Annotated in this window: 87 protein-coding genes, 9 tRNA genes, 3 rRNA genes and 1 other RNA gene; 54 read left to right on the top strand and 46 right to left on the bottom strand. The window is 29.1% G+C overall.

Annotated elements, in window-relative coordinates:
• A partial coding sequence (locus J2127_RS07635; RefSeq protein WP_209732960.1) for a cache domain-containing protein occupies nucleotides 1–1,325 on the bottom strand: 1,325 nt, incomplete at its 3' end.
• Between the two features lie 394 nt (nucleotides 1,326–1,719).
• Between J2127_RS07635 and J2127_RS07630 the strand changes: the two genes are divergently transcribed.
• Nucleotides 1,720–2,301: a flavodoxin family protein gene (locus tag J2127_RS07630; RefSeq protein WP_209732959.1), complete on the top strand. Its 582-nt coding sequence runs from the start codon at nucleotides 1,720–1,722 to the stop codon at nucleotides 2,299–2,301.
• 100 nt (nucleotides 2,302–2,401) lie between these two features.
• Here the strand turns inward: J2127_RS07630 and J2127_RS07625 are convergent, their stop codons facing one another.
• From J2127_RS07625 to J2127_RS07605, 5 genes are all read right to left on the bottom strand, one after another.
• Complete coding sequence (locus tag J2127_RS07625; RefSeq protein WP_209732958.1) at nucleotides 2,402–3,850, bottom strand: TrkH family potassium uptake protein; 1,449 nt, start codon at nucleotides 3,848–3,850, stop codon at nucleotides 2,402–2,404.
• A gap of 244 nt (nucleotides 3,851–4,094) precedes the next feature.
• Nucleotides 4,095–5,030 (bottom strand): 2-phosphoglycerate kinase, encoded by a 936-nt coding sequence (locus J2127_RS07620; protein ID WP_209732957.1) that lies wholly within the window; start codon nucleotides 5,028–5,030, stop codon nucleotides 4,095–4,097.
• Between the two features lie 319 nt (nucleotides 5,031–5,349).
• Nucleotides 5,350–6,366: an adenylosuccinate synthetase gene (locus J2127_RS07615; RefSeq protein WP_209732956.1), complete on the bottom strand. Its 1,017-nt coding sequence runs from the start codon at nucleotides 6,364–6,366 to the stop codon at nucleotides 5,350–5,352.
• A gap of 344 nt (nucleotides 6,367–6,710) precedes the next feature.
• Nucleotides 6,711–7,190: a 50S ribosomal protein L11 gene (locus tag J2127_RS07610; RefSeq protein WP_209732955.1), complete on the bottom strand. Its 480-nt coding sequence runs from the start codon at nucleotides 7,188–7,190 to the stop codon at nucleotides 6,711–6,713.
• A 397-nt stretch (nucleotides 7,191–7,587) separates the two neighbouring features.
• Entirely contained in the window at nucleotides 7,588–8,685 is a 1,098-nt protein-coding gene (locus tag J2127_RS07605) for a DNA topoisomerase IV subunit A (RefSeq protein ID WP_209732954.1), read from the bottom strand.
• A 676-nt stretch (nucleotides 8,686–9,361) separates the two neighbouring features.
• On the opposite strand from J2127_RS07605, the gene ftsZ reads away from it, so the two are divergent.
• The 4 genes from ftsZ to J2127_RS07585 all read left to right on the top strand — a co-directional run bounded on the left by ftsZ (nucleotide 9,362) and on the right by J2127_RS07585 (nucleotide 13,134).
• Entirely contained in the window at nucleotides 9,362–10,444 is a 1,083-nt protein-coding gene (gene ftsZ, locus J2127_RS07600) for a cell division protein FtsZ (RefSeq protein WP_209732953.1), read from the top strand.
• 193 nt (nucleotides 10,445–10,637) lie between these two features.
• Complete coding sequence (locus J2127_RS07595; protein WP_209732952.1) at nucleotides 10,638–10,862, top strand: protein translocase SEC61 complex subunit gamma; 225 nt, start codon at nucleotides 10,638–10,640, stop codon at nucleotides 10,860–10,862.
• Nucleotides 10,863–11,068: 206 nt separating this feature from the next.
• Nucleotides 11,069–11,512 (top strand): transcription elongation factor Spt5, encoded by a 444-nt coding sequence (locus J2127_RS07590; protein ID WP_013180867.1) that lies wholly within the window; start codon nucleotides 11,069–11,071, stop codon nucleotides 11,510–11,512.
• Nucleotides 11,513–11,913: 401 nt separating this feature from the next.
• Nucleotides 11,914–13,134, top strand: coding sequence for a 2,3-bisphosphoglycerate-independent phosphoglycerate mutase (locus J2127_RS07585; RefSeq protein WP_209732951.1), 1,221 nt, complete (start codon nucleotides 11,914–11,916; stop codon nucleotides 13,132–13,134).
• A gap of 173 nt (nucleotides 13,135–13,307) precedes the next feature.
• Here the strand turns inward: J2127_RS07585 and twy1 are convergent, their stop codons facing one another.
• On the bottom strand, nucleotides 13,308–14,282 hold the full coding sequence (twy1, locus tag J2127_RS07580) for a 4-demethylwyosine synthase TYW1 (RefSeq protein ID WP_245326518.1): 975 nt from the start codon (nucleotides 14,280–14,282) through the stop codon (nucleotides 13,308–13,310).
• A 622-nt stretch (nucleotides 14,283–14,904) separates the two neighbouring features.
• Here twy1 and J2127_RS07575 point away from each other — a divergent pair.
• From J2127_RS07575 to J2127_RS07555, 5 genes are all read left to right on the top strand, one after another.
• Nucleotides 14,905–15,669, top strand: coding sequence for a molybdopterin-guanine dinucleotide biosynthesis protein MobB (locus J2127_RS07575; protein ID WP_209732950.1), 765 nt, complete (start codon nucleotides 14,905–14,907; stop codon nucleotides 15,667–15,669).
• Nucleotides 15,670–15,904: 235 nt separating this feature from the next.
• Nucleotides 15,905–16,189 carry an ArsR/SmtB family transcription factor gene (locus tag J2127_RS07570; RefSeq protein ID WP_209732949.1) on the top strand — a complete coding sequence of 95 codons (285 nt, stop codon included), beginning with the start codon at nucleotides 15,905–15,907 and terminating at the stop codon, nucleotides 16,187–16,189.
• Between the two features lie 452 nt (nucleotides 16,190–16,641).
• Nucleotides 16,642–17,754 carry an OBG GTPase family GTP-binding protein gene (locus J2127_RS07565; protein WP_209732948.1) on the top strand — a complete coding sequence of 371 codons (1,113 nt, stop codon included), beginning with the start codon at nucleotides 16,642–16,644 and terminating at the stop codon, nucleotides 17,752–17,754.
• A gap of 142 nt (nucleotides 17,755–17,896) precedes the next feature.
• Nucleotides 17,897–18,793, top strand: a complete 897-nt coding sequence (gene map / locus J2127_RS07560; RefSeq protein ID WP_209732947.1) for a type II methionyl aminopeptidase — start codon at nucleotides 17,897–17,899, stop codon at nucleotides 18,791–18,793.
• A 207-nt stretch (nucleotides 18,794–19,000) separates the two neighbouring features.
• Nucleotides 19,001–19,567, top strand: a complete 567-nt coding sequence (locus J2127_RS07555) for a GMP synthase subunit A (RefSeq protein ID WP_209732946.1) — start codon at nucleotides 19,001–19,003, stop codon at nucleotides 19,565–19,567.
• Nucleotides 19,568–19,639: 72 nt separating this feature from the next.
• On the opposite strand, the gene thiC is transcribed toward J2127_RS07555, so the two are convergent.
• The gene (gene thiC, locus J2127_RS07550) at nucleotides 19,640–20,920 is read right to left on the bottom strand and encodes a phosphomethylpyrimidine synthase (RefSeq protein WP_209732945.1); all 1,281 of its coding nucleotides are present in this window, start codon (nucleotides 20,918–20,920) and stop codon (nucleotides 19,640–19,642) included.
• A 293-nt stretch (nucleotides 20,921–21,213) separates the two neighbouring features.
• Here thiC and dph2 point away from each other — a divergent pair, with 293 nt between their 5' ends.
• A complete protein-coding gene (gene dph2, locus J2127_RS07545; protein ID WP_209732944.1) occupies nucleotides 21,214–22,179 on the top strand; it encodes a diphthamide biosynthesis enzyme Dph2 in 966 nt (321 codons plus the stop codon).
• 46 nt (nucleotides 22,180–22,225) lie between these two features.
• On the opposite strand, the gene J2127_RS07540 is transcribed toward dph2, so the two are convergent.
• Together J2127_RS07540 and J2127_RS07535 are read right to left on the bottom strand one after the other, a co-directional pair.
• Nucleotides 22,226–22,855, bottom strand: a complete 630-nt coding sequence (locus J2127_RS07540; RefSeq protein ID WP_209732943.1) for an L-threonylcarbamoyladenylate synthase — start codon at nucleotides 22,853–22,855, stop codon at nucleotides 22,226–22,228.
• Nucleotides 22,856–23,056: 201 nt separating this feature from the next.
• Nucleotides 23,057–23,818: an MTAP family purine nucleoside phosphorylase gene (locus J2127_RS07535; RefSeq protein WP_209732942.1), complete on the bottom strand. Its 762-nt coding sequence runs from the start codon at nucleotides 23,816–23,818 to the stop codon at nucleotides 23,057–23,059.
• 252 nt (nucleotides 23,819–24,070) lie between these two features.
• Here J2127_RS07535 and ribK point away from each other — a divergent pair, with 252 nt between their 5' ends.
• The 4 genes from ribK to J2127_RS07515 all read left to right on the top strand — a co-directional run bounded on the left by ribK (nucleotide 24,071) and on the right by J2127_RS07515 (nucleotide 28,576).
• Complete coding sequence (ribK, locus tag J2127_RS07530; RefSeq protein ID WP_209732941.1) at nucleotides 24,071–24,460, top strand: CTP-dependent riboflavin kinase; 390 nt, start codon at nucleotides 24,071–24,073, stop codon at nucleotides 24,458–24,460.
• 94 nt (nucleotides 24,461–24,554) lie between these two features.
• Nucleotides 24,555–25,250: a 3,4-dihydroxy-2-butanone-4-phosphate synthase gene (gene ribB / locus J2127_RS07525; protein ID WP_209732940.1), complete on the top strand. Its 696-nt coding sequence runs from the start codon at nucleotides 24,555–24,557 to the stop codon at nucleotides 25,248–25,250.
• A 92-nt stretch (nucleotides 25,251–25,342) separates the two neighbouring features.
• The gene (ribC, locus tag J2127_RS07520; RefSeq protein ID WP_209732939.1) at nucleotides 25,343–25,813 is read left to right on the top strand and encodes a riboflavin synthase; all 471 of its coding nucleotides are present in this window, start codon (nucleotides 25,343–25,345) and stop codon (nucleotides 25,811–25,813) included.
• 414 nt (nucleotides 25,814–26,227) lie between these two features.
• Entirely contained in the window at nucleotides 26,228–28,576 is a 2,349-nt protein-coding gene (locus J2127_RS07515; RefSeq protein WP_209732938.1) for a CDC48 family AAA ATPase, read from the top strand.
• A gap of 116 nt (nucleotides 28,577–28,692) precedes the next feature.
• Here the strand turns inward: J2127_RS07515 and J2127_RS07510 are convergent, their stop codons facing one another.
• Nucleotides 28,693–29,823 (bottom strand): tRNA (guanine(10)-N(2))-dimethyltransferase, encoded by a 1,131-nt coding sequence (locus tag J2127_RS07510; RefSeq protein ID WP_209732937.1) that lies wholly within the window; start codon nucleotides 29,821–29,823, stop codon nucleotides 28,693–28,695.
• A 660-nt stretch (nucleotides 29,824–30,483) separates the two neighbouring features.
• On the opposite strand from J2127_RS07510, the gene nrdD reads away from it, so the two are divergent.
• From nrdD to J2127_RS07495, 3 genes are all read left to right on the top strand, one after another.
• Complete coding sequence (gene nrdD, locus J2127_RS07505; RefSeq protein WP_209732936.1) at nucleotides 30,484–32,802, top strand: anaerobic ribonucleoside-triphosphate reductase; 2,319 nt, start codon at nucleotides 30,484–30,486, stop codon at nucleotides 32,800–32,802.
• Between the two features lie 288 nt (nucleotides 32,803–33,090).
• A complete protein-coding gene (queC, locus tag J2127_RS07500; RefSeq protein WP_209732935.1) occupies nucleotides 33,091–33,795 on the top strand; it encodes a 7-cyano-7-deazaguanine synthase QueC in 705 nt (234 codons plus the stop codon).
• A gap of 176 nt (nucleotides 33,796–33,971) precedes the next feature.
• Nucleotides 33,972–35,015 (top strand): sn-glycerol-1-phosphate dehydrogenase, encoded by a 1,044-nt coding sequence (locus J2127_RS07495; RefSeq protein WP_209732934.1) that lies wholly within the window; start codon nucleotides 33,972–33,974, stop codon nucleotides 35,013–35,015.
• Between the two features lie 127 nt (nucleotides 35,016–35,142).
• On the opposite strand, the gene hemL is transcribed toward J2127_RS07495, so the two are convergent.
• The 5 genes from hemL to J2127_RS07470 all read right to left on the bottom strand — a co-directional run bounded on the left by hemL (nucleotide 35,143) and on the right by J2127_RS07470 (nucleotide 40,466).
• Entirely contained in the window at nucleotides 35,143–36,426 is a 1,284-nt protein-coding gene (gene hemL / locus J2127_RS07490) for a glutamate-1-semialdehyde 2,1-aminomutase (RefSeq protein ID WP_209732933.1), read from the bottom strand.
• Nucleotides 36,427–36,683: 257 nt separating this feature from the next.
• The gene (locus J2127_RS07485; RefSeq protein WP_209732932.1) at nucleotides 36,684–36,959 is read right to left on the bottom strand and encodes a DUF5379 family protein; all 276 of its coding nucleotides are present in this window, start codon (nucleotides 36,957–36,959) and stop codon (nucleotides 36,684–36,686) included.
• Between the two features lie 137 nt (nucleotides 36,960–37,096).
• The gene (locus J2127_RS07480) at nucleotides 37,097–37,294 is read right to left on the bottom strand and encodes a hypothetical protein (RefSeq protein WP_245326515.1); all 198 of its coding nucleotides are present in this window, start codon (nucleotides 37,292–37,294) and stop codon (nucleotides 37,097–37,099) included.
• 333 nt (nucleotides 37,295–37,627) lie between these two features.
• Nucleotides 37,628–39,109 carry a sodium/proline symporter PutP gene (putP, locus tag J2127_RS07475; protein ID WP_209732930.1) on the bottom strand — a complete coding sequence of 494 codons (1,482 nt, stop codon included), beginning with the start codon at nucleotides 39,107–39,109 and terminating at the stop codon, nucleotides 37,628–37,630.
• 433 nt (nucleotides 39,110–39,542) lie between these two features.
• On the bottom strand, nucleotides 39,543–40,466 hold the full coding sequence (locus J2127_RS07470) for a manganese-dependent inorganic pyrophosphatase (RefSeq protein WP_209732929.1): 924 nt from the start codon (nucleotides 40,464–40,466) through the stop codon (nucleotides 39,543–39,545).
• A gap of 620 nt (nucleotides 40,467–41,086) precedes the next feature.
• Here J2127_RS07470 and J2127_RS07465 point away from each other — a divergent pair.
• The 6 genes from J2127_RS07465 (at nucleotide 41,087) to cfbE (ending at nucleotide 48,660) form a co-directional block, all read left to right on the top strand.
• Nucleotides 41,087–41,491: an ArsR/SmtB family transcription factor gene (locus J2127_RS07465; RefSeq protein ID WP_245326514.1), complete on the top strand. Its 405-nt coding sequence runs from the start codon at nucleotides 41,087–41,089 to the stop codon at nucleotides 41,489–41,491.
• 81 nt (nucleotides 41,492–41,572) lie between these two features.
• A complete protein-coding gene (locus J2127_RS07460; RefSeq protein ID WP_209732928.1) occupies nucleotides 41,573–43,753 on the top strand; it encodes a heavy metal translocating P-type ATPase in 2,181 nt (726 codons plus the stop codon).
• A gap of 190 nt (nucleotides 43,754–43,943) precedes the next feature.
• A complete protein-coding gene (locus J2127_RS07455; RefSeq protein ID WP_209732927.1) occupies nucleotides 43,944–44,531 on the top strand; it encodes an XTP/dITP diphosphatase in 588 nt (195 codons plus the stop codon).
• Between the two features lie 339 nt (nucleotides 44,532–44,870).
• The gene (locus J2127_RS07450; RefSeq protein WP_209732926.1) at nucleotides 44,871–45,998 is read left to right on the top strand and encodes a site-2 protease family protein; all 1,128 of its coding nucleotides are present in this window, start codon (nucleotides 44,871–44,873) and stop codon (nucleotides 45,996–45,998) included.
• Nucleotides 45,999–46,271: 273 nt separating this feature from the next.
• Nucleotides 46,272–47,135 (top strand): coenzyme gamma-F420-2:alpha-L-glutamate ligase, encoded by an 864-nt coding sequence (gene cofF / locus J2127_RS07445; RefSeq protein ID WP_209732925.1) that lies wholly within the window; start codon nucleotides 46,272–46,274, stop codon nucleotides 47,133–47,135.
• Nucleotides 47,136–47,163: 28 nt separating this feature from the next.
• Nucleotides 47,164–48,660, top strand: a complete 1,497-nt coding sequence (gene cfbE / locus J2127_RS07440) for a coenzyme F430 synthase (protein ID WP_348635424.1) — start codon at nucleotides 47,164–47,166, stop codon at nucleotides 48,658–48,660.
• Nucleotides 48,661–48,692: 32 nt separating this feature from the next.
• Here cfbE and J2127_RS07435 read toward each other — a convergent pair whose 3' ends face one another.
• The 11 genes from J2127_RS07435 to pdxS all read right to left on the bottom strand — a co-directional run bounded on the left by J2127_RS07435 (nucleotide 48,693) and on the right by pdxS (nucleotide 52,666).
• On the bottom strand, nucleotides 48,693–50,138 hold the full coding sequence (locus tag J2127_RS07435; protein WP_209732924.1) for an HD domain-containing protein: 1,446 nt from the start codon (nucleotides 50,136–50,138) through the stop codon (nucleotides 48,693–48,695).
• 310 nt (nucleotides 50,139–50,448) lie between these two features.
• Nucleotides 50,449–50,523, bottom strand: a tRNA-Asp gene (locus tag J2127_RS07430).
• A 14-nt stretch (nucleotides 50,524–50,537) separates the two neighbouring features.
• Nucleotides 50,538–50,652: ribosomal RNA gene (gene rrf / locus J2127_RS07425) — 5S ribosomal RNA — on the bottom strand.
• 13 nt (nucleotides 50,653–50,665) lie between these two features.
• Nucleotides 50,666–50,739: transfer RNA gene (locus tag J2127_RS07420), tRNA-Lys, on the bottom strand.
• A gap of 85 nt (nucleotides 50,740–50,824) precedes the next feature.
• Nucleotides 50,825–50,899: transfer RNA gene (locus tag J2127_RS07415), tRNA-Asp, on the bottom strand.
• Between the two features lie 14 nt (nucleotides 50,900–50,913).
• Nucleotides 50,914–51,028 (bottom strand): 5S ribosomal RNA (gene rrf / locus J2127_RS07410).
• Nucleotides 51,029–51,041: 13 nt separating this feature from the next.
• Nucleotides 51,042–51,115: transfer RNA gene (locus J2127_RS07405), tRNA-Lys, on the bottom strand.
• A 5-nt stretch (nucleotides 51,116–51,120) separates the two neighbouring features.
• Nucleotides 51,121–51,194, bottom strand: a tRNA-Tyr gene (locus tag J2127_RS07400).
• 62 nt (nucleotides 51,195–51,256) lie between these two features.
• Nucleotides 51,257–51,333, bottom strand: a tRNA-Pro gene (locus tag J2127_RS07395).
• Nucleotides 51,334–51,369: 36 nt separating this feature from the next.
• A tRNA-Thr gene (locus tag J2127_RS07390) sits at nucleotides 51,370–51,443 on the bottom strand.
• A 317-nt stretch (nucleotides 51,444–51,760) separates the two neighbouring features.
• Entirely contained in the window at nucleotides 51,761–52,666 is a 906-nt protein-coding gene (gene pdxS / locus J2127_RS07385) for a pyridoxal 5'-phosphate synthase lyase subunit PdxS (protein ID WP_209732923.1), read from the bottom strand.
• A gap of 336 nt (nucleotides 52,667–53,002) precedes the next feature.
• Here pdxS and J2127_RS07380 point away from each other — a divergent pair, with 336 nt between their 5' ends.
• From J2127_RS07380 to J2127_RS07370, 3 genes are all read left to right on the top strand, one after another.
• Nucleotides 53,003–53,500: a CBS domain-containing protein gene (locus tag J2127_RS07380; RefSeq protein ID WP_209732967.1), complete on the top strand. Its 498-nt coding sequence runs from the start codon at nucleotides 53,003–53,005 to the stop codon at nucleotides 53,498–53,500.
• Between the two features lie 257 nt (nucleotides 53,501–53,757).
• Nucleotides 53,758–54,936 (top strand): cation:proton antiporter, encoded by a 1,179-nt coding sequence (locus tag J2127_RS07375; protein ID WP_209732922.1) that lies wholly within the window; start codon nucleotides 53,758–53,760, stop codon nucleotides 54,934–54,936.
• Between the two features lie 261 nt (nucleotides 54,937–55,197).
• Nucleotides 55,198–55,374 (top strand): DUF362 domain-containing protein, encoded by a 177-nt coding sequence (locus J2127_RS07370; protein ID WP_209732921.1) that lies wholly within the window; start codon nucleotides 55,198–55,200, stop codon nucleotides 55,372–55,374.
• A 250-nt stretch (nucleotides 55,375–55,624) separates the two neighbouring features.
• Here J2127_RS07370 and J2127_RS07365 read toward each other — a convergent pair whose 3' ends face one another.
• Nucleotides 55,625–56,806 (bottom strand): TIGR00375 family protein, encoded by a 1,182-nt coding sequence (locus J2127_RS07365; RefSeq protein ID WP_209732920.1) that lies wholly within the window; start codon nucleotides 56,804–56,806, stop codon nucleotides 55,625–55,627.
• Between the two features lie 269 nt (nucleotides 56,807–57,075).
• On the opposite strand from J2127_RS07365, the gene J2127_RS07360 reads away from it, so the two are divergent.
• The 9 genes from J2127_RS07360 to J2127_RS07320 all read left to right on the top strand — a co-directional run bounded on the left by J2127_RS07360 (nucleotide 57,076) and on the right by J2127_RS07320 (nucleotide 66,601).
• A complete protein-coding gene (locus tag J2127_RS07360; RefSeq protein WP_209732919.1) occupies nucleotides 57,076–58,587 on the top strand; it encodes a tRNA pseudouridine(54/55) synthase Pus10 in 1,512 nt (503 codons plus the stop codon).
• 318 nt (nucleotides 58,588–58,905) lie between these two features.
• Nucleotides 58,906–59,199: a 50S ribosomal protein L21e gene (locus J2127_RS07355; RefSeq protein ID WP_209732918.1), complete on the top strand. Its 294-nt coding sequence runs from the start codon at nucleotides 58,906–58,908 to the stop codon at nucleotides 59,197–59,199.
• A 110-nt stretch (nucleotides 59,200–59,309) separates the two neighbouring features.
• Complete coding sequence (locus tag J2127_RS07350) at nucleotides 59,310–59,633, top strand: RNA polymerase Rpb4 family protein (RefSeq protein ID WP_209732917.1); 324 nt, start codon at nucleotides 59,310–59,312, stop codon at nucleotides 59,631–59,633.
• Nucleotides 59,634–59,948: 315 nt separating this feature from the next.
• Complete coding sequence (locus tag J2127_RS07345) at nucleotides 59,949–60,545, top strand: DUF655 domain-containing protein (protein ID WP_209732916.1); 597 nt, start codon at nucleotides 59,949–59,951, stop codon at nucleotides 60,543–60,545.
• A 207-nt stretch (nucleotides 60,546–60,752) separates the two neighbouring features.
• Entirely contained in the window at nucleotides 60,753–61,922 is a 1,170-nt protein-coding gene (locus J2127_RS07340; RefSeq protein WP_209732915.1) for a glycosyltransferase family 4 protein, read from the top strand.
• A gap of 115 nt (nucleotides 61,923–62,037) precedes the next feature.
• Nucleotides 62,038–62,718: a precorrin-2 dehydrogenase/sirohydrochlorin ferrochelatase family protein gene (locus J2127_RS07335; protein ID WP_209732914.1), complete on the top strand. Its 681-nt coding sequence runs from the start codon at nucleotides 62,038–62,040 to the stop codon at nucleotides 62,716–62,718.
• A gap of 53 nt (nucleotides 62,719–62,771) precedes the next feature.
• The gene (gene hemA, locus J2127_RS07330; protein WP_209732913.1) at nucleotides 62,772–63,983 is read left to right on the top strand and encodes a glutamyl-tRNA reductase; all 1,212 of its coding nucleotides are present in this window, start codon (nucleotides 62,772–62,774) and stop codon (nucleotides 63,981–63,983) included.
• On the top strand, nucleotides 63,973–65,241 hold the full coding sequence (gene hmgA, locus J2127_RS07325) for a hydroxymethylglutaryl-CoA reductase (NADPH) (RefSeq protein ID WP_209732912.1): 1,269 nt from the start codon (nucleotides 63,973–63,975) through the stop codon (nucleotides 65,239–65,241). The genes hemA and hmgA overlap by 11 nt, the downstream gene beginning before the upstream one ends.
• 394 nt (nucleotides 65,242–65,635) lie before the next feature.
• The gene (locus tag J2127_RS07320) at nucleotides 65,636–66,601 is read left to right on the top strand and encodes a hypothetical protein (RefSeq protein ID WP_245326511.1); all 966 of its coding nucleotides are present in this window, start codon (nucleotides 65,636–65,638) and stop codon (nucleotides 66,599–66,601) included.
• A 112-nt stretch (nucleotides 66,602–66,713) separates the two neighbouring features.
• Here the strand turns inward: J2127_RS07320 and J2127_RS07315 are convergent.
• A tRNA-Thr gene (locus J2127_RS07315) sits at nucleotides 66,714–66,787 on the bottom strand.
• A gap of 136 nt (nucleotides 66,788–66,923) precedes the next feature.
• On the opposite strand from J2127_RS07315, the gene J2127_RS07310 reads away from it, so the two are divergent.
• Nucleotides 66,924–66,996: transfer RNA gene (locus J2127_RS07310), tRNA-Gln, on the top strand.
• Between the two features lie 136 nt (nucleotides 66,997–67,132).
• Here J2127_RS07310 and priS read toward each other — a convergent pair.
• Nucleotides 67,133–68,248: a DNA primase catalytic subunit PriS gene (priS, locus tag J2127_RS07305; protein WP_209732911.1), complete on the bottom strand. Its 1,116-nt coding sequence runs from the start codon at nucleotides 68,246–68,248 to the stop codon at nucleotides 67,133–67,135.
• 248 nt (nucleotides 68,249–68,496) lie between these two features.
• Between priS and mfnF the strand changes: the two genes are divergently transcribed.
• The 3 genes from mfnF (at nucleotide 68,497) to J2127_RS07290 (ending at nucleotide 71,506) form a co-directional block, all read left to right on the top strand.
• Nucleotides 68,497–69,513, top strand: a complete 1,017-nt coding sequence (gene mfnF / locus J2127_RS07300) for a (4-{4-[2-(gamma-L-glutamylamino)ethyl]phenoxymethyl}furan-2-yl)methanamine synthase (protein ID WP_209732965.1) — start codon at nucleotides 68,497–68,499, stop codon at nucleotides 69,511–69,513.
• A gap of 145 nt (nucleotides 69,514–69,658) precedes the next feature.
• Nucleotides 69,659–70,858 (top strand): argininosuccinate synthase, encoded by a 1,200-nt coding sequence (locus tag J2127_RS07295; protein WP_209732910.1) that lies wholly within the window; start codon nucleotides 69,659–69,661, stop codon nucleotides 70,856–70,858.
• 267 nt (nucleotides 70,859–71,125) lie between these two features.
• The gene (locus J2127_RS07290; RefSeq protein ID WP_209732909.1) at nucleotides 71,126–71,506 is read left to right on the top strand and encodes a YcgN family cysteine cluster protein; all 381 of its coding nucleotides are present in this window, start codon (nucleotides 71,126–71,128) and stop codon (nucleotides 71,504–71,506) included.
• Between the two features lie 352 nt (nucleotides 71,507–71,858).
• On the opposite strand, the gene J2127_RS07285 is transcribed toward J2127_RS07290, so the two are convergent.
• Entirely contained in the window at nucleotides 71,859–72,059 is a 201-nt protein-coding gene (locus J2127_RS07285; RefSeq protein WP_013180817.1) for a TRAM domain-containing protein, read from the bottom strand.
• A 343-nt stretch (nucleotides 72,060–72,402) separates the two neighbouring features.
• Between J2127_RS07285 and J2127_RS07280 the strand changes: the two genes are divergently transcribed.
• The 5 genes from J2127_RS07280 to J2127_RS07260 all read left to right on the top strand — a co-directional run bounded on the left by J2127_RS07280 (nucleotide 72,403) and on the right by J2127_RS07260 (nucleotide 78,348).
• The gene (locus tag J2127_RS07280) at nucleotides 72,403–73,146 is read left to right on the top strand and encodes a 7-carboxy-7-deazaguanine synthase QueE (RefSeq protein WP_209732908.1); all 744 of its coding nucleotides are present in this window, start codon (nucleotides 72,403–72,405) and stop codon (nucleotides 73,144–73,146) included.
• A 345-nt stretch (nucleotides 73,147–73,491) separates the two neighbouring features.
• The gene (locus J2127_RS07275; protein WP_209732907.1) at nucleotides 73,492–74,577 is read left to right on the top strand and encodes a class II glutamine amidotransferase; all 1,086 of its coding nucleotides are present in this window, start codon (nucleotides 73,492–73,494) and stop codon (nucleotides 74,575–74,577) included.
• 95 nt (nucleotides 74,578–74,672) lie between these two features.
• Nucleotides 74,673–76,205: a glutamate synthase-related protein gene (locus J2127_RS07270; RefSeq protein WP_209591373.1), complete on the top strand. Its 1,533-nt coding sequence runs from the start codon at nucleotides 74,673–74,675 to the stop codon at nucleotides 76,203–76,205.
• Between the two features lie 155 nt (nucleotides 76,206–76,360).
• A complete protein-coding gene (locus J2127_RS07265; protein ID WP_209732906.1) occupies nucleotides 76,361–77,134 on the top strand; it encodes a hypothetical protein in 774 nt (257 codons plus the stop codon).
• A 122-nt stretch (nucleotides 77,135–77,256) separates the two neighbouring features.
• Nucleotides 77,257–78,348: a Coenzyme F420 hydrogenase/dehydrogenase, beta subunit C-terminal domain gene (locus J2127_RS07260; RefSeq protein WP_209732905.1), complete on the top strand. Its 1,092-nt coding sequence runs from the start codon at nucleotides 77,257–77,259 to the stop codon at nucleotides 78,346–78,348.
• Nucleotides 78,349–78,474: 126 nt separating this feature from the next.
• On the opposite strand, the gene J2127_RS07255 is transcribed toward J2127_RS07260, so the two are convergent.
• From J2127_RS07255 to J2127_RS07245, 3 genes are all read right to left on the bottom strand, one after another.
• Complete coding sequence (locus J2127_RS07255) at nucleotides 78,475–79,521, bottom strand: mRNA surveillance protein pelota (RefSeq protein WP_209732904.1); 1,047 nt, start codon at nucleotides 79,519–79,521, stop codon at nucleotides 78,475–78,477.
• Nucleotides 79,522–79,616: 95 nt separating this feature from the next.
• A complete protein-coding gene (locus tag J2127_RS07250) occupies nucleotides 79,617–80,063 on the bottom strand; it encodes a Tfx family DNA-binding protein (protein WP_209732903.1) in 447 nt (148 codons plus the stop codon).
• Nucleotides 80,064–80,311: 248 nt separating this feature from the next.
• A complete protein-coding gene (locus tag J2127_RS07245) occupies nucleotides 80,312–81,190 on the bottom strand; it encodes an RIO1 family regulatory kinase/ATPase (RefSeq protein WP_209732964.1) in 879 nt (292 codons plus the stop codon).
• 365 nt (nucleotides 81,191–81,555) lie between these two features.
• Here J2127_RS07245 and J2127_RS07240 point away from each other — a divergent pair, with 365 nt between their 5' ends.
• Entirely contained in the window at nucleotides 81,556–82,677 is a 1,122-nt protein-coding gene (locus J2127_RS07240) for a 3-dehydroquinate synthase II (RefSeq protein WP_209732902.1), read from the top strand.
• Between the two features lie 175 nt (nucleotides 82,678–82,852).
• The gene (gene truD, locus J2127_RS07235; RefSeq protein ID WP_209732901.1) at nucleotides 82,853–84,067 is read left to right on the top strand and encodes a tRNA pseudouridine(13) synthase TruD; all 1,215 of its coding nucleotides are present in this window, start codon (nucleotides 82,853–82,855) and stop codon (nucleotides 84,065–84,067) included.
• A gap of 70 nt (nucleotides 84,068–84,137) precedes the next feature.
• Here truD and argH read toward each other — a convergent pair whose 3' ends face one another.
• The gene (gene argH, locus J2127_RS07230) at nucleotides 84,138–85,595 is read right to left on the bottom strand and encodes an argininosuccinate lyase (protein ID WP_348635423.1); all 1,458 of its coding nucleotides are present in this window, start codon (nucleotides 85,593–85,595) and stop codon (nucleotides 84,138–84,140) included.
• A 247-nt stretch (nucleotides 85,596–85,842) separates the two neighbouring features.
• Nucleotides 85,843–86,244: a CoA-binding protein gene (locus J2127_RS07225; protein ID WP_209732899.1), complete on the bottom strand. Its 402-nt coding sequence runs from the start codon at nucleotides 86,242–86,244 to the stop codon at nucleotides 85,843–85,845.
• A gap of 107 nt (nucleotides 86,245–86,351) precedes the next feature.
• On the opposite strand from J2127_RS07225, the gene J2127_RS07220 reads away from it, so the two are divergent.
• The 4 genes from J2127_RS07220 to J2127_RS07205 all read left to right on the top strand — a co-directional run bounded on the left by J2127_RS07220 (nucleotide 86,352) and on the right by J2127_RS07205 (nucleotide 91,513).
• Nucleotides 86,352–87,683 carry a DNA cytosine methyltransferase gene (locus J2127_RS07220; RefSeq protein WP_245326510.1) on the top strand — a complete coding sequence of 444 codons (1,332 nt, stop codon included), beginning with the start codon at nucleotides 86,352–86,354 and terminating at the stop codon, nucleotides 87,681–87,683.
• Nucleotides 87,684–87,774: 91 nt separating this feature from the next.
• Entirely contained in the window at nucleotides 87,775–88,206 is a 432-nt protein-coding gene (locus tag J2127_RS07215) for a RecB-family nuclease (protein ID WP_209732898.1), read from the top strand.
• A gap of 210 nt (nucleotides 88,207–88,416) precedes the next feature.
• Nucleotides 88,417–89,574 (top strand): hypothetical protein, encoded by a 1,158-nt coding sequence (locus J2127_RS07210; RefSeq protein ID WP_209732897.1) that lies wholly within the window; start codon nucleotides 88,417–88,419, stop codon nucleotides 89,572–89,574.
• A 97-nt stretch (nucleotides 89,575–89,671) separates the two neighbouring features.
• Nucleotides 89,672–91,513, top strand: a complete 1,842-nt coding sequence (locus tag J2127_RS07205) for a DNA-directed DNA polymerase II small subunit (RefSeq protein WP_245326509.1) — start codon at nucleotides 89,672–89,674, stop codon at nucleotides 91,511–91,513.
• Nucleotides 91,514–91,613: 100 nt separating this feature from the next.
• Here the strand turns inward: J2127_RS07205 and J2127_RS07200 are convergent, their stop codons facing one another.
• The 4 genes from J2127_RS07200 to J2127_RS07185 form a co-directional block, all read right to left on the bottom strand.
• Nucleotides 91,614–92,378, bottom strand: coding sequence for a geranylgeranylglyceryl/heptaprenylglyceryl phosphate synthase (locus tag J2127_RS07200; RefSeq protein WP_209732896.1), 765 nt, complete (start codon nucleotides 92,376–92,378; stop codon nucleotides 91,614–91,616).
• A 141-nt stretch (nucleotides 92,379–92,519) separates the two neighbouring features.
• Nucleotides 92,520–93,467, bottom strand: a complete 948-nt coding sequence (locus J2127_RS07195; RefSeq protein ID WP_209732895.1) for a hypothetical protein — start codon at nucleotides 93,465–93,467, stop codon at nucleotides 92,520–92,522.
• 18 nt (nucleotides 93,468–93,485) lie between these two features.
• Nucleotides 93,486–93,986: an NIP7 pre-PUA domain-containing protein gene (locus J2127_RS07190; protein WP_209732894.1), complete on the bottom strand. Its 501-nt coding sequence runs from the start codon at nucleotides 93,984–93,986 to the stop codon at nucleotides 93,486–93,488.
• A 196-nt stretch (nucleotides 93,987–94,182) separates the two neighbouring features.
• The gene (locus J2127_RS07185) at nucleotides 94,183–95,271 is read right to left on the bottom strand and encodes a radical SAM protein (protein WP_209732893.1); all 1,089 of its coding nucleotides are present in this window, start codon (nucleotides 95,269–95,271) and stop codon (nucleotides 94,183–94,185) included.
• Between the two features lie 184 nt (nucleotides 95,272–95,455).
• Between J2127_RS07185 and J2127_RS07180 the strand changes: the two genes are divergently transcribed.
• Nucleotides 95,456–96,376: a helix-turn-helix domain-containing protein gene (locus J2127_RS07180; protein WP_245326508.1), complete on the top strand. Its 921-nt coding sequence runs from the start codon at nucleotides 95,456–95,458 to the stop codon at nucleotides 96,374–96,376.
• A gap of 42 nt (nucleotides 96,377–96,418) precedes the next feature.
• On the opposite strand, the gene nikR is transcribed toward J2127_RS07180, so the two are convergent.
• On the bottom strand, nucleotides 96,419–96,844 hold the full coding sequence (nikR, locus tag J2127_RS07175; RefSeq protein WP_209732892.1) for a nickel-responsive transcriptional regulator NikR: 426 nt from the start codon (nucleotides 96,842–96,844) through the stop codon (nucleotides 96,419–96,421).
• A gap of 236 nt (nucleotides 96,845–97,080) precedes the next feature.
• On the opposite strand from nikR, the gene J2127_RS07170 reads away from it, so the two are divergent.
• Nucleotides 97,081–97,953, top strand: coding sequence for a DUF2121 domain-containing protein (locus tag J2127_RS07170; RefSeq protein WP_209732891.1), 873 nt, complete (start codon nucleotides 97,081–97,083; stop codon nucleotides 97,951–97,953).
• 16 nt (nucleotides 97,954–97,969) lie between these two features.
• On the opposite strand, the gene J2127_RS07165 is transcribed toward J2127_RS07170, so the two are convergent.
• Complete coding sequence (locus J2127_RS07165; protein WP_209732890.1) at nucleotides 97,970–98,389, bottom strand: DUF192 domain-containing protein; 420 nt, start codon at nucleotides 98,387–98,389, stop codon at nucleotides 97,970–97,972.
• An 81-nt stretch (nucleotides 98,390–98,470) separates the two neighbouring features.
• Nucleotides 98,471–99,352, bottom strand: coding sequence for an SDH family Clp fold serine proteinase (locus J2127_RS07160; protein ID WP_209732889.1), 882 nt, complete (start codon nucleotides 99,350–99,352; stop codon nucleotides 98,471–98,473).
• Nucleotides 99,353–99,722: 370 nt separating this feature from the next.
• On the opposite strand from J2127_RS07160, the gene J2127_RS07155 reads away from it, so the two are divergent.
• The gene (locus J2127_RS07155) at nucleotides 99,723–100,844 is read left to right on the top strand and encodes an AAA family ATPase (protein WP_209732888.1); all 1,122 of its coding nucleotides are present in this window, start codon (nucleotides 99,723–99,725) and stop codon (nucleotides 100,842–100,844) included.
• A gap of 148 nt (nucleotides 100,845–100,992) precedes the next feature.
• On the opposite strand, the gene polC is transcribed toward J2127_RS07155, so the two are convergent.
• From polC to rrf (J2127_RS07140), 3 genes are all read right to left on the bottom strand, one after another.
• A complete protein-coding gene (gene polC, locus J2127_RS07150; protein WP_209732887.1) occupies nucleotides 100,993–104,613 on the bottom strand; it encodes a DNA polymerase II large subunit in 3,621 nt (1,206 codons plus the stop codon).
• A 215-nt stretch (nucleotides 104,614–104,828) separates the two neighbouring features.
• An RNA gene (gene rnpB, locus J2127_RS07145) (RNase P RNA component) lies at nucleotides 104,829–105,058 on the bottom strand.
• A 155-nt stretch (nucleotides 105,059–105,213) separates the two neighbouring features.
• Nucleotides 105,214–105,327, bottom strand: a 5S ribosomal RNA gene (gene rrf, locus J2127_RS07140).
• Nucleotides 105,328–105,444: the final 117 nt, after the last annotated feature.

The following is a 105,444-nucleotide window of genomic DNA, read 5'->3' as shown; positions in this document are numbered from 1 at the left end:
TCTTTTCTAATGTTGTGCACTTCATTATCTAAGATACTAAGTTGCTCTTTGAGTTCAGAAATCAAATCACCGGTGCTAATTACTCCGGAGTTTATAGCTTTATCTAGACCTTTATTATCTTCATGTTCAACCATTCTAGCAGTTAAGTCACCATCTGCAACTTTATTCATTACTTCACTGATTTCTCGCAATAATTCAGCCAATTTAGCTTTATCCAGGTCTAATGTTTTATTTAATTCTACTACATTATCAGCCATTTCGTTAAAGGATTCAGCCAAATCATGAGTTTCATCGTGTGTATTAACTACAACCCTATGGCTATAATCACCTTGACTAAATTTTTCAGCTCCTTCTTTTAATAAAGCCATTGGTTTTGATATAGATTTACTAATAAAGAATGCTAATGCCACTGAAATTAATAAGCCCAATAAACTAACAATTACTGATTGTGTCATTAATTGATTCATTAAACTTGCATATGTGGCTTTAGGAGTGCCTACAAACAACATACCTATATAATTACCATTTACGTCATGTAATGGCTCGTAAATAGTTATATAGTCTTCGTCATTAATATTTGCCTCTCCATCGTATGTATTACCCGCTTTAGTTTCTGAATATACTTCATCAGAAGATTTTGTACCTACAAATCTAGTACCTCCGTTTAAGATACTTGTAGATACCCTTACATTATCCATGAATACGGTAACTTCATTACCTGTAATGGATTTTATTTCATCAACGATACTTGCATCGTTATTTACTATTTTTACCATAACCAAATAACCAATTACTTGCCCATCTTTGGAAACTTGGTCAATAGCTACTAAACCAATACCTTCAGAAACCCCATCTATTTTAGATTTTGGGAAATTGCTCATAAAACTAGAGGATAGTTTTAAAAGACCATGATTTGTTCCAGAAGGGATTAATTGATTCAATATATTAGATACATCTACATCCTTATTGATATTAGATGAAATAATTTTACCATTTTTGTCAGTTATTGCCATTAAATCAATATCTGAACCTTGATTTAGAATTTTTATACGGCTATTCAAATCATCAATGTCTCTATTTTCTATAGAATTTATCATACCATATGTTTTAGAGGTATAATCATTTAAAGAACTTAAAGAATCCATTTTAATGGCCATTACAGATTCTGCAAGATTTACATCACTTACTAAGGCCTCATGTGTTTGAGTAGCCATGCTTCCTTGTAAAGTTGATAGAGAAGAACCGCTTGATATAATTAAAGGGACTAATGCTACAACTACGGCCAAAACTATCAATTTTGTACTTATTTTTTTAAATTTTACCATAAAAACACCGTTACTATTATTTTTAGGGGTAATATAACGTGCAATATATATTGTCATACATGTCACATAATGACTAACCATACATATGTCGTTTATGATATAATATATTATCGATATTGTAATATTGGGTGGGTGGATACATAAAAATGTAATGACCAGTTTATTAAAGCATAATTTAATAAATAAAAAATATAGTAAACTAAATTTTAATCAATAACCGTGTATAAATAGATGAAAGAGTATAAATAATAAAATATTATGATAGAATAATTATTAGATTAATAAATTATACTTAAAAATAAATGATTAATAGTACGATATATTAAAAAAATATTAAAAATATTAAAAATATTAAATAAAAGATAAAAATAACGATATAAATAAGGTTGAAAAAATGAAAATATTAGGAATTAGTGGTTCACCAAAAAAAGAAGGTAATACATCATATCTTGTAAAAAAAGCATTAGAAGAAGCTGAAAAATTAGGTTTTGAAACAGAATTCATATCATTAGCTGGTTTAGAATTAAATCCATGTATCGCATGTGAAATGTGTAAAAAAGGAGAAAACTGTATTATCATAGATGATATAGAAGATATCGTGGATTCAATGGATGAAGCCGATGGTATAATCTTAGGTTCCCCCGTATACTTCGGTGGCGTGTCCGCTCAATTAAAAATGATAATGGATAGATCCAGGTCATTACGTGCAAACCGAAAACTTAAAAATAAAGTAGGAGCTGCTATTTCAGTAGGTGCTTCAAGAAATGGTGGTCAAGAAACTACCATAAGACAAATTCATGACTACATGCACATTCAATCTATGATTGTAGTTGCAGACGAATTCCCAACGGCTCATTATGGAGGTACAGGTTGGGGTTCAACACCAGGGGACTGTGCAAACGACGAATTTGGTACAATGACTGCTCAAAACGTTGGTAAAAAGGTAGCAGAAGTTTTAAAATTAATCAATAAATAATTAAAAATAAAAAAATATTAAAATATTAAAATAAATATATTGGAAGTTTTGAAAATACAATATGTTAAATTTCCAAATTCATTTTATTAAATTTATTAAATTATTTCCTATTTTTTTGACAAATTATTTCATTTTTAGAGTTATTTCCCATATCCTTTAATTTTAAATAAGCAGGAAGTATCAAAAGCACGTAAACAGGGATTATTTCCAATCTACCTACCCACATTGATATAATACCCGTTAATTTAGCTAAAGGGTGCATAGCACTACTTACAATATTTACAGATAAACCCATATTTGCCACCATCGAAACAGCCTCAAATAAGGATTTATAAGGGTCGTAGCCTAAGAATATTAACATTAAACTAGCCATTATATAGTGAACAACATAACCAAATCCTATTATAAAGGCGTCAGTGATTAAATTACCCGACATTATATTTTTACCTATTTTTTTATAGACCACAGAACCTGCAGGCAGTACAGATTCTTTTAATTTATAATAGAACGCTTTTCCCATTATTAAAAATCTCATTAGTTTAATACCACCTGTTGTGGTACCTGTAGCACCACCTATGACCATTACGAAAATAACCACCGCTAATGAGATATTGCTTAATCCTGCCATGCTAACGGTTGAGAATCCAGTACTCGTCATAGCGGAAACCATGGTGAATAAAGCATCTATTGGAGATATTCCTGATGAAAGAACCAAAACTAAAGCAGAAATTGCTAATATTGGTATCGATGCTTTTGTTTGAATATCATGTACATCTTTACCAGTTAATAAATTGTGGTGTACGGAGAACGATACAACACCTCCAATGTACATTATTGCTATCATAATTAGTTTCGCTACATCGCCATAAGGAAAACTACTATTGCTTACACTCATACCGCCAGTGGATATACCACACATACATATGTTTATTGCATCCCACAGATTTAGACCACTTATATAAAGCATACAGATACCTAAAACAGTGTATAAAATGTAGATATGCCATATCTTTTTTACAGTGCCTAATGTACTTGGCAATATTTTCTCTTCTCTTGCTTCAGCCCGATAGTATGCAGAAGCCCCTGCTTTGGATAAAATTGATATAACCATAACAAGCACACCAACGCCACCAACCCATTGTTGCAAACTCCTCCATAGTTGGACAGACCTTGGTAAAGATTCCACGTCACTAATAATACTAAATCCAGTAGTTGTCCAAGCCGACATACTTTCAAAAACGCCGTCGATATATCCAAAATAGTCTATACTCAAAGTTAATGGAACTGCGCCCATCATAGAAGCCATAAGCCACGCTAATGCAGATATTACCATAGCATGCTTTAATTTTATAGGAATAGATTTGGTAAATCTATTTACTAAATAACCCAATAATATAAAAGCTAACGCAGGGACTACAAATATACTCCAGTTTTCAGAGTAATATACAGCAAAAATTCCTGGTACTATCATTAATGAACCTATACTCATCATTAATAGACCCAATTCGTGCATAATACCTGCTGCATCTCTTTTCTTAAATATTTTCATATTATCGCTCTATCCCTACGTTTTTCTTAATTTTATCATCTTTCCGATATTGAAGTATTATGATTGTATAAATTAAATTATAACCGTCATAAATAATAATTGTGTGTTATTATTTATTCCAATATTGTATAAATACATAATTAAAAAAAATGAAATAAAAATTATAATATAGTTTACAAATATGAGTTTAAATTAAAAGCAATAAAAATAATAAAAATAATAAAAATAATAGAAAAAGGTAGGTTTAAATTAATTCCTCTATTTCCCCGCCTTCTTCCTCATCCAAAGCATTGAATTTATTTGTGACAATTTCCAAACATTCTTGAACTGTATCACTTATAGATACGTTTTCAATCACTGGAACAACGTGTGCATTTGAATCCTTAACAATATATTTGTTGATATTGTTTATAATTTCAAAGTTTTCCAAATATCGTTCTAAAGGCCTATCGCTAACCTTAGCTCTTGCTATAAACCTTTTTTTATGCACATTTTCAGAACTCAATGTAAGAGTTAAGAATATTACGTTTGGAATATCGTGATATTTATCAGATATCATCCCTGGAACGATGTGAGTGCCTTCTATTATTACACTCGTACCTTCTGTTAAACATCTGTCGATAATTCCTTCAATACCCAGTAGTACAGGTTCTACGTGCCTTATAAAGCCCTGTATATATAAGTCATCGTCATCTTCATCATAATTTCTAAGTGCTCTCCAAGCAGTGTATGAAGATTCGTACAACATAGGTACTACATCTTTAGAAATACTGCGTCTCATTACTTCCCTAATAGAGTCAGTACCAATAACGCTAGAAATACCCAGACGAGAAGCCAATTCAAAAGCAATTGTTGATGTACCGACACCACTTGCTCCACCAACTAGTATAATAACAGAGTGCTTTTTTAAGATTCTCCTCCAAATTAAGTATTTTTCGGCTATATCTTCATAATCATTAGATATTAAAGAATAATACACCCGTTGCCTTAATTCGTATTTGGAAATTCTTTTTAAGCTGTCATGGTTCAAATCAGCTTCAATTCCCCTTGCAAAAATGTAGGCTTCACTGGGTTTCATTCCCGCAGTGGTTAAAGACCTTGCAAGGAGTCCTTTTGAGAAAGGCATTTCATAATCCTTAGCTGTTACTATTATCTTATCAGTTATTTTGTCAAATATCATAATATCACATAATTATAATTTTTTTAAGTTAATTTTTTTAATGTTATAATTGATTTAAATATACTATTATTTAAATATTAGTCAAAATTTAAATATTTCATTTTAAAAAAGTCACTAAATTATTTAGATAATTAACTATAGGTTCAGTCTAAATTAAATTCTATAAAACTTCAAAATTAGATTCTAATAATATTTTTAAAAATTAGTCGTTAATTAATAATCTATATACTATCTAAGAATGCTATAAATTAGAGAATATAGTATTTAAAAAATATAAATAATGGAAATTAGATTTATTAGATTTAATAGAGTAACTCTATTATTTAGCCCTAATATCTATTGTTTGACTTAATTCAGGTCCAGTAGATATCAATGTGACTTTAACACCTAATTTTTGTTCCATTACTTTTATAAATTCTTTTGATTTATCGGATAAATCTTCGTAGTTTGTTACACCGTAACATTCAGTATCATATTTGTCTAAACAGGTTAATGCTATTTGAGTTGCCCCATTCAAATCACAAACTTTTTTTGCAAGTTCATAATCAAAATGACCCACTCTTCTTCTTCTACCTGTAACAGTACCGTATTCGATTACACCCAAAGCTTCTGCTTCTTCTTCAGTCATTTCTGATGGGAAAGGTCCTTCTCCAACTCTTGTTGGGTATGATTTAAAAACAACTACAACTTCGTCAATTTTAGTTGGACCTACACCAACATCTGCTGCAAAGGAAGATGCGTTGGTGTCTTTAGAGGTAACATATGGGTAACTACCGTGATAAAGGGAAAGTAAAGCTCCTTGAGTACCTTCAATTAAAACATTCTCTTTGTTTTCAATTGCACTATTAACTTCCTTAGATACATCTCCAAGGTATTTTTGCAAACTTTCAACATCTTTAGCTTGTTTTAAAGTTCTCATTGCTCTGTCCACATTTGCAGGACCGCAACCAGTACCCGTTGAACCTATTTCTTTAGAAAGGTGAACATTTGATTTATCCATTTCCCTGTGTTTTAATTCAATTATTCCGCCATTAGAATCTAATATAAGCCTTTCAGCTACATTAAAGTCTTTTAACATTACTAATTCTTTTTCCAAAACTTCAGGGTCGGTTAATACACCAGCACCAATTGCTAATTTAGCATTTATATTAGGAAAACCAGTTGGAACCATTCTAATTCCATATTTTTTATCTCCAACTTCTACGGTGTGACCTGCATTAGGGCCTACGCCCCCTCTTGCAATAATTGAAGGATTATCTTTTTCGCAAAGGTAACTTACGATTTTTCCCTTACCTTCGTCGCCCCATTGACCGCCTACAATAATGGTACATGTCATTTGCAAAACCTCATTAAAAATATGACTAAATCATATTCCAATCTATTATAACGTTATTCATATCTGATACATCAAATAGTATAAATTTAAATGAATAAATTAATAATTCAAAGTTTAACATAAAATACGCGCATAATCGCATACTTAAGTGAATAAAATACGTAATAATAAGATATTTTCAATTTTCAAATATATCTTTTATACCCTATTTCATATAATCGTTAATTAATTATATTATTTCTAAATCATTGTCATAGTATCAACTATTTTAAATTTAAACCATAATTAATCTAATTAATGTAATCAATAGAAATAGGTAATAACTAATTTAGCTTTTTGCCAAATTAGTTAAAAAAACTGTCAAATTCTCCTGCATCGATAGCTTTTTGTGCTTCTCTTGGAGTTTTTCCTTCAACATTTACACCTAATGAAACACATGTTCCAATAACTTCTTTTGAAGCGTTTTTGATGTTGTATGATAACATTGCTTCGTATTTCATGTTTGCAATTTTAACAACTTGATCCATTGTTAAGTTACCTGCAACTTGGTGTTTTGGTTCTTGTGCAGCTTTTTCGATACCTAATTCTTTCATAATTAAAGCTGATGCTGGAGGAATACCTACTTCAACTTTGAATGACCTTTTTTCAGTGTCTACGATAACACTTACAGGAACGCTCATACCTTCGTATGAAGCTGTTTTTTGGTTGATTTCGTTAACAACTTGCATGATGTTAACACCTAAAGGACCGATAGCTGGACCTAATGGAGGACCTGCCGTAGCTTTTCCACCAGTAACTAATATTTCAACTACTTGTTCTGCCATAATATTCACCTCAACGTGTTTGCAATATCAAGATAATAATATTTTAATATTTCTTATTTTTACTTTTGATATTTATTATTATTCTTACATATTATTCTTGTTAAATTGTATAAGATTAATAGTTGATTTATCAACAAATTTATACACAATAAATAATACTTACTAATATAAAAATACATCTAAAGTTGACTATTTAATAAACTCCTTAATGTTATTTATGGGTATTGTATTTAAAATTTACTATGAATTATAACCTATAATTTTAAGTCAATATTAAAAAAATATTAAATAATAATTAAAAATTAATAAAAAACGATATTAAACTAAAAATAAAAAGAAATATGTCAAATTAGTAATTTGAAACCAATTATACACTATTTAATTGGTTATTTACTAATTATGGTAACCAAGTTCTTTGGTCTTCCACTTTAGCAGGTAAATATTCTTCAACAACGTATTTTAAACCATATTTTGCTAAAGACTGCTGTTCTGCCCTTACTTTGCTATCTGCCATCATGGACAAAGCATGTTGCCATTCAGGGAATGATCTAACAAAATCATCGTTTTTCAAACCGTCTTTTAACCTTTTAATATCGTGGTCTTTTAACGGGTGAGTAGGTAATTCATAGTCTACAATATCTTGAGGTGTAACACCAATTAATCTTGCTTCAGGAACTGCTAACTTGTCAGCCAAGTGAACTGCCTTACCACTACCTACTTTTAAAGTTCTGTAGATGTTTAAGTATCCGTAAGGGTCACCATCCGTGAATACCAAAATAGGCAACTTTTTCTCGTCGGATAATCTTTTTACAAATCTTCTTGTAGCTCTTGAAGGTACACCTTTTAGTGAAACTAAAATACAGTTATGTTTTTTCCAAAATCCTTCGGCACTTAACCTTGCAAACATACCCGCTGTCTCTATTGCCAATACAAATTCTGCATTTGTCTCCAATGTTAAATTTGTAACTTCATTAGGAATATTATAAGCTCCACTACCTAATTTAGTACAATCAATTATAATTTCCTGACCATCTTGAGTTTTATCAATCACTTTTAACGGACCTACAACAGAAGCACCGTCTTCTTCAGGCATGAAACCTAAATCTTCCCTTAAAAAATCAGAAGCTGCCTCTAAATCCTCTATAACGCTGTTAGAAGGTTGCTGGTCATCAAATCTGGCTTCACCCCAGTTTTTAGACACATAATATGCTTCCCTTAAAGTTGAGAAGTCATTTGTATCTAACAAACTCTTTGAGAATTCCATCATTTTTATCGTTTGGGCAAATATTTTTGCTTGGTTTACATTAAATGTTCTTTCTTTTTCCTTACCCATTAATGTAAAAGTACCCTTTTCGTCATCAAACTTTGCATTTGATAGACTTCTTACAGGGAATTTAATTACAGGCCTTTTTTTCCTTATGATGTCATCATACATTTGATTTGCCATTTTAAGTAATTTTTGAGAAGCTAATTTTCTTTCTTTTGATGTTATCATCTAATTCACCCAAAGGAATAGGATATTCAATGTACTGTTGCTAATTGTACCTGTAAGTTCCTATTTATTTTATATACATAATTAAAAATAATTAAAATTTTAAAAAATTAAATTATTTTATTATAATCCAAGTATTAGAGTATACTATAAAAATATATTATAACCTATTTAAAATTTTGTTACATTATACATAATAGAATTAAGTGTTATATATATTTAGTTAAATAGGTTTGCAAAACTAAAAATTAAAACCAAAAGAAATTTAAATAACTAGTATATAAAAATTATAGTTAATATAAAATGTACTTAAAGGTACGATAGTACATTTCTTTTGTAAACTAATAGATTTTACCAAACAATAAAATTTTATTCATATATTTTGAAATAATAAAAATCATACATTTAAATATAATCATGTGGCGCCAATAATAGATATTTTTAGAATTTAATTATCCTCAAATAAGATATTCCAAAAAATAAGATACTTATTTGATAAAGTCTTAAAATTTATTAAAATTTTAGGAATTAGTATAAATAATATAAATATGAAATACATATAATTATAGGCAAATATTATTAATTATTTACTAGTAGCAGTAAATAAACTAAATCATATAGTTTAATAAAAAATATTAAAAATAATTATGGTAAAGGGCATATATGAGGAGGTAATACCTTGAAATTTTTACAAAATATTGCTGAAAACGATTTTTTAGATGAACCTAAGGAAACTCTATCGGATGTAGATAAAGAATTATTAGAGTTAATTGAAGGTTCTAAAGCAAGAATAACTGTTGTTGGTTGTGGTGGGGCCGGTAACAATGCAATAAATAGGTTAGCTGATGAGCAGGTTGAAGGTGCAAAAGTAGTTGCAGTAAACACCGATGCTCAACAATTAGTTAAAACCAAAGCTGAAAATAAGGTTTTAATTGGTAAAAATTTAACCCGTGGATTAGGAGCTGGAGGAAACCCTGATAAAGGTGAAGAATCTGCTAGAGAAAATGCAGAAGATATTAAATCTGCAATACAAGATTCAGATTTAGTATTTATCACCTGCGGGTTAGGTGGAGGAACTGGAACAGGTTCTGCGCCAATTGTAGCTGAAATATCAAAGAAAATGGGTGCTTTGACTGTAGCTGTTGTAACATTGCCATTCTCAATGGAAGGAAAAGTAAGAATGACAAATGCTTTAAACGGGCTCGAAAAGTTGCAAGAAGTTGCAGATACTATTGTTATTATTCCAAATGATAAATTATTAGAAATCGTTAGAAACGTTCCTTTAAGAACTGCTTTCAAAGTAGCTGATGAAGTTTTAATGAACTCAGTTAGAGGAATGGTTGAACTCGTAAATAACGCTGGAGATATTCACGTGGACTTTGCAGACGTTAAAGCTGTTATGGACGATGGTGGAATAGCAATGATGGGAATTGGTGAAAGCGATTCCGAAAAAAGAGCAAAAGAAGCTATCAATATGGCTTTAAACAGTCCTTTATTGTGTGTTGACATTGAAGGAGCTACGGGTGCTTTAATACACGTTACAGGACCAGAAGATATGAGTTTAGATGAAGCCCAAGACATTGTTTCAACTGTTTCTGAAAGACTTTCAGAAAATGCAACAATTATTTGGGGTACCACAATCGATGATAAATTAGAAAACTCATTAAGAGTTTTATTAATCATTACAGGTACAAAATCAACAGTTAACCATAATTTAAGCCTTAAAAGAAATAAAGTAATTATCGATATCCCCAAAATTTAATTGAAAATATGAGTGGTATAAAGTATAGATATACAATAATATACTATGACATATAAATTAAAATTAGATGCAATAAATTAAAATTAATTTATATTTTATATATTTAATTTATACTAACTTTCATATATCGATTTTAAATAAATATTTAAATATTGATTGCAAAGGATAATGCAGTAAATAAAAATGTGATAACATGTCTGAAAAATTCGACGAAATGAAAACCGAAACAAAAAATTTTATAAGCCAATGTAAAAGAGTATTAAAAGTTTCAAGAAAACCAACCCGTGAAGAATACCTTAACGTATCAAAAGTTACTGGTTTGGGAATTTGTTTATTGGGAGCCATTGGATTTGCTGTTCACGTTCCAATTACATACTTAAAAGGACTTTTAAAACCTGCTGCAGGTTTAGTTAAATAATTATTTTTTTTATATTTTACTTTAAATACCATAATTAAATTTAAATATTATTACTAATATCATAAATATAGTACTTACGTACACTATTAATTTTTATATATGAAATATATTATCGAATAATTCTTTTTTAAAGTTATTATCAATTCTTAATTATTAAAACTAAATCATCATTATAAATAGCATTTATAATTATTTTGGTGGAAATTATGATATTTGCAGTTAGAACAACCACAGGACAAGAACAAAACGTTGCAGAAGCTTTAGCTTCAAGAGCTGAAAGAGAAAATTTAGAAGTATTCTCTATTTTAGCTACAGAAGATTTAAAAGGATACATATTAGTAGAAGCTACAAACAAAGGGGCTATTGAAGAATTAGTAAGACAAAATTTCAAAGTTAAAGGAATAGTTCCTGGCGAATCAAGTGTAAAAGAGTTAGAACACTTGTTAACACCTACAAAAATCATTGAATCTATCGATAAAGGAGACGTTGTTGAATTAGTTGGTGGACCATTCAAAGGAGAAAAAGCAAGAGTTACCAGAGTGGACAAAAATAAAGAAGAAATTACATTGGAATTAATGGAAGCAGCCGTTGCGATACCTATTACTGTTGGAATCGAGCAAGTTAAAATTATTGCAAAAGATGCCCCCTAAATTTTAATTTTTAATTTTTAATTTTTAACTTCTACTTTTTTTCTACTTTTTTAATACAGATTATTTTTTTATTAAATTTTTTATCAAACTTTATAATTTTAATAAGCACTTTTTTTATTATTTTAAATTCAAAATGATCATTATTTTAAGTTATATTTACAGATATAAGAAATCATTAAAGTTAGCTTGAATTTAAAACCATTAAATATTAATAAAACGGGTTACATAGCATAATTAGCATTTTAAATCAGTATATGCAATACATTATAATAGTTAAAAACAAAAATAAATAAATCAAAATTATAGAAATTAAAATATACATTGAATTTCAAAAATATAATTAGTAAAATGTAATTAGTAATACGATTATTAAAATTTAAGAAATCTAAATTTGGTGAATTATGAAGGCAGTTATATTTGTAATAGATGGATTGGGCGATAGGCCAAATTCTGAAGGTAATACCCCATTAAAAGAAGCTAATACCCCTACATTAGATAGATTAGCAAAAGAAGGCATTAATGGACTAATGAATGCTGTAGATATTGGTGTTAGACCGGGAAGCGATACAGCACACTTAGCATTATTAGGTTACGACCCTAAAATCAATTATACTGGAAGAGGACCTTTCGAAGCCTCAGGTGTAGGTTTGGACGTAAAACCTGGCGATGTTGCATTTAGATGTAATTTTTCCACAGTTGATGAAAATTTCACCGTTCAAGATAGGAGAGCTGGTAGAATAGACGATACATCAGAATTAGAAAAATTAATAGATGGACTAGAGATTGATGGTGTAAAAGTAATATTTAAAGAGTCTGGCGGATATAGAGCCGCATTAATGTTAAGAGGGGAAGGATTAAGTGACAAAATAAGTGATGCAGACCCCAAAAAAATAGGTTTAAAAGTAAAAGAAATAAAACCTTTGGATGAAAGTCCCGAAGCTAAAAAAACCGCAGAAATAATGAATAAATTAATTAAAACAGTTTACGAAAGATTAGATAAACATCCCATAAATGTTGAAAGGAAAGAGAAAGGATTATTCCCTGCAAACATTATATTGCCAAGAGGTGTTGGAGAAGTTCCTCATATCGTACCATTTGAAGAAAAATACGGGTTGAGAGGAGCTTGTATTGCAGGTACTGGATTAATAAAAGGAATAGCTAAAATGGTAGGTTTAGAAGTTATTGAAGTAGAAGGTGCTACTGGTGACGCATTTTCAAACTTTGACAATAAAGCAGAAGCTTTGATTAAAGCAATTAATGACTACGACTTCGTACTTGTAAACGTTAAAGGAGCCGATGAAGCAGGACATGACGGACATTACGACGTTAAAAAAGATGTAATTGAAAAAATAGACGTAATGTTAGAGCAAGTATTTAAAGAAGTAGATAAGAATGAAGTATATTTCGCTATAAGTGGGGACCATTCTACACCAATTGAAGAAAAAGACCATTCTGCAGACCCATTACCACTTATAATCTGGGGTAAAAGCGTTAGGGTAGATGAAGTAGATAAATTTGACGAATATACTGCTCACAAAGGCGGATTATGCTGGATTAAAGGACTACATATTATGCCAATACTAATGGATTTAATGGGATTGGCTAAAAAATACGGTGCTTAAATCCTTTTAAAAATAATATATTAAAATTTTTTAATCTTTTAGTATTTTAAATCATTTAATCATTCTAATCTTTTTTAAACATTAAACTATTCGTAATTAGAATAAAATAATGTAAAATAATGTAAAATAAATTAAAATAATATTGTAAAAAAAATAAATATAAGATTATAGTATTATAAATTTTCAAAGTCTATTTTTGGATTTATAGCCCTACTATCTGTAGTATTGGATAATAATACCACCCTACTTTCTGGAGCATCATCTATAACTTTAAAATTAGATTTATCTTCAATACTCTTACAAATGTTAATTAAATCGTTGTGTTTAATCATATCATCTAAATTAAGTCTATTCCTTGAATAACCTACGTTCATGTATGATTTAACTTCGATAAAGTTTACATTAGCTCTATCGTATAATTCTGCGAATTTAGATAAATCATCATTTATATTTTTAATAACCGTAGTTCTAAGGCATGTTCTACCTTTTTCTTCCAATATATCCAACGTATTTAATATATTCTGCCAATCCTGCTCAGTTCCTTTACATATTTTTTTATAACTCGGTAAATCATGAGCATCTAGTGACATGTATAATTGTGTAGGGTTTATTTTTTCTATCACGTCTGTTAAAATACCGTTTGAAACTACAAATGTAGATATTTTCTTTTTATGGAATATATTTATTAATTCATCGATATATGGGTACATTGTAGGCTCCCCAGCCAAAGAGATTGCAACGTGTTTTGGTTCAGTTGCTTCCATATACTTTTCAGTACCTATTCTATCGATAATTCCTTTATAACCTGTTATAATTGTCTTGTGCATGTTTAAAATATCTTCAGCAACTTCCTCAGGTTCTTTCCATTGTGGTGCCTTAAAATTTGGCTCATTAATCCCTAAATCAGACGGTAAAACCCTCCAACAAAATTCACATTGTTGTTGGCACCATATGACCGAAGGCGTACTTTGAATACATCTGTGAGTATTTATTCCATAAAATTTGGATTTATAACATGCTTTATCTTCTAAAAAGCTTTTTCGTACCCATCCACATAATTTAACAGCACTATGGTCTTCAATTTGATAGTGTTGCTTTCTAAGGATATTATATAATTGTTCAGGAATTTGAGGAATTCTTTTTTCCAAATTTTGTATTTTTTGAGACTTTTTATCCTTTTTTAAATTATTATTATTATTATTATTATTAGTATTATTAGTATTATTATTAGTATTATTATTATTTTCCAAAGTATCACCAAATGTAAGATGTAAGAATAATTTTGAAGCTAAAAGTATAATTAAGAGCACCAATTTTAAAGTAATAATCCTTAATTAATTCTAATAATTTATATAATTATAGTAAATGGATAAATTTATATATTAATATATCCTAATATATGTATTAATATAAAATAAATAATTATATCATATTATTCATATTTCATATCATATCTTAATAAAAAAATAATTTAAAATAAATATATAAGCATAATGGTCATTATTTGCCTAAAAAAAGAAATTATAACGTTAAATAAGTTAAAAAAGTATTTAACATGATTAAATATGACAAATATGTGATTTTCAATTTCAATAAGTAAAATATAAATATACCAATATACATTTAGTAATTAATAAACTTATTTCAAATTAGAATATTATTTTAAAAAATAAAATAAAAATTAAATTAATTACAAATTGTAATTTTTAGTACTAGTATCCTACAACACATATATGACATGATATTATAGTTAAGGAAAGGAGTGTAAGTATGAGGGTAATTGGAGTAATAGGTAAAAAAGACACCGGTAAAACAAGTATTATATGCGATATATTGAAGCATGTAAGTGGAATTAGTGTCGCCACCATAAAAAAAACACATCACGACGTTGAAGTAGATACGCCAAATACGGACTCATATAGGATGAAAGAAAACTCTAACTTGTCAGTATTGTCAACAGGTGCTAAAACTGGTTTTTATTACGATAAGATGTCGTTATATGAAATTTTATCAAAATTAGATTACGACCTTGTAATTATTGAAGGGTTTAAAGAAGAACTTATTGAATTTAACATTCCAAAAATATTGATGGTTGAAGGTAAAAGGGGTTTAGATTTATTAGATAATCAGGTTATAATGACCATTGAAGACTTTAAATATGATATCAAGGAAGTTATAGAAATGATTGCTGATAAAGCAGTAGTACCGACATACAACTTTAATTGTGGACATTGTGGATACGATTGTAAGCAATTTGTGGAAAAAATGATAAAAGGCGAGGATAATCTAAAATGGGATAGATGTGTAATGTCATATTCTATTAAAATAACCGCCAATGATAAAATAATACCTGCAAATCCTTTTGTATCGGATATCATAAAAAATACAATTAAAGGTATGATGGTCAGCTTGAAATCAGTTGAAAATCCTGAAAAAATTACTGTATCATTTGATGAAACTTCAGATAATGATTTATCAAGTAAAATTGTAGTGAAAACTATCAAAAATGAGGAACTAGATTCTAAAAAGAATTGATAACTATTTTTTATACTATTATTAAACATCAATACATGTTTTAAATACCAAATGATATATTTGAATATACGAATATTTATATATGAAAACATGCTATGATGATAGAGTGATAAAAGATATCATATTTCAAATTTTTAAAAATATTTAAAATAATATTTGAAAATAAAACAAAATACCAAAAAAAGAATTAAAATACAGAAACAGTCTACTAAGTAAGTATATAACGGTGATAACTATGATGAGTGAACAAGGTTACGAACACATGGCAGAAACATTTAAAGCATTTGCAGACCCTACAAGATTAATGATTTTAAGATTATTAAACGAAAACGAAAGTATGTGTGTTTGTAAAATTATTGACGAATTAGGTAAACCTCAACCTACAATCTCCCACCACTTAAACATCTTGAAAAAATCAGGATTGATTAAAGCAAGAAAAGAAGGCACTTGGAACCACTACTATATTGTAAACCCCAAAGTCAAAGAAATGGTGCACATCATTGGCGATTTTGAAAATTAAGAAAATGGTTTTAGCTTCAAAAAATCAAAAATATAAATGTGCTACTTTTTTAAATAGCACACTACTTTTTTAAATTTATAAGATACTTTTATATATAATTTAAACAGAATTAAAAGAATAATAATAGAAAATATATTTTAAACTAAGATAAATTAATATATCGTACATTATGTAAGGATAAATCCCAATTAAGAGATATAGCAATCCCTTTTGTAGATTTTAAACTTAAAAAAAATTTTAATATTAAAAACAGCCGTAATATGCTTTAAAAAATTAAATAAATGAAATAGTTGAATTTAAAAAATTATTGCGTTTGAATAAAAGTAGTTATCATATTTCGATGTATAAAATATAAACATAATATAACCCGAATATTATACTATTTTAAAAAAGCTAACATATTAACTCAAATACAGTAATTTTTAAATATAGGCTCATACCCTGGTGAAATAATGGGAGTTCAGGAAGATATTAGAAAATTAGAAGAAGAAATTAAAAATACGCAATATAACAAAGCTACTCAAAAGCATATTGGAAAATTAAAATCAAAATTGGCAAAATTAAGAGAAGAATCGCAAAATCCCTCAGGTTCTGGTGGTTCTTCAGGACCTGCATATGCTATAAGAAAAACAGGAGATGCTACAGTAGCTTTTGTAGGTTTCCCATCAGTTGGTAAATCTACACTATTAAACAAATTAACCAATGCCAATTCCGAAGTGGGTGCTTACGCATTTACCACCCTTACGATAATTCCTGGGCTTATGGAGCACAAAGGTGCTAAAATACAAGTATTGGATGCTCCAGGTATCATATCGGGTGCTTCTTTTGGTAGAGGTAGAGGTAGCGAAGTTTTAGCAGCAGTTAGGAACGTAGATTTGATAATGGTTATTGTGGATGTATTTTCCCCCGAACACATCCCTGTTATCGAAAGAGAATTGTCAAACGTAGGTATTAGATTAGACCAAATACCTCCTGAAGTTAAAATTGCAAAAAGAGATAGAGGAGGAGTTGCCGTAAATACTACTCTCCCATTGTCTAAAATAGATGAAGATACAGTTGTTGCGATACTTGGAGAATATAAAATACATAATGCAGATATCGTAATTAGAGATGATGTCGATGCTGACCAATTAATCGATTCAGTTATGGGGAATAGGTCATACATTCCTACGCTTGTTATTATAAACAAAATTGACCTTGCAGACCAGGAAAGCTTAGATATTATGGAAGGAGCAGTGCATGACAGACCTCACGTATTTGTTTCAGGACACAAAGAAATAAATTTAGAAGAATTAAAAGATAAAATATTTGAAACACTTGGATTTATTAAGTTATACTTAAAACCACAGGGTAAAAAGGCAGATATGAAAGACCCATTAATTATTCTAAAGAATTCGACAGTAAGGGATGTTTGTAATAAATTACACAGAGATTTTGTTAAAAATTTCAGATATGCACAAGTTTGGGGACCTTCAGCAAAGCACCCTGGTCAGAGAGTAGGATTAGACCACGTATTGGGCGATGGGGATATATTATCGATTGTTGTTAAAAAAGCTGGACAATAAGGTAATAAATTGTAAATTATAAAATGGAACATAAAATAATATAAAAAATAACCAATAATCAGTAATAATGAATAATGAATAATGAATGATAAATTGGTACCAATTATAAAACTAAAAATAAAATTTACAAATAAGGGATAAAATGGAGAATAATGAAGAGTTAGAATATCAAAAAATTATGGAAGCTGGGGAAATTGCATCTAAAGTGAGGGGCGAAGCTCAAAAAATGATAAAGCCCGGTGTGAAATTATACGATATAGCAGAGTTTGTTGAAAATAGGATAAGAGAATTAGGTGCAGAGGTTGCTTTCCCTTGTAATCTATCCAAGAACGATATTGCAGCACACTATACACCATTTACGGGCGATGAATCAGTATTTGAAGAAAATGATGTTATAAAATTAGATTTGGGTGCACATATTGATGGTTTTATCGCAGATACTGCTCTTACCGTTGACTTATCAAATAGTTATTCCGACTTAAAAAAGGCTTCAGAAGACGCATTAAAAACCGTTATAAATTCTATTGAATTACCTATGAACGTTGGAGATATGGGTAAGATAATTAGCGAAGTTATAGAAAGTTACGATTTAAAACCCGTTTCAAACCTTTCTGGACACGTTATGCACCAAAATGTGTTACATTCTGGCGTTAGCATCCCTAATGTTTATGAGAAAACTAAGGATACTATAGATGTTGGAGATTTAGTGGCCATTGAACCATTTGCTACAGATGGATACGGGGCTATTACTGATGGAACAGATAAATACATCTATAAATACATAGTTTCAAGACCTTTAAGGTTACCTTCTGCTAGAAATATCTTAAAAGTTATTGAAAGTAAATTCTGCCATTTACCATTTTCCGAAAGAGATATTGCTAAATTAAATCCCAAATATAAAATGGGATTAAAAGCTTTGGTTAACGCAGGTTGTTTATACGCATATCCTACCTTAGTTGAAAAAGAGCATGGTATGGTATCACAGTGTGAGCATACTATCTATATTACGGAAGATAAAATAGAAGTAACGACAAAATAAATTTAGCATACTACCATATTACTATATTATTTTCAATTTTTTTACCATGAAAAATATTTTATACTTAAAACAGTATAGTAAAATAATCAAAATTGTAATTAAAACTTTCAAAACTAATAATCTATTTTAAAATTATAAATCTAAGTTTAAAACCGTTATAAATTATATTATAGAGATAATATAGATATATTAATTAAAGGTGTAAATATGATAGTTATTTTAAATAATGGCGGACAATACGTTCACAGAATTCAAAGAAGTTTAAAATACATTGGTGTAAAATCAAAAATCATAACCAATAGTACAACCCTTTCAGAAATAGAATCTGACGAAAGTATTAAGGGAATTATCTTAAGTGGCGGTCCAGATATAGAAAAAGCTACAAACTGTAAAGATATTGCTTTAAACTCAAAATTACCAATATTAGGAATTTGCCTAGGTCACCAATTGACTTGCGAAGCTTACGGGGGCAAGGTTTCGAGAGCAGAAAGCGAAGAATATTCTAGTGTAACAATAAAAGTTAAAAATCATGACGATTTATTTGAAGGAGTTCCTTCAGAATTCACCGCATGGGCTTCACATATGGATGAAGTAAAAGAAGTTCCAGAATGCTTTGAAATATTAGCTAACTCAGCTATTTGCGAAGTTGAAGCTGTGAAACACGTTTCAAAACCAATTTATGGCGTACAATTCCACCCTGAAGTATCACATACCGAATACGGAGATGTAATTTTAAAGAATTTCTGTAAAGTTTGCGATATTGAAACTCAATAAGATAATAGTAAATTAAAATGTATAAAAATAATAAAAAAATAATATAAAAAATAATAATTTTAAAATTATAAGTTATCTTTTACCCAATTCTTCAACCATTAATAAAGCGCAGTAATCCCCGCAAACACTGCAAGCTTTTTCTTCTTTTGAAGGTATTTCTTCCCTCATTTTTCTTGGTTTTTCAGAATCTAAAGATAATTCAAACTGTTTTTCCCAATCGTGTTCTTTTCTTGCTTTTGCCATTTCTGCTTCTTTTTCCCATGCGCATGAATTGCCTTTTGCCACATCTGCGGCTTGAGCCGCTATCTTAGAAGCCATTAAACCTTCAATAACATCTTCGTCTTTCATCAATCTAACGTGTTCTGCAGGTGTAACGTAGCATAAGAAGTTAGCACCGCTGTATGCTGCAAGAGTGCCACCTATTGCGGAAGTTATGTGGTCATAACCCATTGCTAAATCAGTTACTAAAGGACCCAATACGTAGAATGGCGCATTTTTACATAAAGTCTTTTGTATTTTCATATTTGCAGCTATGTTGTTGTATGGCACGTGTCCCGGACCTTCTACCATCACCTGAACGCCTGCATTTCTACATCTATCCACTAATTCACCTAAAGTGATTAATTCTTGAATTTGAGGTCTATCAGTATTATCCACTAAACAACCTGGTCTCATACCGTCGCCCAAACTTAGGGTTACATCATGCTCTTTTAAAATCTCTAAGAGGTAATCAAATTGTTGATAGAGAGGATTTTCCCTATCATGGTGCATAATATAAGCAGTTAAGAAAGCTCCACCCCTACTTACTACGCCCATGACTCTTTCATCATTTTTAAGTGCTTGAACGCTTTGTTTTGTGATACCGCAATGTAAGGTCATAAAGTCAACGCCTTCTTTAGCTTGTCTTTCTATAACGTTAAAGATTAAATCTTCGTCCATATCTACAACTTTTCCGTATTTATTTTTAGCGTCAACCCCAACTTCATAAATAGGAACAGTACCAATTGGTAAATTAGTATTGGACATTATTTCCTTTCTTATTTCAGGTAAATTACCGCCAGTACTTAAGTCCATTATTGCGTCTGCACCGTATTTATTTGAAATAGCAACTTTTCTCAATTCTGAATCGATATCGATACAATCTGGAGATGTACCTAAATTTACATTAACCTTTGTGGATAAACCTTCACCAATTCCAACAGGTTTAGTATCTCTATTTATATTTTTAGGAATAACTACATATCCTTTGGCAATAAGTTTTCTAAGTTGATTTATATCCATATTTTCTTGTTCTGCTACGTATTTCATTTCTTCCGTAACATTACTTTTAATAGCTTCAGTCATTTGCGTCATAATTTCACCAATACGATAAAATATATAATCAAATTATAATAAAAATTATGATAATACGATTATAGATATTTTTTTAATCATTATTATTACATTACCAATTATTAAATACTTAATATATTTAAAACAATATTATAATTTAAGAGATATTGTGTCAACTATTTTATAAATCCCTTAATAAGTACCAAAATTTAAATCTAATTTAAATCCATATTAAAATATAAAATGAATAAAATATACTTTAAATATTATAAAATAATGATATAACAAAAATATTATTGATAAATGGTGGAAAAATGTGGAATTTAGAAACAGAACGTGTATATAATTATATTTGTAATTCAAAAGCTAAAAAAGTTATTTTACAAGCACCCGAAGGTTTAAAAAGATCCGTAGATTTAGAAATATCCAAATTACGTCAAAAGTTTATAGAAGATAATACAAAACCCGAAGAAATACCAAAAATGATAATATGGGGAGAATCTTGTTTTGGGGCATGTGACTTGTGTGACAGGGAAGTATCATTATTAAATCCTGATTTAATAGTTCATTATGGACATGAAGAGCTTTCCTATGTTAAATCAGAAATTCCGGTGATATATGTTCACGCATATTACAGTGTAGATGAAGATTTTAAAAAAAATATGGAAAAACTCCAAAAAGAGCTAAACAATCCTACCATAGTTAGTACAATTCAGTTTAAAAAATGCCTTGAAGAATACGACCCCAATATAATTTTAGGATGTAGGGCAGTAATAACTAACTGGAAAAACGAAGAATCAATATTATATGTAGGAACAGGTCGATTTCACCCATTAATGATGGCATACAAATTTAAAAAAACTGTTAAAATATACAATCCGCTTTCCCAGGAAGTTTCAGAAATAACAGAATCTGAAATCAAAAAAATGATTAAAATAAGAATTGGAAAAATAACAAAATTAATGTTAAATCCTCCAAAAAAAGTGGGTATTGTATTATCTACAAAAAAAGGGCAGTGTAGAGCTAAAGTATTTGAAAAAATGATTGAATTATGCGAAAAAAATAAAATTGAGTATACCCCAATCGTTTTAAATAATATTTCTCCGTCAAATTTGATATATAAAGTTGACGCATATGTTATTTGTGCCTGTCCTCGTATTGTGTTAGATGATTATTCCAACTACGATAAAACACTAGTTACAGCTCGAGAATTTGAAATGTACGTCAAAGAAGACTTTGAGTATATATTTGACGAAGTAATGGAACATGATTTCGTATAAATTAGCATATTGCCATTGTGGTATGTTATTATTATAATATATTATTTTATTTTATTTTTTTATAATTGTGTTTTTTTAAATCTAATTCTTTTAAAATTGTTTTAAAGGATATGGAACCTTCCCTTATTAATTCTAAACTGTTATTTGTTATTTTTATAATCGTAGAAGGCTTTTTGTATTCACAATCGCCATCATCAATAATAATATCAACTTTATCCATTATTTCTTTGTCTATATCGGACATAGAATAAGAAGAAGGTCTACCACTGACATTAGCACTTGTAGAAGTTATTGGTATCTCGGATAATTCTAAAATTACTTTTGAATCAGGTATGCGGATACCCACATAATCTTTACAGATATAATCGGGTATTGACTCCTTTTTAGGTAGTATTAAAGTAATAGGTCCAGGCAAAAATTTTTCGATTATGGTTTTAGAAATATCTGAAATATACGCGTATTTTACAATATCGGATTTTTTTTGCAAACTTATAGAAAGAGGCTTTGATTCATCTCTTTGTTTTATTTTATAGATTCTATCTATTACATTTTTGTCGAGAGCATACCCACAAATACCATATATTGTATCGGTAGGACATAATGCAATCTCGCCATTTTTAAGATGCTTTTTAGCTTCATTTAGCGTTATTTCTACCCCTTTTCGAATAATTTTCATAATACCCCAGCAAAATCACATGTCGTGTTAATAAAGACCTTATTATTTTTTAAAATATATTTAACGTATACCTTAAACAAGATATATTCCTTAATTATTATATTTTTTATAAATATTATATATTTATAGTTTAACTCCTCTCAAATCTATTAATTTATTAAAATTAATAACTTGAAAACTTAACAAATTGAGAGTTACGATTTAAATAAATGCACTTTTCATTACATCTTTACAAGGGCAAGTTCGTTCCTCAAACTTGTAATTTATAAAGTCATCTACAACATTAACTATTTTAGCTTCCATTGATTTTACGGTGTCTAATACTTCATCAACAGTTAAATCGCTATCTTTAATACCTGAGCAATAGTTTGAAATGTTGCAAAGTGAACAATAGCACATTTCCAATTCTTTTGCCAAAGAAACTTCTGGGTATGCAGTCATTCCAACAACGTGACCCCAATGTTTGTACATATTTATTTCAGCGATTGTTTCAAATCTTGGACCTTCAGTACATACATACGTACCTTCATTATATGAATACTGTCTTTTATCGAGTATTCCTTTTAAAATTCTTCTTAAATCACTGCAAAATGGATCTAGCATATTTACATGAGCTACTTTTCCATCTTCACCATCATAAAATGTGCTTTTCCTCAACTTTGTGAATTCAATAAAATCATTTGCAACTACGAATGATGAAGGTTCTATTTCAACTTTTAAGGAACCTACTGCATTTAATGATAGTATTCTTTCAACATCCAATTGTTTTAAAGTATACATGTTTGCAAGGTAGTTAATTTTATGAGGTGGAGTACTGTGGTTTAAACCGTGCCTACTAAGTAATACAACACCTTTGTTTTCATCAATCAATACTTTAGCTTCCCCATACTTATTTTCAACTATTTTTTCTTCGCCATCCTTCAAAAGACCAGCTACGCCAGTACCGCCAATAATTCCAATCATAAATACACCACCACTAAGTTGATAATTAATATGCTAGATTAATATACTAAATTGTTAATCTTATTTTTTAATTTTATTTTAGATTAATTTATTTGATATTCCTATCCAATATTGCCATAATTCAATAAATTTTAAATCGATATGTATATTATTAATGTATTATTATGTATAATAAAATATAATAAAAGTATATATAATATTCCTATACAGTAAAATAGAATTCTGGAAATAATATTATTGAATGGCGAAAAAATGAAATTTTATGGGAAAGTTATTAGTGGAAAAGGAAAGGGAAAATATTTTGTAGGTTTAGAACCATACAAACTCGCTTTTGAAAAAAATTTAGGATATATCCCGTACCTCGGAACTTTAAATATAAAAACAGGTCGTGATTTTTGGACCAATGTTGAAAATTATAAAATTATAGACGATTTTGAATACCAAAATGAAAAATTTTATGGAGTAAAATTTGTACCCATTACGATAAAAAACCGCTTCGGTGTTTCTATTAAGGGTTCTATCGTTGCTCCAAAAAAAACAGTTCATTCAAAATCCATTTTAGAAATAATATCCCCCTTAAATCTTAGAAAATACTTAAATTTAAAAAATAATGATATTGTGATTGTTGAGTTAGAAGTCTAAAATCTTTGATACGAATAAAATAACAAGTTAGATATAATAAAACAAAAATATTATCACATCACAAATAATGAAAATTAAAAAATATGGTGTTATTATGGAAGAATATGGAAACGTTAAAAAAGCTATTGAAGCACTTAAAAAAGGGGAAATCGTATTAATCTACGATGATGATAAAAGAGAAGCTGAAACTGATATGGTTATTGCATCAGAATTTATAACTCCTGAAACCATTAGAACATTTAGAAAAAATGCTGGTGGATTAATCTGTAATTGCATAATGCCAGAAGATTGCGACAAATTAGGAATTCCTTTTATGGTCGACATTTTGGGATTAGCTTCTGAAAAATACCCCGTATTGGATAAATTATACCCTGATGACATACCATATGATGAAAAATCATCATTTTCAATAACTGTAAACCACAGAAAAACATTTACGGGAATACCTGATAACGATAGATCTTACACAATTGAAAAATTAGTTGAAATGTGTAAAGAAAACAGATTTGAAGAGTTTGGTTCTGAATTTAGAAGTCCTGGGCACGTTCATTTATTAAGAGCTACTGAAGGCTTAGTTGAAAGAAGACAAGGTCATACTGAAATATCACTTGCACTTTCAAAAATTGCAGGAACATACCCTATGACAACCATTTGCGAAATGATGGGTGACGATGGTAGAGCACTTAGCAAAGAATTAACTGCAAAATACGCCGAAGAAAACAAAATTGTTAATGTAGCAGGCGCAGATATTATAAACTACTATTTAAACGTCTTTTCTAAAAAAGAATAAATTAAATCTTTTTTAATTTATTTAAATAAATATATTCTTAAAACCATATAATTAATAATTTAAAATTATAATTTACAAAATTGGTGTTATACATGAGTATAAAAGTTGGAGTTACGGACACTACATTTGCAAGGGTTGATATGGCTTCTGCTGCAATAAAAAAGCTAAATGAAATGACTAGTAAAATAAAAATAATCCGATACACCGTTCCAGGTATGAAAGATTTGCCAGTAGCTTGCAAAAAGTTAATCGAAGAACAAGGTTGCGAAATAGTATTAGCTTTGGGTATGCCAGGTGGTAAGGATAAAGACAAAGTTTGTGCTCATGAAGCATCACAAGGGCTTATGATGGCTCAATTGATGACAAATAAGCACATTATCGAAGTGTTTGTCCATGAGGATGAAGCGGAAAGTGGAAAAGAATTAGATTGGCTTGCAAAAAGAAGAGCCGAAGAACACGCTGAAAACATATATTACATGTTATTTGACCAAAAACACTTGGAAAAACAGGCGGGTATGGGACTAAGGGAAGGATTTGAAGATGTAGGTCCTGCAAAACGCTAATTAACCATATTGCTTAAATATATACATATAAATCTATTTTTTTTAAATTAAATAATTGTCTTTATTCCATATTTCAAAACATAAATATAAATATTTTTTTTAATAAATATTAATTTAGTAACATAAACTTTGATTAAATTATTTTACAATCTTTATTTATCTTAAAATAGGCTTAAACTTTGTATATTTGCATTTACTACTATATTACAATTATTAATTAATTATTAAACGATAATTATATATTTGTGAAATATCTTATAGTAAATGATTAAAATATTAATTAGAATATTAGAATATTAAAATATAAGATATAAATTAGTAACCAAAAAATATATATAGAACTTCAAAGGACTATTATATTTGTAACATTTATAAAATTATTAAAACTTACTTAAAAAGTATGAGGTGACATCTATGGTGGAACTTATCGTAGAGGAAGCATATCAAAGCGATGTAGGAAAAAGTACCGTAAGAATAGACCCGGTAACCATGCAAAAGCTTTCATTAGAACCTGGCGATGTTATTCAAATTGAAGGAAAAGATAAAACATACGCTACGGTTCTCAGAGGATATCTTGATGACCAAAATACTAAAACAATACGAATGGATGGTTTACTTAGGCAAGTTACCAAAGCAGGTATCGGCGATAAAGTAACCGTTGAAAAAGTACAGGCTAAAGAAGCTAAAAAAATAGTTCTAGCTCCATCAAGACCAGTTAGGTTTAATGCAGGGTTTGAAGACTACGTAAAAAGTAGATTAGACAAACAAGTTGTTGGAAAAGGTTCAAATGTACTCGTAGCAGTATTAGGAACTGCTTTCCAGTTTGTAGTGGTTAATACATCACCTAAATCTCCGGTAATTATTGGCCCGGCTACAACTGTTGAATTAAAAACAGAACCCGCAGGAGAAATTAAAGAAACAAAAGTTCCAAGCGTATCTTATGAAGATATTGGTGGTTTAAGAGAAGAAGTTAAAAAAATTAGAGAAATGGTCGAATTACCTATGAGACATCCAGAATTGTTTGATAGATTAGGTATTGAACCTCCAAAAGGTGTATTACTTGCAGGACCTCCGGGAACTGGTAAAACACTCCTCGCGAAGGCTGTTGCAAATGAATCCGGTGCTAATTACTACACAATAAATGGTCCGGAAATCATGAGTAAATATGTTGGAGAAACAGAAGAAAATTTAAGGAAAATCTTTGAAGAAGCTGAGGAAAATGCCCCTTCAGTAATATTTATTGATGAAATAGACGCTGTAGCTCCAAAAAGGGATGAAGTAACAGGAGAAGTTGAAAGAAGAATGGTTGCTCAGCTATTAACTTTATTAGATGGTCTTGAAAATAGAGGGCAAGTCGTTATACTAGCTGCTACAAATAGGCCAGATTCTATTGATATAGCATTGAGAAGACCAGGAAGGCTAGATAGGGAGCTTACAATTGGAATTCCAGACAGAAACGCAAGAAGAGAAATCTTAGATATCCATACGAGAAGCATGCCCCTTGAAGCAGATTATGATGAATTAAGCTTAAAAGATGGAATAAACTATTTAGCAAATGCTAATAGGAAAGATGTCGATGCAAGGGACAAAGCTAGAAAATTAAAAGAAATGTTAACATCCAGTCATGATTCAAAAGTAGTTGTAGAGAAAGCTAGAGAATTGGGAATTATTGATAAGATAGATAGTGCAATTATTAAATCCTTTGTAAGGGAACTTGCAGACAAAACTCACGGTTTTGCAGGTGCTGATTTATCAGTTTTATGTAAAGAAGCTGCTATGAAATCTTTGAGAAAGTTACTCGACAATAAAACGATAGATCTCGATGAAGAAATACCTAAGGAAGTATTAGAAACCCTTAAAGTTACTAAAGGGGATTTCTACGATGCTTTAAAAGAAGTAGAACCATCAACACTTAGGGAAGTATTGGTAGATGTACCCAACATTAAATGGTCAGATATTGGTGGCTTAGAGGATGTAAAACAGGAATTAATTGAAGCAGTAGAATGGCCTTTAAAATATCCTGATAGATTTATAAAAATGGGCATTAGACCACCTAAAGGAATATTACTCTTTGGACCGCCAGGGACTGGTAAAACGCTCCTTGCTAAGGCTGTTGCAAATGAAAGTGAAGCTAACTTTATCAGTGTAAAGGGGCCTGAAATATTCAGTAAATGGGTAGGGGACAGTGAAAAAGCTATTAGAGAAATCTTTAAAAAAGCAAGACAAGCCTCACCTACAGTGATATTCTTTGATGAAATAGATTCCATAGCACCAGTTCGAGGAATGAGTTTTGGAAATGATGCTGCAGAAAAAGTTGTAAATCAACTTTTAACCGAATTAGATGGATTGGAAGAACCTAAAGATTTAGTTATTATCGCTGCGACCAACAGACCAAAACTTATCGACCCTGCATTATTAAGACCTGGTCGAATTGATAGAATGGTTTTAGTACCTGCTCCAGATTCAGATACAAGACTAAAAATATTCAAAGTACATACTGCAAATATGCCAATTCTTGATAATAACAAGGAAGAAATAGACAAATTACTAGTAGAATTGTCAGAAAAAACCGCAGGTTACTCAGGTGCAGATATTGCTGGGATATGTAGAGAAGCAGCAATGATAACATTGAGAGAAAATCTAGACGCTCAAACAATACCTAAAGAATCATTCTTAAAGGCCATGCGGAAAGTTAAAGCTTCAATTAGTAAGGAAGATGAAGAAGAAAATAAAAAATTAGTTGAAGAATTTAATAATCAATAAATATAAAATAATATAATAAAAAAAATACTCAAATATCAAATCATATTTCTTTTTTAATTTTTTAAACGTATTTTCAAAAAATAAAAGAAAATTCCAATTTAATCGATCAGATGATATTATATGGAACTATTTTCAGAAATTGAAACAATTATATCGGCTAATTTTGCATCAGATTTTAAAGCATAAGGTGTATAATGTACCCTTGAAACTTTAAAGCCTTTATCGGTTAAATCTTGGATAATAACATCCATTGGGGGCACTAATTTTTTAATAAAGCTACATATTTCGTGGATATTATAACTTCCAACCATATCAAATTTAGACTCTTCTTTTAACGTATTTAAGATTTCTACGGCCCTATTCGAATAATTTCTTTCTTTGGCAATATTATGTGCATCATTAACCAAATCTTCGTCATTTAATTTGCCCATGTAGAAAAGACCGCCAAATCCTCGCTCAAATCCATCGAAGTAGTTTCTAGTGCTAATATCTTCATATTGTCTCTTAACATAGCCAAGATTTTCCATTGCTTTTTCCGCTTTTCCAGCTCCACGCTCTGTTATCATAAATGTTCTAACATAGTGGTCAGTACAATGTGAAAATAAAGGTCTTAAACCAATATCATATTTTGCAGAATTTAATATTGCACTTGCAATTAATATCCTTACGGCATACTCCTTATCGCCACGTATTGGGACTGAATTATAACGCCTAATACAAGATTTATGATAAGCCCCACAAAGCACAGCAGTATCGGTAGCCGTCATACATAATATACCACCTTTTGTTAAAGTTGCTCTGATTCCACTATCCATATAGGGTGCTGGTGAACCGAAAGGATCCAAATCAGTGACGTTAAACTCGCGGTAATTTTCAGACAATAATATGTTTGCATCTTTGTGATGTACAGATAATTTAACATTATCATCGAACTCATTTAATTTTATATTTTCGTGAATTGCACGTACTGCATTTGGGTTAATATCGCCGATGGAAATATCTAAAATACCCTTGAAATCAAGTTCTTTTGCATATCTAAGCCCTCTTGCACCGCTTCCACCTAAAGCGTCACAGACTTTAAATTCGTCTCGCTTAAAATTGTTTAAAAAAGCCTGTATTGTGGAAATGGAAATATCTCGATTTACTTCCATTATGGGATTGTAGAATACAGGGTCTTTTTTTGACAAAGTTCTCTCTTCTGAAACGTTTAAATTAGTAGTTCCTTCAATTATTGTTTTTTTAGTCATGATTACACCATAAAATTGAATATATTGATACACTTAAAGAATTTAAAATATCGAAATTTGATGATTAATAGTATTAATACTAATCGAGTTATAAATTAGACTAACTAATATTAATAGTATGATATATAATACATCTTAGGTAATAATGCATATATTAATTCAAGCAATATTTAGTTTTTAAAATACCACTTACTTTTAAATAATATTGTATAAGTAAATAATATATTATAATAATTTTATAGTAAATTTAAACTATGCTAATTTTAAAAGTATTTGTGTAATAATTTTAGATGCATGTTTATTAACTAACTTTTAATAGTGTATATCATATAGTAGTTGATGGTTATTAAAAAAAATTGAATATTAATAAATATTATTAAAATAATACAAATTACGAAATATAGTATTTATAATATTACATAATAATATCATTAACTATTATAATATGAAACACTATGATAAAAAATAGAAAATGATAAAAATACAGTTTAGATGCAACAAATACTATTTATTAAACTAATAATTACTTAAAAATATATTCAAAGAGAAGTTAATTTAATTATATTATAATTCTACTATAATTAGATACTATTAAAATAATTTTCAATTTCATTCTATTAATTTTATTTTTTGAAATCTTTTTATTTAAAGGGTGATTGGATGATAACAAGTAAAAAAATCGTTCCTGATATAAAAATCATTAAAAAAAGTGGAGATAGTGAACAATTTGACATTAATAAATTGGTAAAATCACTTTTAAACTCAGGGGTTGATTATTCAGACGTAGAACCTATACTTTCAAACTTATATGAAAATATAGATGAAGGAATGACCACTGATGAACTGAAAAAAAGTATTTTCAAAGTATTAAAAGAATACGAGGCAAAAAATGGAACCTCAAAATACTCTGAAAAATACCTTTATGACAATTGCCTAAAAATTAGAACATCTGGAAAAGAATTTGAAGGGTTTGACAAGCATAAGATAGCTAAAGCACTTATAAACGAAGCTAATGCAGACGAAACTATTGCTTTAAAAATTGCAAATGAAGTGGAAAAAGAACTCAAAAAAATGGATGTTAAATATCTTACCGCACCTATGATAAGGGAAGTTGTAAATTATAAGCTTATAGAACACGGTTTTGAAGATATAAGACATAAACACACTAGATTAGGTATTCCAGTATATGATATAGACAGATTAATTAATCATGGTTCAAAAGATAATGCTAATTTAATGCATAACCCGGAAAGTATACACAAATGGGTTGCTGACGAAACTATGAAGGAATACGCTTTAATGAAGATATTCCCAAAGCATATTGCAGATTTGCATATGAAAGGAGATATTCACCTTCACGATTTGGAATATGCCGCTGTTAGAACCGTTTGCTGTCAACACGATTTAAGACCATTTTTAATGCACGGCTTGAAAGTTGATGGTACGGGTAGACATACAAGTGTATCAAAGCCTGCAAAAAACCCTGAAGTAGCAATACAACACGCTGCAAAAGTTTTAAGTGCTGCACAATGTGAAATGTCCGGTGGTCAGAGTATAGATGAATTTAACGTATGGTTAGCACCTTATATGAGAGGTTTATCATACCCTGAAGTAAAACAACTTATGCAGATGTTTATTTATGAAATGAACCAAATATATGCTGCAAGAGGCGGACAGGTTGTATTCAGTACAGTAAATTTAGAATTAGAAGCTCCAGATTTTTTAAAAGACAAACCTGCTGTTAAAAATGGACAGATCGTAGGAACCTATGAAGAATATGACGCAGAAATAAAAATAATAGCTGAAGCACTAACTGAGGTTTTAATGGGTGGCGATGCATACGGTAAACCATTCTTATTCCCTAATATCATATTCAAATTAAGAGAAAATGCTTTTAAAAATGAAAATTACGAATTATTGTACAAAATACATAAATTAAGTGCTAAATGGGGACTCCCTTACTTTATAAACATGACTGCAGACTATCAGTTTGGAAATACCAATGCGATGGGCTGTAGAACTCGTTTAAGTGGAGATTGGGGCAACAGTGTTGAAGAGAGTACCCTTAGAACTGGAAACATGCAGTGGTACACCTTAAACTTACCAAGAATAGCTTATGAAGCTAAAGGTGACGATACAAGGTTATTTGAATTATTAAATGAAAGATTACATTTAGTACAAGACGCCTTACAGATAAAACATAGAATATCTCAAAAGAGATTATACGGCGATGAAGAATCAAGACCTGTATTACCATTCTTAACTCAAGAATTCGACGATACACAGTACTACAGATACGATAATACGACCAAGACTTTCGGATTTGTTGGTTTAAACGAATTATTGAAGTATCACATGGGCGAAGAGTTACATACTTCAAAAGATGCCGTCTCATTTGGTGAAAAGGTAATTGGACATATCAAAAACTATGCAGATGACCTTAAAAAAGAAACTGGTCTAAGATGGACAGTTACACAAACTCCTGCAGAAAGTACGGCCGGAAGGTTTGCAAGACTTGACCATAAATACTACAAAGAACAGACTGAATCTGTCGTAAATGGTAATTTAGATGACCTCGGTAGTATCTATTACACCAATTCGTCACACGTGAAAGTAAATTCAGATGTTACACTTGGTGAAAAGGTAAGTATCGAAGAGAAATTCCACCCATTATGTAATGGTGGTCATATCGGACACTTTTGGAATGCAGAAGCTTACGCAGACCCTGATGTTTTGATGAATATAACTAAAAAGATATGTGATTCAAATATTGGATTTTGGACATATACTAAAAATTTAAGTATTTGCGAAGCTTGTAACAAAGCAATGACTGGTTTAAAGGATAATTGTAATAATTGCGGTAGTGATAGCGTAGAAAAATTTAGTAGGATAACAGGATACTTGCAAAATGTTTCAAATTGGAATAGCGCAAAACAAAAAGAGTTATTGGATAGAAAAAGTAATTTACCAAGACTATAAAATAGTATAGTCTTGGCATTTTTAAAATATTTACTCATATATTATTTTTATATTATTTTTATATTATTTTTATATTATTTTTATATTATTTTTATATTATTTTTATATTATTTTTATATTATTTTTATATTATTTTCGTATTTTATTAGTTTTATTTTTAATAGTATGTTTTTAGATTTAATATTAAATCCTATTTTATGTTATTTTAAAAAATATTTTAACATATTATATATAGTATTTAAAATAATAATATAATAAATTAAAAAAATAAAATAAAATTGTGATAAAATGAAAGCAATTTGTGTATTGAGTGGCGGATTAGACTCCACAGTGGCGTCTTTAATTGCAAAACAGAACGGATACGACTTAACGAATATAACTTTTAATTATGGGCAGCAAGCTTTAAAAAATGAGATAATGGCATCTAAAAAAATATCCAAAATATTGAATGCCGAACATAAAATTGTCGATTTAAATTTTTTAAGCGAAATGTGTGAAATAAGCGAATGTGGCTTAAAAACAGGCGATATTCCAACCATTTCTGAAGAAAATTTAGATAATAAGGATATAGCAGAGCAGACAATGAAAAAAGTATGGGTTCCTGCAAGAAATTTAATAATGTTTTCGATAGCCTCAGGACTTGCCGAAGCTATTGACGCCGGTCATATATACTGCGGAATTAATGAAGAAGAAGCAAGTACCTTTCCAGATAATACAATGGAATTTATGGATAGATTTAATAAATGTACTGAATATGGGACGTTAAATAAAGTAAAATTGGAAGCTCCGTTATATAAAATGAATAAAGATGAAATTGTAAAAAAAGGATTTGACTTAGAACAAAAATTGGGTTTAGAAATTTTAAAGTATAGCTATTCTTGCTACCATGAAAACCCTGAATTAATTCATTGTGGAACTTGTGAAAGTTGTATGAGACGAAAAAGGGCATTTAAAGTTTCAAAAATTAATGACGTTACAAATTATTTAAAATAAAAGATAATAACAGACAATAATCAACTAATGGATTAATAGCTAAATTTACTAATCAAATTGACAATAAAATAAATAAACCATCGAAAGTATAAAATTTAATGTATAATTAAAAATTATGGATAAAAAGATAATAATTCTAAAAATAAGTTATAAGTCGATAAATTAAGTGTGATACGATGATTACAATCCCAAGATATACCCTTGTTGAAAATGGGGCAATTAACAAAATACCAGAATTACTAGAAAAACTAAATTTAAAAAATCCTTTGGTAATTACTGGTAAAAGCACTCAAAAATATAACAAATTGGGATACGACTATATTTATTATCAAGAAGTAGAATATGAGAGATTTGGCAAATTAAACGATGAAAATAGAAAGTATATCAAAGAATCTTTTGGAGATTATGATTGCATTTTAGGTATTGGTGGAGGTAAATCCATTGATGTAGCAAAATACGCCTCTAGCATTACTAAAAAACCTTTTATTAGTGTACCCACCACAGCTTCTAATGACGGTATTGCTTCGCCAATTGTTTCGTTAAGTGTGCCCTCATTTATGGCGGAACCACCAATTGCCGTTGTAGGGGATACGGATATAATAAAAAAGTCACCTAGAAAGTTATTGGCTTCAGGTGCGGGAGACATAGTTTCAAACATAACCGCAGTTTTGGACTGGAAGTTAGCACATATCGAAAATAATGAGAAATATAGTGAAAGTTCAGCCATATTTTCAAAAACTATTGCTGAAGAACTTATTGAATATATAAATAATTCTAAAAACAATGACAATTTGAAAGAATACCCTAAAAAAATAGTTAAAGCACTTATTGCTAGCGGGATGGCAATTGCTATTGCTCATTCTTCACGCCCTGCATCAGGTAGTGAACACTTATTTTCACATTCCCTAGACAAACTTAAGAAAGAAGGCACCATAGATAATAAATCACTTCACGGGGAGCAGTGTGGAGTCGGTACACTAATATTTGCCAAAGCATATGTTGAAGAAAGTATGTTAGATAACAAAGACTACTTTGAAATCTTAAAATCTCTAAAAATTGTTAAATCACCGGTTAACATCTTTGAATTAGGTTATGATGAAGATGTAGCTATTGAAGCTCTATGTAACGCCCATACATTAAGGAAAAGATATACAATTTTAAGAAATGGATTTGATAAGAAAAAAGCAATAGATATATTGGAAAAATCCCAAGTTATTTAATTACTGATGAATTAACATTATTAACTAATTCTTTTTTCCATTACATGTTGAAACTTTAAAAAATAAAAAATTAAAAAAATAAAAAATTAAATAAAAGATAAAAAAATTAAAAGTATTTTTTTAAATATTATTTTAAAGACTTAAATGCCTTTTCCATTACATCCATCGTGATTGATATATCCTTTTCCTTATGTGCTATGGATGTGAAACAGCACTCGAACTGTGAAGGGGCTATAAATACGCCATTATTCAATAAACCAAAGAAATATTTACCAAATAATTCAGTATTACTATCTTTTGCAATATCATAATTCAATACTTCGTTTTTATTGAAGTAAACTTGGAAGATAGATGCTACATTGTAAACTTTTGTCTCAATGTTGTATTTGTCAGATAACTCCCTTAGGTGATTTGATAAGATTGTTGCCTTTTTCGTAGTTTCTTTGTAAAAGTCATCATTTAAGCACTTTAAGGTTTCGATTCCTGCGGTTATAGATACGGGATTACCATTAAAAGTACCTGCTTGATATATTGTACCATTTGGTGAAAAGTTTTCCATTAATTCTTTTTTACCAGCAATTGCTCCGATAGGGAAACCACCACCTAATATTTTACCTAAAGTCACCAAATCAGGTGTCACTCCAAAATATTCCTGAGCCCCACCTTTTGATAATCTGAAACCAGTTATTACTTCATCGAATATCAATACAATGTTATTTTCTTCAGTTATTTCCCTTAAGAATTTTAAGTAGTCATCATTTGGTAAAATACATCCTACATTACCCATAACAGGTTCGACTATGATACAAGCTATTTCCTCTTTTTGCTCGGCTATGGTTTTTTTCATCAATTCACGGTTGTTAAATGGCAATAATATAGTATTTTTTGTAGTATCTGCAGGAATTCCGGGAGAATTTGGAGAACCATGTGTTAAAGCACCACTACCACTTTTTACAAGTACATAGTCGTGTGCTCCGTGATAAGCACCGTCAAATTTAATTATTTTATTTTTGCCAGTTACTCCCCTAGCCAATCTAATTGCACTCATTGTTGCTTCAGTTCCAGAATTAACAAACCTTACCATTTCTGCGCAAGGTATCCTATCGATTATCTCTTTTGCAAGTTCAATCTCTTTTTTTGCAGGAACTCCATACGCAGTGCCTAAATCCATCTGTTCTTTTACTTTAGATAATATATCTTGATTTGCGTGACCTAAAACCATAGGACCGTACGCTAAACAATAATCTATGTACTGGTTATCGTCTTCGTCTATCAAATAACATTCTTTAGCACTTTTTACAAAAAAAGGATATGGCTTAAAAGCCCTAACTGGGCTATTTACACCCCCTACTAGGTATTTCCTTGCTTCATCGTATAGATCTTCTGAATTTTGCGTTTTTATAGTATACATTGTAACACCATTAGTCCGTATATTTAAAGTATAATTTTCAATTGATAATGTTGTATTTCATATTTTTAAACTATTTTATATTTTAAACTTATAAGATATAGTTTTTACGATTTGGATAAAGAAATGAAGACTTAATATCAAAACTAATATTAATTAAAATTATATTATTTAAAATTAAAAATAAAATAGGGTAATTATTTGTTAAAAATATATTCAAGAAATATGCAAGAATAATGTTTAGAAAATTACATTATTACTTAAAAAATTCCATTATAAGCTAAAACCCAAAATACAATAGCTATGAAGAAATATATTGGCAATCCCCCACCTAACCATTGTTTTTGAGACATACTCTTGTTTCCAAAGAGTTTAGAAGTAACGTGTCCTGAAACTATGAATCCAATAAGTAAAAATACAATGGTAGCTATTCCACTTAAAAAGCCCAAACCCATTGTATATACGTAATTAGCCAAATATCCAAATACAACTCCAAAAACCCCGTTTAAAATAGCCAATTTTTCATCTAAAGCCATAATATCACCATAATACACTTAATAATCATTACATGTTGTTTACAAGTTGATTTTAAATCATTTAATCGTAAATTTTTTTTATTTGTACATTATTTTTTTATTTTTATTCTTATTTTTTACAATTTCTACCTTAAGTTTTATCTTTTAGATATATTACTAATTTCAAAAACCTTAAGATATTCTTTTGGTCGCTTACTATCAGAATAGGAATAGTCATCCAAAACTATTACTTCGTCATTTGCATAGTATTTATTTTCGTCAAAAAGCAAAACATCCTCTTTTTGAAGTAAAAATGCGAATTTTCTCTTTATGCTATAGGCACCTTTATCAACCAATATTTCGCGATTCCTTAAAGAAAGTTCAATTTCAGAATAATCCATAATTTCCCATAATTTTACATTAATTTATAATATCTTAATGTAATTAAAACATACAAATTAATTAGTGAATATAGTATAAAAATCATTTGAATTTATCGGTAATTTATACTTAACGATATTAGTATATTAATTTATTGAAAATAAAAATACCTCAAAATGACAAATATAAATATAGAATTGTAAAATTAATGTAAAATAAAAAGACCCTATAAAAAAGATTAAAAAAGATAAAATTGAGTATTAAGAATTAAAAACTTCAATTTTTAAATAACCATTATTCGTGATTAGTTAATTATTTGTAACTCTTTCATACTCTTCCAGCATATCTTTAGAGGGTTTCTCCAATAAGCTAACCAATACGATAAATACAGATGCTATAATGAATGCAGGCACTATTTCGTAAAGGTCAAATATTCCCCCGGATAAACCAAACATGCTAATGTTTTTCCAAAGTATTACGGTTAAGCCACCTGCAAGCATACCTGCAATTGCTCCACCTTTTGTAGTTTTCTTCCAGAATAAGGAGAATAAAATCAAAGGACCAAATGTAGCCCCAAATCCTGCCCAGGCATATGAAACTAAATCCAATACTTTGTTATTTACATCTAAAGCCATTATATAAGCCATTACTGCAACTAAAATTACAGAAAGTCTGCTAACCCATAATAACTCTTTTTCGGATGCTTCTCTTCTTATAAGTGAATACATATCTTCAGTAAGTGCTGAGGCAGTTACCAACATCTGTGAGTCTACTGTACTCATAATAGCAGCCAAAACTGCAGCCAAAAGTACACCCCCCAATAAACTTGGGAATAGTCCATCAATCAAAACCATGAATACACTTTCTGGATCAGATAAAGGTTGTGCTTGGAAAGCTACAGCACCGACCATACCTACTAATACAGCCATTGCAAGACTTATTACCACCCAAATCGTGGCAATACGCCTTGCTTTTGGTATTTTATCTTCCGAGCTAATCGCCATAAATCTAACCAAGATATGCGGTTGTCCGAAGTAACCCAAACCCCAAGCTAATGAAGATATTACGGCAAATAAAGCCAAAGGTTGTCCAGATAAATCAGTAAATGGATTTGTAAAATCAGGACTTATCTCATTAAAGCCTGCCATTACTGTGTCAGGACCTCCAATATTCATTATAGCAGCTAAAGGTACTACAGTAATTGCCAATACCATAATTAAACCTTGTATAAAGTCAGTCCAACAAACTGCTAAGAATCCACCTAAAAAGGTGTATGAAATAATTACAAGTGCCCCAATTGTTAACGCAAGTGTGTAATCTAAACCAAATACGGTTCCAAATAACTTTCCACCTGCTACAAGACCTGATGAGGTATATATCATAAAGAAAATTAAGATAAACACTGCAGAAATAAGCCTTAGTATTTTAGAATTATCCCTAAATCTATTTTCAAAGTAAACGGGTAATGTTATAGAATCTTTTGCAACTTCTGTGTATCGCCTAAGTTTACGTGCAACAAACTTCCAATTCAGATACGTACCAACTGCAAGACCTAGCGCAATCCATATTGCTTCCATACCTGCCAAATATGCAAAACCAGGTAAGCCCATTAAGAGCCAACCGCTCATGTCTGAAGCTTGAGAACTTAAAGCAGTTACCCAACTGTTAAGTTTCCTGCCTCCCAAAATATAATCACTTAAATTTTCGTTCTTTCTATAATAGTGAACACCTATACCCAGCATTACTATTAAATATATTACGAAAACTAAAATAATTTCAAAGTTTTTCATAAAATACACCAATTAATAAATATATACATATATGAATATTTTTGTAGATTATCTTTTAGAATATTTTTTAATAATATCGCTATATTAAATACATATTTTTTAATTCATATATATGTAATTAATTTAATTTATACAAATAGCCACGCTTGATTTTCGCTTGAAAAAAAGGTAATAATCATAGCAATTTCAAAGAAACTATCTACATATTGCCTTATAATTATACTGGCAAATAATAAAAGGCGTTTAATAGTACTGTTAAATTTTAGTAACTATCAAACTATTTAATATATTGATTAATGTTTTTTATATTTTTCTGTTTAAATTTAAACTGAAATTAAACTAATTAGATGTAAAATAGCCCAAAAATAAATGATTAAAATTAAAAAAATAAAAAAATATTGAGTAATAAATATTGAATATGAGGTATGTTAAATTACATATTGTAGTATTTTTCTAAAGGTGGAATAACTTGTTTTTTCCGGGACATTAATCCTTCGATAAATACGCTATTTTCTGGCACTTTTACATTAAATGACGCTTCAAATGCTTCCTTATTACCACATACTAAAACTTCACTACCTTCTTCCATTATATCTGTAATCAAGAATAATATTAAGTCGTAGTTACCAGACTCAACTCTTTCCTGAAGTAATTTATAGATTTCATCTTTTTTAGATTCAACTTCTGACGCATCGATAACTTCAGCTTGTCCTACGCCAACTTTCTTACCATTTAAGCTAAATTCTTTATAATCGATATCTAAAATTTCAGATGGTGCCATACTACCAACTGTAGATTTTGCTTTTAACATGTCAATACCGTAATCATACATATCTTTTACATTAGCAATTTCTGCAAGTTTGGTAGCTAATTCTTTATCTAATTCAGTTGTTGTAGGTGATTTGAACAATAAAGTATCAGATAAAATTGCCGACAATAAAATACCTGCAATATCTGGTTTCAATTCTTTATTTTTTGCACCAATATAGTCTAAACTATTTCTAAAGTATAATTCAGAAATTACAGATGCTGTTGAACCAATAGGCTTTGAAATATAAATTATTGGTTCGGATGTGGAAATTCCTACCTTGTGGTGGTCTATAATACCCAATAATTTGCCATCTTCTAAATCATCAAGTGATTGTGACCTTTCAGCATGATCTACTAAATATATCTGCTTTCCTTTTGCAGAAGTTATTGTCTCTGGCTCCATCAAACCAAATCTTTTTAATATAAACTCAGTTTCTGGATTTATGCTTCCTTGTTTTGCTGCCATTCCGTCTAAGAAATAAGCAAGTGCTATTGCAGAACAGACGCTATCTGTATCCGGATTTTTATGTCCTACTACATATATCATAATTTCACCGATTTAAAGTAATGTTGAATATATATCTATTTTTATTATATATATTTAATTTTAGTAAATTCAACTAATATTTGGTTATAATTATAATTTACATTATTTTAAATTCTATTGCTTTGATAATGACATATTCTCAAAAAATACGTTGATAATATAATAGCTATATATAACAGTTTATGTTATGTAATATATAGCTTCAATAAACCGACCTACATGGAGCCTATGGATGACCTCGCAATGATAGAGGGTTCGAATTTGAAGCAATATTATCGTATAAACCAACTTTTGGGCGAGTTATGAGAGTTTGCGTTGGCTTGCAGTGACCATAATACAGCAAAAGTTAGTAAACTGGTCTCGACATTTAGGGTTAGCCAATTGACATGGTATATTCCAAGTATGAAATTTGGTGTTGATGTCGAGATAAATTTTTAGAACTATTTTTAAGCATAATTAAAAAATTTAAGTAAAGTTAATTTACACTATCAATAATATAATTTATATAATAGTAGCTCAAATAATATAACAATTGAACAATTGTTCAACTATGTAACTATACATGAGATTAGTAACTAAATATTATTATACGTCATAATCATTAAAATAAGGGGTTAATCATGTTAAAATATGAAAAAAAAGTAGAAATAAAAAGAAATAGTAAAATAAAGGATTTTGAAGAATTAGAAGTTGAAATGTGTCAAGAACATGATGAAAATCAAGTGCATATTCAAAAAGCTATCGAATCATTACCTAATGATGAAGAAATTTCGGAAATAGCAAATTATTTCACTGCTTTAAGTGAACCTAACCGTCTAAAAATACTATTTATCTTAAAAAATGGAGAATACTGCCCCTGTGAATTATCCTCGGTATTAAACTGCACCAAATCTGCATTATCTCACCAATTACGGATATTAAGAGATAAAAATTTAATAAAGAGCAGGAAAGATGGAAAATTTATATATTACTCGATAAAAGACTTAAAAATATGCGAAATACTTGAAAAAATTACTAAAAAATAAAAAAATAAAAAAATAAAAAGAAAATAAAATAGAATTAAAAATAAATGACGATAATTAAAAATAAAACCTTGAGATGAAACCATGGTATTAAAATATCACTTGAAAGGATTAAAATGTTCTGCCTGTGCGTCTAAAATAGAATTAAAAATAAAAGAATTATATCCCTCAGCTACTATGAATTTAACAACTTTTGAGTTATACGTATTTGATGAAGAAATTGATACTGAAAAAGTGCAAAAAATTATAGATTCAGTAGAAAAAGGCGTAAAATTAATAAAAATAGATGAAAGTAACACCAATAATAATGAAGTTGAAACTGAAGATAATGACAAAAGAAAAATAATAGAATTAAGTTTAATGAGTACATTATTTTTAATATTAATATTTACATACTATTCGGGCTATTTAACAAATAATATGGCCATTATTGGATTCTTTATCTTGTATTTAATAGCAGGTCGATTTGTAATTTCAAAAACCATAACAAATATTACACATGGCAATATATTTGATGAAAATTTCCTTATGACTATCGCATCTTTAGGTGCATTTTTTATTGGAGAATACCCCGAAGGGGTTGCAGTAATGCTATTATACACCATTGGCGAATATCTTCAAGAAAAAGCCCTAAATAATTCAAAAAAATCGATTAACTCACTCGTTTCCTTAAAAGTTAATTATGCCAATTTACTTATTGATGGAGAACCCAAAAAAGTAAATCCCGATACAGTGGATGTTGGAGATACAATCCTCGTAAAAGTTGGGGAAAAGGTACCTCTAGATGGAATAGTAGTAGAAGGTAATTCTAACGTAGATACGTCCGCAATAACTGGTGAAAGCTTCCCCAAGAAGGTATCCACTGATGATATAATATATTCTGGCTCCATAAATTTAGCAAAACCATTGAAAATAAAGGTTACAACAGAGTATAGTAATTCTATGATTTCAAAAATTAGGGATTTAATAGAAATTGCAAATATCCGGAAATCAAAATCGGAGAAATTTATAACAACATTTGCAAAATATTATACTCCTTTCGTAGTTGGACTATCATTATTGATTGCAGTCGTGCCGATAATACTATATGGGGACTATTCTTGGATAAATAAAGCCCTAATACTTCTTGTAATATCCTGTCCTTGTGCTTTGGTACTTTCAGTTCCGTTGAGTTACTTTTCAAGTATCGGAAGGCTTGCAAAAGAAGGAATCCTCGTAAAAGGTTCGAACTATGTGGATGAACTAACAAAAGTAGATACTTTTGCATATGATAAAACAGGTACCTTAACATATGGTAAATTTGAAGTATCCAAATTTAGTTTAAGTAATGGAAATTTAAAGGAACAGGACATTTTAAAATTAAATTATTTATCAAATTTGGCTGAAAAAAATTCAAATCATCCCTTAGCCATTGCAATTTGCAAATATTATGAAAATAAAATATTTGATAAAAATAAACAAAATAATTTACCGAATGATATATTCATTAAATTACTTAGTAAAAAAATAAAAGTAGAATCAACTGAAGAAATTTCTGGAAAAGGAATGATTTTAAAATTTAGACATATGAATTCGGAACAAGATGATGAAAATATTTTCTTAATAGGTAATGAAAAACTATTAAAAATGTACAATATCGAAATTAATGACTCAAAAATAAATAATAATATTACAAATGTATTCGTAGGATTAAATAATGAATATATGGGTCATTATAGCTTAGAAGATAGATTAAAAGAAGAATCTCTAGAAACAATTTCTAAATTATCTAGTATGGGTTTTAAAAATTTATTATTAACAGGAGATACCCAAAAAGTAGCAGAAAACGTAGCTAAACGTTTAAATATGGATGGTTATTATTATGAATTATTACCGGAAGATAAATTAAATATTATTGAAGAAATGTCATCAAATAATAAAATAGCATTTATAGGCGATGGTATTAATGATGCACCAGTTATTAGGCGAGCAAATGTTGGAATATCAATGGGTAACTTAGGTAGTGATGTAGCAGTTGAAGCATCCGACATAATAATCACAAACGATGATATGGCCAGTATTATAAAAGGAGTTAAAATATCAAAATTCACGAAAAAAATAGTATATCAAAACATAATTCTATCATTGGGTATCAAAATACTATTCATAAACTTGGGTATTTTAGGTATTATATCGTTGTGGGAAGCCGTTTTTGCAGATGTAGGTGTTACCGTACTCGCAATATTAAATTCATTGAGAATAATTCGCAAAAATTACAACTATTAAATAATTGTTAAATAAGTAATCAAATGCTATTATATAGCAACCCCTATTTTTTTAATTTTATTTTTATTTTATTTTTAAATTTATTATTACTTAGAGAGAACTATGCAATGTTTAAATACATTGTAATACTATTATATTTTGGTAATATTTTTTAATTAATTTGGAATATTTTAAGGACTATGGTGGAAATATGAAATTATTATTTGCTACGGGAAACATGAACAAAGTTAACGAAGCTAAACTAATTCTAAAAAATTCAAAATATGAAATAGAACAGTTGAAGATACCATATCCTGAATTACAAGGTACTCTTGAAGAAGTAGCTGAATATGGAGCTAAATACGTTTATGACAAATATACGTTAAATAAAAAGATATCCAAAGATGGTTCAGGCATAATTGTAGAAGACAGTGGATTATTCATAGAATCGTTACGAGAATTCCCTGGAACATACTCTAAATTTGTTCAAATGACCCTTGGAAATGAAGGTATTTTAAAATTACTAGGTACCTGTAAAAAAAGAAACGCATATTTTAAAACAGTTATTGGATACTATAACGGCAAAGAACTTAAAACATTCACGGGAACAGTTGAAGGCACCATCTCCTACAAAATAAAATCAAATGGATATGGTTTTGCTTACGATAGTATATTTATACCTAAAAATCACGAAAAAACATTTGCAGAAATGTTACCTGAAGAAAAAAGTGATATATCACATAGAAAAAATGCTTTTGTTAACTTTAAGAATTATATTGATTCTTTAAATTTAGAATAATTCAAAAATTCATTAAAAGTTCTTAGGTGTGATTTTTAGTATATTTTAGACAATATATCATATGCGATTATAATTATACCTAATATATTCCTTTTATTTTTATTTTCATATATTTCGGTTTTATTTTTTATATTTTATATTTTACTTTATATATGTATGATTTATTTTTAATCTTCAATGTAATTTTATCAAATAATTAGTTAATTATTAATTATTTTAATATTGATCGAATAATATACCAAAGTACATATAGGTAATAAACCAAGATTTAAAATATTAAATTATTAAAATAGGTATACAATATTAATTATTAGACTTTAAGCTAGATAAGGTGTAGAAATGGACTTATCACAAAACATGGTTTTAATAATATTCATACTGTTGTGGATACTATTACTAACTTTAGATAAATTTAAAGAAAAATATGACTTAAAATTGAACTATGAATTAAAAACGTATTTCGTATTTGGTATTTTAAAAACGAAAATAGGATTAAAATTTATTGATAAAGTAGGAAAATACAAATTTTGGCAGTGGTTATCTACATTATCGATACCTCTTGCAGTGTTAATAAGTATTTTCGCATTTGTAAATTATTTAATGTCCTCGCTGGGCGTAATTAATGGAAGCATTGAACGTGAAGCAGCAACACCTGTAATTATGTTATTTGGGAATACAATACCATGGATTGCAGGAATTATCGCACTTGGATTAGGAATTACAATTCACGAACTAGCTCATGGTATTGTAGCTAGGTCATTCAATCAAAAAATAAAAAGTACTGGTATATTATTAGCCTTAGGAATACCATTGGGTGCTTTTGTAGAATTTACGGAAGAATATCAAAATTCTGCTAAAAGAGTGCGTGGTTCCGTAGCAGCTGCAGGACCCATGTCTAATTTGATACTTGCCTTATTATTCCTCTTTGCTTTACCTTGGGGAACGTCATTGGATAGTGATATTACAATATCCAATGTATTAGAGGACCGTCCTGCTGATGGCGTATTATTTGATAACGATACAATATACTCAATCAACGGTGTCAAAATAAATTCTTTGGGAGAATTCCAAAAAGAAGCGAGCAAATTAAAGCCTAATATGAGTTCAAATATTGTAGTTATACGAAGCAATGAAATGATAGATTATAATATAACGACGGATTCTGATGGAAAAATTGGAATAATGGCTGTAACTTCAGGTTATGTAAATTTACTCATAAATATAATATATTGGTCATTTATGCTAAATTTATTATTGGCAATATTTAATTTATTACCTGCAATACCATTGGATGGTTACCATATTTGGGTATCACTCCCCGATACAATACGAGAACTAGGTAATAGTCGAATTACCGACCATATCGCTAATGGATTATCCTACGTTATAAATGACAAAGTACTACATTCAATCGGCTCATTGATTTGGCTACTCATAATTGTGGTAATAATTTATTCATTTATCTAAATTAAAATAATAATACTAATAATACTAATAATACTAATAAGAATAATAATCATTAATAACATTTTATAAACTTTTTTAACATTTTTTTATTTTAGTGCAATAATTATTTGTTTTTAAAATTTATCGTATAATTTCAACATGGCATTTAATGTTTAATCAATTATAAAAAAGATTATATAGTTCATATTGTATCATTAATCATGATAACCAATATATTATAAAATACAATAAAAGAAGAACAATATATTAACAAAACTGATTAAAAGGGATAAAATGATAACAATCGTATGTGCAGAGGGTGGTTCCACAATATATGCCTTAAAAAATGCAGTAGAAAGACTTGGACAATCTTGTGAAATATTACTACTTTCAGAAAACAACTTATTGGTAGATGATAGTTTTAAAATAGAAACAGACTTAATACACTCCAGATGTGGAATTGGAGATTATCTTGATAGATTAACATTATATTCCTGGCAGGTATTAAAAAATTTAGAGGAAGAAGACTATAAATTCGTAAATCCATTATCTACCATATATAATTCCTCCGATAAATTTAAAACCATTAAAATTTTAAATAAAAAGGGAATAAAAGTACCAAAAACAGCTCTTATCAGGGATTATGACGATGCAGTACGATTTATAAATAAAAATGATATGGAATATCCTTTAATTTTAAAAAATTCGTTCTCAAAATGTGGTATGAAAGTAGAAAAACCACAAAATGATGAAGAATTAAGAGAAATGTCAAAAAATTCGATGTGGGAAAGTAAGATAATACAAGAATATATAGATTTTAAAGACCCCGAAACTGGATTATACAAAGATATGAGAGTTTTAGTAGTTGATGGTCAAGTTATAGGTGGTTATAGGAGAATAAGCAACAATTATATAACAAACCTATACAAAGGTGGAGGAATTGAAGAATTAACCATCAATTCAGAAGTGGAAGAATTAGCATTAAAATGTGCTGAAGTAATGAAAGGGGACATTATGGCCGTAGATTTATTACCTAAAGATGATGATTATAACGTTGTAGAAGTAAATACGGCACCAGGAACTAAAGGTTTTAGACAGTTGGGCGTTAATGCTGACGAAATAATAGCAAAATGCTTAATTAACCGTATGAAGTGCTAGTTATCTTTTATAATGTAGGGGTGATAAAATTTTAAATAAAAGTGAAAAAAAGGAAAGTAAAAAAAGAACACTGATTATCGATGTAAATCATGGTGCTTTGGATATTGCAGAAGAATATCTGTCAAATAAAGATGATAAATATTCTAGAAACATAGTAATATGGGATATTTATGGAAAAATTAACAAATTAAATAAATTATCGTCTTCAAACGGAATAAATTCATTCTCAGATAAAGATAAAGAAATATATCAAAAATATAATAAATTAAAAGAATTTTATCCAGATTTAGAAATAATAGCTAATTTAAAAAACGGACTTGATTATTCAAAATTTGAAGAAGTTATAGCCCCAGTACATTGCGCAATAGATATTAAATTTAAAACTTTCCATGAAGCAGTTTCTGAAATAATAAATAAAAAATATAAGGATATAAAACCTAAAATAATTACCATAACTGGGGTAAAAGGTAAAACATCCACATCTGAATTAATTAATCATATTTTATCAGATAAATATAGCGTATATTTGCATAATAGTAATAAAGGGTCAATAACACCTACGGAAGTTTTAAACATTTTAAATAACTTAAAGAAAAACGGAAAACTACCAAAATATGATTATTTCGTATTTGAAATATCACTAGGTCTTGTGTATTCAAAATTTGGACTGATTACAAACATTTTAGAAGAATACGACATCGCAAAAAATTTAAGAACTGCAAAAGTGAAATTAGATACACTAAAATTTGTAGAAAATTGCTACATGTTAAAAGAACTGTTTAAAACCTACAAGAATGAGATAGAATCGTTAAATATTAAAAATTTAAATCTAAATTTAATAGATGATAAACCACCTAATTTAAAAATTATATCAAAATATCCATTAAAATTTGAATATGATAATATGGAAATGAAAGATTATAAAATTAATCATGTTTTCGAGTTTGATAAAAAAATTTTTGGAGTACATCACATTCAAAATGGTATTTTAAGCTACGAAATTTGTAGGAATATGATGAGTTCAGAGGATATTATTAAAAGGATTAAATCTTTTGAATTAAAAAATAGAATGGAATTAATAGCTAAAAATATATTAAAAAATACCAATCCTGGATTAAATATAAAATCAATATCTAATTCGATAGTAGATTTTATTGAAACTTTTGAAAATCCGATAATATGTATAGGAGGGGATTTTGGGTGTACTTGTGAGGAAATAAATGCGGAAAAACTGTTTGAACAGATTTTAAAACTATTTGATAATATTAATAGTTCTAAAAAGTTTGAAGCTACCGAAAAACGTTTCCAAAATAATCCAATAAACATATATTTATCAGGCGAGTTAGGAAATGAATTATTTAATATTTGGCATAATAAAAAGACTAGTTGCGAATTTGAGGATAAATATATGACCTATAAATTAATAACAGACAAAAAAATAATTAATGAACAGGATTTAAGTGATTTAGGACTTTTAAATGATAAAAATAATTATTTAATAATATATAGAAGCTCTATAGTATAATTCAAGCATAATTTCATAGCAAATATCTCAATTTATCGTGATATAATGGATTCATCGACTAATTTATAATCATATCTATAGATACCGCCCATTTGTACGGTTCGTTTCTTAACCATTCCGGAAAACAAAAGTTTTTGTAATTCAGAAGATAGAATTGCCTCACTTAAACCTTTATTTTTTGCATATGCCATAAATGTAGAATAGCCTTTTACAACCGAATTTTCAGACAAAATGTTTATTATAGAATTATTATCGAATAATTCTGATTCGTTGACTAATTCATATTCATCGATGAGATCATAAATGATATTCTTTAATTCATATGGCGAATTTTTAATATTATATTTTTGATTTTGAATATTTTCATTGGAGATGTTGTTCGGTTCTGCATAAACACGTACATTCCAGGATTTTTTATATGCAACTTTTAAATTTTGAACTAATGGCGAAACTTCATCTAATCTATGTTTTTTACCATTTATCAATACAGGGACTTTGTTTTCAACAATTTTAGGAGGTTTAGGGATATCCAAATATAGTTTAAATCCCATTTTATCATACAATAATTCTTCAAGAACTGCCAAATTAGATTCTGTCAAGTTTATCAATTTATATATCTCTAAAGGTTTTAATTCCCGATATGGAAACGTAGCGATATTTTTAAATAAATTTCTAGTATCCAACATCTTCATTAATTCCTTACCATAACCTTCAGAGTTTCTAAGAGTAGATACTAAATCAATGTCATCCATTATTGATAAATCCTTATTTTCTATAGTTCCATCTTTTAAAATGTCCAACGTGGCATTCTTTAACATACATTCCGCTATACGAGAAACGGGGTGCATATAAACAGTAGGGTACATTTGATACCGAGCGATAAGTAAGGACTCAATCGCTGAAACTCCCTTCTCTAAGATGCCCAAGGAATTAGAATCTTCAAAATCAGTTATTGAGCTTATTATACGATGTATATCTATAGAACCGTATGCTACACCAGTATGATAGCTATCCCTTATTAAATAATCCATTCTATCAGAATCCATTTCTCCGTGAATTAATTTACCAATGAGACCCTTAGAGTTATACGATTCGAGAACTTCTTTACTTTGGTAGTTTTCGAAGTCCATCTTTTTTATTTTCTGTTTTGTATAATACTCATGATCATAATTATTTACTTCCAAAGTGTGAGAATATGGAGGATGCCCTATATCGTGTAAAAGTCCTAATATTCTAATTAAATTAATATCTACGTTTGTACTATCTAATTTTTTGGCCATTTCGCCTGCTACGTACATCGTACCGAGAGAGTGCTCAAATCGTGTATGGTTTGCACTAGGGTAAACTAAGCATGTTAATCCTGTTTGCTTAATATTCCTAAGTCTCTGAAAATTTTCGGTGTCTACTATCGAAATTTCCGATTCTTTAATCTTTATATCTTTGTGGATTGGGTCCCGTATAATTTTTGATTTTTCCATAGTAATAAGTTATTTTTAAAAATATATATAGTTTTTTGATTTTTAATTTAAAACTAAGCTTATTAGAAGATTTTCAAATAAAATGCCAAACTTAAATATCTTGAAATATACAAAATAGAGTATTAAAATTAGAGTATTAAAATAATAGAATATTAAGACATTATAGGCGTATAGATATCTAAATAATAAATTTTGATAAAAAAAACGATCATATATCAATATCAATATCAAAAACGAAGTTAACTATCAAATATAGATAAATAAAAAGAAATTATAAAAAATAAGTCCTTAGACTCTAAAACACAGAAAGCGCCCTGGCCGGGATTTGAACCCGAGTCACAGGAGTGACAGTCCTGTATGATAGGCCGAGCTACACCACCAGGGCATAATAAAAAAAGTGATCGGCAGCGTCATCTTGTTCCCACCATATGGCAGTACTTAAGAAATCGCTGGAGGGCTTAATTTCCGAGATCGGAATGGGATCGGATGGAACACCTCCGCTATGACCGCCGTATCAACAGCTAAAACGGGCCCGAAGGGATTCGAACCCTCGACCGCCTGGTTAAAAGCCAGGCGCTCTACCAGACTAAGCTACGGGCCCAAGTCTAACGAATAGTACGTATATATTGCTTATGACATTTGTATTCTAAATAGTGTAGAATTTATATTTCAAACTAAATATAAAGCGCCCTGGCCGGGATTTGAACCCGAGTCACAGGAGTGACAGTCCTGTATGATAGGCCGAGCTACACCACCAGGGCATAATAAAAAAAGTGATCGGCAGCGTCATCTTGTTCCCACCATATGGCAGTACTTAAGAAATCGCTGGAGGGCTTAATTTCCGAGATCGGAATGGGATCGGATGGAACACCTCCGCTATGACCGCCGTATCAACAGCTAAAACGGGCCCGAAGGGATTCGAACCCTCGACCGCCTGGTTAAAAGCCAGGCGCTCTACCAGACTAAGCTACGGGCCCAAGAGTCCCGCGAGCCGGATTTGAACCAGCGACATGCGGATCTACAGTCCGCCGTTCTACCAGTCTGAACTATCGCGGGATAATTCTTGGATATGCTTCTGATACGCTATTCCTAATGATATTCCTATGTATTAAAGTAAATGGTGGGCCTGCCCAGATTCGAACTGGGGTTTCAGGATCCCAAATCCCAAAGGATGACCAGGCTACCCCACAGGCCCAAGTAAAAAGTCTTAAGTCTATTGCCTAAGAACTCAAGCCCCAGGGGGGATTCGAACCCCCGACCACCTGATTACAAGTCAGGCGCTCTACCAGGCTGAGCCACTGAGGCAATCTTTTATTTTACTTGCACAATGACTAACACCATTATAGTATATAAATGTTTCCATCATTTATAAAATTAAATTTATATATATTTGAATATTATTATAAATAAGGATAATTTATAATTTTTATGTATTTGTGACTTCATTATGTGCTACTATCATTATTTTATGATATTTATGATATTTATTATTTTATTAGTTTGCTAGTTTATTATTTTTTATAGCATTTTTTAAAAAATAAATTTGTAAAATTAAAATTAAATATATAAAAAAATTAAATTAATGTAAAACAAATTAAAAAGGTTTAATTAAAAAGGTTTAATTAATTACCTCTTTTCGCTAAAAGTTGCTCTTCAGGTATTTCTTCAATATTTATACCCACCATAGGTTCGCCTAAGTTTTTGCTTACTTCTGAAATTAATTGTGGTTTATCGTAGTTGTATGTAGCTTCTACAATAGCTTTTGCTCTTTTTTCAGGGTCTCCCGATTTAAAGATACCTGAACCTACAAATACACCATCGCAGCCCATTTGCATCATTAAAGCTGCATCTGCAGGCGTAGCAATTCCCCCTGCTGCAAAGTTAACTACAGGTAATCTTTTTAATTTTGCAACTTCGTAAACTAAGTCGATAGGTACTTTCAACTCATTTCTTGCTAATTGAACTAATTCAGCATCTAAACCCATTTCATAGTAACCTACAACTCTAGCAATACCTTCGTTCATTGCTCTCATGTGTTTTACAGCCTCTACAACGTTTCCAGTTCCTGCTTCTCCTTTTGTCCTTATCATAGCAGCTCCTTCATCAATTCTTCTAAGAGCTTCGCCTAAGTTTCTTGCACCGCATACAAAAGGTACTGTGAAAGCCTTTTTAGTGATGTGGTTTACTTCGTCTGCAGGTGTTAAAACTTCGCTTTCGTCAACCATATCAACGCCTAATGATTCTAAAACTTGAGCTTCTACATCATGACCGATTCTTGCCTTTGCCATTACAGGGATTGAAACTGCATCGATTATTTCGAGTATCATTTCAGGGTCTGACATTCTTGCAACGCCGCCTTGTGCTCTTATATCTGCAGGAACTCTCTCTAATGCCATAACTGCAGTAGCACCAGCTTCTTCTGCAATTTTTGCTTGTTCAACATTTGTAACATCCATTACAACGCCGTGTTTAACCATTTTTGCAAATCCTCTTTTAAGTACGTCAGTACCAACAAGTTTTTTACTCATTATTTCACCATTGCTGTTATTATTTTTCTGTTTTAACATTTTGTTATATCATTTATTTGATTTAAATTTATGAACAATATTTTTTAACATATTTTCAGAAAATAAATATAATGTACTATATTATATACTTTAATATATACATTTAAAGGTTAAATTTCAAAGTTAATTATGATTATTTTAACTATTCTAATTTATCAATATATATCCAAATATAAAAAATTAATTATAGTGAATATTTAGCGGATTTAACTACGCCAAAATATCAAAATAATTAATCTAAAAATATATTAATTACTACGACATATAGTGTAGTAGATGTTATTTTATAAAGGTGATATTGTGGAAATCGACACTGCTTTAAAAAAATATCATCACCTAAAAATTAAAGATATAATGCCTACTAAAGACGAAATGCCCATAGTTTGTATAAATAATTCCGTTTTAGACGTATTGAAGTTATTAAGAACAAGGCATCACGTTTGGGTGATTGATACAAAAAATGATAACAATTTAGAGGGTATCATCAGATATCTAGATGTAATAGATTTTCTGTTGCCCCCCAGTAAACACAAAATTTATATGGGAAGTTCAACATCCATATTAAAATCAATTATTGGTGGCGCAAACACTGTAAAAGAGATATTACAACCAAATCCATTAACTATTAATCAAAATAATACGGTTCTAGAAGTTTTAACTAAAATGGAACAGTATAAAGTCCAAATTATCGGAGTAGTTGATGATAATAATAAATTAGTTGGAGAAATTAGTTTAAAAATATTAATTAGGCAATTTATGGATTTATGTATGTTTTCCACCAATTGTGGAGAATAATGAATCGTCCAACAGTATTTGATTACTCATATATCCCCCTAATATTATTATAATGTTGTTACATGGTTTAAAACAGGTTTAAATTGGTATTAGTACCGTTTTTATTTTTGATAAATTAATATCCCATATGTGTGTAATTCCCATATGGTAAATTATAGTATAAAATCTTTAAAATACAGAAATATATTGTATTGTTAAATAAATTTAAGATAAAAAAGATAAAAAACTAAAAAATTTTATATATACCGGTGGTTCAAATGGATTACAGCTGGGTTTTATTAACCCTGGGCATTTCACTAATTGCGGGAAAATTAGGCGACCATTTTATGGAAAAATTAAAATTGCCTGGCGTATTAGGTGAAATATTAATGGGTATGTTTCTTGGAAATTTAATATACTTCGGATTTATTGATGGAAACCATCTTACATTACATAATAATGAAATATTTGAATTTTTATCAAAATTAGGAATTATATTCTTATTATTTCTAGGTGGTTTAGACACTAACATCGCTGAAGTTAAAAAAACCGGTGCAATAGCTACTGTATCCACAGTTTTTGGTGTTTTATTTCCTTTGGTCATGGGATATCTTGCATTAGTCTCAGTGGGCTATCCATCCCAAGAAGCATTCGCTGCGGGTGTTATACTAACTGCGACTAGTATTGGCCTTACAGTTCGTGTTATGATGGATTTAGGTGTTTTAAAAACAGATGTGGGTTATGCTTCATTGAGTGCAAGTATTATGGACGACTTTTTAGGAATTATGTTAATAATCTTTGTAGTAGGAATGGGCGACTTAACTTCGTTATTTGGTAAACTAGGACTATTTGTAATTATTGGATTTATAGGTTGGAAACTTATTGGAAAATATATATCATTTGCCGAAAAATTGCATGTTCAAAGAGGGATTCTTTCGTTTATATTAGCTCTGTTGTTTATATTCTCATTCCTTGCAGAAAATTGGTTCGAAGCAGCTATTGAAGGCTCTTTCCTAGCAGGTTTAATCCTTTCAAAAACTCCAGAGGGTAAAGCAGTAATGAACGATGTAAAAACCATTGGTTACAGTTTTTTAATACCTTTATTCTTCGTATATACGGGTGCTAGTTTAGACTTGGGTGTTTTTGGAAATTACGATGCCCTAAGCTTAGCAGTGATCCTTACTGTTGTGGCAGTGATAAGTAAAGTTGTAGGTAGAGGATTAGGGGCCAAACTTATGGGTTGGAACACAAAAAAGTCGTTACAGATGGGTATCGGGTCAATACCTCGTGCAGAAATAGCCCTTATAAATTTAATGGTTGCAGTTAATGCAGGTATTATTTCAGAAGGTAATGTTCCAAAATTTATTGCAGCTACGCTAATATTTATTACAGTTTCAATATTAATAACTCCTCCATTGTTAAAATGGGCTTTTAAAGACGAATGTACTTTAAATTAAAAATAACTCCAGAACCATTTGCTTAATAAATGGTACGATATGGTATGGTATAATTTAAGACCATACTATATTCAAATTATATCTAAGATTCTAAAACTATGAAAAAATTATAAGATATAGTAAATAAAAACCTCGTAAGCTATAAGTTAAATTAAATCATTATTCTTTTATAGTAAAATGGTATTTAATATAATACAATATATATTATTATCTAAATAACTAATAAATATAAAAATAATAAGCTAAACTATTGGTGATATTATGGTATACACTGTAAACGCTGACGAATGTATTGCATGTGGGGCATGTGTTCCTGTATGTGCTGTTGAAGCAATTTCAGAAATGGACGATGGTAAAGCAGTTATTGACGCTGGTAAATGTAACGATTGCGGAGATTGCGCTGACGTATGTCCTGTTGAATGTATAAAACAACAATAAATAGTAAAATATAATGTTAAAAGTGATTACTAATTAATTAGCTAATTAATTAATAGTTAGTTAATTAGCTAATAATTATTTTTAGATATACTTTAATTCACTATATTTTTAAATTCTATTTTTTTTTAAAGTCGTAAATTATACTATTAAACTTAAAACTAAAACTAAAACAACATTTAAAGCTAATTTAAAAATAAAAAATTAAATAAAAGGTAAAAAAATTAAAAGTATTTTTTTAATGGCAATACTATTATCTCATCCAGTTTTCCAATGTGGTTTTTTGCTCATATCTTTTGAGTTTCACAGGATTTTTAGATATATAACCATATTCCCCACCGCCGCCAGGATATATGTTTATAGTATTATCCCTAAATTTTTCTATTGTTTGTCCCACAGTCTCGTGTATGGCTTTCAAATCATCTATATTAGATTTTGTGAGTATTTCAATTTCATTTTTAAAGTTATCTAGGTATTCGCCGTATAAAGTTTGAACAGATTTTGTATTTACGCCTTTATCTATTGAAAATGATATTATTTCAGCCAAAGGTATTATTTTATGATAAGTGGGCCTAAAATCTGGATGAATTACTTTATTATCGGTAGAAAGCTCCCTAGAACGTTCTAGCACTCCTTTCTTTATAGTACCGCCACATTCCTTACATTTAAATTTAAATTTAATTGCATCGTCAATATCATATCTTAAGTAGCATTTAGTACACGCTGTTGTATGATATTTACCCAAATTAGGGTCTAATCCATAATTAGCAACTATTTTATTATTTTTTATTGCATTTTTAACTTCTTCAAAGTTATGTTCCACATCTCCAACATTTGAGATTTCCATTTGATTAAATTCTCTACCCATCCTATGTGGATAAAAGGAATGAGCGTCAGAATTACTTAAAAAAGGTATATCTCGTAATTCTTCAACCATATCTGCCATATCAGTATCTGCAGATAATCCCAATTCGATATAATCTGGTTTTTTACCATAACAATCATAAACTGAATCGTATGTTTTATAAAGACTAGTCCAGGGTGTAAAAACATGTGCAGGACCTATTAAACCACCCAAATCCTTTACCATATCCATTATTTGTTTACCATCTAATGAAACATTTGGCCTACCTTCGTAACTTATATTTTTAGAATACTTTGAAAAATAATTTATTAATTCAGTGGTTTGACCCAAATTTGGCAAGATTATTAAGTGATGAACTCTAAATTTGTCCTCCACCTCTGTTGTCAATACCAAATTATCATTCAAATGGTTTTTTATTTCATCCAACCATTTTGGATTTAAACAATCCCCAGTTCCGATTATATCTAGACCTTTTAACTTCCCATATTTTACAATATTGTCGATACTCATGAATTTAGAGGTTCCTTTTGAATATTTTGAATGTAGGTGTAAATCGATGTTTGCTATCATTTTATCACAAATACTTTAAATTAACTGGTTAATTGGTTAATTGGTTAATTGAGTAACTGATTAGGTTAATAAATTTAATAAATTTAAGTTTACAAATTTTTAATTACGCAATTTTTTTTATTTTATTATTACAATATGCTAAATTAATATACTATAATATCTCGTTATATTGTATAATATTTTATAATATTTTATAGTATATCGTACTAACTTATAATATAATTACGTATTAATTATCATGATTTACAGGACTATTTATTGGTGGAATTATGGACTATGAAAACAAAATATTACAAAAATATAACTTATGTAATAGATGTTACGGCAGAATTTACGCAAAATTAATGAGAATGGGTAACAAAGACAGGGGAACTTCAATAAAAACCGTTATTGCAATGAACTTTGAAAAAAAACTCAAAGAATTATTTGAAGAAAAAAATACTATTATTGAAGCATCCACTCAAACACCATTATCTGAAAGTGATGAAGAAAAAATAAAAAAAATTGATGAAGAAATATATGAAATTCAAAAAAATTTAACAATTCTAAGAAAAACCGGTTTAAATGGAATTAAAAACGAGTATATTATCGAAGAATTGTTAAAAGATGAAATTGATGAAGAGAGTAAAGATGAAAGTAAAGATGAGACTGAGGAAGATGAAGAAAGCTTTAGTGATATACCCCTAACACCCGAACAAAAGTGTCCTTGGTGTAAGGATGTATTTAATATCCAAAATCTTGAAGAAATATCTGACAAAATCGTAGAAGCCCTTTCAGAATATGAGTTTGATAAATTTTTAATAGGCACCAGATTACCAAAAAGAATGAAAGAACTAGAGAAGGATTTAGAAGTTAACTTTAACGAAAGCAATATGGAAAGCTTAAGAAATGAATTTGGTAGGGAACTAGGAAAAATTTTAACGAATAAGTTGAAAAAGCCTGTTGATAAGGAAACTCCCGATATTGTAGTCATGGTAAACCCATACAACCAAAAAATATACTTGCAAATAAACCCAATATTTATTAAAGGTAGGTATAAGAAAACAAAAAGAGGAATTCCCCAAAGCCATTGGGATTGTAGAAGTTGCAGAGGCAAAGGCTGTGAAAAATGTAATTTCACAGGTAAACAATACCCGACCTCTGTTGAAGAAATAATAGCTGAACCAGTGATGAAAATCGCTAAAGGCAGTGGGGAAGCTTTACACGCCGCAGGACGTGAAGATATAGATGTAAAAATGCTTGGAAATGGTAGGCCTTTCGTCATAGAAATAAAAGAGCCAAAAGTTAGAAAAATGGATTTAGGAAAGATTACGGAAGAAGTAAATAAAAGTGAAGGCGTAGAAATATCAAATTTAGAATATGGTGTAAAAAACGACGTAAGGTTCTTCAAAAACGAACCCCATACAAAAACTTACTGCGCTCTAGTTTCAATAGTTGAAGATGAAATAGAAAACTATAATTTTGAAGAAGAAAGGATTAACGAATTATCTGAAAAGCTTGAAAATTTAAGAATCGACCAAAGAACACCACACAGAGTCTCACACAGACGTGCAGATTTAGTCAGAGTTAGAAATGTTTATAAAGCCTGGTGTGAGCCAATCGATAAAAAATCATTTAAATTGACTGTTTACTGTGATGGGGGACTATATATTAAAGAATTAATAAGTGGGGATGAAGGAAGAACTAAACCCTCAATATCTGAAATTTTAGAAGTTCCTTGCTACTGTAAACTACTTACAGTTATGGATGTTCATGACGAAGACAATCCTGCAAATTACTAAACATATTTTTAGATTTTAAAATTTTTGAAAAAAATATAAATATTAAAAATTATAATTAGTACAAATTATAGCACAGAAAATATAATAACGTAAATTATTAATGGATGTATAGGAATAATTATATATATGTAAAATATATATGTAAAAAGATATATTAATCATGGTCATACTATTCATGTTTAATTCGTTATTAATCAAAATCCTAAATAAAATTCTAAAAATTGATTTAGGATAGATTTAGAATATGACGCCAATATGGACCCAATATTTTAAATTATTGGATTAAATAAGTTTATATAGAAACAGCGAGGAGAAACTATGCAAAAAAGCGAAGGATTTAGAAGCAAAACAAGATACAAATTACAAAAACACCCTAGACAAAGAGGTTTATTCCCATTAACAAGAGCTTTAAAAGTTTACAAAGTGGGAGAAACCGTTCACGTTGTATTGGACCCTTCAGTACAAAAAGGTATGCCACACCCTAAATTCCACGGTAAAACTGGAAAAATTGTTGCTCAAAGAGGTAGTTCATACTTAGTTAAAGTTAAAGATGGTGGAAAATACAAAGATATCATCGCAAGACCTCAACACTTGAGAGAATCAAAAGCATAATTTAACTAATTAAAACTACATATTTAAACTAAATATCTAAATATTTCATTTATTTTTTTAATTATATTGTAACGATTTAAATTTACGGATTTTTAATTTTGGTGAACAGAATGATTGGTAAAAAACTATTGGCTGAAAAATACACCACAATTGCTAACGCTACAGAAATCATGAACGCGAGAGCAGTTATTGACGAAATGTCATATGAAAATGGCTGTGCATTAGATTACTTAAACAAATTTTCAGTATTAACAAAAGAAGAAGCTGAAGAGTTATACAAAGAACTTATGGATTTAGGTTTAGATGAAAAAGATGCTATAAAGGTTATAGATATACTACCTGTTGATATGGAAGATTTAAAAGCAGTATTCTATAAAAAAGATGCTCCTGAAAATTCAGAGGCTATATTAGACGCAATCTGTAAATTAATCTAAATAAATATGAATAATTAATTTACAAATCTATTTTGTGATATTATTTTAAAGTAAATTGCTAAATATAAATTTGCAAGGCGTAAAACTTTTTTTAACATATTTTATAATATTTTATAATATTTTATAATATTTTTTTAGTAGTATATTGTTATGGCAGTATATTTTTATATTTTTATATTTTTCAATCTATCTAGATTAATCAATACATTTTTATGCTTCGACAAAGATAAATAATATATTATTTTACTAAAAATTAAAATATTAATCATAACTACGGTAAAAAAATATCATAGAGTTGCTTAATGGGGGCAAAATATGCAAAAAACCCGTAAAAATTACAAAAGAGAATTTGAGGATTACGCGTATGTACTAGATTTTTTACCTTATGGGCGTAGTGAAGACACCAGACCTGACTATAAGAAAAAGGGATTAGTTCAAGCCTTTGGTGAAAAAAACTTTGTATTAATGGAATTAGAGTTAAAAGATGATGTAGATATTGATTTAGCGGAAAAATTATACATTGGCAAACATAATCGTGAAAAGGTAAGTCATGTGTTAAAAATGCTAAAATACGAAGAATTGTCTAGAACCGCTAAATTAGAGTTGGTTCATGTAATAAAAGAATCAATTTTTAATCAGGAAAATAGATTTATAGATTTTTTAAATAGTTGTGATGCAATAAGCCCTAGGTTACATTCTTTACAGATATTACCAAGTATCGGTAAAACTGCCATGTGGAAGATAATAGAAGAACGAGAAAAAAAGCCATTTGAAAATTTTACGGATTTTGAAAAAAGAGTTCATAAACATAATATTGTAGAAGTGATTGCTCAAAGAATTGAAGAAGAGCTAAAAGAACCTCAAAAACACTATTTATTTGTAAAATGGAAAAATAATATACCTAAAAAATAAAAAATAATCTATTTATAATTTTAAAAAATAGATTTAAACTATCTTACATTTTATTTTTAAATTTATTTTAGCTTTATTTTTACGTTTATTCGATAACTAAGTATATTTAGAAATTATTTTGTATATCTTTTAATAATAAAATAACATATTATTATGAGATTAATATAATAACACATATTGTACGTAGATTAACCAGACGGTGATTTTTTGAAAGTCTTAATTCCTGCAATATATCACCCCTACCCGGGTGGTATATCAATACATGTTGAAAATCTAATAAAAAATATGAATCTATTGATAAAAGAAAATAATTACGGTGTTAATTCCAATAAGCTGAATACTTCAGAAATAGAATTTCATATTTTAAACTATAAAGCTAAAACAAAAGAATTTCAAAATGATGTGGAAAACGTAATTATTCATAACGTCCCACATGTTAAAAAATTAAGGGGTCCAACATATTTCCTAAAAGGTTACAAAATAGGCTCTAAAATAATAAAAAACCACAATATAGATTTAATACATAGCCATTATGCGTTCCCTCAAGGATACCTGGGCGCCAAATTAAGTAAAAAGTACAATATTCCCCATATTTTAACGTTACATGGTAGTGACGTTATGAAGTTATCAAAAAATCCCGTTGGAAAACCATTTTTCAAATACGCTATTCAAAATAGCAATGAAATAATATGTGTAAGTGAATACTTAAAAAAAGAAGTTCAAAAAGAAAATAATGTTTCAAAAGTCACAAAAATATACAATGGAATAAATTTAAACATTTTTAACAACGAAAAAATCTCTGATGAAAATTATGGACTATTCATTGGTGCATTTGTAGAGCAAAAAGGCATAAAAACACTGATTGAAGCCATTGCTTTAGTAAACAAAAAAATGGGGCATGAATCCAATTTTAAATATAAGTTAGTAGGAAGCGGAAAACTACTAAATGAAATTAAAGATGTAATAAAAAAGAATAATTTAAAAAATGTAGAAATATTGGGGCAAAAAGATCAGCTTGACGTCTCCAAACTGATTAAAAATTGCAGTTTTTTGGTTTTACCCTCCAAATCCGAAGGAATGGGGATTGTATTATTAGAGGCTATGGCATGTCAAAAAGCCGTTATAGGTACCTCAGTTGGAGGAATACCTGAATTGATAAAACAAAATCATAACGGATATATTGTAGAATCAGAGGATAGCACTTCTTTAGCAGAATTTATGGCAAAATTTATTGAAAATCCAAATATACGAGAAGAATTTGGTAATAATGGATATACTATTTCAAAAAACTATTCTTGGAAAAATAACGCTGAAGAGACTCTTAAATTATATGAGCAGTTATATTTACCGAATAAAAATAATGAAGATAAAAAATAAAAAAATAATAAAGAATTATAAAAAACATTTCAAAAATAATTAATACTAAAAACTTAAAAATTATTAACTACAAATTATAAAACAAAACAAATGTAAAATTAAAAAGATAGATAGTATGATACCATTTTTTTTAGATTTAAAAGACTTTAATGTAGCAGTTTTTGGATACGGGGACGTTTCAAAACGAAGAATATCAAAAATATTAGAAGGTGGTGCAAAAATTGATATTTATTCCCTTGAAAACGTAGAAATATCCGAAGAGTACGCCTACAAAGATATATCATACAAAAATTGTGATATCACTAAACTAACAGATCAAGAGTTAGAAGATTTAATAAAAAAATATGATATAATTGTAACTTCGATAGATAAAAAAAATAACGAAAGAATTGTAAAAATTTCAAAAAATCTAAAAAAAATGATTTCTTCATCCACCTTTGAATCAGAAATAAATTTTATTATTCCTGCGTATTATAAAAAGGACGATATTTGTTTTTCCATTTATACTGGCGGCAAAAGTCCCCTAATTGCTAGAGAAATTAGAAAGTTAGTTCAGAATTATCTAACGGATAATGAATTAGAAATTGAAATTCAAGAAAAAGTTCGGAAATTATTGAAAAGTAATGATAAAACGGAAAATAAAATTAAAAATGAAAATAACCCCGTATGTGATACCAATATTTTTAAAAATCAATCAGGTAGGAAAGAAATATTAGAATTGGCATTTAATGATGAAAATTTTAAAAGAAAGATTTTAAATCTAATAAATGAATATTCTAAAAATAAAAATAAATAATTAAAAAAATAATATAATCATATTTCATTTTTATAAAACTACTGGGTGTATGTATGTTATTGTTTAAAGCAGACCATAAATCTTTTTCTATTGATGAATTGGAAAAATTAAGACAAGATGAAGAGGAATTTTATAAAAAACATAAACATTGTGTATTAGTTCAAACCTGTAATAGGATAGAAATCTATTTTGATGACTTACAATACCAATGTATGAAGGAATGTAAAAAAGGCTTAAACAATGACCAATATATAGCCAAATTAATCGAAGAATTCAAAAATTTTGAAGTTATTAGGGGAAAGGAATCAATTATACATTTTCTAAATGTAGCTTGTGGTATCGAATCAATGGTTATAGGGGAAGACCAAATTCTAGGACAGATTAAAAAAAGCTTACAAAGCTCAAAAGAAAAAGGAAAATGTACTAAATACCTAGAACTAGTATTTTTAAAAGGAATCCATGTTGGACAACGAGTCAGGGCAGAAACTAAGATAAATGAAGGTAGTGTATCCATAGGTAGCGCAGCGTTAGAATTAGTAGAAAAAAACTTTGGATTGGAAAATAAGAATATTTTATTAATTGGAGCGGGCGAAATGGGAACATTAGTTGCTAAAACACTAGCTGAAAAGAATATAAAAGCAGTTATAATATCAAATCGTACATATGAACGTGCAGAAAGACTTGCAAAGGAATTAAAAGGTATTGCAATTAATTTTGACAAATTAAAGGAAGCAATAAATTACAGCGATGTGATTATATGTGCCACTGCATCCCCACACACAATATTACATAAAAAAGATTTGGAAGATATCCAAAATTCTAAGTCATTAGGTGCAAAGATTATAGTGGATATAGCGAACCCTCGTGATGTAGAAGAAAGTGTTTCAGAGCTTGAAAGTATAACATTGTATACAATTGATAATCTAAGAGAAGTTTCAGATACTAATTTGAAGAAAAGAATGGAAGAAATGCCAAAAGTACATAATATTATAAATCAAGAGTATGATGTACTACTTAAAAACCTTGAAAAATTAGATATAGAAGAAATATTAAAAGATTTAAATAATTATTTAGAAGAAATTAGAGTTAAAGAATTAAATAAAGCCATAAAATTGGTAAAAAATAACCCTCAAAAAGCTGAAGAAATATTTAAAAATTTCTCAAAATCACTTACTAAAAAAATTTCTCACGATTATGTAAATTACTCATGCAATACTTCAAAAGATAAGCTTATTAACTCTGTCTGGTGGAAAAATGAACAGTAACGAAATTAAAAGTAAAAACGATGAATTCAAAGAATTAACTTCCAAGGAAATTGAAGAAGTGGTTGAAAAATTAATTAAAAAGGAATTAAAAGTCTACCAATTGGATAAGTTAATTGGTGAAAAGAATGCGGTTGTAGTTAGGAGATCATACCTTGAAAAATTATCCGATGTAAAAACAGAACATATTGGTCATTATACAATTGATGAAAAACCTGCCATGCAAAAGAACATTGAAAATATGATAGGTGCTGTTCAAGTACCTCTCGGTTTTGCAGGTCCTTTGATTGTTAAGGGAGAATATGCAGAAGGTGAATTTCAAATACCTTTAGCTACAACAGAAGGTGCTTTAGTTGCTTCCATAAATAGGGGTTGTAGTATCATATCAAAATGTGGGGGCTCAACCGTTAGGGTAATTGGAGATAAAATGACTCGTGCACCAATTATTGCTACAAAATCAGTCTCTGACGCTTTAAAATTAAAAAATTGGATTGAAAAAAACTTCGATAAAATAAAAGAAGTTGCGGAAAGTACAACAAGACATGGTAAATTAATAGATGTATCGCCAGTTATAATTGTTGGAAAAAATGTCTACCCTAGATTCTGCTTCACTACAGGCGATGCAATGGGTATGAATATGGTTACTATAGCTACTGAAAGAATATGCACTCTTTTAGAGGAAGAAATGGCTAAAATGGAAGTTAAAATAAGTACTGTTGCATTAAGTGGTAATGTATGTGTAGATAAAAAACCATCAGCAATTAACTTAATAGAAGGCAGAGGTAAGAGTATAGTAGCAGAAGTATTTTTAACCGAAGAAATGGTAAACAAATACTTAAAAACTACATCAAAAGCTATTGAATATGTAAATACAAATAAAAATTTAATAGGCTCTGCAATTGTAAACTCTTTAGGATTTAACGCTCACTTTGCCAATATAATAGGTGCTTTATTCCTAGCTACTGGTCAAGATGCTGCACATGTTGTAGAAGGTAGTATGGGAATAACTACTGCAGAATGTCAAGAAGATGGATTATATTTCTCAGTTACATTGCCAGATGTACCAGTAGCGACCATCGGTGGCGGTACTAGAGTTGAAACCCAGCAAGAATGCTTAAAAATATTAGGGTGCTCAGGTAACGGAAACAGCAAAAAATTTGCAGAAATAGTTGCTTCAACAGTTTTAGCAGGTGAATTATCGTTAATTGGTGCTTTAGCAGCAGGACATTTGGCAAAAGCACATTCTGAGTTAGGAAGATAATATATTTTTAATTTAAAAAAATAAACCTATTTTTTTATCTACTATTTTTTTATAGATTATTTTTATTTTACTTTTAATTAACAGTATATTGTATAGTTTAAAAACATATTAAATTTATTAATGTACGTTATTAATTTTTTTAAATAAATTTGTTTAACTGCTCAAAGGTATTAATTATTAGTATGCTATATGAATGCCAAATTTGGCTGTTTAAAAGTAATATTTAATTCATATGAAATAACTCTATTTTGCAAAATTTCACAAAAATAGTTCAAATAATGTATAAGGTATATACCATATGTTTCAAAACCATATCAAAAAGGGTATATGGTGTAAAGAATATAAAAATAATATGGACTATGTTGACTATAATAAATGATATAATGGGGATATTATGTTTAGCTTTTTAAAATCAAAAAAAACTATTGAAAATTACCTAAAAAACATCAAAAGCGATAATATACTCACCATTAAACTATCTGAACCATTAAATTGCTTATTGGATTTTACATACAATTTTAAATGGCAAAGTAATTTTGATGAGGATCATGAGATAACGCCAAATTCTAACATATCTTACAAAAAATTAGTTGAATTTATAAAAAACCCAAAAAATGTTATAATTATTGAAGGGAATGTTGGGAAAAGATTTTGTAGTTCACTGGGTGCTGATTTAAAGTATTTTGGGGGCACAGGGGACACTATTAATGTAGGTACTGTTATTATAAACGGAGATATCGACACAAGATGTGGCATAAGCATGGTTTCTGGTGTAATCTACCAGAGTAAAAAGTATAAAATTAAAGAGCCAGTGGGTAATATAATCGAAATTGAAAGCGATATTAAAGACTACAAAAAGTTCGTATCAATTACTGATTTCTTAAAGAATGGAAATGCCAAAGGCTACAAGATATTGAAGCCCAATAAAATAATATCTGAAAATTTAATAATTTCTGATAAGATACTTAGAGATACTGTTGGAGCTAGACTTGACGAAGATTACATCATAACTGTTGAAGGTAATGTGGATTTAAGTACGGGCATTTTAATGAAAAAGGGTAAAGTTATCGTTAATGGAGATGCAGGTAAAAATACAGGTGCAGTATTAAGAGGGGGTACAGTTATAGTAAATGGAAAAACAGCAGATTTCACAGGCTCGGATATGAAGGATGGTAATATAATTATCAGGGAAGATGCAGGTAAATATCTAGCAGCAAAAGCTAAAAATGGGCATATATATTCAAAAACTGGAAGTTCCATACCACCATTTAAAAAATATCCGTTGAATGAATTTGATAAAAAACTTCTAAAGAGTAATGGAATAAACAATTTAAAAGATTATTGGAAATTTTCTAAATAATCATATCTTTTTAACTTTACTATTTTAAGTATTAATTTTCTTTAAAATAACGTATTTAAAAATAGCATCAATATATTTAAATTAATAAATTCTTTTGTCGTATATTAAAAAAAGCCTCAGGCGGGGTTTGAACCCGCGGCCTCCTGCTTACCAAGCAGGCGCTCTACCAGGCTGAGCCACTGAGGCATTAACATCTTACTTCAATAAGACATTTTAACTATATATAGTTTTCGATGACTAGCCTATAGAAACATTTATATATAATAAATGCCATTCCTATTATGAAGTTAGTTAAAAATATCAAAACTTCGTTATGCAATATAGCCCGGTAGTGTAGAGGCCAATCATTCGGGTCTTTGGAACCTGAGACCGCGGTTCGAATCCGCGCCGGGCTACTTTTTATTTTAGAAGTATATATCTGTAAATTTAAATATATAAATGTAAATTATATTAAAAATGTTTGAGTTTTAAAAAGAGAATATAAAAATTAGAATATTAGCCTATTAAAAATTAAAAGTTAAAAAAATTAGATTAGTATTTTTCCAAAATTTCAAAATTTATTCCGTGCCCATATAAAAATAACAATAAACTAGCCGGAACTTCTTTACTTTCTTTAGTATATTGCTCATTTTTAATAGTAACTTCATCAATAGCAGTATTTATTTGTATATCATAATAAGTTTTGGAAAATTCTGAAAATACTGCGTCAGATAACGGTTCGAAAAAACCATTTGATAGGGTATCATACTTTATTTCTTTAACCATGAATCCAGTGAAGCCGTGTAATGAACCAACGGTTCTTAAAAGCCTAATGTCATCGTCCATTACTTTTTCATCCAGTTCCAATCTATTTTTAGTTTTATTTATTATATCTAATAGTAAAGGTTTTGATTTTTCCCGAGTGGCTTTATTAAGTTCCTTATCCCAGTTGTTTGTATTTTTAAATGATTTAATTGGAAATTTATTCTTTTTAAACTGATTCGTTAAAATTGTCTTCCAAGCACTTCCCATATGATTTAAACTTAAATTTTTACCCAATATAAATTCGATAAAGTATCTACGCTCATTTTTACCCCAATGTTCAATTTCTTCTTTTATTTGCTCATCTTTAGGGTCAATATATATGTGATATCCCCGATTACCTGAAAAAACTATTTTTAAATCATTTTTAGAAAATCCGAAAAATGGAATTAAGTATTCGTCAATTAAAATAAGAGTTTGATTTTTTGCTTCTTCTAGGCAATGTTCGCATAACCAATTTTCGTCGTGCTTACATTTCTCGGTTTTATGTGTATCAATATCAAATGCTATTTCTCGCCTAAATAATTTCTTTTGATTAGCACCCCCCATATTTTCAGGATGTTCCATGTAGGATAATGACTTATACAAATGAAATGGAGAGTTTTTAAGCACCCATTTTAAGTAATCAATATTGTTCTCGAAACATATGTTACGATTATCTACTTTTTTTGTGATGCCAAAACCTATCTCCCTATGAGGTAAATCTGTTGGTATTTCTAACCACTTTCGTTTTATCGCATATTTAAAGTATTCACTATACAAATTAGATATTTCACCAAATAGGGAATTTTCATCCTTCGAATCATTTTTAGAATCTAAATTTTGGGTTTGAGGTACTGATTTCATAATATATCAATCTTAACAGAATTTAAAGAATTTAATAAGCTATTATTCCATATTGCAAATTATTATTTTTATGTATAACATATGGATAAAATTTTAGTTAAACATTTGATATATCTTTTAAATTATATAATGTTTTATATATTTCATAAATATATTAGTCTACTAATTATCATAATATTTAAAATAATTAATAATATATTAGAATGTAAGTATAACCATAATTCAGTGAAGTTTAAAGAGGGATTTTTATTAAAATTATTGGCGTAGATATTGGCGGAGCAAATACCAAAATAACAGAAATTGAGGAAAATGGTAAACATAGTATAAAACATATATATTTACCAATGTGGAAAGAAAATCATAGATTAACCGAAGTTCTCAAAAATAATTGCCCAGAATCTGATTTTAAAGTAGCATTGGTTATGACTGCTGAACTAGCAGATTCCTATGCTACAAAAGAAGAAGGGGTTATTGCGATACTTGACGCAGTTTTAGAGGCATATGCTGATAAAATACCTGTTGAAAACATTGCAGTATTTGATACTGAAGGGAATTTTATAAGTGTTGAAGAAGCTAAAAATAATCATATGCGCGTTTCAGCATCTAATTGGAGAGCTACAGCCGAATTTATAAAAGAAATTGATGAAAATTGCGTATTTGTTGATATGGGATCCACCACTACAGATATAATACCTATAAAAAATGGCAAGGTTTTAGCTAATGATAATGATTTAGAAAGGTTAATGAACAACGAATTATTGTATGTTGGAACTTTAAGAACTCCATTATCCTTTTTAGCTAATCAAATTAATTTTAGAGGTACTTTATCGAATGTATCTTCAGAATACTTTGCAATTACAGGAGATGTATCCATTATAATGAATAAAATATCGGAAAGCGACTACACCTGTGAAACTGCAGATGGTAAATCTACAAGTGTAGATGATAGTTTAATTAGAATATCAAAAGTATTATGTGCTGATTTAAATCAAATATCTAAAGAAGAAGGCATACAAATTGCAAAGGAATACTATGAAGTATGGAAAAAATTAATAGACAATAATGTATCCGCTGTTTCTTCAAAATATGGGTTATCAAATGTTATTATCACAGGACTTGGGGAAAAAATATTAACAGATACTTTAGAGTCAAAATATAATATCAAATCAATCACGGAATTATACGATAAAGACGTAAGTTTGGCCACGCCAAGCTATGCTGTTGCAAAAATAATGTATAATGAATTTCAAAAATGTAAAAATTAATAATATAATAAAAAAATACATGAAAATGAAAGATATAAATACATAATAAACTAATGGAATAATAAATAACTTAAAATAATTATACTAAGTATAATAATTAAATCATATGGAATTATTTAAAACTAGATTAAATATTGGTGATTATATGGAAAACGAAAACAAGAAAATCGCAGTATTAGCATACTCTGGTGGATTAGATACAAGTTGCTGTTTAAAATTATTGGAAGACAAATATGATTACAGCGTGGTTTCAGTTGCTGTTGATGTAGGACAACCTGCTGAAGATTTAATTGAACCAGAAGAAAAAGCTAAAAAATTCGGTGTTTTAGAGCATTACACTATTGATGCCAAAGAAGAATTTGCAAAAGATTACATATTTAGAGCTATTAAGGCTAACGCTTTGTACGAAGGTTACCCATTATCAACAGCTTTAGCAAGACCGCTTATAGCTGTTAAAATTGCAGAACTTGCAGAAAAATTAAACGCATCAGCAATTTCACACGGATGTACTGGAAAAGGAAATGACCAGTTTAGATTTGAATCAGTTATGAGAGCTAAAACTCCTTCAATAGAAATTGTAGCACCAATAAGAGATTTAAACTTAACAAGAACTGAAGAAATTGAATATGCAATGGAAAAAGGTATTCCCGTACCAGTAGACCTTGAAAAACCTTTCAGTATCGATGAAAACTTATGGGGTAGAAGTATAGAAGGTGGAGTACTCGAAGACCCAATGTATGAAACTCCAGAAGAATGCTTCGCATGGACCACAACTCCAAAATTAGCTAAAGATGAAGAAGAAGTAGTTACAATCGAATTTAAAGAAGGCGTTCCTGTTAAAATAAACGATGAAGAAATGGAACCTGTTGAATTAATAAGAAAAGCAAACGAAATTGCGGGAAGAAATGCAGTTGGTAGAGTAGATATCATAGAAGACAGAATTTTAGGTTTAAAATCAAGAGAAAACTATGAATGCCCCGGTGCTTTCTTACTCATAAATGCCCATAAAGCTCTTGAACAAATTGTATTAACCCGTGAAGAAATCAAATTTAAAGAATCAGTAGATTTCATGTATGCAGATTTAATATACAGAGGTCTCTGGCATGAACCTTTAAAAGCAGATTTAGACGCTTTCATTGATAAAACACAAGAAAGAATGAACGGTATTGTAAAAGTTAAATTATACAAAGGTTCTTTAAGAATTGTAGGAAGAAACAGTCCTGACGCTATTTACAATGAAGAAATGGTTTCATTTGAAAATAAAGAAATGGACCAAAATGAAATTGTAGGCATGGTTAAATTCCACGGTCTTCAAGCTGCAATATTTGAAGGTCTTAAAAAATAAGATAATTGCTAAATAATAATTAATTAGTAGCTAAAATTGTAAAATATTGCGAAAATTAATTATTAAAACAATATCATACATATTATACTTTTTAAATTTAAAAATTTAATTTAATAATATTTTTTTGATGTTGTAATGCGTAATTTTTTAAAATTTTTAATTTTAAAGTTCATATCACGCGTTAGTTTCATAATTATCTTTTTTACCCCGGCTAATAAACTATTATAATATGATGCTATTTAAGGTATTATTAACTCAGGTGAAAAGTTGAATTCAAAAATTTTAAAAAGAAGTTCTATAAATTACGATAAAAATCATTCAATAAATATAAGCGAAACTATTTTTCCCGATGAAATTTGCAAGCAATGCGGGAGATGTTGTATTGTACACGCCTATGAAGATTATGAAGGCGAAAAAATGAACGTAGTATATTGCAAACATCTAAACTTAGAGACTAAAAGATGTAATATATACAAAGAAAGGTTCCACAACGAAAAAGGTTGTTTATCGATGATGGAAGCTATTTTAGTAAAAGCACTACCAAAAGATTGTCCATATGTAGCCCACGTTGAACATTATCAAGAACCAAAGATATATGAAAAAATTAGAAACTCAAAAAAAGACTTAAGAACAATTAACGAAGAATAAATTACGATATAGCATATATAATCTACTAAAATTAAAATTAATAAGTTATTTAATATTATAATATAATTTTAAAGTATTATTTAAAGTTATTTTAAATATAAATCTTTTATATTATTTTTTTTACAACTTCATGCAATATAACATATTGTCAATATATTTATTTACAATTAATTACAGAGTATGAATAACATTACTTCGATAAGCAAGTTCAAAATAGGTTAAAAATTAAATATTGAAGAATGTTATGCCCAACATTACCACAATTATTTATGAATAGTACAGTTATTAATGCAATATCTTATTCATATTTAATATGTAATTTGAATTATAACACACTTCATAGATGAAAAAATTAAATTTTTTCAGCAAAAGCGAATTTTTCTTTGATAGCGGTAACTTTGATAGCTACTTCTTCTCCTTTTTGTGCTTCAGGAACAAAGATTACGAATCCATCAATTCTTGCGATACCGTCTCCGCTTTTACCCATGTCTTCAATTGTTACGTTGTATTGTTCTCCCTGTTTAACAGGTATTATTTTATTGTCACTGTTCATTTTTTCACCTTTACACCATGCAACTAGGTATTTGAAGTAATGCTATAAATCATGAATCATTATAGATTGTATTTACCTATATTTGGCATTTATATATATTTCATACTGCATGATGATTTAATAATAATTCATAGACTTTATAGTATATATAGATAGTTGTATGAAATTAAAGTAGTAAAATATATTAACCTAAATTTTTTAAAAGCCGCTCCTTTTAAAATTAAAAGATTATGAAAAAACGGCAAATTACGGTTTAAAATTAAATAAATAATCAATATACTTATTAAGCAGGAAATTATATGTGTAAAATCGATAAAACTATATTTAGACGTAGGTGATAATAATGATAAGAGAAGTTTTTTCATCAATAATGGGCGAAGGAAAATACATCGGAAAAAGATTCATATTTGTAAGATTTAAAAAATGCCCTTTAAATTGTATATATTGCGACGAACCAAATACTAGCAAGGGAATTCCACAAGTCGAATATATTTCAGGATCTGGAATTATTGAAGAAATCCCGGATTTAACTGAAAAGTTGGTTGAAAACATAGAAAAAATAAAAACTCCAGATTTATTCGCAGTATCATTTACCGGAGGGGAACCTTTAGTTTATTCAAAATATATTGAACCATATGCCAAAGAATTACGTGAAAAAGGATATAAAACATTTTTAGAAAGTAATGGTATGTTTCCCGAAGCGGTAAAAGATGCAGATTACTATGATTATGCGTCAATTGATATTAAATTACCTGAACACTTTGATAAAACAGCTAAAGTTATAGAATGGGAAGAATTGTACGATAAAGAGCTTGAAACGATTGCAAATCTTTATAAAAACGGTACCGAAGTCTATGCAAAAGTTGTAATATTCGAAGATACGTCAAATGAACTAATAGAAAAAATTGCAAAAGATATTTCAAAAATAGGTAATGTAACTCTATGTATACAGCCAATAACTCCAATTGAAGGATTAGATATAAAACCACCTGCTCAAAAGAAGATATTTGAAATTATGGAGCTTTGTGGTAAGTATGTTGATGTAATGTTTACACCACAAATTCATAAATGGATGAATATGTTATAAAGACATATACTTATACCTATAATTATATCACATATACTAATTTTTTTCAATATATTAATATATTTTTTAAAACTTAAATCAAAAACATTAAAAGAATAGGGATTTATTATATATATTTGAATATCCATTATACTTAATACCATATATAATTAATAATAATGACAATAGCATAGATAACGAATATCAAAAATCACAAAATTTTAAATTTATAAATTTTTTAAACTTTAATTTAACATTTCAAAATGTTTAAATCAGATAAATCAATAGATTTATAGATTTCCATATTTGATAATGTATATAAATTAGATTATCCATACTACTATAACCCAAAAAAGGAGGATTTTTATGTGTGGAATTATAGGTTTTATGAGTAAAAAAGGTAGATTAATTAAAGGAGATAAAATTGCCAAAGCTTTGGATAGTTTAAGGGATAGAGGTAATGGCGAAGGTTCTGGTTATGTAGGATACGGAATATACCCAGAATATGCTGACAAATATGCAATTCACGTATTTATAGACAATACTGTAGATTTCCCACAAATAAAGTCCAAAGTTGAAGAAATACTACAAAGATACGGGATTATTGTAAAAGATGAAGAGATACCTGTAGATGACTCAGTTATCAAAAAAGAACATATATCTTGGAGATTCTTCTATGAAATGGATGAAAAATATGCCGAAATCGAAGAAGACAAGATTGTTGAAATGGTAATTGAAGTTAACTCTAAGGTTGATGGAGCTTTCATATTTTCTAGTGGTAAAAACCTAGGAGTATTTAAAGCTGCTGCTTGGCCAGATGAAGTAGCGAAATACTTCAAATTAGAGACCTATGAAGGCTACATGTGGTTATCACATGCTAGATATCCTACAAATACCAAAGGTTGGTGGGGAGGAGCTCACCCATTTAATTTATTGGGCTGGTCTGTAGTACACAACGGAGAAATTACAAGCTACGGAACAAACAAAAGGTATGTAGAAAGCTTTGGATATGAGTGTAATTTATTAACCGATACCGAAGTTGTAGCATATTTATTCGATTTATTATCTAGAAAACACAAATTACCAATAGAATATGTAATAGGTGCATTAGCTCCAAGATTTTGGAAAGATATAGATAATATGGATGATGAAAAAAGAAAAATATGCGAAGCTGTTAGGATGACCTATGCGGGTGCTGCAATGAACGGACCATTTGCAATTGTGATAGGTACAAATCAAGGTTTAGTCTTCTCAAACGGCGAAGTAGACGATAAAAACGATATGTTAGGATTTACAGATAGAATTAAATTAAGACCACTCGTAGCTGCAGAAAAGGACGATTTATTATTTATATCTAGTGAAGAAGCTGCAATTAGATTAATATGTCCAGAATTAGATAGAGTATGGATGCCAGATGCAGGTAAGATGACTATCGCAAGATTTGAAGAATAATTTTAAAATACGTGTAGAAACCGAAAAATAAAAGTAAACTTTAAAGTAAAAATAAAAATTAAAAATTAAAATAAAAAATTTAAGGGAGTGAAACAATGATTCCATCAACTGTTCCACCAAAATATAAAATTACAATTGACCATGACAAATGTATATTGTGTGGCAGATGTGCAAAAGAATGTGCTTGGGACGCTATCAGGAAATCAAAAGATAAAATCATAACTTACGACAATAGATGTGGTTCATGCTTTAGATGTGCATCAATGTGCCCTAGAGATGCGATTACGATTATTGAAAACCCCTCACAAGGTAGAAAACATCCCGTATGGACCCCCGAAGCAAGACAAGATGTATTAAACCAAGCTAATTCAGGTTGTATTTTATTAAGTGGCATGGGCAACGCAAAAGACTACCCAATATACTATGATAATATAGTATTAGATGCTTGTCAAGTTACAAATCCATCAATAGACCCCTTAAGGGAACCTATGGAATTAAGAACATATATTGGTTCAAAACCTGAAAAATTAGAATTTGAATATGTTGAAGAAGAAATTGATGGTAAAAAAGTTAAAAAATCAAAACTAAAAACTAAAATAGCTCCTAATTTAAAATTAGATACCCCCATAATGATAGGACACATGTCATATGGTGCTATTTCATTAAATTCCCACAAAGCTATGGCAAAAGCCGTAAAAAGATGTGGAACATTTATGGGAACTGGAGAAGGTGGACTCCATAGGGATTTATACGAATATTCCGACAATATAATCACCCAGGTTGCTAGTGGTAGATTCGGAGTTAATAGCGAATATCTTTCAAAAGGAGCTGCAATTGAAATTAAAATAGGTCAAGGTGCAAAACCAGGTATTGGTGGACACTTGCCTGGTGAAAAGGTTTCGGCTGAAGTTTCAATGACGAGAATGATTCCAGAAGGTTCAGATGCGATATCACCTGCACCTCACCATGACATTTATTCAATTGAAGACTTAGCACAACTTGTAAGAAGTTTAAAAGAAGCTACAAGATGGAAATTGCCAGTATTTGTTAAAATATCTGCAGTACATAATGTAGCAGCTATTGCAAATGGTATTGCCACTTCAGATGCTGATGCAGTTGTAATTGATGGATTTAAAGGTGGTACTGGTGCTGCACCTAAAGTATTCCGTGATAACGTAGGTATTCCTATAGAGGTAGCTATTTCCGCAGTAGATGATAGGCTAAGAGAACAAGGAAACAGAAACAAAGTAAGTATTATCGCAAGTGGAGGTATTAGGAACTCCGCTGATGTATTTAAGTCCATTGCCTTGGGTGCTGACGCAGTATATATTGGTACAGCTGCAATGATTGCGATGGGTTGTACAGTTTGTGGTAGATGCTACGGTGGAAAATGTTGTTGGGGTATTGCAACTCAAAGAGCTGACTTAGTTGAAAGATTAGAGATTGAAGAAGCTGCAGATAGAGTTTCAAACTTAATTGGTGCTTGGACCCATGAAATTAAAGAATTACTTGGTGCTGCAGGTATAAACTCTATTGAAAGTTTAAGAGGAAATAGGGATAGATTAAGAGGAATAGGTCTTAATGAAGTAGAATTAAAAGCTTTAGGATTAAAACAAGCTGGTTTGTAATTCCTATCAAAATATATTAAATTATATTATTAATTAATAGTATAATTTAACCAAATATTTTGAATTTACCAAAAATAAAGTAATTAATAAGATTTTAAAGATTTTGCAATATTAAAATCCTAATTTAGTTATTGCCTAATACCAAAGGTGAAATAATGAGTAAAGAAGTAACAATAGATACTTCAGGTATATACTACAAAGAACTAAATGAACAGATAAATAAGATTATTAAAGATAATCTAGATTTGGAACTTATAACGTTGAATAATGTTTTAGGTCAAAGATTTATCGGAAATGGAATCTCCAAAAATAACTTAACAATAGTTATAAATGGAATACCTGGTGGAGACTTAGCAATGTTCATGAAAGGTCCCAGGGTGGAAGTTTATGGAAATGCTGATCACGCTCCAGGAAATACATTAGATGAAGGAAAAATTATAATTCATGGTAGCAGTGGTGATGCTACAGGTCATTCCATGAGAGGCGGTTCTTTATATGTTCAAGGTAGTGTAGGCTATAGAAGTGGCATACATATGAAAGAATATAAAGGTAAAACACCTGTTTTAATAATTGGAGAAACTGCAGGCGACTTTTTAGGCGAATATATGGCAGGAGGCATTATTATAAATTTAAATATGCAATCTGAAGATACCGAATTTGTAAAAAATTCAATGTTAGGTACTGGAATTCACGGCGGAGTAATATACATACGTGGAAAAGTTAACAAAAGTCAACTAGGAGTAGCTGCAGATATTAAAGAATTTACAAAAGAAGATTTAGAAAAAATTACCTATTATATTGAAGATTATTGCAATGAATTTAATTACAGCGACGAAATAAAAAATAAATTACTAAATTCAAATTATACAAAAATTGCTCCAATTTCAAGTAGGCCATTTAAAAAATTATATACTCCAGATATAAGATAATATTGACAAATTAAAAATTACAATTAAAACGATTTAAAATGATTAAAATTATAAAATAATATTTAGAGATATTATTGGCACTTAAATCAATATTGCAATAAAATTACCATTAAGGTGTTATCATGATTACTAAATCATATTTAGATTTAAAAAAGGAAGTTTGGGATATTGGAACTTGTTCAGGCTGTGGAGCATGTGTTGCAGTATGTCCTTGCGACAACATATTTTTCATGGAAGACGAGCCTATGCGAGTTGGATGTGACCAAATAAAATGTGGAAAATTAGATGCAAGTGAATCGCCGCTATCTTTTGATTTTTGTAAGGTTACAAACTACAATGTAAAATGTGGTGCTTGTTACGATGCTTGTCCAAGAACTTCATCCGGCGTATTAGTTAAAAAAACCCCTGAAGCTCCAATTGGGGATTTCATTGAAATAAAAACAGCTAAAGCTAAAAAAAGCAATGGTTCCGTTCAAAGCGGGGGTGTTGTAACTGCATTATTAGCAGAAGCTTTTGATGAAGATTTAATAGATGGCGCAATCGTTATGATCGAAGATAAATGGACTATGGAACCAGAATCTTATTTGGCCACCTCAAAAGAAGAAGTTCTTAAGTCATCAGGTAGCAGATACAGCTGGAATGTACCAATATTAGAAGCATTAAGAGAAGCAGTTTACGACAAAAAACTTAAAAGATTAGCTGTTATAGGTACACCTTGTGTTATGGACTCTTTAAATGCGATAACAAGCTCAAATAATGATTTATTAAAACCATTTGAAAAAGCCATAAGATTTAAAATAGGTCTTTTCTGCTATGAAACAATGAAATACGGTCCTTTGATGGAAATGTTAGAAAAAGAAGGCATTAATCCATGGGATATTAAAAAAATGGACATTGAAAAAGGAAAATTCATTGTTGTGTTAGATAATGGAGATAAAAAGTCTTACAAAATTAAAGATTTAGAAAAATTAGTAAGGACCGGTTGTATGTACTGTAAAGATTTCACAGGTTACACCTCAGATATATCTGTTGGTAACGTTGGTTCGCCAGAAGGTATTTCAACAGTTATCTTAAGAAATCACTGGGGTAAAGGTTTATTTGACAAAGCAGTTCTTAATAACTATATCGAAGTTAAAGAACCTGTTAATACCGATGAGATTACAAAATTAGCTAAAATGAAAATTAAAGATAGAAAAGATATTTTAATTAATTAATTTAATATTCTTTAAAACATTTTTAAAACTTATTTTTTTTAATAATTTAAATTTTATTAACTTATTGCTATTTTATTACTAACTAGTATTATTATGATATTACTATTAATAGTACTATTACCAGTATTATTCAACAGGGAATCTCAATAATGCTGCTATTCCCCCAAGTGCTTTAAGCTGCTTCCCTGATTCATGTTCTGTAGATATAACTACCAATTCACCATTTGAATTTTCAACTTCAATTACCATTTGTTCGATATTTCTTCTTTTAGATCTTAAATATTCGTCAGTTATTAGTAATTTTTCAATTGCACAATAATTTAAAGCATTTTCTACATCTGCCAAACCATAAGCTGCAAGCCCTTTTTTAGATATTTCTTCAAGTAATTTTTCAATTAATTGTGATTCCTTACTCAAACGGGCTTCGCCATATATTCTATCAATTATACCAGATTTTAAAATTTCTTGTAGCCCTAATCTACCAGTATGATTACTTGATTCTACAACTATATTCAGAGATAATTCCTTATATTTTTCAGAAACATACTTTTGGAAGTTGTTTCGTGCAAAACCTGTTCCTGTAACCAGTATTTTTCCCGAAAACTCAGATATAATGGATGCAATTTCAGAAAAATAACTAAAACGCATTTGTTCATTTTGTTTAGAACTTAAATTTTTAGAAATTCCCGATTTTAATTCAGCTAATTCTTTTACACCATATTCTCGAACCACGTATACATTTGCATTGTGTTCGTCCAACACTACAACTACTATTTTAGGGTTCTTAGACGAGTTTTCAGCTTCTTTTAATCGCTTTAAATCCCAGGGTTTCCAATTTTTTTGTATGGAAACTTGAGTCAATGGTTCAATGTCTATAGTATGGTATGAACCAAGCGGAATATCATCAGGTCCGTGAATTATTTTGCCATTTACCCTTAAACGATTTGTATCTTCGTGAAATGATATTTTTTCAGCTTTTACGCCCAAATAAACCTTTCTTTTTACACCCCTATCAGCTCTTAATTTATCCCCTTTATCCTCGGTTCTTCTCTCAGTTAACGCAGATACAGCGTTACTATATTGTATTATATTCGATAAATGCCATAAATCATCTAAATTTTCAGGCATTACTTTTATTAGATTCTTTTCAGGAATTTGATTTATTATTTTCATTATATCTCCAAATTAGAACTTTAAATTATTATTTGGTAGCTAATTAACTTTAAAATATGTCAATACTAGTAAATCTAAAAATAAAATTAAATTATTTATTTTAACATGTTATTTTCGTCAGTATTTGATTCTGAATCGATTGAGGTTATGTAAATTTCTCCAGTTTGCATAATCGTAACAATGAAAGGTTCTTTTACAAACCTATTTCTTATGTATTTTTTAGCGTTTTGATTGATAAACTCCATGATTTCTAGAGAGGTATATCTTACGTGAATCTCGTCTTCGTCAGACTTCGAAAATACTATTTTAGGTATCTCAAAAACATCGGTACCTTCAGGTATTATGATTCTAGAGGGTGCTATTATATCGCTATAGATACTAAGAGTATTTCTCGCTTTCTCGACATTTTCTTTAGCCCTTTTTTCAATCATGCTAATATTGGCCCTACTAGTCCCCATCTTTTTTGCTATTTCATCTTGAGTATGCCCCTTTTTACGTAAATCTAAAACTTTTACTTGTACGTCTGTTAAAAATGACTCCATATTACCACTTATTCCCTATTTCTCAATATATTAAATAAATTTATTGTAAGTTTTTAAGTCCATATATATTAAATTAATAGCATCAATTTTTAAAAACATAAATACATATATATCACTGTAATTATTTAAATGTTAACTATTTTTAATTACCATAATTTTATAATAGAATACATTATCTAAAAATATTTTAAAAATAAAATACAGTACAATACAATAAAATTAAAAAAAGGAAAAATAAAAGTAAATAATTAATTAATAATATAGTCGTATAACGTATCCAAATCTTTATTAAGTCCATATTTTTTGAAATAACGCAATAAATTACCAATATCTCTTTTTAAATAATATTCTACATCATATTCTACATCTTTCGAAGAAATTTTTTCTATTTTAAACTTATTATCGTTTATTTCAATAACCTGTGGCCAGTCGATTATTACAAAATCTCCGTCGCTATTAATTAGGATATTAAATTCACTTAAATCCCCATGGATATATCCCAATTTATATGATTTCTTAACTTCTTCGATTATTTCGTCAAATAATTCTTCAGGATTTAAACCTAAACTACGTAAATTAGCTTTTTTTAAATCTGTTCCTTCCATTTTACCCATTAAAATTGTATGCCTGTTATTGGCGATAGGTTCAGGCACTTTTACTATAGGATATAATGCAGTTAATACTTCAAACTCTTTTTCAGCAGCTAATCGGGAAGAATAAAGCCAACTTATATGTCTTTTATCTGCAAGGTAATTTCTATACCGCTTACCCATAGTAAAGCAAGTTCTACCGTGTTTATGGAATTTTAGAACTGCATTCCTATTATCGGGCAATAATACATTATATACATCGCCTTCTTTTCCAACTCCTACTTTACCGCCCATACCCACTATTAAATCTTTTTTAGAATAGGTATCGAGAGCTAAAGCATCATAGCCCCAATGGGATATTCTATATCCATATTGAGATGAGTTTAACATCTTTATATGAATCAATCTTGAAATACGGTAGGAAACTTCATTTTGGTTCAATTTAGCCTTTTTAACAATTTCTTGAATTGGCACCCATTCGTGATTTTTTAGGCATATTTCAACTATCCTTAATATTCGCCAATCCAAATCTTCCATATCTTTTATATTAATCAATAATTTATCGATAATTTACACCCCGAAAAACTTTTAAAATGATAAATCTTACCTTATCCTTTAACAGGCACCGTTTTGGATTTTTTTATAAAATTTAGTAATAACTTAATAAGAAAGTAATAAAAAATTACAAATTCCATACATTTCATTTTGTGATAATATTTAATAACAAATAGTATTGTTTAATATATATACTATTATGAAAACTTAGATTTATTAATTAAGATTAATGGTTATATATTTAATATATGAATATATAAACTAATTAAGCAGTTTTAATTAATTAAAATAAAGTTAAAAATAAAATTAAAATTAGCTGAAATTGATAAAAATAATTAGGTGACACTATGGCAAAATTCGGATTTATTTATATATTTAACAATGAATGGGAAGAAATTAAGGAAACAGTTAAAGATTCATTAGAAAGCTCGATAGATTCTGTAATAATACCCAAAATAACTGATGAACAATTGAATATGCTAAAAAAGCTTGGAAAAATCAATATAATATCTAAAAATCCTAATTCGGATATACTACTACTTGATAGTGAAGATATATCTGAAAAAATAGACGAAAATATAGAACTACTTTCAAACTTAAAGAAAGAAAGCAATAAAAAAATAGCTGTATTAATCAAAATAATGTCGAAAAATGATGAAATAATGGCTTCAGAATTAAGTAAGTCTGGATTAATAGATTATGTAATTTTAGAAGGTAAAGATTGGACTATAATTCCTTTAGAAAATCTAATAGCAGATTTGTTCAATACAAAAATAGAAATAGTTTCTCTGGTTAAAAGCGTTAAGGATGCAGAAGTAGCTTATGAAATTTTAGAAAAAGGTGTTGATGGCGTAGCTTTGATATCAGAAGACATTAACGAAATAAAAAAATTCTCGGAATTAATTATAGCATTTAATTCACCTAAATTAAAAATGGATATTGCAACAATAAAAAAGGTTGAAACTGTTGGTAGTGGAGACCGAGTTTGTATAGATACTTGTTCAATGTTAAATATTGGCGAAGGTATGCTAATTGGTTCATACTCAAAAGCGTTATTTTTAGTGCACGCTGAGAGTGTTGAAAATCAATATGTGGCCACGAGACCCTTCCGAGTTAATGCAGGTCCAGTTCATGCTTACGTACTATGCCCGAACAATAAAACAAAATACCTTAGCGACCTAAAAGCTGGAGACAAGGTTCTTGCTGTAAGTTCGAAAGGTGAAACAAGAGAAGTTATAGTTGGAAGAGTAAAAATTGAAAAAAGACCACTTTACCTCATAGAAGCAGAATACAAAGGCGAAATAATAAGAACTATATTACAAAATGCAGAAACTATAAGGTTGGTAAGTGAAAAAGGAAAAGATATTTCCGTTGTGGATTTAAAAGAAAGCGACAAAATCATTGTAAAAACTGAAGATAAAGCAAGACATTTTGGAATGTCAATTGAAGAAACTATTATTGAAAAATAATAAATATTATAAAAGATAAGATAACTAAAAATTAAAATAAAATAGGATATTTTTTATTCTTAATTTATTTTTGTATTATTTTTAACTATTTTTAACTATTTTTTAAGTGATTAATCATATGTTAAAATAAAAGAAATAATACTATCTAAAATTATGTAGAATTATAAGTGATATTATGAAATTAAGACAAAAGCCCGAAGATTTTAAAGTCCAGGAAGTATTAGACCTAGAAAATATTTTAACTGACGAAAATTCTTCAGAACAAAATTACAAAATATACGAGTTATGTAAAAAAAATATGGAAAATTTAAAAGCAATCTCGTACATCTCAAAATCTCAAGAGATACCCTTAAAAGAAATCGGATATTGCGGGTTAAAAGATAGGCATGCCATTACAAAACAGTACATCTCAGTACCTGCAGAATACGAAGTAGATATTAAAGAAGATAATCTAAAATTAACTTTTATAGGTTATTCTGCGGATAAATTAACAATAGGGGATTTAATAGGCAATCATTTTGAAATAACGATAAGAAATATAGATAGAAACTATTTCTTAGATATAGCCGATAACATTAGAAATTTGGAATATGGGGTACCAAACTATTTTGATAATCAGCGATTTGGAAGCGTTTTTGAAAGGAAATTTATCATAGAATATATGTTGAAAAATAATTTTGAAGAGATATTCAAAATATTACTAACGAAATATGGAAAAAGCGAAAATAAAAAAATAAAAGATTTAAAAAGATATATTGACAAAAACTGGAATAATTGGGATAAATGCTATCAATATGTAATTAAAAATGATATTAAATCTAAAATGTATGTAAATATCTTAAAAAAGCTTAAAAATACCGGGGAATATAGAGAAGCTTATAAATACGTTGATATTAGGCTTAATGACCTTTTTATAGCAGCTTACCAAAGCTACCTATGGAATGAATGTTTAAAAGAATACCTAAAAGAAGTACTGGATAAAGAAAATAGGATATATATTGATTACGATTGTGGTTCGTTATTGTATTACTCAAAAATAGATGAATCGTTATTTGAAGAATTAAAAAATAAAGAAATGCCGTTATTATATGATAAATTAGATAAAAATTTATCTGAAATCGATGAAAAATTTGTAAATGTAATAAATATAGTTTTAAAAAGAAACAAACTTAAATTTAAAGATTTTTCAGACGATAATCTAATTAAAGGCAAATTTAGAAATTTCAATAGGCCAATTTTAAGTATTCCTGAAAATGTAAGATATGGAAAATTTAAAGCTGACGAATTAAATAATGGAAAATACAAAATTACATTAGAATTCAATCTAAAAAAGGGCGCTTATGCCACGGGAATTATCAAAGGCGTGTTTAATAGCGTTAAATGTAAATAATAAATATAGGAATAATAATTATAAAAATAGAAAAATAATATTAAAAAGAATAATAAAATATGAAAGTTAATTACAATTTGTAATTAATTAATTTAAATTCTACGTTTTCTATATTAGAGTAATTTTCAGACACTGTTTTTTCATAAGATTCCATTTTTAAATTGAAATGACCTACAGCTCTTTCAAGTTCCTTAGGTGCAGGACCGCCCATTACTTTTCTAAGTTTTACATTTTCCATAGGGTTTAAAGCTTTTTTAATAGATTCTTCACTTAAATTTAATCCGTATTTATCCAAAGTTTCATTTATGATATTAGATATTGGAACATTTTTTTCAATAGAATCTCTTACTAATTCCCCTACAATACCGTGAGCCATTCTGAATGCAATATCACATTCCCTTACTAATGTATCAGCCAATTCTGTAGCAGTGGAATAATTTTCAGTGGCTAATTTCTCCATTTTTTCAGCATTAACGTTTAAAGTTGAAACCATTCCTTCAATCATGTGTAATGTATCAAGAATTGTTTCAGTTACTTTCCAAAGATGAGGGCTTATTTCTTGTAAATCCCTATTATAAGTATTTGGCAATGCTTTTAATATCGTTAATACAGTTACCAATTCCCCATTTAAAGTTGAAAGTTTTGCTCTTGAAATTTCTGCCACATCTGGGTTCTTTTTTTGAGGCATTATTGAAGATGTAGACGTATATTCATTTGCTATTTCAATTGTTCCAAATTCACATGATGAAAATACGATTAATTCTTCACATATTTTGCTTAAATTAGTTCCTAACATGGAGATATCAAACATTGTTTCCGCTATAAAGTCCCTTGAAGAAACGCCATCCATTGAATTGTTAATTATATCGTCAAAGCCAAGTAAATCTTTTGTTTTAATTCGATCTATATTAAATCCAGTAGTTGCCATTGCTCCAGAGCCTAAAGGACATACATTTACACGTTTATAAGTATCTAAAAATCTTGAAATATCTCTTTCAATCGCTGAAACGTGGCTAAGCATTTGATGCCCAAAAGTAACTGGTTGTGCTTGTTGTAAGTGTGTATATCCTACAGAAAGAGTATGTTTGTTACTTTCAGCCACTTTTAAAAGACTTTTGTTTAATTTCAATATCATTGCAACTATTTCAAGAATCTTTTTTCTTAGGGCTAATCTCAAATCTGTTGCAACTTCATCGTTTCTACTCCTACCAGTGTGCATCCTACCTGCAATATCTTCCCCTACCTTCTTAATTAACTCATTTTCAATAACCATATGTATGTCATCGAGAGACGGGTCTAAATCCAAGTTTTGCATACCTTTAGACAATATGTTTTTTAATTCTTCAACTATTATTGCACCATGCTCTTTGGAAATAATATTTTGCTGAGTTAACATTATTGTGTGTGCAATATCGCAATATATATCGCTTTCAAAGATTTCTTTGTCAAATTCTAAGCTTGTAGTATATTTCATTACATCTTCGTTTACATTACTTCCAAGCCTTCCTCTTCTAAGTATATTTTTCACACATATCACCGTATATGACAATAATCTAAGTACGTCTTAAATTATACTATAACATATTAATTACTAGATTACCGTATAAATTTAAATTTTAATTGATATATAGACTATATAACATCTTAATTATATAGTTATTTTTTTTAAAAAATTCCAATTTGATAAATTACAGGGCAATTACAAATTACTTCAAAAATATTAGTGATAAAGTTATTTAAAAATAATAGTATACCATAATGCAAAATATGGCGAATTACATATTCTTTAATCTTAAATCAGTTGCCAATACTCCAATACACTTTTCTTTTACAATACTATGGTTATTTCTCAGCATTAGATCTATTGCACTTCCACTGTCCGTGCCAGGTTGCATCCAAAATACTCCAAAATCTCCATAATCAATGGCTTTTTTAGCTTCTTCTACCATATATATTGGATTTCTAAATACACAGACTATATCCAAATAGCCTATATCCTCTTTTAAATGTTCCAAAGATGGATATATATCATAATTCTCAAACTTCTGACCTTCATATTTTGGATTTACCAGATATAAATCATAACCTAAATCAACCATGATTTTTGTAATTCGATTACTTACTCTTCGCTCGTTTAATGAAACTCCTATAATAGCTATTTTCTTTGCACTCCTCAAAACATCATAACTTTCAGATAAAGTTAATTCCTTTGCTTTCATATTATTCACCCCTATCTTAAAATATGTAAATACCATATTATATCTATTATGTATAAGGTGAAATTATGATGTCAAAAAGTGGTTTGGAAAATACATCCAAGGGCAGTAGTAAAGTCGAACCTGTTAAAGATAATAATAGTAATGATAAAAATATTAAAAAAAACCATTTTAAATTTGTTGATTTATTTTGTGGTTGTGGAGGATTCTCCCGAGGTTTTGTAGAAGAAGGATTTAAACCATTGGTTGCTGTTGAAATTGAAGAAAATCCTGTTAGTTCCTACGCATTGAATTTTAATGGACGCATATACGAAAGAATTTATAAAAATGGAAAATACGAATATGTATTAAAAGAAAATTATTTTCAACTTGAAAATTTTATGTCAAAGGAAGAAATAGAGGTATTTAAAAAAATAAATAACTATAATAGCTTAAATCCTGCCATAATAAATGAAGATATTCGAGAAATTCATGCAATTGATATTTTAAATTTTATAAATGATAAAGATAATAATCATAATAATAACATTACAAGCAATAAAGACGTATATAAAAATTCTGAAACGCCAAAAAACAACGAAATAAAGATTGATTTATTAATTGGTGGCCCCCCTTGTGAGGGATACACAGGTGCAAACCCTAAAAGATTAAAAAATCCCTACGATAGATTATATAGTGACGAATTAGGGAGATTGGTTTTGGAATATATTAGACTGGTAGGGGACTTAAAACCTAAAGTTTTTGTTATGGAAAACGTGCCAGGGATGCTTAATTGGCAATTATGGGAATGTATCGAACAAGAATTTGCAAAAGTAGGCTATGAAAAAATATATTTCCACGTTTTCAATGCTGAAAATTTTGGAAATCCATCAGCCCGAAAGCGAATAATCGTTTCAAATATACATTTAAATCCAGAATGGTGCGAAAATAAAGTCATAGTAAGAGATATATTAGAAGATGAATATCGTTTTACAGTGCATAATAACAACAATAATATAATTAAAAACCATGTTGAAGAATTTAATGAAAAAACTTCATTAAATTTAAATAAAGAACAATCCCCATTACCAGAAAGAATTTCAAAAAAATTAAAAGACACAAAAGTAGGGTCTGGAGCGGTTCAATTTAGGGCCTCAAAAGGTAGTCTAGAGAATTATATCTTACTCGACGAAAACGAGATATCCGATACAGTTATGGGCCAGCGTAGATTTATCCATCCAAATAAACAGCGTTTATTGACTGTTCGTGAACAAGCCCGGCTAATGGGATATCCAGACTACCATATCTTAGCAGGAGGTTTAACATCCACATATAACCAAGTTGGCGAAAGTGTACCTCCCACATTGTCAAAAGCCATTGCAAAAGAAGTATATATATACTTAAAAAGCTTAGAAGATTAAAAATAAAGGATAAATTACAAAAATAACATTAATTTACATAATAATTTCTTACGAATAATTCTCATTATGATAAAATTTTAAAGGTGATAAAATGTATGTTGCACTACATAACTCATTTAGCTCAAAACAAGTTGAAGAATTTGCAAAAGTCGTTTTCGGGATGGGATTAAATACCATCATATTTACAAAAGCTTCAAGTTCCGCTGCTCAGAATGGCGTACCAATAGTTCAAAAAATGGCGATTAAAAATAATAAAAATTTAATGTATTTGGAAGGTTTAGAAGATGCAATAGAATTACTAAACCCTGAAAACGTTATAATGATAACCAATAGCAATATAGGTAAAGAAAAGCTTAATTTTGAAGAAATAGGGGAAAAAGATTTAATTGTATTTTGCGGAAGTAATTCAGGATTTAGCCTAAAAGAAATAGAAGCCGCAAATGGTAGCCCTAGACATTTATTGGATGTAAATATTGGTCCTATCGGAGAAGCTTCAATATTATTATATAATACATTAAAATAATGCTCCCTAATGAGTTAATGATAATATAACATATTTTTCTATTATTTTTTAATAAATTGTTGATTAATTTAAACTAAAAAAGTATTGAATAATTTAAAATACTTTAAGATACTACTTATTATTAATTTACAAATTAAGTAATGTATATTATATAGGGTTAAAAGTAGTAAAATTTAAAAAGCTACAAAAATAAAAATTACAAGTGATTTGATGTTTTTAGATAAATTAAAAGAAGTTTCAAACTTAAATCTAATTGAAGAGTTAGAAAAAAATGAAAATAAAAAGCTTATTCATTACCGACTTAAATCACTTTTTGAAAATGATGAAAAAAATAAAAAAAATATTGAAAATTCAGTTGAATTGAATAATGACATGTACTACGAGTATATTAAAAGATTTTACGATGTAAACCCTTATGATTGCCCAAAAGATATTTTAATAAACTATTTAATTTTGATTATGATTTCGTATAGTAAATATAATAACTATTATGTTAAAAAAATTTCTGAAGAATTATCTAAAAGGGAATTTAAGCCTAAAATATCAGGGCTTGGGCATAAAATAGATATTTGGACATTTATTAAAATAGCAAGTAATTCACATAACAATGACTTACATTTGGAACGTATGGATCTATCAAACGAAGAAAGCAAGGTTTACATATACTTGCCCGAAGATATCTATCAAACATATCTCTATGAGAAAATAAGGCTAGAAATGAAGGAAGCAGTCCAAAAAATAAAGTCCAAAAAAATTTCTGAAGAATTAAAAATATTCTTTAAAGAATATATAGAATTAGCTTTAGAAGATGTTAAAATAGTATTTAATACAGATACAGGTATTAAAATAAATTATGAAGGATTTAATGGAGTTATTCCTGAAGAATGGCACCCTCCATGTATACGAGAGCTTTTAAATGATATATTAACTGGAGGTTCTCCATCCCATTATGCAAGACGTAGTTTTGTAGTCTACTGGTTTGTATCTCAAATGAATCCTAATGTAAGACCATTGGAAGATGGCGAAATTTGCAACAAAAATGCCACAGACATTGCGAGTGAAGAAGATATTGAGAAATTTATGGATGATCTAATAGCAATGTTTAGCACCGTTGGTGACTTCGATACTCAAAAAACCAGATATTATATTAGTCATAATATCGGCTATAAAGTTACCGATCACATCACACATTGTGAATATTGTAAAAATTGGAAGATTGATGGTGGTAAAGGACTTAATTACTATTGTAGGCCAGATTCAATCTGTAATCTTAAAGGAATCACTCATCCATTAGATTATCTTTGTTACAATATTAATAAACATTCTAAAAGTAAAAGTACCGCTGATGAAAAAAAGCAAAGCGAATAATGGAATTAAAAATTAAGAAGTAAGACTTAAGAATTAAAATTAAATAATTGCGAATTTAAAAATAAAAGCTAAAATAACTACTAAAATGGGGCTAAGTATGGATATAATTAAATTATTACTAGATTTAGAGATTTTAGTTTCACCTTCTTGTTATAATCGTCTAAAAAGTTTTAAAGAAGTTGACTTAGAAAATTTAATATCAAAAATATCTAAATTTAAAAATTCAAAAAAAGATTTTATATTACTCGATAATCATTTTATGGATTTATTTTTAAAAAATGATGTCAATGATGTAGTATCTGAATATAGTAACTTTGATTTTTTAAAATATTATATGGGTTCTAAAACAACTATTGATGTTAAAAGTTCAAAAACGAGTTTAGATGAAAAATTATCAAAAGAATATGATGTTATAAATTCTGAAATAAAGAACGAAAAAATTCAAGATAAACCTGAAAAAACGGTTGAATCACCCAAAACTTTGCAAAATAAAGAAAAAAATAACAAAGATAAAATATTAATTGAAGAAACTAAAAAAGAAATAGTTGCAGAAGAAGAAAAAACAGAGGCAGAAATTCAAAGAGATTTAAAATTGGCAAATCGATTAGAAAGATTTGAAAAAATTAAATCAATAAGAAAAAGCGTAAATTCTTCTTTTAAATTTGATTCAAAAGACATCGAAACTCAAGTTCAGGTATATGAAGATACTGATGTAACGGGAAATTCAACTTGTGAAGGTACATTAGATGACTTTATAACATACTTTAGAGACAGATATGAAACTTTAAAAACTATTATTGAACGTAAATATCAAAAAAAGGCATATCCGTTAACTAAAGCATACACGAAAAAGAACGAAAAAATCTTTTTAGTGGGGATTATCTCTGATGTAAATGTCACCAAAAATGGACATAAGATGGTCGAAATTGAAGACCAGAAAGGTGACTTTAAAGTCCTAATAATGAAAAATAAAATTGATAATAAGGAGATATATGGGGACATCTTACTCGATGAAATTATGGGTTTTGAAGGCACCGTTAGTACCGATGGTAGGTTAATGTTTGTAGATAAAACCTATAGGCCAGACGTAGATGTTAAACCTACAAAAAAAATTGATGAAGAGATATATACTGCATTTTTATCCGATGTTCACGTTGGTAGCCACGAATTTATGGCAAAAACCTTTGAAAAATTTGTAAGATTCCTCAATGGAGACGTTGGAAATTCTAAGGAACAGAATATAGCAAGTAAATTGAAATATGTAAGTATTGCAGGGGATTTGGTAGATGGCGTAGGGATATATCCAGGTCAGGAAGAAGATTTATATGAAGTAGATATTATTTCACAGTATGAAGAGGTAGCAAACTACTTAGCACAAGTCCCAGAGCATATTCATTTTGTAATATGCCCCGGTAACCACGACGCGTTAAGACCTGCAGAGCCTCAACCTACATTTAGCAAGGAAGTAAGGGACTTATTCCCTAAAGAAAACGTTACTTTCGTTGCAAATCCTTGTTCAGTAAATGTACACGGACTAGATTTCCTATTATATCACGGTAGAAGTTTTGATGATGTGATAGGGCAAATCTCAGGGGCTCAATATACAAATCCTTGCTCTATTATGAAAGAACTGTTAAAAAGAAGACATTTATGCCCCACATATGGTGGTAGATGCCCAATAGCCCCGGAAATAAAAGATTATCTAATTATTGACAAAAAGCCTGATGTATTCCATACAGGTCATATTCATATTAATGGCTGTGGTAATTATAAAGGCGTAGTTATGGTAAATAGTGGTACATTCCAAGAACAAACGTCATTCCAGAAAAAAATGGGAATTGCACCAACACCTGCGATTGTACCAATCATGGATATGTCAAATATGGGTAATGTAATGTATGAATGGAATAAAGGCGAAGTAAATTCTAAATTAGTCTAAAATAATAAAAATAAAGTAATATACCCATATCCAAAAATAAATAAAATAATTTAATAGAATAATAAATAAAATAATAAATAAAATAATAACTGATATGTAATTAGAGTTTATTTAATTTTTCTAATTTTTTTAAACCTGCTTTTTTAATGGCATTTCTCATTTCTTTTACAGCATCTGGATTTTCCTCAGTTAAAGTTCCCGTAACAATTACATCTGCGCCATAAATTACCTTTTCGAAAGCTGTTTCGGGGTCTCTAATACCCCCGCCCACGATTATGTTTATATCTGCCAAATGCTTTGCAGTAGCAATTGCTTTATTATCGATTGGGAATTTTGCACCACTTCCTGCTTCTAAGTAAGCCCATCTCATACCGAAGTATGATGCAGATAAACAGTACATTGCAGCTATTTCTGGTTTTGCACTTGGTATCGCATTTACTTCACCAACATAACCTACTGCAGTATTCTGAATTGGTTCTACTCCAATATATGCCATAGGTATTGGCTCAATACCTTCTTTTTTAATTTTAATACAGCCCAAAGTAGGTGCAGTTATTGCCCAGTAGGTATTTTTAGAGTTCATAAGTGTCATATAGAAGAGTGCATCAGCTTCTTTCGTGATTCCGTCTACATTTCCAGGGAATAATATCGTTGGAAGATTTGTTATTTCTTTTATATTTTTAGTAATTTCGTCCAAATTACATATTCCAATACTACCTCCAATTATTATAACGTCTGCATAATCCTTAACTTTTTCAGCTATTTCAGCGTAATTTTTCTCATCCGGGTCGATTAATACTGCATATGCAGCCCCTTCTTTTTTAATTATGTCATTTAAATACGATTCTACATTTCCAATTTTCATAATATCCACCGCAAAACTCCATGATTCTAATAATGATAATTATAATTTTAAAAATATCCTTCAAAATTAATAAAATATTAAAAATGCTAAAATGATAAAAAATAAAATAATGTAGGGTTAAAAATTAACTAAAAATATTAGTTAAATTAATTCTACAAGCATCTTATCTATCTCTTCAATAGTTTCTAAATCATTCTTATCGTCTGCAATTTTCCTAAGTTTTCCTATCACATGCAAATTTTTACCAATTAATAATTTATATTCTTTACAATATTCAAAAATAATTCTATATTTACTTTCAATTAGCGAACTATCGTATTCTAACAGTTCATAATAAATCAAACCCTTTAAAACGTTGATTTCAGAAAATAAATATATCGGGTGTATCCATATAACTACCTTATTATTTTCAACTACTGTTTCATTCTTTATATGCTCTAAATCATTGAATAAATCCAAATACAATTCTAATTCTCCAATAGCTGTTGTATCAGAAATGTTATTTAGCAATTCTTCACATTTGACGTCAAAAGATTTTAATAACTCATCCAATTGCGTAGAATCTAAATCTTTCCACCTTAGAACTCTTTCAAAATGTTCCGCACTAATATTACTAAAGTCCTTATGGAAAACAGTATATTTATCATCTTTTTTAAACCGATAGTTCTTAGATTTTTTTGAAGATAAGTATATGGTAATATAACCATTCTCTAAATTTCTTAAATCTATGTTTTTAAGCTTATAAGACCTATTTTGAAAATAAGTTTCTAAAATATCTTTTTCAGAGTCTAGGTCATCAGTTTTCAATTCAATACCATTTAGCGTTATTTGGTCATTTTTCAAGTATTCTTTTGAATATAGTTCATCAAGATCTGAAATGCTTAGTATTCTATGTAATCGCCCATCAGCATCTGTTAAACTAAATCCTTTAAATTCAATTTCATAATTTTCTGCCAATATAATATCTTTCGTATATTCATCAACTATGTTTATTATGTCTTTAAGTATTTTAGAAGTCATTTTGGAGAATTTAATAAGATTATCTTTGTTTTCTACTGCATTTTTATTTAAATTAGCCATTTTTTCCATATTATCCCTAATGTAGTATTATCCACCATTTCGTAAATACCATCCCTTATCCATCAAATTAACTAGTATTTCACCATTATAATTACCCATACCTATTAATTCCCTATTTTTATTAAAAACTACTAGTTTACCTTCGCCGCTTATTTCTTCAAAAGATGATTCAAAAGCATCTTTTGCATAAAGAAACATTTCTTCCCCTTTTCCATTTAAAACTACATAATTTTTAGTAACATATTTTGAAATTAAATTTAAACACTCTACAGATGGAGAAAATTTTTCCTTGTCATTTTTGATTATCAAAACGCCCAAATTAATTCCCATGCTGGTTACTTTGTAAGATAATTCATTTTCAAACATATTTTTTAAAATATCATCACTTACATACTGCAATCTTTTTAAATCATTTCCTACAACCAAAACATTGTCAAAAGGTAAAGTTTCTACACTTTTACCAATATATCTTGAAAGTAGATTTTTAACTGTTCTTATTTCTTCGTTATTTATTTTCCTGCATTTCATGATTTCCCAAATTTGTTTAATAACTATAGTATAATACTATACTCATATATTAAATAATTGATTATAATATATTAGATTTTAAAATTATAAAAAATCTGTAAAAATAAATTTATTATAAAAATATCCCTAATGGATTAGATTTAAAAATTAATAAATTTTATTATATTAAAAATATAATATAACATAATTCTAGCTTTTAAATATATTTCATAGCATTTTTAGTAGTTTTTTTAACGTAACTATCTATTTTATTAGTTATATTTACATCCATTTCTTTTAAAATCGCTAAATTCTTTTCAGAAATTTCTACGTTTTTATCGACACGATATGATTCATTGAGAATATTTTTAACATAAGGGCTACTTAAAAGCTCTTTTTTAGAATTTAAAACATCCACATCTGAAAAAGTTCCCAAAAGCTCCCTACCCGTTGATGTTATTTCATTTTCAACAGTTTTGCCATATTTTGTACCATATATGCTAAATAACGGGAATTTAGTGATTATATTAGAACCTGCCATAACTAAAGGTCCAATATTTGGTAACTTATCAACCCACGTACCAGAAATTATCTTTAACTTAGGATAATTCAATCTAACCTGGGAAACCCAGTTCATATAATTTAAAGTGGTTGTTGAAGTTTTATGTTCAAAGATTGTATCTTTTTGAGGATTTAATGAATAAAATGTTATCCTATTTAAATCCAATTCCTCAATCATTTGTAGCAATTTCTCAATATCGTCTTCAGTTTCCCCCATTCCTAATATAATGGTAATGCCGGTTTTCAAATCGTAATCCTTAGCTTTTAAAAGCATATCTTTTGTATTTTCCAGGGGTTTTCCAGGACATACTTTTTGATGTAATTCAGGATTTACAGTCTCTATCGCTCCAACAATACCTTCGATATTGTTTAAATTAAGTTTTTCGAAGTCTATTATTCCTAAATTTAAATATTGCTTACAACCTTGGATATGGGCTATCATTTCTATCATATCATTTAATTCTTCAATTTTATAACCATAACCGCCAGATATGAACTCTAACTTCCAACCTATTCTTTTCATTATTGATGCTTCAGCAAGAATTGTTTCTAATTTTCTTCTTGCTTTCAACGGTTCTTTAATCTTATCTTTTTGAGTAGACATATAACAGAATTTACAAGGATTTTCTAATTCACAGTACCAGCCCAAAAATAGAGCACGTTCTAATCCAACATAATTTCCATGATATTTCTCAGTTATTTTATAAGCCTTAATCGAATTTTCAAAAATATCTATTGAATTCATAAAATCACCACTATGATAATATAATTAAATATTGTAAAATTTATTTAATAAGGTATAAAAAATAAAATATGTAAATATTATATAAATATTATATTGTTAATCTATTTCTATTTCTATTTCAAAATTAAAATGTAATATACCAATATATAATATAATGTACAAATTTTAAAAGTTGGGCGGTATAATGGAAGAAAAGATACCTATGAATTATAAGAAGTCATCAAATGCTGACAGTTTACAAGATAATAAATTATCGCCTACCATACAACTTAAATATCATAATCAAACAATTACAAATAATCAATTGCAGATTTTAAAACTATTAAAATTACATAAATCTCAACATAAAGTGGCAGAATTATTAAAAACCCCTGTTTCTTCAATAAATATTCAGATAAAAAGATTGGAATCTAAATTAAATCTAAAATTGCTGGATTCGTCCCCTTCAGGAAGTACTTTATCAAAAGAAGCTGAAGGTATTGTATCATACTATACCTCATTAGATAAACGAATTTCAGAAAAACCTTTTGTAGCTTGCGGTTTCATTAGTGGAGAAATTGGAAAATTACTATTTGAAGATATATTAATTTCTTCCTTCGATAATATATTAAGATTATATAATTCAGGGTTAACTAAAGTAGTTGGTATAGACGACCCTTATTGGAGCTATAGGCTAGAAGGAGAGCCATTTCCCATTGCAAAAGATTATTATGTAATGGCCCACAATTCAGAAATTAATGATAAGTTTGATTACAAAAATATGATTGGAATTCACCATTCTGCTCACCGTATTGTTTGGAAAACATTAAAACAGGAACAAATTGATTTTAAAATAACTAAAGTAGTTAAAAATCCATTTTATGCTATTGATTTATTAGATGAAGGTTATAGTTTATTTTTAAATCATAGTTTAGTACGATATTTGAAAAAAGAACATGTCGTAGAAATTCCAAAATACTATGAAAAGACGTATTACTCAGTTAATTTTATGAATACATTAAAAATTTCCAAGTATATTGATTCAAATTTCGAAAAAGAATTTGAAGATTTAATTTATAAAAAAGAAAAAGAAATTAAAAATGCAGGTTTTGAACTAATAATTTAAATAATAATTTAAATAATAAAAATTAAATGAGGGATTAATTGATTACTGCGGTATATTGCCCCCAGGAACCATCACAGTTAATTTTACCTGTTTAACACCTTTTTGTGATGTTAATTTATCAGTTAATTCTTTTATATCTTTAGCATCTCCCCTAACAATGATTACTTCCATGCAGTGGTCATGGTCCATGTGTATATGCATGGTAGCCACGATTATCTTTGAATAATCATGCTGAATTGTGGTTATTTTTTCCATTACGTCAGTAGAATGATGATCGTACACCACATTTATAGTTCCGGACCTTTCACCATGTAGGCTTCTTATCCATTTGTGCTTTATAATATATTCTCTAATTGAATCCCTTATAGCTTCACTTCTACTTGCATAGCCCCTTTCAAGTATTATTTCGTCGAATTCTTCAAGAAGATTCTTGGGCAATGAAATACTAATTCTATCCATGTCTACCATATATATCCCTCTTAAGTAACTAAATTTTTAAATATTGTATTATTTGATAATATAATCATAATGGTATTTAATATTTATTATTTATTATTCTATATTATGTATTATTACAATAACATAAGCTAATACTTTAATATTATAAAATAGTATGTAAATTATAAAAGTAATTATTAAAACGTTAAAACAAAAATGTGTAAGATAATATAAGATAGTATGAAATTTATACCCCTGGTGATATCATGAGCGTTATTATTGGCTATTATGGAACTAATGGTTCTGCAATTGCAGGCGATAAAAGAAATATCCTATTTAGAGGTTCTGAAGGAAATAGGGAAAAATTAGAATCGCTACTCTACGAAGGAAAATTAAAAAATGATGAAGAATTAAAAGAAAAGGCTTTAGAATATGGTGTAAATGTACACATTACAGATGCCCAGGATAAAGTAAAAAAATTAGACGGTTGTTTAATGGGGGAAGTTAAGACTATAAGCAATCAATCTAAAAGGAAAAGAATGTACCTATCAAAAAATAGTTGTGCACTTGTTAAAATAATTGATGATAAAATTACGGAAAAGGAGTTAAAAAAAGGCTCTGGAATTATAATTTTTGGAAATAAACATTTAAAAAGTCTGGTTCAGGTTGAATTACAAAAAAACGTAAATATAATAAAATCAGGCGATATTTTAAAAATTGAAAAACTCTTTAAAAATATATTATCAAATATAGATGCCCCCTCTTCAAGTAGTGATGTTGATTCATACTCAAACTTTAACTACGTGAATTTAGAAAAAATTATTGCAAAAGAGTTGGATGAATTAGTAGATTATAGAAATGATTTAAAAAATCAAATAATTAAAGTACAAAAATTAATGCTTATTGAGAAAAAAATAGCTACTCAAGGCGAAATAGGGCATATTAAAAACGGAAAATTAAAACTTTATGACGAATACCTTGCAATCGACAGGATTTGTGAAAATCCTACATTATATTATGAAATAGATATTTTAGGTGACGTGAAAGATGGAGATATTATTTTAATAGACGATAATAACTTAAAAGTAAAAAATAAAGATGTTATTATTTCAGTTGATAAAATAATCTGTAATAAGTAAAGTTAGGTTAAAATAATTATTTAATAAAGCTTGCATCTTTAAACTCTATCATCATATTTGAATATTCTTTGGATTGATAGGTGCTCCAAGGTTTCAAATGTGTAAAATCAACTACCTTGCCATCATTTAAAAAGATTACATATATCGGATATTTCATAAAATAAGTGTGTACATGTATCTTTCTAAACACGTATTTAAAAATTAACGCTTCATTAACTAATATATCTTTAAACATTAGTCCACGAGCCCTATCTATGAAGTTATCGGCATATAAAACTTTAAAATTTCTACCATTTATTTTTAAAATCTTATCATTTTTCCCAATATCTTCATTTAAATTGTCCAATATTGTAACTTTTGGAAATTCTCTTCTAATAACATTATTACTTAAATTTTCGTAGTAGTTCTCTTCAAAATCGTTATTCACATTGCTCATAAAAAAATACCTTTGTATTAATTTTTTTTAGATTTAAGATACAATATTTATATGGTGAAATATGTAAATCACCATATGATATTATTTAGTATTTAACAGTTTAGATATTGATTTGACAAGACTTTCACTTGATTTTTTAGACTCTTTATTTGAGCCATATGGGGCAGGTATATATTGAACAGAAGGTCGTTGGTTTGATGATTGTTGATATAAATCAAATAAATTATATATTTCTGCAGGAACTTTTGTATTTATAGCAACGCCTAAATTTTGTAACTTTTCAATATATAATGGATAATCATGCGTCCATTTTCCAGTTGCTAAGATTTCTGAAAGTTGTTTAGCTTTTTCTAATCCAACTTTATTTTTCAAAATATGGCAAACGTAGTCTTTAACTTGATTTATAGCTTTTTTAGAGATATCTGCCAGTATTAATGTCTCATCGTCTATTTCTGAAATATATTTTTTATCTAGAACACTTAATATGGAAGCCGCAGGATACTGACCAATCTGTGGATCAACGGGGCCCATTACTGCATTTTTATCCATTATAATCTCGTCAGCAGCCAGTGCAATAAGGCTACCACCACTCATAGCATAGTGAGGTATAATAACAGTTGTTTTAGCCTTGTGTTCCATTAAAGCAGATGCTATTTGTTCACTTGCAAGAACCAGACCCCCTGGAGTATGTAATATTAAGTCTATAGGCATATCATCAGGTGTTAAACGTATGGCCCTTAAAACTTCTTCACTATCTTCTATACTTATAAATTTATAGAGGGGTAGTCCAAACAATGCAAGTTGCTCTTGCCTGTGTATCATTACAATTACCCTAGAACCCCTACTAACTTCTAGTTGCTTTATTTTATTATATCTCTGTAATAATCGATATTTAAATATCATTTGCGGATAAATGAATAAAAATATAAAAAATACCCATATTAAAATTGAATTATCAATCATTGTCCCAATCTCACTTACAAGTAGTTTAAATATTCAATTAATATTTAAAACGAATGAATGTATGAATAAATATAAGATTTAATTTGTAAATATTATTAATTCTATAATTATGAGTTAACAAATTATAGTATATGTTATTGTAATATTAATAATTTTATTTCTAATTTTAAATCATAAATAAATTATCAATTTATTAGTATAATATACTATCCAAATATAACAGAAACAATATACAAATTACAAATTAGCCAATCTATATATAATAGAGTAAATATAATAAATAGTTCAAGGTTAAGATTTATTAAAATTTATCCAAAATTTAAATAATAAGCTAAAATTTAAAATTACCAACCTCTAATGAGGTGTATTTATGAAAAATATAACATTTAACAGCATTAAATTAAAATCAAACCCTCAAAAAATTGTTGAACCGTCAGAAAATAACATAGGTATTAAATACGTTATTTTAGAACCTGTTGGATTTCCAATTAAGATAAATGGGGAAAATATTAAAGTTACTGTGGATGATGGTAAATTATTTAACCATTATGCTAGAGATCAATGGGAAAATGAAATAATCAAAGAAGGGGATTACTTATTCGATAATAGTATTATTCCCGATTATGCCTTTAAAATTTTATCCCTATACCCGAAAGACGGGGAAATTACAACAAAAGAAACAATATACAAATTAAACACGCCTATTCAAAACGAAATTAAAAATGTTAAAAAAACCTACTTTGAAGAAATTATAGGCCAGGAACAAGCTAAAAAGAAATGTAAAATAATAATGAAATATTTGGAAAAACCAGAAATATTTGGGGAATGGTCGCCAAAAAATATATTATTCTATGGTCCACCAGGTACTGGGAAAACTATGTTAGCGAGAGCTTTGGCATCCCAAACTGAAAGCAATTTAAAGTTAATAAAGGCTACTGAGTTAATTGGGGAACATGTTGGAGATAGTTCCAAAGTTATAAAAAGATTATATGAAGAAGCTGCAACAAACAAACCATGTATTATCTTTATTGATGAAATAGATGCTATAGCATTAAGTAGGAATTATCAATCATTACGAGGAGATGTATCGGAAGTTGTGAATGCGCTATTAACCGAATTAGATGGTATTCATGAAAATGAAGGAGTAATAACCATTGCAGCTACAAATAATCCAGATATGTTAGATTTAGCAGTTAGAAGTAGGTTTGAGGAAGAAATATTATTTAAAATACCTGATGAAAAAGAACGATTGGAAATATTAAAAACATACTCTAAAAAATTACCTGTAAAAGTTAAAGTGGATTTCAAAAAATATATTAAAAAAACAGAAGGTATGAACGGAAGAGTATTGAAAGAAAAATTATTAAAACCGTTACTACATAAAGCCATTATTGAAGATTTGGATGAAATTTCGGAAAAAGATTTTGAAGAAGTGTTAAATAGGTTAACTAACCAAAATAATAAAAATATTCCATCAGACTTGTATTCTTAAGTCTAAAACTTTTTTTATTTTTAAATTTTAAATCTTATATTTAGTACAATAATATAAATCAAAAATAAACGTAGCTGTATACTATATATCACATACTATTTTAAAAATATTTAAAAAAATAATTAAATAAAAGAAAAATAAATTTGAATTATTTAAAGAAATCATCTATTCTAAATTGTTTATTCCTTTCATTTACGAATAAACTATCAATTCCCTCACGAATTAACTCTAATCTCTGTTTTATATAGTCGCTTGCCTCATATTTTTCAGCCATTGATTGAGAAACATCCATATATTTCTCAACTGCACCTTTTGAAACAGTTAATATTAATTTACTGTTACATTTTTTACAAGTCCCTTTTAAGGGCATTCGCCTATACTTTGCACCGCATTTGCAACGTACACCTTGCCTCGAAAAAGCTCTTAAATTACCTATTAAATCAGGTACAAAGTGTGTCTGAATAACCTTTTCGGCTACATCTCGCTCATCTGTTGCCCTAATTCTTTTACCTATCTCGAGTTGAGCAGTTGTTTTTTCAAACATCGACCCTAATGTCTTATAAGAGCATACTAAAGGACCTTCATCTACACGTGTAGTTTCGTGAGTATAACCTAAGCCCTCATATTGTTTTTCAGTACCTAGTCTATCGTCAACCGTTTCGATTAAATCTTTTACTTCTTTAGGTGTTGGCATATCCATGGATTTCTCATAAAATTCTAAAGGATATTCCCATAAGGTATCTAAGTTGTGAACTTCACCATCTACCTCTTTCGGATCAAGCAATGTTGTTAATACTAGAGGTGCATCCATCTGTCCACCTCTTTTATCAGGCAAAAATTTTTTTGAGAAGTTCAAAAACGCATCCAATAGTAAGAAGAAAGCGTCTTCATCACCATCGCAGTTTCTTCTTTTTGAAGCATGGAAATAAGGGTGCGCATAACCAACATTTGCTATACTATAACCTACAATACGTCCAACCATTCCTGCAGAAGTGTGTGGTGCCATACCTATGATCAATTGCCCTGCTAATTCGTCAGCTTTTGAGATGTTGTAATATCTATCTACTCCATAATATTTTTCCAATAAGTCATCAATAAAATTGGAAACATTTACGAAATAATCCATACAACTTTTAGGTACAATTACATCCTGAACCTTAAGTTCTAAAATCTGATCATCGTCTATTAATTTATTACCATGAATATCATAGGAATAACCCAATTCCAGCAACTTTTCAACAGACGTGTGTACTTCCGAAGGCTTAAAGTGTGTTATTGGTACATCCGTACAATCAAATCTAGTAGTGCCATCTTTAAATACGTAAACTTCATTCGAAGCCCTTAAGATAGCCTTTTCTAAAGGTTCTATTAATTTATCTTTAGAAGTCATACCTTTAATACATTTTACGTCACCGGCTTTATTTAATGATAAATTCGATAATGCAATTTTCCAGTATTCTTTTAAAGGTAATCTAACATTTGCAGTTCTTTTTAAAGGAACTTCAATGCCACATTTTGGACATTTTGTATAAGCGCTTAAAAATCCACATTTTGGACACGTACCAATAGATATATCCAAATCATCGTTTGCATTATTCTCTATTGCATTATTTATAAGCCTCACCATACCTCCAGAATTACCGATAGGGAACAAACCATTTACTGGCGGTTTCATTTTTCTTGAAGCTGCCTTTTCAGGCCTACCCATTCTAGCACCCACATAAACGTAGCAATTTCTTTTTATAGGTATTTTTGACAGTGAATTTACTAAATGCATTGAATTCAATATTCTTGATAAATTAAACTTATCATTCAACTCATCTATTGATTTTTTATCATTTGAATTATCTAATTCAGAAAATTCTTCTAAAATGTTTAAATTTTCTACATAATACTGATTATTATTTGACAAATTATAATCATTACCTTTTTTAACTATTTCAAAACCTAAAGATTCTAAAATAGTCTCGTATTCAAATAGTATTAAACATTTAGTATTATTTTCGTGATGGAGTAAATGAGGTATACCTATTAATTCTAGTAATCTCTTACAGTATTTTTGATATTCATTAGCATCATCATATTTTAAAACATAAAACTGTTCTAAATTCCAATTTGTGTCATAGAAATCCAAATATTGCTCATTTTCAAATAATTTTGAAATAGGGGAATTTGGTGATTGGATAAAATCAAAACTTAATAATTTACCCTCTGAAATAAAATATATAAGTTTTAATATATCTTCTTTTGAAACGTCATGCCAATGGTATGTAAATTCGGGGTGTAATGGAGTATTAGTTTTTTTGGCAAATTCAACAGCCTCTGAAGGAGTTGGGTTATTGAAATCCTTAAAAAATTTAGCATATTCAATATTTTTAGACTTCAAAATTTTCTCATACCATTCGATACACCAACTACTTGGTAATATATTATGGTTATTTTCTAAAAAATCACCATAATTTACCAATATATCGCCTAAAAATAATATCTCCGAAACTTCTTTTAATTCCAAATTATATTTTTTAGCTAAAGTTGGGGATTTTACTTTGAAAACACTTCCTGAAGATAATCTAACTATTGGTGCGTCTATCCCATCTACGGGAACTACACAAGTCGCCTTACCGGGTCGTTCTGTTTTTAATTGCGTACCAATTGCCATAAATTCATCCGATAAATACATAGTAGAAGGGTGGAATCCATCTGTAGCAAAACCAGTATTTCTACTCCTGCCATATCTTAATCTAAAACCACCAACTGCTGAAGGGTGCGCAAAAACAGGCCTTCCTGCAATTACATCTCCAATATATTTAGTAATGGCATCGATTTTTACATCTGCATATTCTGACCCAAAGTCTTCGCTCTCATTGTCATTGATTTCTTCTTCTCCAATGGTGTCTTCGCCTGATTTTTTATTTTTAAGGTCTTTTAACCATTCCCATCCTTGAATGTTTAATTTATCCACGTGTCTTAAAATTTTAGGGGCTTTTAACAATACACCTTCAACTAAAGCCAATAAAGCTCCCCCTCTTATTTGATTAGTCTCTACACGCTCTAAATCTCTGTGACCACTTATATCTACAGGGTCAGTTGCTTCCCCAGTAATTTCTACAGATATATTCTTAACTGCAATTCTTATCTCTTCAGGCTTTGGAGAATACTGGAAATTACCAACTTCAGATTGGTGAAGCTCCACTTCCTCCACATAACGTTCTACTTCATCTTCGATAGGTTTGTAAATATCTAAACCCATGTTTTTTCTAACATAATCTCCAACTAATACTGCCAAAGCTTGCGCTGTTCCTCCAGCACTTCTAATCGGCCCTGCAAAATATATTGCCAAATATTCCGTATTATCAAAATTCTTTTTGATTTTTACGCCTGCAATACCCTCTAAAGGTGCTGCTACAATACCTTCTGTAATTACGGCTAGCGCTGTCCTTACTGCTTGTTCCGCTAATGCATCTCGCGGGCTTTCGGCATCCTTAAACTCGCCAAATTTACCTTCCACTATTTCTTTGGCAATTTCTAAAGAAGCTGGCTCCTTACCATATGCCGAAACTAAATCCCTAATCCTTTGAGATACCCCACTTGGTCCAACTATACCTTCAACCCGATCTGCCATATCTTTTGCTAAAGGTATCTCCACTTCATTAAATACATCCAAATTTTTAGAACGACATGATTTTGCAACGTCATAAGTATCCATTACATCTTTCAATATATTTTCAAAATAATCTTTCATGTCTTCTGATGTTTTTACATGCAACATATTCAAGGCCCACCATAAATCTAACTTAAATTATATTTTAAATCATAACTTTTTGATAATTTAAAACTATGATTGTGTAAAAAAATTAGTATAAATTTTTAATATAGGTATACATTATGTAGTAAAATTATATATAGGTATATCATTTCAAAATAAATTATAAAATAGCTAAATAAATAAAAAAAGGTCCCAAATAAATTCAAATAAATGAAGAAGCATGAAAACTATAGCCTGCCTTCTGTAGTTTAAGCGACATTTAGCTAAGCGCTAATGCTTGCACCCGTGTAAAATGAATCGGTTTCACCAGTACTTTTAAAACTCCTCAAAAATCATCGTCATTGTTTTAAAACTGTATCCTTTCTATAATTCATTCGTTTCTTCTCAGAAACCTACACTTATGGGTGGGCAGAGCTTCCTCCTATTGGATAGTCGCTAGTTTACTTGCTTCCTGATATATAGTATAATAATAGTATATTATTAAAATACACTAGTCTATAAAACTATAAAAATATATTGATTCTACTTTTCTACTCATATGTAACATATTAGTTACATATCATACTAGAAAACTCGAATTAATTAAATTAGATAAAAAAAAGTGACTAACAGCGTCATCTTGTTCCCACCATATGGCAGTACTTAAGAAATCGCTGGAGGGCTTAATTTCCGAGATCGGAATGGGATCGGATGTACACCTCCGCTATGACCGTTATGTCAAGAAAATATGTGACACAAACTCTCATATCTTTAAGTGTCCAGAATATCTTTTATCACTTGAACTATTAGTATTAGCGGGCTTAATGCCTCGGAAAACCTTGACACTTACACCCC

It is taken from the genome of Methanococcus voltae (assembly GCF_017875395.1).
GTDB lineage: Archaea > AGJL01 > Methanococci > Methanococcales > Methanococcaceae > Methanococcus > Methanococcus voltae_C.
This window is presented reverse-complemented; position numbering and strand designations above follow the sequence as displayed.

Excerpts from the sequence above, each read along its gene's own strand:
- J2127_RS07195 (WP_209732895.1), bottom strand. The coding sequence starts at position 93,467 with ATGGAAAAAATGGCTAATTTAAATAAAAATGCAGTAGAAAACAAAGAT.
- J2127_RS07450 (WP_209732926.1), top strand. The coding sequence starts at position 44,871 with ATGGACTTATCACAAAACATGGTTTTAATAATATTCATACTGTTGTGG.
- J2127_RS07535 (WP_209732942.1), bottom strand. The coding sequence starts at position 23,818 with ATGATTGGAATTATTGGCGGTACTGGCGTAGCTGGTCTTTTGAAGGAT.
- J2127_RS07360 (WP_209732919.1), top strand. The coding sequence starts at position 57,076 with ATGGACTATGAAAACAAAATATTACAAAAATATAACTTATGTAATAGA.
- J2127_RS07250 (WP_209732903.1), bottom strand. The coding sequence starts at position 80,063 with ATGGAGTCATTTTTAACAGACGTACAAGTAAAAGTTTTAGATTTACGT.
- thiC (WP_209732945.1), bottom strand. The coding sequence starts at position 20,920 with ATGACGCAAATGACTGAAGCTATTAAAAGTAATGTTACGGAAGAAATG.
- J2127_RS07455 (WP_209732927.1), top strand. The coding sequence starts at position 43,944 with ATGAAATTATTATTTGCTACGGGAAACATGAACAAAGTTAACGAAGCT.
- J2127_RS07565 (WP_209732948.1), top strand. The coding sequence starts at position 16,642 with ATGGGAGTTCAGGAAGATATTAGAAAATTAGAAGAAGAAATTAAAAAT.
- J2127_RS07510 (WP_209732937.1), bottom strand. The coding sequence starts at position 29,823 with ATGACTAAAAAAACAATAATTGAAGGAACTACTAATTTAAACGTTTCA.
- J2127_RS07160 (WP_209732889.1), bottom strand. The coding sequence starts at position 99,352 with ATGATTGATAATTCAATTTTAATATGGGTATTTTTTATATTTTTATTC.
- J2127_RS07515 (WP_209732938.1), top strand. The coding sequence starts at position 26,228 with ATGGTGGAACTTATCGTAGAGGAAGCATATCAAAGCGATGTAGGAAAA.
- J2127_RS07260 (WP_209732905.1), top strand. The coding sequence starts at position 77,257 with ATGATTACTAAATCATATTTAGATTTAAAAAAGGAAGTTTGGGATATT.
- J2127_RS07180 (WP_245326508.1), top strand. The coding sequence starts at position 95,456 with ATGGAAGAAAAGATACCTATGAATTATAAGAAGTCATCAAATGCTGAC.
- J2127_RS07605 (WP_209732954.1), bottom strand. The coding sequence starts at position 8,685 with ATGATAACATCAAAAGAAAGAAAATTAGCTTCTCAAAAATTACTTAAA.
- hmgA (WP_209732912.1), top strand. The coding sequence starts at position 63,973 with ATGAACAGTAACGAAATTAAAAGTAAAAACGATGAATTCAAAGAATTA.
- pdxS (WP_209732923.1), bottom strand. The coding sequence starts at position 52,666 with ATGAGTAAAAAACTTGTTGGTACTGACGTACTTAAAAGAGGATTTGCA.
- J2127_RS07265 (WP_209732906.1), top strand. The coding sequence starts at position 76,361 with ATGAGTAAAGAAGTAACAATAGATACTTCAGGTATATACTACAAAGAA.
- J2127_RS07630 (WP_209732959.1), top strand. The coding sequence starts at position 1,720 with ATGAAAATATTAGGAATTAGTGGTTCACCAAAAAAAGAAGGTAATACA.
- J2127_RS07295 (WP_209732910.1), top strand. The coding sequence starts at position 69,659 with ATGGAAAACGAAAACAAGAAAATCGCAGTATTAGCATACTCTGGTGGA.
- J2127_RS07465 (WP_245326514.1), top strand. The coding sequence starts at position 41,087 with ATGTTAAAATATGAAAAAAAAGTAGAAATAAAAAGAAATAGTAAAATA.
- J2127_RS07155 (WP_209732888.1), top strand. The coding sequence starts at position 99,723 with ATGAAAAATATAACATTTAACAGCATTAAATTAAAATCAAACCCTCAA.
- J2127_RS07355 (WP_209732918.1), top strand. The coding sequence starts at position 58,906 with ATGCAAAAAAGCGAAGGATTTAGAAGCAAAACAAGATACAAATTACAA.
- queC (WP_209732935.1), top strand. The coding sequence starts at position 33,091 with ATGAAAGCAATTTGTGTATTGAGTGGCGGATTAGACTCCACAGTGGCG.
- J2127_RS07620 (WP_209732957.1), bottom strand. The coding sequence starts at position 5,030 with ATGATATTTGACAAAATAACTGATAAGATAATAGTAACAGCTAAGGAT.
- J2127_RS07495 (WP_209732934.1), top strand. The coding sequence starts at position 33,972 with ATGATTACAATCCCAAGATATACCCTTGTTGAAAATGGGGCAATTAAC.
- J2127_RS07240 (WP_209732902.1), top strand. The coding sequence starts at position 81,556 with ATGGCAAAATTCGGATTTATTTATATATTTAACAATGAATGGGAAGAA.
- J2127_RS07210 (WP_209732897.1), top strand. The coding sequence starts at position 88,417 with ATGTTTTTAGATAAATTAAAAGAAGTTTCAAACTTAAATCTAATTGAA.
- J2127_RS07370 (WP_209732921.1), top strand. The coding sequence starts at position 55,198 with ATGGTATACACTGTAAACGCTGACGAATGTATTGCATGTGGGGCATGT.
- ribK (WP_209732941.1), top strand. The coding sequence starts at position 24,071 with ATGAAATTTTATGGGAAAGTTATTAGTGGAAAAGGAAAGGGAAAATAT.
- J2127_RS07165 (WP_209732890.1), bottom strand. The coding sequence starts at position 98,389 with ATGAGCAATGTGAATAACGATTTTGAAGAGAACTACTACGAAAATTTA.
- J2127_RS07595 (WP_209732952.1), top strand. The coding sequence starts at position 10,638 with ATGTCTGAAAAATTCGACGAAATGAAAACCGAAACAAAAAATTTTATA.
- ribB (WP_209732940.1), top strand. The coding sequence starts at position 24,555 with ATGGAAGAATATGGAAACGTTAAAAAAGCTATTGAAGCACTTAAAAAA.
- J2127_RS07375 (WP_209732922.1), top strand. The coding sequence starts at position 53,758 with ATGGATTACAGCTGGGTTTTATTAACCCTGGGCATTTCACTAATTGCG.
- J2127_RS07335 (WP_209732914.1), top strand. The coding sequence starts at position 62,038 with ATGATACCATTTTTTTTAGATTTAAAAGACTTTAATGTAGCAGTTTTT.
- J2127_RS07280 (WP_209732908.1), top strand. The coding sequence starts at position 72,403 with ATGATAAGAGAAGTTTTTTCATCAATAATGGGCGAAGGAAAATACATC.
- J2127_RS07625 (WP_209732958.1), bottom strand. The coding sequence starts at position 3,850 with ATGAAAATATTTAAGAAAAGAGATGCAGCAGGTATTATGCACGAATTG.
- hemL (WP_209732933.1), bottom strand. The coding sequence starts at position 36,426 with ATGTATACTATAAAAACGCAAAATTCAGAAGATCTATACGATGAAGCA.
- J2127_RS07170 (WP_209732891.1), top strand. The coding sequence starts at position 97,081 with ATGAGCGTTATTATTGGCTATTATGGAACTAATGGTTCTGCAATTGCA.
- J2127_RS07200 (WP_209732896.1), bottom strand. The coding sequence starts at position 92,378 with ATGAAAATTGGAAATGTAGAATCGTATTTAAATGACATAATTAAAAAA.
- dph2 (WP_209732944.1), top strand. The coding sequence starts at position 21,214 with ATGTGGAATTTAGAAACAGAACGTGTATATAATTATATTTGTAATTCA.
- J2127_RS07185 (WP_209732893.1), bottom strand. The coding sequence starts at position 95,271 with ATGAATTCAATAGATATTTTTGAAAATTCGATTAAGGCTTATAAAATA.
- J2127_RS07435 (WP_209732924.1), bottom strand. The coding sequence starts at position 50,138 with ATGGAAAAATCAAAAATTATACGGGACCCAATCCACAAAGATATAAAG.
- J2127_RS07610 (WP_209732955.1), bottom strand. The coding sequence starts at position 7,190 with ATGGCAGAACAAGTAGTTGAAATATTAGTTACTGGTGGAAAAGCTACG.
- nikR (WP_209732892.1), bottom strand. The coding sequence starts at position 96,844 with ATGGTAGACATGGATAGAATTAGTATTTCATTGCCCAAGAATCTTCTT.
- ribC (WP_209732939.1), top strand. The coding sequence starts at position 25,343 with ATGAGTATAAAAGTTGGAGTTACGGACACTACATTTGCAAGGGTTGAT.
- J2127_RS07320 (WP_245326511.1), top strand. The coding sequence starts at position 65,636 with ATGTTTAGCTTTTTAAAATCAAAAAAAACTATTGAAAATTACCTAAAA.
- J2127_RS07590 (WP_013180867.1), top strand. The coding sequence starts at position 11,069 with ATGATATTTGCAGTTAGAACAACCACAGGACAAGAACAAAACGTTGCA.
- J2127_RS07270 (WP_209591373.1), top strand. The coding sequence starts at position 74,673 with ATGATTCCATCAACTGTTCCACCAAAATATAAAATTACAATTGACCAT.
- J2127_RS07215 (WP_209732898.1), top strand. The coding sequence starts at position 87,775 with ATGTATGTTGCACTACATAACTCATTTAGCTCAAAACAAGTTGAAGAA.
- J2127_RS07275 (WP_209732907.1), top strand. The coding sequence starts at position 73,492 with ATGTGTGGAATTATAGGTTTTATGAGTAAAAAAGGTAGATTAATTAAA.
- J2127_RS07615 (WP_209732956.1), bottom strand. The coding sequence starts at position 6,366 with ATGACATGTACCATTATTGTAGGCGGTCAATGGGGCGACGAAGGTAAG.
- J2127_RS07555 (WP_209732946.1), top strand. The coding sequence starts at position 19,001 with ATGATAGTTATTTTAAATAATGGCGGACAATACGTTCACAGAATTCAA.
- polC (WP_209732887.1), bottom strand. The coding sequence starts at position 104,613 with ATGTTGCATGTAAAAACATCAGAAGACATGAAAGATTATTTTGAAAAT.
- J2127_RS07485 (WP_209732932.1), bottom strand. The coding sequence starts at position 36,959 with ATGGCTTTAGATGAAAAATTGGCTATTTTAAACGGGGTTTTTGGAGTT.
- priS (WP_209732911.1), bottom strand. The coding sequence starts at position 68,248 with ATGAAATCAGTACCTCAAACCCAAAATTTAGATTCTAAAAATGATTCG.
- map (WP_209732947.1), top strand. The coding sequence starts at position 17,897 with ATGGAGAATAATGAAGAGTTAGAATATCAAAAAATTATGGAAGCTGGG.
- J2127_RS07365 (WP_209732920.1), bottom strand. The coding sequence starts at position 56,806 with ATGATAGCAAACATCGATTTACACCTACATTCAAAATATTCAAAAGGA.
- J2127_RS07285 (WP_013180817.1), bottom strand. The coding sequence starts at position 72,059 with ATGAACAGTGACAATAAAATAATACCTGTTAAACAGGGAGAACAATAC.
- J2127_RS07345 (WP_209732916.1), top strand. The coding sequence starts at position 59,949 with ATGCAAAAAACCCGTAAAAATTACAAAAGAGAATTTGAGGATTACGCG.
- J2127_RS07585 (WP_209732951.1), top strand. The coding sequence starts at position 11,914 with ATGAAGGCAGTTATATTTGTAATAGATGGATTGGGCGATAGGCCAAAT.
- hemA (WP_209732913.1), top strand. The coding sequence starts at position 62,772 with ATGTTATTGTTTAAAGCAGACCATAAATCTTTTTCTATTGATGAATTG.
- J2127_RS07575 (WP_209732950.1), top strand. The coding sequence starts at position 14,905 with ATGAGGGTAATTGGAGTAATAGGTAAAAAAGACACCGGTAAAACAAGT.
- J2127_RS07245 (WP_209732964.1), bottom strand. The coding sequence starts at position 81,190 with ATGGAAGATTTGGATTGGCGAATATTAAGGATAGTTGAAATATGCCTA.
- J2127_RS07205 (WP_245326509.1), top strand. The coding sequence starts at position 89,672 with ATGGATATAATTAAATTATTACTAGATTTAGAGATTTTAGTTTCACCT.
- J2127_RS07255 (WP_209732904.1), bottom strand. The coding sequence starts at position 79,521 with ATGAAAATAATAAATCAAATTCCTGAAAAGAATCTAATAAAAGTAATG.
- J2127_RS07570 (WP_209732949.1), top strand. The coding sequence starts at position 15,905 with ATGATGAGTGAACAAGGTTACGAACACATGGCAGAAACATTTAAAGCA.
- J2127_RS07470 (WP_209732929.1), bottom strand. The coding sequence starts at position 40,466 with ATGATATATGTAGTAGGACATAAAAATCCGGATACAGATAGCGTCTGT.
- nrdD (WP_209732936.1), top strand. The coding sequence starts at position 30,484 with ATGATAACAAGTAAAAAAATCGTTCCTGATATAAAAATCATTAAAAAA.
- truD (WP_209732901.1), top strand. The coding sequence starts at position 82,853 with ATGAAATTAAGACAAAAGCCCGAAGATTTTAAAGTCCAGGAAGTATTA.
- J2127_RS07350 (WP_209732917.1), top strand. The coding sequence starts at position 59,310 with ATGATTGGTAAAAAACTATTGGCTGAAAAATACACCACAATTGCTAAC.
- J2127_RS07190 (WP_209732894.1), bottom strand. The coding sequence starts at position 93,986 with ATGAAATGCAGGAAAATAAATAACGAAGAAATAAGAACAGTTAAAAAT.
- J2127_RS07460 (WP_209732928.1), top strand. The coding sequence starts at position 41,573 with ATGGTATTAAAATATCACTTGAAAGGATTAAAATGTTCTGCCTGTGCG.
- putP (WP_209732930.1), bottom strand. The coding sequence starts at position 39,109 with ATGAAAAACTTTGAAATTATTTTAGTTTTCGTAATATATTTAATAGTA.
- J2127_RS07220 (WP_245326510.1), top strand. The coding sequence starts at position 86,352 with ATGATGTCAAAAAGTGGTTTGGAAAATACATCCAAGGGCAGTAGTAAA.
- J2127_RS07540 (WP_209732943.1), bottom strand. The coding sequence starts at position 22,855 with ATGAAAATTATTCGAAAAGGGGTAGAAATAACGCTAAATGAAGCTAAA.
- cofF (WP_209732925.1), top strand. The coding sequence starts at position 46,272 with ATGATAACAATCGTATGTGCAGAGGGTGGTTCCACAATATATGCCTTA.